84 protein-coding genes and 2 pseudogenes are annotated in these 102,650 nt (G+C 65.7%); 51 read left to right on the top strand and 35 right to left on the bottom strand.

Annotated elements, in window-relative coordinates:
- The 4 genes and pseudogenes from VMJ11_RS26875 to VMJ11_RS26860 form a co-directional block, all read left to right on the top strand.
- A pseudogene (locus VMJ11_RS26875) lies at positions 1-193 on the top strand (copper-binding protein); the annotation flags it as partial.
- Between the two features lie 135 nt (positions 194-328).
- Positions 329-1,609, top strand: a complete 1,281-nt coding sequence (locus VMJ11_RS26870) for a paraquat-inducible protein A (protein WP_325623448.1) — start codon at positions 329-331, stop codon at positions 1,607-1,609.
- Entirely contained in the window at positions 1,602-3,242 is a 1,641-nt protein-coding gene (locus VMJ11_RS26865; RefSeq protein WP_414694481.1) for an intermembrane transport protein PqiB, read from the top strand. Before VMJ11_RS26870 ends, VMJ11_RS26865 begins: the two co-directional genes overlap by 8 nt.
- Entirely contained in the window at positions 3,239-3,889 is a 651-nt protein-coding gene (locus VMJ11_RS26860; protein ID WP_325623446.1) for a PqiC family protein, read from the top strand. Before VMJ11_RS26865 ends, VMJ11_RS26860 begins: the two co-directional genes overlap by 4 nt.
- Before the next feature lie 139 nt (positions 3,890-4,028).
- On the opposite strand, the gene VMJ11_RS26855 is transcribed toward VMJ11_RS26860, so the two are convergent.
- The 3 genes from VMJ11_RS26855 to VMJ11_RS26845 form a co-directional block, all read right to left on the bottom strand.
- Entirely contained in the window at positions 4,029-4,940 is a 912-nt protein-coding gene (locus tag VMJ11_RS26855) for a DUF2950 domain-containing protein (protein WP_414694480.1), read from the bottom strand.
- A gap of 11 nt (positions 4,941-4,951) precedes the next feature.
- Positions 4,952-6,433, bottom strand: coding sequence for a DUF3300 domain-containing protein (locus tag VMJ11_RS26850; protein WP_325623442.1), 1,482 nt, complete (start codon positions 6,431-6,433; stop codon positions 4,952-4,954).
- Between the two features lie 482 nt (positions 6,434-6,915).
- Positions 6,916-7,917, bottom strand: coding sequence for an AraC family transcriptional regulator (locus VMJ11_RS26845; protein ID WP_325623440.1), 1,002 nt, complete (start codon positions 7,915-7,917; stop codon positions 6,916-6,918).
- 243 nt (positions 7,918-8,160) lie between these two features.
- Here VMJ11_RS26845 and VMJ11_RS26840 point away from each other — a divergent pair, with 243 nt between their 5' ends.
- The 10 genes from VMJ11_RS26840 (at position 8,161) to VMJ11_RS26795 (ending at position 17,613) form a co-directional block, all read left to right on the top strand.
- A complete protein-coding gene (locus VMJ11_RS26840) occupies positions 8,161-9,216 on the top strand; it encodes a 3-keto-5-aminohexanoate cleavage protein (RefSeq protein WP_325623438.1) in 1,056 nt (351 codons plus the stop codon).
- Between the two features lie 157 nt (positions 9,217-9,373).
- Complete coding sequence (locus tag VMJ11_RS26835) at positions 9,374-10,696, top strand: MFS transporter (RefSeq protein WP_325623436.1); 1,323 nt, start codon at positions 9,374-9,376, stop codon at positions 10,694-10,696.
- A 101-nt stretch (positions 10,697-10,797) separates the two neighbouring features.
- Complete coding sequence (locus tag VMJ11_RS26830; RefSeq protein WP_325623434.1) at positions 10,798-11,778, top strand: quinone oxidoreductase; 981 nt, start codon at positions 10,798-10,800, stop codon at positions 11,776-11,778.
- Positions 11,779-11,788: 10 nt separating this feature from the next.
- On the top strand, positions 11,789-12,637 hold the full coding sequence (locus VMJ11_RS26825) for a TauD/TfdA dioxygenase family protein (protein WP_325623432.1): 849 nt from the start codon (positions 11,789-11,791) through the stop codon (positions 12,635-12,637).
- A gap of 21 nt (positions 12,638-12,658) precedes the next feature.
- Complete coding sequence (locus VMJ11_RS26820; RefSeq protein WP_325623430.1) at positions 12,659-13,219, top strand: RBBP9/YdeN family alpha/beta hydrolase; 561 nt, start codon at positions 12,659-12,661, stop codon at positions 13,217-13,219.
- Positions 13,206-13,916, top strand: a complete 711-nt coding sequence (locus VMJ11_RS26815; protein WP_325623428.1) for a DsbA family oxidoreductase — start codon at positions 13,206-13,208, stop codon at positions 13,914-13,916. Before VMJ11_RS26820 ends, VMJ11_RS26815 begins: the two co-directional genes overlap by 14 nt.
- A gap of 45 nt (positions 13,917-13,961) precedes the next feature.
- Positions 13,962-14,267 (top strand): Rieske (2Fe-2S) protein, encoded by a 306-nt coding sequence (locus tag VMJ11_RS26810; RefSeq protein ID WP_414694479.1) that lies wholly within the window; start codon positions 13,962-13,964, stop codon positions 14,265-14,267.
- 57 nt (positions 14,268-14,324) lie between these two features.
- Complete coding sequence (locus VMJ11_RS26805; RefSeq protein WP_325623425.1) at positions 14,325-15,953, top strand: 3-(methylthio)propionyl-CoA ligase; 1,629 nt, start codon at positions 14,325-14,327, stop codon at positions 15,951-15,953.
- Positions 15,954-16,044: 91 nt separating this feature from the next.
- Positions 16,045-17,196, top strand: a complete 1,152-nt coding sequence (locus tag VMJ11_RS26800) for a porin (RefSeq protein ID WP_325623423.1) — start codon at positions 16,045-16,047, stop codon at positions 17,194-17,196.
- Positions 17,197-17,226: 30 nt separating this feature from the next.
- Complete coding sequence (locus VMJ11_RS26795; RefSeq protein ID WP_325623421.1) at positions 17,227-17,613, top strand: BON domain-containing protein; 387 nt, start codon at positions 17,227-17,229, stop codon at positions 17,611-17,613.
- 294 nt (positions 17,614-17,907) lie between these two features.
- On the opposite strand, the gene VMJ11_RS26790 is transcribed toward VMJ11_RS26795, so the two are convergent.
- Positions 17,908-18,150: a hypothetical protein gene (locus VMJ11_RS26790; RefSeq protein WP_325623419.1), complete on the bottom strand. Its 243-nt coding sequence runs from the start codon at positions 18,148-18,150 to the stop codon at positions 17,908-17,910.
- 634 nt (positions 18,151-18,784) lie between these two features.
- Here VMJ11_RS26790 and VMJ11_RS26785 point away from each other — a divergent pair.
- The 7 genes from VMJ11_RS26785 (at position 18,785) to VMJ11_RS26755 (ending at position 30,166) form a co-directional block, all read left to right on the top strand.
- Positions 18,785-19,489: an SDR family oxidoreductase gene (locus VMJ11_RS26785; protein ID WP_325623417.1), complete on the top strand. Its 705-nt coding sequence runs from the start codon at positions 18,785-18,787 to the stop codon at positions 19,487-19,489.
- A gap of 198 nt (positions 19,490-19,687) precedes the next feature.
- Entirely contained in the window at positions 19,688-20,176 is a 489-nt protein-coding gene (locus tag VMJ11_RS26780; RefSeq protein WP_325623415.1) for a helix-turn-helix domain-containing protein, read from the top strand.
- 417 nt (positions 20,177-20,593) lie between these two features.
- On the top strand, positions 20,594-22,621 hold the full coding sequence (locus tag VMJ11_RS26775; RefSeq protein ID WP_325623414.1) for an amylo-alpha-1,6-glucosidase: 2,028 nt from the start codon (positions 20,594-20,596) through the stop codon (positions 22,619-22,621).
- A gap of 115 nt (positions 22,622-22,736) precedes the next feature.
- On the top strand, positions 22,737-25,460 hold the full coding sequence (locus tag VMJ11_RS26770; RefSeq protein WP_325623412.1) for an MGH1-like glycoside hydrolase domain-containing protein: 2,724 nt from the start codon (positions 22,737-22,739) through the stop codon (positions 25,458-25,460).
- A gap of 142 nt (positions 25,461-25,602) precedes the next feature.
- Positions 25,603-26,313 carry an ABC transporter ATP-binding protein gene (locus VMJ11_RS26765; RefSeq protein WP_325623455.1) on the top strand — a complete coding sequence of 237 codons (711 nt, stop codon included), beginning with the start codon at positions 25,603-25,605 and terminating at the stop codon, positions 26,311-26,313.
- 81 nt (positions 26,314-26,394) lie between these two features.
- The gene (locus VMJ11_RS26760; RefSeq protein ID WP_325623410.1) at positions 26,395-28,944 is read left to right on the top strand and encodes an FtsX-like permease family protein; all 2,550 of its coding nucleotides are present in this window, start codon (positions 26,395-26,397) and stop codon (positions 28,942-28,944) included.
- 4 nt (positions 28,945-28,948) lie between these two features.
- On the top strand, positions 28,949-30,166 hold the full coding sequence (locus VMJ11_RS26755) for a lipocalin-like domain-containing protein (protein ID WP_414694478.1): 1,218 nt from the start codon (positions 28,949-28,951) through the stop codon (positions 30,164-30,166).
- 36 nt (positions 30,167-30,202) lie between these two features.
- Here VMJ11_RS26755 and VMJ11_RS26750 read toward each other — a convergent pair whose 3' ends face one another.
- Both VMJ11_RS26750 and VMJ11_RS26745 read right to left on the bottom strand, forming a co-directional pair.
- Positions 30,203-31,048 carry a GNAT family N-acetyltransferase gene (locus tag VMJ11_RS26750; RefSeq protein WP_325623406.1) on the bottom strand — a complete coding sequence of 282 codons (846 nt, stop codon included), beginning with the start codon at positions 31,046-31,048 and terminating at the stop codon, positions 30,203-30,205.
- A 322-nt stretch (positions 31,049-31,370) separates the two neighbouring features.
- The gene (locus VMJ11_RS26745) at positions 31,371-31,838 is read right to left on the bottom strand and encodes an Lrp/AsnC family transcriptional regulator (protein ID WP_325623453.1); all 468 of its coding nucleotides are present in this window, start codon (positions 31,836-31,838) and stop codon (positions 31,371-31,373) included.
- Positions 31,839-31,953: 115 nt separating this feature from the next.
- Between VMJ11_RS26745 and VMJ11_RS26740 the strand changes: the two genes are divergently transcribed.
- Positions 31,954-32,595, top strand: coding sequence for a LysE/ArgO family amino acid transporter (locus VMJ11_RS26740; protein WP_325623404.1), 642 nt, complete (start codon positions 31,954-31,956; stop codon positions 32,593-32,595).
- Between the two features lie 87 nt (positions 32,596-32,682).
- Here VMJ11_RS26740 and VMJ11_RS26735 read toward each other — a convergent pair whose 3' ends face one another.
- The 4 genes from VMJ11_RS26735 to VMJ11_RS26720 all read right to left on the bottom strand — a co-directional run bounded on the left by VMJ11_RS26735 (position 32,683) and on the right by VMJ11_RS26720 (position 41,400).
- A complete protein-coding gene (locus tag VMJ11_RS26735) occupies positions 32,683-33,852 on the bottom strand; it encodes a GNAT family N-acetyltransferase (protein ID WP_325623402.1) in 1,170 nt (389 codons plus the stop codon).
- 362 nt (positions 33,853-34,214) lie between these two features.
- The gene (locus VMJ11_RS26730; protein ID WP_414694477.1) at positions 34,215-35,135 is read right to left on the bottom strand and encodes a transglutaminase family protein; all 921 of its coding nucleotides are present in this window, start codon (positions 35,133-35,135) and stop codon (positions 34,215-34,217) included.
- Positions 35,132-37,798 (bottom strand): circularly permuted type 2 ATP-grasp protein, encoded by a 2,667-nt coding sequence (locus tag VMJ11_RS26725; RefSeq protein ID WP_325623398.1) that lies wholly within the window; start codon positions 37,796-37,798, stop codon positions 35,132-35,134. The genes VMJ11_RS26730 and VMJ11_RS26725 overlap by 4 nt, the downstream gene beginning before the upstream one ends.
- A gap of 77 nt (positions 37,799-37,875) precedes the next feature.
- Positions 37,876-41,400 (bottom strand): transglutaminase family protein, encoded by a 3,525-nt coding sequence (locus VMJ11_RS26720; protein WP_325623396.1) that lies wholly within the window; start codon positions 41,398-41,400, stop codon positions 37,876-37,878.
- A 308-nt stretch (positions 41,401-41,708) separates the two neighbouring features.
- On the opposite strand from VMJ11_RS26720, the gene VMJ11_RS26715 reads away from it, so the two are divergent.
- Positions 41,709-42,779: a putative zinc-binding metallopeptidase gene (locus VMJ11_RS26715; RefSeq protein ID WP_325623394.1), complete on the top strand. Its 1,071-nt coding sequence runs from the start codon at positions 41,709-41,711 to the stop codon at positions 42,777-42,779.
- 8 nt (positions 42,780-42,787) lie between these two features.
- On the opposite strand, the gene VMJ11_RS26710 is transcribed toward VMJ11_RS26715, so the two are convergent.
- From VMJ11_RS26710 to VMJ11_RS26690, 5 genes are all read right to left on the bottom strand, one after another.
- Entirely contained in the window at positions 42,788-44,260 is a 1,473-nt protein-coding gene (locus VMJ11_RS26710; RefSeq protein ID WP_325623393.1) for a circularly permuted type 2 ATP-grasp protein, read from the bottom strand.
- Positions 44,261-44,780: 520 nt separating this feature from the next.
- On the bottom strand, positions 44,781-45,218 hold the full coding sequence (locus tag VMJ11_RS26705; protein WP_325623391.1) for a cupin domain-containing protein: 438 nt from the start codon (positions 45,216-45,218) through the stop codon (positions 44,781-44,783).
- Between the two features lie 112 nt (positions 45,219-45,330).
- Positions 45,331-45,507 (bottom strand): hypothetical protein, encoded by a 177-nt coding sequence (locus tag VMJ11_RS26700; RefSeq protein WP_325623389.1) that lies wholly within the window; start codon positions 45,505-45,507, stop codon positions 45,331-45,333.
- Positions 45,508-45,658: 151 nt separating this feature from the next.
- Positions 45,659-46,321 (bottom strand): gamma-glutamylcyclotransferase, encoded by a 663-nt coding sequence (locus tag VMJ11_RS26695; protein ID WP_325623387.1) that lies wholly within the window; start codon positions 46,319-46,321, stop codon positions 45,659-45,661.
- Positions 46,322-46,694: 373 nt separating this feature from the next.
- Entirely contained in the window at positions 46,695-47,570 is an 876-nt protein-coding gene (locus VMJ11_RS26690) for a LysR substrate-binding domain-containing protein (RefSeq protein WP_325623385.1), read from the bottom strand.
- A gap of 114 nt (positions 47,571-47,684) precedes the next feature.
- On the opposite strand from VMJ11_RS26690, the gene VMJ11_RS26685 reads away from it, so the two are divergent.
- From VMJ11_RS26685 to VMJ11_RS26675, 3 genes are read left to right on the top strand one after another with little or no spacing between them, the layout of a single operon-like run.
- Positions 47,685-47,993, top strand: a complete 309-nt coding sequence (locus tag VMJ11_RS26685; protein ID WP_325623383.1) for a carboxymuconolactone decarboxylase family protein — start codon at positions 47,685-47,687, stop codon at positions 47,991-47,993.
- Between the two features lie 20 nt (positions 47,994-48,013).
- A complete protein-coding gene (locus tag VMJ11_RS26680) occupies positions 48,014-48,415 on the top strand; it encodes a tautomerase family protein (protein ID WP_325623381.1) in 402 nt (133 codons plus the stop codon).
- 41 nt (positions 48,416-48,456) lie between these two features.
- On the top strand, positions 48,457-48,972 hold the full coding sequence (locus tag VMJ11_RS26675) for a DUF4865 family protein (RefSeq protein WP_325623379.1): 516 nt from the start codon (positions 48,457-48,459) through the stop codon (positions 48,970-48,972).
- Between the two features lie 129 nt (positions 48,973-49,101).
- Here the strand turns inward: VMJ11_RS26675 and VMJ11_RS26670 are convergent, their stop codons facing one another.
- Positions 49,102-51,069, bottom strand: coding sequence for a KUP/HAK/KT family potassium transporter (locus VMJ11_RS26670; protein WP_325623377.1), 1,968 nt, complete (start codon positions 51,067-51,069; stop codon positions 49,102-49,104).
- Between the two features lie 587 nt (positions 51,070-51,656).
- Here VMJ11_RS26670 and VMJ11_RS26665 point away from each other — a divergent pair.
- From VMJ11_RS26665 to VMJ11_RS26640, 6 genes are all read left to right on the top strand, one after another.
- The gene (locus VMJ11_RS26665; protein ID WP_325623375.1) at positions 51,657-51,752 is read left to right on the top strand and encodes a potassium-transporting ATPase subunit F; all 96 of its coding nucleotides are present in this window, start codon (positions 51,657-51,659) and stop codon (positions 51,750-51,752) included.
- The gene (gene kdpA, locus VMJ11_RS26660) at positions 51,749-53,557 is read left to right on the top strand and encodes a potassium-transporting ATPase subunit KdpA (RefSeq protein WP_325623373.1); all 1,809 of its coding nucleotides are present in this window, start codon (positions 51,749-51,751) and stop codon (positions 53,555-53,557) included. Before VMJ11_RS26665 ends, kdpA begins: the two co-directional genes overlap by 4 nt.
- 13 nt (positions 53,558-53,570) lie before the next feature.
- Positions 53,571-55,721: a potassium-transporting ATPase subunit KdpB gene (gene kdpB, locus VMJ11_RS26655; protein ID WP_325623371.1), complete on the top strand. Its 2,151-nt coding sequence runs from the start codon at positions 53,571-53,573 to the stop codon at positions 55,719-55,721.
- A gap of 3 nt (positions 55,722-55,724) precedes the next feature.
- Positions 55,725-56,306, top strand: coding sequence for a potassium-transporting ATPase subunit KdpC (kdpC, locus tag VMJ11_RS26650; protein WP_325623369.1), 582 nt, complete (start codon positions 55,725-55,727; stop codon positions 56,304-56,306).
- A gap of 205 nt (positions 56,307-56,511) precedes the next feature.
- On the top strand, positions 56,512-57,210 hold the full coding sequence (locus VMJ11_RS26645) for a response regulator (protein ID WP_325623367.1): 699 nt from the start codon (positions 56,512-56,514) through the stop codon (positions 57,208-57,210).
- Positions 57,211-57,402: 192 nt separating this feature from the next.
- Complete coding sequence (locus tag VMJ11_RS26640) at positions 57,403-57,819, top strand: universal stress protein (RefSeq protein WP_325623452.1); 417 nt, start codon at positions 57,403-57,405, stop codon at positions 57,817-57,819.
- A gap of 24 nt (positions 57,820-57,843) precedes the next feature.
- Here the strand turns inward: VMJ11_RS26640 and VMJ11_RS26635 are convergent, their stop codons facing one another.
- Positions 57,844-59,025, bottom strand: coding sequence for a sodium:proton antiporter (locus tag VMJ11_RS26635; protein ID WP_325623365.1), 1,182 nt, complete (start codon positions 59,023-59,025; stop codon positions 57,844-57,846).
- A 469-nt stretch (positions 59,026-59,494) separates the two neighbouring features.
- On the opposite strand from VMJ11_RS26635, the gene araD reads away from it, so the two are divergent.
- The 4 genes from araD (at position 59,495) to VMJ11_RS26615 (ending at position 64,665) form a co-directional block, all read left to right on the top strand.
- Complete coding sequence (araD, locus tag VMJ11_RS26630; RefSeq protein ID WP_325623363.1) at positions 59,495-61,255, top strand: L-arabinonate dehydratase; 1,761 nt, start codon at positions 59,495-59,497, stop codon at positions 61,253-61,255.
- A 27-nt stretch (positions 61,256-61,282) separates the two neighbouring features.
- Positions 61,283-62,020: a ribonuclease activity regulator RraA gene (locus VMJ11_RS26625; RefSeq protein ID WP_325623361.1), complete on the top strand. Its 738-nt coding sequence runs from the start codon at positions 61,283-61,285 to the stop codon at positions 62,018-62,020.
- Between the two features lie 130 nt (positions 62,021-62,150).
- A complete protein-coding gene (locus VMJ11_RS26620; protein ID WP_414694482.1) occupies positions 62,151-63,434 on the top strand; it encodes an MFS transporter in 1,284 nt (427 codons plus the stop codon).
- A gap of 157 nt (positions 63,435-63,591) precedes the next feature.
- Entirely contained in the window at positions 63,592-64,665 is a 1,074-nt protein-coding gene (locus tag VMJ11_RS26615) for a LacI family DNA-binding transcriptional regulator (RefSeq protein WP_325623358.1), read from the top strand.
- Between the two features lie 57 nt (positions 64,666-64,722).
- On the opposite strand, the gene VMJ11_RS26610 is transcribed toward VMJ11_RS26615, so the two are convergent.
- On the bottom strand, positions 64,723-65,715 hold the full coding sequence (locus VMJ11_RS26610) for a 2-hydroxyacid dehydrogenase (protein WP_325623356.1): 993 nt from the start codon (positions 65,713-65,715) through the stop codon (positions 64,723-64,725).
- A 68-nt stretch (positions 65,716-65,783) separates the two neighbouring features.
- The gene (locus VMJ11_RS26605; protein ID WP_325623355.1) at positions 65,784-67,139 is read right to left on the bottom strand and encodes an MFS transporter; all 1,356 of its coding nucleotides are present in this window, start codon (positions 67,137-67,139) and stop codon (positions 65,784-65,786) included.
- Between the two features lie 135 nt (positions 67,140-67,274).
- On the opposite strand from VMJ11_RS26605, the gene VMJ11_RS26600 reads away from it, so the two are divergent.
- A complete protein-coding gene (locus VMJ11_RS26600; protein WP_325623353.1) occupies positions 67,275-68,429 on the top strand; it encodes a citrate synthase family protein in 1,155 nt (384 codons plus the stop codon).
- A gap of 156 nt (positions 68,430-68,585) precedes the next feature.
- Here VMJ11_RS26600 and VMJ11_RS26595 read toward each other — a convergent pair whose 3' ends face one another.
- From VMJ11_RS26595 to VMJ11_RS26585, 3 genes are all read right to left on the bottom strand, one after another.
- On the bottom strand, positions 68,586-69,620 hold the full coding sequence (locus tag VMJ11_RS26595) for an SGNH/GDSL hydrolase family protein (protein ID WP_325623351.1): 1,035 nt from the start codon (positions 69,618-69,620) through the stop codon (positions 68,586-68,588).
- Between the two features lie 384 nt (positions 69,621-70,004).
- A complete protein-coding gene (gene qhpG, locus VMJ11_RS26590) occupies positions 70,005-71,363 on the bottom strand; it encodes a flavin-dependent monooxygenase QhpG (protein WP_325623349.1) in 1,359 nt (452 codons plus the stop codon).
- Between the two features lie 293 nt (positions 71,364-71,656).
- Positions 71,657-72,769 (bottom strand): purine nucleoside permease, encoded by a 1,113-nt coding sequence (locus tag VMJ11_RS26585; protein ID WP_325623348.1) that lies wholly within the window; start codon positions 72,767-72,769, stop codon positions 71,657-71,659.
- Positions 72,770-73,070: 301 nt separating this feature from the next.
- On the opposite strand from VMJ11_RS26585, the gene VMJ11_RS26580 reads away from it, so the two are divergent.
- The 7 genes from VMJ11_RS26580 to VMJ11_RS26550 all read left to right on the top strand — a co-directional run bounded on the left by VMJ11_RS26580 (position 73,071) and on the right by VMJ11_RS26550 (position 84,203).
- Positions 73,071-74,984: a potassium transporter Kup gene (locus VMJ11_RS26580; protein WP_325623346.1), complete on the top strand. Its 1,914-nt coding sequence runs from the start codon at positions 73,071-73,073 to the stop codon at positions 74,982-74,984.
- A 255-nt stretch (positions 74,985-75,239) separates the two neighbouring features.
- Positions 75,240-75,749 (top strand): DUF1269 domain-containing protein, encoded by a 510-nt coding sequence (locus VMJ11_RS26575; RefSeq protein WP_325623344.1) that lies wholly within the window; start codon positions 75,240-75,242, stop codon positions 75,747-75,749.
- Between the two features lie 699 nt (positions 75,750-76,448).
- Positions 76,449-77,054: a DUF2760 domain-containing protein gene (locus VMJ11_RS26570; protein WP_325623342.1), complete on the top strand. Its 606-nt coding sequence runs from the start codon at positions 76,449-76,451 to the stop codon at positions 77,052-77,054.
- Entirely contained in the window at positions 77,051-78,904 is a 1,854-nt protein-coding gene (locus VMJ11_RS26565; protein WP_325623341.1) for an Hsp70 family protein, read from the top strand. The genes VMJ11_RS26570 and VMJ11_RS26565 overlap by 4 nt, the downstream gene beginning before the upstream one ends.
- Positions 78,905-78,909: 5 nt before the next feature.
- On the top strand, positions 78,910-81,813 hold the full coding sequence (locus VMJ11_RS26560) for an Hsp70 family protein (RefSeq protein WP_325623339.1): 2,904 nt from the start codon (positions 78,910-78,912) through the stop codon (positions 81,811-81,813).
- Positions 81,814-81,954: 141 nt separating this feature from the next.
- Positions 81,955-82,686 (top strand): YceH family protein, encoded by a 732-nt coding sequence (locus VMJ11_RS26555; protein ID WP_325623337.1) that lies wholly within the window; start codon positions 81,955-81,957, stop codon positions 82,684-82,686.
- 77 nt (positions 82,687-82,763) lie between these two features.
- Positions 82,764-84,203 carry a cytochrome P450 gene (locus VMJ11_RS26550; protein ID WP_325623335.1) on the top strand — a complete coding sequence of 480 codons (1,440 nt, stop codon included), beginning with the start codon at positions 82,764-82,766 and terminating at the stop codon, positions 84,201-84,203.
- 227 nt (positions 84,204-84,430) lie between these two features.
- Here the strand turns inward: VMJ11_RS26550 and VMJ11_RS26545 are convergent, their stop codons facing one another.
- The 6 genes from VMJ11_RS26545 to VMJ11_RS26520 form a co-directional block, all read right to left on the bottom strand.
- Positions 84,431-85,354 carry a LysR substrate-binding domain-containing protein gene (locus tag VMJ11_RS26545; protein WP_325623333.1) on the bottom strand — a complete coding sequence of 308 codons (924 nt, stop codon included), beginning with the start codon at positions 85,352-85,354 and terminating at the stop codon, positions 84,431-84,433.
- Positions 85,355-85,456: 102 nt separating this feature from the next.
- Positions 85,457-86,611 (bottom strand): cytosine permease, encoded by a 1,155-nt coding sequence (locus VMJ11_RS26540; protein ID WP_325623331.1) that lies wholly within the window; start codon positions 86,609-86,611, stop codon positions 85,457-85,459.
- 252 nt (positions 86,612-86,863) lie between these two features.
- A complete protein-coding gene (locus tag VMJ11_RS26535; protein ID WP_325623329.1) occupies positions 86,864-87,718 on the bottom strand; it encodes an alpha/beta hydrolase in 855 nt (284 codons plus the stop codon).
- A gap of 157 nt (positions 87,719-87,875) precedes the next feature.
- Positions 87,876-88,262: an SgcJ/EcaC family oxidoreductase gene (locus VMJ11_RS26530; protein ID WP_325623327.1), complete on the bottom strand. Its 387-nt coding sequence runs from the start codon at positions 88,260-88,262 to the stop codon at positions 87,876-87,878.
- Positions 88,263-88,328: 66 nt separating this feature from the next.
- A complete protein-coding gene (locus VMJ11_RS26525) occupies positions 88,329-89,123 on the bottom strand; it encodes a hypothetical protein (RefSeq protein WP_325623325.1) in 795 nt (264 codons plus the stop codon).
- Between the two features lie 232 nt (positions 89,124-89,355).
- Complete coding sequence (locus VMJ11_RS26520; RefSeq protein WP_325623323.1) at positions 89,356-90,402, bottom strand: D-cysteine desulfhydrase family protein; 1,047 nt, start codon at positions 90,400-90,402, stop codon at positions 89,356-89,358.
- Positions 90,403-90,631: 229 nt separating this feature from the next.
- On the opposite strand from VMJ11_RS26520, the gene VMJ11_RS26515 reads away from it, so the two are divergent.
- The 3 genes from VMJ11_RS26515 (at position 90,632) to ubiM (ending at position 92,912) form a co-directional block, all read left to right on the top strand.
- A complete protein-coding gene (locus VMJ11_RS26515; RefSeq protein ID WP_325623321.1) occupies positions 90,632-90,841 on the top strand; it encodes a hypothetical protein in 210 nt (69 codons plus the stop codon).
- A 419-nt stretch (positions 90,842-91,260) separates the two neighbouring features.
- Complete coding sequence (locus tag VMJ11_RS26510) at positions 91,261-91,683, top strand: hemerythrin domain-containing protein (RefSeq protein WP_325623319.1); 423 nt, start codon at positions 91,261-91,263, stop codon at positions 91,681-91,683.
- Positions 91,684-91,706: 23 nt separating this feature from the next.
- Positions 91,707-92,912 (top strand): 5-demethoxyubiquinol-8 5-hydroxylase UbiM, encoded by a 1,206-nt coding sequence (ubiM, locus tag VMJ11_RS26505; protein WP_325623317.1) that lies wholly within the window; start codon positions 91,707-91,709, stop codon positions 92,910-92,912.
- A gap of 118 nt (positions 92,913-93,030) precedes the next feature.
- On the opposite strand, the gene chrA is transcribed toward ubiM, so the two are convergent.
- Complete coding sequence (chrA, locus tag VMJ11_RS26500; RefSeq protein ID WP_325623315.1) at positions 93,031-94,266, bottom strand: chromate efflux transporter; 1,236 nt, start codon at positions 94,264-94,266, stop codon at positions 93,031-93,033.
- A gap of 156 nt (positions 94,267-94,422) precedes the next feature.
- Here chrA and VMJ11_RS26495 point away from each other — a divergent pair, with 156 nt between their 5' ends.
- Entirely contained in the window at positions 94,423-95,385 is a 963-nt protein-coding gene (locus VMJ11_RS26495) for a GlxA family transcriptional regulator (protein ID WP_325623313.1), read from the top strand.
- Between the two features lie 21 nt (positions 95,386-95,406).
- On the opposite strand, the gene VMJ11_RS26490 is transcribed toward VMJ11_RS26495, so the two are convergent.
- Entirely contained in the window at positions 95,407-96,357 is a 951-nt protein-coding gene (locus VMJ11_RS26490) for a hypothetical protein (RefSeq protein WP_325623311.1), read from the bottom strand.
- A gap of 199 nt (positions 96,358-96,556) precedes the next feature.
- On the opposite strand from VMJ11_RS26490, the gene VMJ11_RS26485 reads away from it, so the two are divergent.
- Positions 96,557-96,733, top strand: a complete 177-nt coding sequence (locus VMJ11_RS26485) for a hypothetical protein (RefSeq protein WP_325623309.1) — start codon at positions 96,557-96,559, stop codon at positions 96,731-96,733.
- Positions 96,734-96,929: 196 nt separating this feature from the next.
- Here the strand turns inward: VMJ11_RS26485 and VMJ11_RS26480 are convergent, their stop codons facing one another.
- Entirely contained in the window at positions 96,930-97,331 is a 402-nt protein-coding gene (locus tag VMJ11_RS26480; protein ID WP_325623307.1) for a hypothetical protein, read from the bottom strand.
- 144 nt (positions 97,332-97,475) lie between these two features.
- Here VMJ11_RS26480 and VMJ11_RS26475 point away from each other — a divergent pair, with 144 nt between their 5' ends.
- The gene (locus VMJ11_RS26475; RefSeq protein WP_325623305.1) at positions 97,476-97,898 is read left to right on the top strand and encodes a hypothetical protein; all 423 of its coding nucleotides are present in this window, start codon (positions 97,476-97,478) and stop codon (positions 97,896-97,898) included.
- A 27-nt stretch (positions 97,899-97,925) separates the two neighbouring features.
- Here the strand turns inward: VMJ11_RS26475 and flhC are convergent, their stop codons facing one another.
- Positions 97,926-98,618 carry a flagellar transcriptional regulator FlhC gene (gene flhC / locus VMJ11_RS26470; RefSeq protein WP_325623304.1) on the bottom strand — a complete coding sequence of 231 codons (693 nt, stop codon included), beginning with the start codon at positions 98,616-98,618 and terminating at the stop codon, positions 97,926-97,928.
- Positions 98,619-99,113: 495 nt separating this feature from the next.
- Between flhC and VMJ11_RS26465 the strand changes: the two genes are divergently transcribed.
- A complete protein-coding gene (locus tag VMJ11_RS26465) occupies positions 99,114-100,025 on the top strand; it encodes a tyrosine-protein phosphatase (protein ID WP_325623302.1) in 912 nt (303 codons plus the stop codon).
- Positions 100,026-100,060: 35 nt separating this feature from the next.
- On the opposite strand, the gene VMJ11_RS26460 is transcribed toward VMJ11_RS26465, so the two are convergent.
- The 3 genes and pseudogenes from VMJ11_RS26460 to VMJ11_RS26450 form a co-directional block, all read right to left on the bottom strand.
- On the bottom strand, positions 100,061-101,335 hold the full coding sequence (locus tag VMJ11_RS26460; RefSeq protein ID WP_325623301.1) for an ATP-binding protein: 1,275 nt from the start codon (positions 101,333-101,335) through the stop codon (positions 100,061-100,063).
- A 12-nt stretch (positions 101,336-101,347) separates the two neighbouring features.
- Positions 101,348-102,100, bottom strand: a complete 753-nt coding sequence (locus VMJ11_RS26455; protein ID WP_325623299.1) for a response regulator — start codon at positions 102,098-102,100, stop codon at positions 101,348-101,350.
- Between the two features lie 93 nt (positions 102,101-102,193).
- A pseudogene (locus tag VMJ11_RS26450) lies at positions 102,194-102,650 on the bottom strand (hypothetical protein); the annotation flags it as partial.

Genomic DNA, 102,650 nt, shown 5'->3' with positions numbered 1-102,650 from the left:
CAAGGTCACGGCAAACGTGGTCGCCGTCGATCAAAAAACAAAAACGGTCACCTTGCAGGGCCCCGAAGGCGGGACCATGGACCTGAAGGTCGACGATCCCGGGCAGCTTGCCAACGTCAAGGTCGGCGATCAGGTCGAGGCAGTGTATACGGAGGCGTTCGCCGTATCCGTGAAGGCAGCACCCCACAAATAGCCGCGCATCGGGCCGTGGTGCGAAAGGCGCAGGCGGGTCGGTTCGAGCGCAGCTTCGAGCGAGGTGAGCCTCGCCTGTGGATGCCATTCGCTTCGGCCTGGATGCTCACGCCTCGGCCACCGTGGAGGTCGCGCGATGAAACGCGGTGCGCTTCTCGTCTGCCACGACTGCGATCTCATGCAGCGGGCCGGCCCATGTCCGCCGCGAGGCACGCTGCGCTGCCTGCGCTGCGGCGCCGAACTGGAGCGCGACCAGCCGGAAAGCCTGCGCCGCGCGCTCGCCTTTGGGCTGGGCGCGCTCGTGCTCTTCGTGATCTCGAACCTGTATCCGATCGTCGGGCTCGCGGTCAACGGCAATATCGTACGCACGACGCTCTGGCATGCCGTCGAAATCCTCTATCTCGACGGCATGTGGCCCATCGCGGCGCTGGTGTTCGCAACGACGATCCTCATGCCGGCCCTGCAGATCGTTTGCCTGCTCGCCCTGCTCGTGCCGCTGGCGTTGAACCGCACACCGCGGCAGGCGCCGCTGCTGTTTCGCATGATGTATGCCGCGCGGCCCTGGGGCATGACCGAGGTGCTGATACTCGGGCTGCTGGTCGCACTCGTGAAGCTGGCCCATATCGCAACCGTCGTGGCAGGCGTCGCGCTGTGGTCGTTCAGCGCGTTGATGCTGGTCTTGGCGGGCGCGAGCGCGGCATTCGACGCCCGGCAGTTCTGGTCGCGCGTGGCGAGCGCGCCGCTGCTGGCGAAGCCGCCCGAAGCGCCCGGAACTGACCGCGCCCGCGCGCGGGGTGCGCTCACGGGCGCGGCATGCGGCATCGCGCATTGCCACGCGTGCGGACTGCTCGCGCGCATGCCAGCGGGCGAGCATGCGGTGGTCTGCCCGCGCTGCGGCAGCGCGCTGCATCTGCGCAAGGTCGCGAGCCTCTCGCGCACGTGGGCGTTTCTCATGGCGGCGATCGCCCTGTATGTGCCGGCAAACGTGCTGCCTGTTATGGACACGAGTTCGCTCTTCGGCACGCAGAAGGACACGATCATGAGCGGCGTCGTGTACCTGTGGGTGTCGGGCTCCTGGCCGCTCGCGCTGCTTGTGTTCATCGCCAGCATCGTCGTGCCCATCGTGAAGATCCTCGGGCTTTCCTATCTGGCGTGGTCGACGCAACGCGGCTCGAAATGGCTGCCCGGGCAGCGCACCCGCATCTACCGGTTGATCGAGCTGATTGGCCGGTGGTCGATGCTCGACATCTACGTGATCACGATGCTGGTTGCGCTGGTGCAGTTCAAGGCACTCGCGACGATCAAGGCGGGACCCGCCGCGATTGCGTTTGGCGCCGTCGTGATCCTCACGATGTTCGCGGCGAATGTGTTCGATCCGCGTCTCATCTGGGACGCCGTGGAGCGCGAAGATGGCTGATCCGGGTAACGAAAAGGGGCTGGAGGCGCTTCCCGAGGCGAAGCCGGTGCAGGGTTCGCGCTGGCGCATGCAGATCGTGTGGCTCGTGCCGATCGTCGCGGTGCTAATAGGTGGGTGGCTGGCGGTGAAGGCGATTCTCGAGGAAGGGCCGACCGTCACGATCAGCTTCAAGACCGGCGACGGCCTCGAAGCCGGCAAGACGAAGATCAAATACAAGGATGTCGACATTGGTGTGGTGAAGTCGGTCACGCTCTCGCACGATCACAAGCGCGTGATCGCGACGGGTGAAATCGTGAAGGACGCGACGAGCATGCTGGTCGAGAACACGCGCTTCTGGGTTGTGCGCCCGCGCATTTCGGGCGGCACCGTTTCGGGGATCGGCACGCTGATCTCGGGCTCCTATGTCGGCATGGACGAAGGGAATTCGAACAAGTCGCGCCGTGACTTCGTGGGCCTCGAAGTGCCGCCCGTGTTCCCGAGCGACGTTCCGGGGCGCGAGTTCGTGCTCACGAGCGTGGACATGGGTTCGCTCGATGTCGGCTCGCCGGTGTTCTTCCGGCGCCTTCAGGTGGGGCAGATCGCGTCGTACGAGATGGACCCGAACGGCAAGGGCGTGACGCTGCACGTGTTCGTGAACGCGCCCTATGATCGCTTCGTGCGCAGCGACACGCGTTTCTGGCACGCGAGCGGACTCGACGTGTCGCTGAGCCCGGACGGCGTGCAGATCAACACGCAATCGGTGGTCTCGCTGCTGATCGGCGGCGTGGCGTTCGAAACGCCCGATAGCGATGGAGGCGGCGTTAGCGACAGCGCAACGACCGCAGCCGATGCCGACACGAAATTCCAGCTCTATGCAACGCATGCCGACTCCTTGAAGGAGCGCGACCGCATTGTCGATACCTATGTCGTGACTTTCTTCGATTCGGTGCGCGGGCTGACCGTGGGGGCGCCAGTCGATTTTCGCGGGGTCGTGGTCGGCGAAGTGAAGCGCATCTACACGCGCTTCGACCCGGCGAAGCGACAGTTCAGCATTCCTGTCGAAATCAACCTGTATCCGGAGCGCTTCACGTCGCGCTATCAGACCCGACGAGAGCCTAGTGGGCGCATCAGCGAAACGCCGCACGAGCTTGCCGATTTTCTGGTGGCCAATGGCTTCCGGTTCCAGCTGCGTTCGGGAAACCCGCTCACGGGGCAGTTATATGTCGCGTTCGATGTCTTCCCGGACGCGCCCAAGGCCAAAATCGACTGGTCGAGAGCGCCGCCCGAACTGCCCACCGTGCCGCGCACGCTGCAGTCGTTGCAGGATTCGCTCACGCGGCTACTCGCGAAGCTCAACTCGATACCGTTCGAACAGATCGGCAAGAGCGCGCAACGCACGCTGCAGAGCGCGAACGACGTGATGGCACGGCTTGGCACCGATGTCGTACCGCAGGCACACGATACGCTTTCAGCCGCGCAATCGGCGCTCGACTCCGCCACCGACGCCTTGCAGCCCGACTCGCAACTGCAGCAGAACACGAGCGACGCCATGCGCGAACTGGCCCGCACCGCGGCATCCGTGCGCATACTTACCGATTATCTCGAGCGTCATCCCGAGGCCGTGATACAGGGTAAGCCGGGAGGCAAGCCATGAGCCGGGGCGCGATTGTGCATACCGTTTGCGCCGCTTCGATTGCGGGCATCCTGGCCATCGCGAGCCTGGTCGGGTGCTCGTCGCCGGCGGCCACGTTCTACGCGCTGCGCGCCGATGACGCGACTGGCGCCACGCCGGGGGACACACGAGGCGACACAACGGCCGCTGCAACGATGGATATCGTTGTCGGACCTGTCACCGTGCCTGAGATGGTCGATCGCCCGCAGATCGTGACGCGCAATCCGGACAACACGATCGAGATGAACGAGTTTGCCCGCTGGGCCGCGCCGTTGAAGTCGGACATTGGGCGCGTCATTGCCGCGGACCTCGCGCAACGGCTCGGCACGGCGCGGGTTTCGACGGTCGATCTGGGCGCGGGCACGCCGCCGGCATGGCGTGTGCGAGTGGACGTCATGCGCTTTGACAGCGTGCCGGGCGACTCGGTGACGATCGAGGCGCAATGGGTCGTGCGGCCGCCCGGTCACCGCGCGAGGGCGCTGGGACACACGGTGGCACACGAACCGGTTGCGAGCCTCGACTACGGCGCACTCGTCAAAGCGCATGACCGCGCGCTAGCCGCCATCAGCGCGGACATTGCCGCCGCCATTCTCGCGGACCACGCACCGGTTGGCGGCGCGACCGATTGAGGACGCAGCGCCCGGCGATCGAGCCGGCGGCAGTGACGGGGCGAGCGTAACGACCGGAACGCGATCCGCTCCCCGCTCGCAGCGCGCAAGCGCTGACGGCGCCGGCGCGGCATCGGCGAGCTACGGCCCGTGCATGGCGTCACGGCGAAGACTTCGACCACCCGGGGCCCGGATCGAAGGAAGTCATGGCTGACGCCTTCGCGGCGCCATCTGGGCCGAGATCGCGCTCGTAGACCTGACCATCGTGACTGACCATGAACGTCTTGATGCCCGTATCGCCGTAGCGCACCGGCCAGGCGACCACGCCGAAGCCGCCGAACAGCTTGTCGCGGACCATGTAGTTATAGGCGCCGCCCGGCGCATGCGGGCCCTGGGAGGTCAGCAACTTGTAGTGGTAACCGTAGTAGCCGGCATTTGCGGCGTTGCGCGCGCCGGCCGTGGCGAACGCGACACCGAGCGGGCTCGGCGCGTCGTCTGGAGCGGTTGGCCAGTACAGCCCGTCCTGCTTGCCCGGAGAACTCGCGAGCTTGCTTGCATAGACGAGCATGTCGCTGCCATCGTGATAGGTCGACGCATATTCGCGTTGCGCGTCGTAAATCGCGAGCATCGTCTGCATCACGGCGAGTTCGTTGCGGCCTATGCGGCGCACGCGCATTTCTTCGATGCCCGCAGGCATATCGAAATGCCATCCTTGAGCGGTCTTGACGAGCGGGATAGGGAAGGTCCAGCCGTCGTCGCCCACGGCGATTACCGCACGATTTGCTTCGTTTTCCTGAATGGCGTGAGAGATCTTCCATTCACTCAGGAACTTTTCCCGAATCTCTGCGCCGACCGGCGGCACTAGCTGGCGGAAGTCGGCGCCGAGCAGGTTTTTCAGTTCGGACTCGTCGTTGTCGGCGACGGCGTCGCCGAACGCGTTCATGGCCGCTTCGGGCGAAGCGAAGTCGGCTTGCCCGGCGGCAGCGGCTGGCAGCGGCGCGAGCGTGGCGAGCGCGATGGCCGCCGCGAGCGCTGCCGATGCGGCCGCATGGAGAAGATATCGCTTTGTCATGGCCATTCTCCCTAGCGCCTGCCGCCGCGAGCGCCGCCGCCGCCGCGCATGCCGCCGCCGCCTTGGCGGTTGAATCCCGACGACTGCATGCTCGAGCGTCCGCGGCTTGCGTCGCGCTGGGTGGCCGCGCCGCTGCCAACGCCCTGGAAGGCGCTGTCGCGGCCGCCCCCCGCGTAGCCGCCGCCTCGTCCAGCGCCGCCTCCGTACCCGCCACCGGCCGTGCTCGCGCGATTGCTGACGCCGGCATTGTTGCCCACGCTCGCGCGATTGCTCACGCCGGCATTGTTGCCCACGCTCGCGCGATTGCCCGCCCCGGCATTGTTGCCCACGTTTGCGCGATTGCCGGCCCCCGCGTTGTTGCCGACGTTTCCACGATTGCCAGCACCGGCGTTATTTCCGATGTCTGCGCGATTACTGACACCCGCGTTGTTGCCCGCGCCCCCGCGGTTGCCGAGACCGCCCTGGTTCCCGCGGTCCGCGCCGCCGAGTCCCTGACCGCCCGCACCACCGCCAGCGCGGTTGCCGTTGCCTGCACGATCGGCAACGCTCGCGCCTCCCTGGCCGGTGCGGCCGCGATAGTCTCGGCGCGCGTCGGCGCCCGGTGCGTTGTTCGCAAACTTCTGCCGTGTGGCGTTGTCGCGGTACGCAACGCCCTGGCGGTGGCTCGCATCGTGCTGCCATCTGCCGCCCTGGACTTTCGTGCTGTCGAAGTTGCGATTGACGTTCCTCGCCTTGTCGACGTCGATGTTGACGTCGCCGCCGCCCCAGTTGCAGTCGCTGAAGATCGCGCCTGCAGCGGCGAGGCCGACCCCCCAGGCGAAACCGGTCATCAACGCGCCGCCGGGATAGTACGCCGGATACGGCGGCCAGTAATACGGCGGGTAAGCCGGGGCGCTCCATGCGCCGTAGACGACCGTAGGGTTGTACGCGGGCACGTAGATCACCTGGGGGTTCGCCGGTTCGATTTTGACGATGGTCTGGCCGCCTTGCGCGGGCGGCGGTTCGACTACGACGTTCTGCTGCTCATTCGACTTGAGGTTGCCCGCTTCCTGCGCGCGCGCACGCAATCGCTGCACCGCTGCAAGCACGTCCTTTTCCTGGGCGAGGAATGCGTCGCCGAGCTTCTGCGTCCAGTCGAGCTTGTCGTTCATCGGCTCGAGCACTTGCGGGAACGCAACGAGCGATTTCACGCTCGTGTCCCACGTCTGGTCCTGTACGGCCTTCACAGCCGCATCGCCTTTCACCTTCGGATGCTCCTTGACCCAGCGTGCCGCGTGCACGATTTCGAGCGGGTAGGTCGAAGCCATCAGCACCTGGGCCAGCACCGAGTCGGGATAGAGCGCAATGGGCGCAACGAGCGCTTCCAGTTCCTCGGGTTTGTATGGGGCGGGCTGTGGCGCATCTTGCGCGTGCACAGCAGGAGCGCCTGCTAACAGCAACGCGAGCACGAGCAGGCAAACTGTGTACGTGCGTTGTTTGATCCATGAAGTCATGGCCGTTCCTTCCATTCGTTCGCTCAGCCTGGCTGCGAGACGGATGGCGACAACGTGAAGGGGCGAGCGCGTGCGAGCGCACTGCATCGTGAGCGCAGCGCCAGCGGCATCCGGATCATTCTAGAGGCCGGCGAGGCGAGAAGGCCCACACGTATAGTCCGACGAGCGCACTTTGCTGGCAATCGGACCAGAGTCCTATTGACATTGGATCGATGGCGGCACGAACCTGCTCGCTCTGTGCGGTTCAATAGGATACCTTCCCGTTTGCACTGTCAATACGCGAGGGTAAACGAGTGGACACGTTCCGATGTCCTGATCAATTCCGCGCGGCCGGTCGAGATGACGTTCTTCCCGCGCATGCAAAGGCAAGTCTGCTCCAGGCGCATCTTGCGGCTCACGCAAAGGACGCCAGAACCCGTGCGCGAACGCAACATGAGGCGGTTCCAGGTTCCCGCCGGGATGGTGCGATTACTGAGGCGCCGTCATTTCAGATGGCTGTTGCGCCAGTCGCGCGGCGTCATGCCAAAGCGTGTGCTGAACCAGTTCGTGAACGAGCCTTGCTGCGCATAGCCCAGCAGCGCGGAGACGCGCCCTATCGGATAGCGCGGGTTGCTCATGTAGCGTACGGCGAGTTCGCCGCGTACTTCCTCGACGAGGCGAGTGAAGCTCGTGTTGGCTAGCCCCAACTGGCGCTGCAGGGTGCGAACGCTCAGACGCAGATGCGCGGCTACCTGCTCGACGCTGGCTTGCTCGAGCGGCAGCAGCAGGTAGATCGCCTTGCGCACTTCGAGCGCGGTGGAATCGGCGCCCGTTACGTTGAGCGAATCGGCGAGGCTCTCGGCATAGCGCACCAGTTCCGGGTCGGCGGCGGGGTTCGGGTAGTCGAGATCGGCGGCCGAGCACACGAGGCCATTGAAGTCACTGCCGAATTCGAGCGGACAGCCAAAGAAGCGCCGGTGAAACGTGAGGCTTGGTGGCCCTTGATGGACGAAATGAACGGCGCGCGGTTTCCAGTGTTCGCCGAGCAGGGCGCTGGCGTGGCGCGCGAGCACACCGACCGCGAGTTCAATGGCCTGATTCGTGGGGATGCCCGGTTCGACGACCAGTTCCTCGCGGATGGTGACGGTCTCGCCCGCGTCCTCGACGAACACCGCGAGCGCCTCGTTCAACAGATGCCGGTATTCGGCGGCTGCGAGTAGCACTTCGCGCAGCGTGCGCTTGTGCGCAAGCAGGACGTTGATCACGCCGACGCCGAACTTCTGCCGGGTCTCGGCCATCTGCAGCGCGAAAGTCGGGCACGATGCCTTTTCGGCCGTGCGTTCCAGCAGCAGGCAGGCGGCGGCGGCCGGGATGCGGTCGTCGGGGTTCGCGAGCGCCGCAGCATCGACCCCGGCCTCCTGCGCAAGCTCGACCGGGTTCACGCCAACTCGCCGCGCCACATCGAAATAGCCGCTCATCGATACCGACCGCAACATCGTCGCCATAGTTGTATCTCCTCATGCCCCAGGCTGGCATTGCTTCGCTTACCGGCCATGCGCCTTTTGCGCGCACCCGGTGTTAACACGGAGTGGCGCGAAAAGCTAAAACGATGGCGCGCAATCAGAAAAGTGTAGCGCACGATTGCCGTATCGTGCATCTCAACGGATCAGCCATGTTCCGAGCGGTATTTCAAGCGACCGGCCGCGTCGCGAAACGTGGGAATACCGTTACCCATATTGGAGAACACGATGCAATTTCTCGACGACTCGCTGCACCCCGAGAACCAGGACAAGGTTGTCATTACGACGGCTCCGTACGGCCCGGAATGGATGCCCGAGGACTTCCCGGAAGACATTCCGTTGACGATGGAAGAGCAGATCCAGAAGGCCGTGGACTGCTACAACGCGGGTGCGACCGTCCTGCACCTGCACGTGCGCGAGCTTGACGGCAAGGGCTCCAAGCGCCTCTCGAAGTTCAACGAGCTGATCGCCGGCGTGCGCGCCGCCGTGCCCGACATGATCATCCAGGTGGGCGGCTCGATCTCTTTCGCGCCGGAAGACGAAGGCGAGGCGGCGAAGTGGCTCTCGGACGACACGCGCCACATGCTCGCCGACCTCGACCCGAAGCCGGACCAGGTGACGGTGGCGATCAACACCACGCAGATGAACATCATGGAGCTGCTCTATCCGGAATACCTGGAAGGCACTTCGCTGTCCAACCCCGCGTTCATGGCCGCCTATAGTGAAATGACGGTTCCGGCGGGTCCGGCGTGGGTCGAGGAGCACCTGCGTCGCCTGCAGGCTTCGGGCATTCAGCCCCACTTCCAGCTCACGGGCATCCACGCGCTCGAAACGCTCGATCGCCTGGTGCGCAAGGGCGTGTACAAGGGGCCGCTCAACCTGACGTGGATTGGCATTGGCGGCGGCTTCGACGGCCCGAACCCGTTCAACTTCTTCAACTTCGTGCATCGTGCGCCCGATGGCTGCACGCTCACCGCCGAGTCGCTGCTGAAGAACGTGCTGCCGTTCAACATGATGGCGATGGCCATGGGCCTGCATCCGCGCTGCGGCATCGAAGACACGATCATCGACCAGCACGGCAACCGCTTCACGTCGGTGCAGCAGATCGAGCAGTGCGTGCGCGTGGCGCACGAGCTGGGACGCGAAATCGCGACCGGCAAGGAAGCGCGCGAGATCTACCGCATCGGTGTGCAGTACGAGACGGTCGACGAGACGCTCGCGGCCAACGGCATGGCGCCGAACCGCGTGGCGGGCGTGAAGAACCTGCCGTTGCGCGCGGCGTAATGGCGAGGAGCCCGGCTCGCGTTCGAGCGAATGCCGGGCTTCGAACCGGGTGTTGGCCAGCAGGCTTGAGAGAGCCGCGAAGGTAACGATAATCGGCCGCGCATGTTCTGGCAGCCAATAGCGCCCGCCAAAGAGCGGGACGCAAAGGAGACGACCCATGCTGACCACGCATGTCGAGCCCGCTGCGGGCGAACTTGCAACAACAGAGACGAATGTGCGCGCCTATGCGTGGGTCGTGTTCGCCTTGACCGTCGGGTTGCTGCTTTCGGACTACATGTCGCGGCAGGTGTTGAATGCCGTGTTTCCGCTGCTCAAGCTCACATGGGGGCTATCGGATACGCGGCTCGGCTCGCTGAGCAGTGTGGTTGCGCTGATGGTCGGCGTGCTCACGTTCCCGCTTTCGGTGCTCGCGGACCGCTGGGGCCGTGTGAAGAGCATCGTCCTGATGGCGGCGATGTGGAGCCTCGCGACGCTCGGCTGCGCGCTCTCGTCGAGCTACGGCCAGATGCTGCTTGCGCGCGCCTTCGTCGGTATCGGCGAGGCTGCCTATGGCAGTGTTGGTATCGCAGTTGTCCTGAGCATTTTTCCGGTGCGGCTGCGCGCCACCATTACCGGCGCCTTCATGGCGGGCGGCGCGTTCGGCTCGGTGCTGGGCATGGCGTTCGGCGGCGCGGTGGCGGCTCATCTCGGCTGGCGCGCGGCGTTTGGCGCGATGGCGGCCATGGGGATCGTGCTGGTCGTGATCTACCGTGTCGTCGTCACCGAAAAGCGGATTGCGCCGCTGCAGCCGGCAAGCCTGAACCGCGACGCGCAAGGCCAAGGTATGTGCCCGAGCTTGCGCACGCTTATGAAAGGGCTGTTCTCCACGCGCTCGGTGCTGTGTGCGTACGTTGGCAGCGGTGTGCACCTGCTGGTCCCGGCCGCCGTGTGGAGCTGGATGCCGAGCTTCCTGAACCGCTACTACGGCATGGCCACCGGCAAGGCCGCCGTGACCGCCGCGTTGTTCGTGCTGGTGACGGGTGTCGGCATGGTGGTGTGCGGGAACCTGGCAGACCGCTACAGCAAGCACGTCGGCGAAAGGAAGTGGAGCATCGCCATCGCGTATTGCCTGCTCTGCTTCACGCTGCTCGCGATCGGCTTGCGCGTGCCTGTGGGCATGGCGCAGCTCGTCTTGATCGGCGCGGGGATGTTCTTCTGCGCGGGCGCGGCAGGTCCCTCGGGCGCGATGGTGGCGAACCTCACGCCGCCGTCGATCCACGCGTCGGCATTCGCCACGCTCACGCTGTCGAACAACCTGCTGGGGCTCGCACCCGCCGCCGTGCTGACGGGCTTCGTGGCCGACCGCATCGGGCTGCTCGGCGCGTTGCAACTGGTGCCGTTCGCACCATTGGTCGCGGCAGGCGTGTTCTTGATCGGCAAGCGCAATTACGCCGTCGATCTCGCTCGCGTGAACACACTGCGCGAAGAAGCGGCGCGGTAAATAACAACAATGATCTGACAATGACTCCGCGTGGCTGGGACGAACCGTCTCGCCACTAACGAAACGAATTAGTAGTTTGAGTAAAGGATAGGAGATTCAACATGGCGAAAGCAGTGCGCTTCCACGAAACCGGCGGTCCCGAGGTCCTGCGCTACGAGAGCGTCGAAGTGGGCGATCCCGGCCCCGGACAGGTCCGTCTGCGCCATGAGGCAGTGGGCCTGAATTTCGCCGACACGTACTTCCGCTCGGGCCTGTACCCGGTGCCGCTGCCTGCGGGCATGGGTGTCGAGGCTGCGGGCGTGGTCGAGGCCATCGGCCCCGAAGTGACCAATGTCGCGGTGGGTGATCGCGTGACCTATACCGGCTTCATCAATACGCTCGGTGCCTACAGCACCGAACGCCTGATTCCGGCGGCGCCGCTCATCAGGCTGCCCGATGCGATCTCGTGTGAAACGGCTGCCGGCATGACGATGCGAGGTCTCACCTCGTCGTACCTGATGCGCCGCATTCATGAATTCAAGGCCGGCGACACGATTCTGCTGCACGCGGCAGCGGGTGGCGTTGGCCTCATCGTGTCGCAATGGGCGAAGCTGCTGGGTCTCACGGTGATCGGCACGGTGTCGAACGAGGCCAAGGGCGAGATCGCCCGCGCGCACGGTTGCGACCAAATCATCTATTACGGCCGCGAAGACGTGGCGAAACGCGTGCGCGAGCTCACGAACGGCGTGGGCGTGAATGTGGTCTTCGACAGCGTCGGCAAGGATACCTTCGAGGCCTCGCTCGATTCGCTCAAGCGGCGCGGCCTGATGGTTTGCGTCGGTACCGCTTCCGGGCCGATCCCGCCGTTCAATCCGCAGATCCTCGCGATGAAGGGTTCGCTGTACCTCACGCGCCCGGCGCTCGCGGACTATATCGCCGACCCCGCCGAGAAGGACGCGCTCGCGAGCGAGCTGTTCGGCCATGTCGCCGCCGGCCGCATCAAGATCGAACTGAATCAGCGCTATGCGCTGGAAGAAGCGGTGCAGGCCCATCGCGACCTCGAGGCGCGCAAGACGACGGGCTCTTCGGTCTTCGTCATTTGAGGAGAGCAGCATGCGAGTCGAACAACTGACCTACGCCATTGGCGCCGAGTTGACCGGCGTGAATCTCGCCGATGCCATTCACGACGACAGCCTCTTCGCCGAGATTCGCGCGGCGCTGCTCCAGCACCGCGTGCTGTTCCTGCGCGACCAGAACATCACGCGCACCGAGCACGTGGAATTTGCGCGGCGTTTTGGCGAGCTCGAAGACCATCCAGTTGCGGGCAGCGACCCCGAGCATCCGGGCCTCGTGCGTATCTACAAGACTCCGGAACAGCCCAACGACCGCTACGAGAACGCGTGGCATGCGGACGCCACGTGGCGCGAGGCGCCACAATTCGGCGCGGTGCTGCGCTGCGTGGAGTGCCCGCCGGTGGGCGGCGACACGATGTGGGCGAACATGGTGCTCGCTTACGAGAGGCTGCCGCAGCACGTCAAGACGCAGATCGCGGACCTGCGCGCGCGCCACAGCATCGAGGCGAGCTTCGGCGCGGCCATGCCGATCGAGAAGCGCCTCGCGCTCAAGGCGCAGTATCCGGATGCGGAGCACCCGGTCGTGCGCACGCACCCGGAAACCGGCGAGAAAGTGCTGTTCGTGAACGCCTTCACGACGCACTTCACGAACTATCACACGCCGGAGCGTGTGCGCTTCGGGCAGGACGCCAATCCGGGTGCGGGCGACCTGCTGCGCTACCTCGTGAGCCAGGCCTACATTCCCGAGTACCAGGTGCGCTGGCGCTGGAAGCCCAACAGCATCGCGATCTGGGACAACCGCAGCACGCAGCACTACGCCGTGATGGACTACCCGCCGTGTCACCGCAAGATGGAGCGCGCCGGCATTATTGGTGACAAGCCGTACTGAGCAGGCAGGAGAGCGGATCAAATGACGTCAAAAGCCACACCGACCATACTGATGGTCCCGGGGTTGCGCGACCATGTTGCGGAGCACTGGCAAACGCTGCTGCAAGCGCGGCTCCCCAAGGCGGCCTCGGTGCCGCCGCTCGAACACGACAAGCTCAGCTGCGCCGCGCGCGTGGCTGCTCTCGACGCCGCGCTCGCGAAGATCGATGGCCCCGTTATCCTCGTCGCGCACAGCGCGGGCGTGATGATCACGGTGCATTGGGCGCGGCGGCATGGCCGCAAGATTCACGGCGCGCTGCTCGCTGCGCCGGCGGACCTTGAAACGCCGTTGCCGCAGGGCTATCCAACCTTCGATGCGCTGGTGCAAAACGGCTGGCTTGCGATTCCGCGCGAGCCGTTGCCTTTCCCGAGCATCGTCGGCGCGAGCCGCAACGATCCCCTTGCGCGCTTCGAGCGCGTGCAGGTCCTGGCGAAGGCTTGGGGCAGTCGCCTCGTCGACCTGGGCGAAGTCGGTCACCTGAATCCCGCCGCGGGTTTCGGCGCATGGCCCATGGCAGAGACGCTGATCGATGAACTTGTCTGATCAAAAGTGGGCCGCGCAGGCGAGCGGGGACGCGGGTGAGCGTTCCGTCCTGAAGATCGAGGCGTTCTTCGATTTCATCTGTCCGTGGTGCCTGATCGGCAAGCGCAATCTGGATTCGGCCATTTCGCGCTTCGCCAGTTCGCGGCCCGACGTGCGCGTGTCGGTGCAGTGGCGCTCGCATCAATTGCTTCCGTGGACGCCGCTCGACGGCATGCCTTATCAGGCGTTCTATCGGGATCGTCTGGGCAGCGCCGAAGCCGTGGCCGCAAGGCGCGCGCAGGTGCAGCGGGCAGGGCAGGATGCGGGTGTGGAGTTCGCCTTCGACCGGATCGAGGTGTTGCCCAATACCGCAGCCGCGCACGACCTCGTGAGCTTGGCGGCGAGCCGCGGCAATGGCGCGCAAGTCGCGGCGTTGATCGATCGCCTGCTGACCGCCTATTTCCTGGAAGGCAAGAACATTGGCGATTGCGAGATTCTGGAGCGTCTTGGCCTCGAATGTGGTCTTGAGCACGAAGGTTTGAAGGCGCATCTGGTCGCAACCAGGCGCCTCGCGGACCCTACCGGCCAGCGCGTGGCGTATGCCGACCCGCAGGTGAGCGGTGTGCCGTATTTCGTGTTCAACGCGGGGTACTCGCTTTCGGGCGTCTATTCGCCCGTGGCGATTGCCAGTGCCATGGCGTTGGCCGTGGCGGGCTAAACGAAGTCGAGGGGAAGGGGAATGGCACGTGAGGTTGCAGTCGCCATGGTCGACGAAATCGCGCCAGGCGAGCGCAAGCTGGCCTTCGTCGATGGCCGCAGCATTGTCCTGTTCAACGTTGCGGGAACGATACACGCGATCGACAACTCTTGCCCCCATAATGGGGCCTCGCTCGCAAACGGCCAGCTGGAAGGGTGCGTGCTGCGCTGCCCGGCACACGGACTGCGCTTTGACCTGCGCACCGGCTGCATGCCTGGAGCGGGCGGGCTGAGCCTCAAGACGTTCCCGGTCCGGACCGTGGACGGCAAGCTGGTCGTGAGGCTGGAAGATCCTGCCGCCAGCCCCGCGTAACGCATCACGCACGGTTCCATGCGCACACGAACATATGTATATTTAGGATAGCAAACAATGCAAGGTCTGATGATGCAGCAACCGCTGCTGGTCTCTTCGCTACTAGTGCACGCGGAACGCCACCATGGCACGCGGGAGATCGTTTCGCGACGCGTGGAAGGCGACGTTCACCGCTATCGCTACCAGGATCTCGCGCAACGCGCGCGACGCATGGCTAATGCGCTCACGAGCCTGGTCGTCGAACCGGGCGAGCGCGTGGGCACGCTGGCGTGGAACGGCTACCGGCACATGGAGCTCTATTTCGCCGTATCGGGCTCTGGCGCCGTGCTCCATACGCTGAATCCGCGGCTGCACGCCGACCAGCTCGTATACATCATCGAGCATGCGAAGGATCGCGTCGTCTTCTTCGACCTCACGTTCTTGCCGCTGATCGAGAGCGTCGCGCCGCGCGTGACGAGCCCGAAGTTTTTCGTCGCGATGACCGATCGCGCGCATATGCCGCGCGACCATGGCCTCGGCTCCAGGCTGCTCTGCTATGAGGATCTGATCGAAGGTCACAGCGCCGAATTCGAGTGGCCGCTGTTCGACGAAAGCAGCGCTTCGTCGCTTTGCTATACGTCCGGCACGACGGGCAACCCCAAGGGCGTGCTCTACAGCCATCGCTCGACATTGCTGCACACCTACGCGGCGGCGTTGCCGGATTCGCTAAATTGCTCCGCGCGTGACGCGATTCTTCCGGTCGTGCCGATGTTCCATGTGAACGCGTGGGGGCTGCCGTATATCGCCTGCATGGTGGGGGCGAAGCTCGTGTTTCCGGGGCCGGCGCTCGACGGCAAGTCGCTCTACCAGCTGATCGAGCAAGAGCAGGTCACGCTCTCGGCCGGCGTGCCGACGGTCTGGCAGGGCCTGCTTGCACACGTCGAATCGGTCGACGGTTCGTTCTCCTCGATGCGGCGCACGATCATTGGTGGCGCGCCGTGCCCGACCGCGATGGCGACGGCGTTCCAGAAGGATCATGAAGTCGACGTGATGCACGCATGGGGCATGACGGAGTTGAGCCCCGTTGGCACGGTCTGCAGTTTCAAGGCGCACCAGGTCGCGCTGCCCGAAGCGCAGCGCTATGCGCTTCAGGCGAAGCAGGGGCGCTCGGTGTTCGGCATCGACATGAAGATCGTCGACGCTATGGGCAAGGAATTGCCGTGGGACGGCAACGCCGCCGGCGACCTGCTCGTGCGCGGCCATTGGGTCACGCGCGAGTACTTCGGCGGCGACCATGCGTCGCCGTTGGACGATGGCTGGTTCCCGACCGGCGACGTCGCGAAGATCGACCCGGACGGCTTCATGCAGATCGTGGATCGCAGCAAGGACGTCATCAAGTCAGGCGGCGAATGGATCAGCTCGGCCGAAATTGAAAACGTCGCGTGCCTGCACCCTGAAGTCGCCACGGCGGTCTGTATTGCCGCGCGGCACCCGAAGTGGGACGAACGCCCGTTGCTGCTGATCGTGAAGAAGCCGGGCAGCACACTGGAGGCGAACGAGCTGCTCATGTTCTTCGATGGCCGCGTGGCGAAGTGGTGGAAGCCCGACGCCGTGCTGTTCGTCGACGCCATACCGCTGGGCGCGACGGGCAAGGTTCTCAAGAACCTGCTGCGCGACCAGTACGGCGATCACTACGTGGCGGCTTGACAGGCAGGCACCCAGGTCACCCGATTTCGTTCAGGCAACAACCCATAAGCCGCCGGGCCCATCCGGCAGGCAACCACACGGAGGAGACGAAATGAAATTGAAGTACGGCAGTCTGGCAGCGTTGGCCCTGTTCGCCAGTGCAGCTCATGCGCAATCGTCGGTCACGCTCTATGGCGTGCTCGACAGCGGTTTGCTGTATCAGAGCACCAACGCGGCAAGCTTTGCACCAAATGCGAAAAATCTTGGGCATGCCTGGCAACTCAAGGACGGTGGCATCTACTCCAGCATCTGGGGCCTGAAGGGTACTGAGGACATTGGCGGCGGCTACCACATCAACTTCAAGCTGCAGGGCTCGTTCACATCCAATAACGGCAAGCCGGGTCTGTCCGACACGCCGGGCGCGACCGCGCTCTTCAACCAGTTTGCGACCGTTGGTGCGTCCGGCCCGTTCGGTACGATCGACGCCGGCCGGCAGATCGTACCGATGATCTACGCGATGGCGGACACCGACGTTCGCAACGCGCAATACTTCGGCAGTATTCTCACGGCGTGGCTGGGTCTCAATCAGGCGGCCGGCTGGCCGGGCACCAGCACGAATGCGCCGATCGGCGCGCTTTATGACAGCAACGCGATTGTCTATAACTCGCCGAAATTCTATGGTGCGTCCCTCGCGCTCGAATATGCGCCGGGTGGCGTGGCGGGTCAGTTCCAGGGGGGCACGCGCGAGTCAGCTGTGCTCAAGTACTCGAACTACGGCCTGAACGTGGCTGCCGTGTACTACAGCGGGCACGACACCAACCCATTCCCGGCGACTTACCCGACGACTCCGGCCGTACCGGCGACGGGCCTGAACAATAACAACCTCTACTACATCGGTGCGCTGTACACGATCAGCGGATTCTCGGTATCAGGCTCGTTCAGCTCTGCCAACTCGTACAACTCGTCTAGCCACACCTCCTACAACTTCGAAATGGCCTCGGGCGGCCTCGGTTACCAGTTCAATCCGTCATTCAAGATCACGTCCGGCTACTACTACCTGAAGGACCGCAATCACTCGCAGAATCATTCGAGCGAATTCGCGGTGGGTGCCGAGTACAACCTGTCCAAGGCGACCAAGGCATACGCACAGGTTGGTTATGTCAGCAACAAGGGAACCATGAATCAGACGATCATATACGGTGCTCCAGTCGCGCCGGGTGTCTCCACGACGGCCGCCATGATCGGCATCCGTCATACTTTCTGATCCTGTCAACCTCAAGAAACGGAGTAATCCATGACGAAAACCAGGCTGGCCGGGGTGGCTATCGCGACACTGGTCGCGGCAGCGTCGATGACTGCGTGGTCGCAGCCTCAAGGGGCAGCGAGTGTGAGCGCTGGTGCGCAAGCGGCGTCCGCCATGGCGGCATCGGGCGCCGCGGCGCCCACGGGCAGGCAGGCGGATCGTGCGCTGCGCCGCAAGGTGTATGCGGCCTTCGGGACCGACAAGTCCATCAACGCCGGCGACATCAGCGTGCGCGCGAAGAACGGGGCGGTGACGCTTACCGGCACGGTCACCGAGACCTCACAGATCAGCAAGGTCGAGGAAATCGCGAAGGGGGTTCCCGGCGTGACGTCGGTGACCAACAAGTTGTCGGTGAAGAAGTCTTTTGGCGGCATGTAAGCTGCCGCAGGAGGAGCAGGGTGCGGCGGGACCAGGATGTTCGCTGGTCACGCCGGGCTCTGCCCAGCAGTGATGAGGCATGGTCCAGGTGGCCTCTCGCTGTTTATTCGGACTGCTGATCGTAGTTTGGAGCGTCGACCGGGTTCGCTTGCAGGAGCGTGCCCGGGGGCGTGAGTTCGACGTTTGAGTGTCGGAGCGTTTGTCGCCGTTTCGCGTTAGCGGGACGGCGATTTTTTTTGACGTGCCCAGCACGGGTGTCCTCCTGCGGATGCAACAAGCGTTGCGTGAAGAGGCTCAGCCTTTTGGGTCAGTGTCACCGTCGCCCGCGAGCGAGGGCAGGTATCTGCCAAAGTTCATTTCGAAGTCGCTCGGAACTCCGTAGGCCAGGCCGCGCAGCCTGGCGCGATGTGCCTGCCCGTTTGACGAAGCCAGCGCCGGGAAAAACAGAATCCTTTCAGCATGAAGCGATGTCTGCGGATTTGTGCGCTCGGAAAGCTCACCGAAAGCCCGCGAGTATTTTTCGGCCATCACCTTCATTCGAGTATTGGCGCTGGTTAGGCGTCTACGGGAAAGGTCTAGCCGTCATCCGAAAGAAAGTCTCGTTAGAGGTCTACCAGCAGCAGTCCAGAACGCTGCGTGTCATGGGCAGGATTGGACATTTCCATATTCCGTTCACGGACTGCGTGCGAACAGGTTCCTTCGCGCGTCGGTTGGCGTCGGCCTGTTCTTGCCTGATGATTTATCTCGGCTCGCGCATCGATTAGGTTAGCGAATCAATCTGTAACAGATGGTGCCAGTTCGCGACACCTTAACAGAGGGAGCAAAGCTGCCGTGGGATCGCCGGGGGCGGTCGGCCCGTCTACCCGAGACCGCTTTGCAGGCCGGTGAGCGGCGACGTCGACAAATGCCAACTTCCCCGGGAGTCGTCAAAAAATCCGCGCCGCAGCTTGACACTATGAATATCATAGTTATATTCTGTGCTCATCGTATGCGTGAGTGGGCAGATCGTCCGACAAAAGCGGTCCAGTGGCGATTGTTCACGGTGTGATCGGCTGGTCCCAGTAAGGGCCGCGCGGCGAATCAGTCAGGCAGCTGCAGCCTCGATTTCGCCGGATCTCACGTGCACGGCGTGGCGTGCGCGCATGCGATTCATTGTTCGAAAGGAAAGGTTATGAAGATTGAAGGTGCTGTCGTTCTTGTGACGGGTGCGAACCGCGGGCTTGGCCTCGAGTTCGCGAAACAGGCGCTGGAAAGAGGCGCGCGGAAGGTTTATGCAGGCGCGCGCGATCCGGCCAGCGTGACGCTGCCGGGCGTCGTGCCCGTGAAGCTCGACGTGACCGATCCGGCGACCGTGGCCGCAGCCGCCGAAGCGGCACGCGACGTCACGCTGCTGATCAACAACGCGGGCATCGCGCGCCTCGGCAGCCTGACCGACGACGGCGCACTCGACGCATTGCGCGATCATTTCGAAACCAACGTGGTGGGGATGCTGGCGATGTCGCGCGCGTTCGCGGGGAGCCTCGCCGGCAATGGCGGCGGCGCGATCCTGAACGTGCTATCTGTCGCGAGCTGGGTGAACCGGCCGATACTGTCGGCCTATGGCGTGTCGAAGTCGGCCGCGTGGGCGCTGACGAACGGCTTGCGCCAATCGCTGCGCGAGCAGCGCACGCAGGTCGTCGCGCTGCATGCCGGCTTTATCGACACGGATCTGGTGCGCGGGCTGGAAGTGCCGAAGGCGACGCCGGCCGACGTCGTGCGCGAGGCGTACGACGCGATCGAGGCCGGCGCGGAGGAAGTGTCCACCGACGAGATCACGCGGCAGGTGAAGGCCGGGCTTTCGGCGGGCGTCTATCTGAACGATGCCAGGCAGCTTTGAGGGAGCCGGTGCGATCGCGCGTTACGCGCCTTCGCACATGGCGGGCAGGACGGCCTGCCGGATCACACGCCCCATGAGTTTCCAAAGGAGTACACGACCGGAGCACCAGCGCACCGCATAGTGCTAAAATAAATATGATTATCATATTTTATAAGTGATGCGATTTCGAAGGAGATTCGAATGGCTGGATTGCCTGAAATGAAGGATACGCTGTGCCCGGTCGCACGGTCTCAGGCCGTCATCGGGGACCGATGGGCTGTCCTGATCGTGCGCGAACTGTTCATGGGCAATCGGAGGTTCGATACGCTGCTGGCGCAGTCACAGGCAACACCGCAGATGCTCTCCGCTCGCCTCAAACGGCTCGAAGCGGACGGCATGATTCTGCGCAAGCGCTACATGGATAAGCCGCCTCGCTACGAATACGAACTCACGGAGATGGGCCGGGCGTTCTACCCGGTCATCCTGGCGCTGCGCGAATGGGGCGAAACGTGGTGCAAGTCACGCGGCGAGGACATTGCCGTGCGCTATACGCATCTCACCTGTGGCCACGACGCTGGTGTCGGTACCGTCTGCCAGTCGTGCGGCAAACCATTGAGACGCAGCGATCTCAAGGCCGAATTGAGCCCCTCCTACGCGCGGGAGCGCGCTGCGCGACAGGATGCGGCGAAGGCTCAGAAGTCTGCATGACGCAGGTCTGATGCTTGCGTTGCGCCAACCCCTTGCCAGTTGATACCGCCATGCGCCTGTTGCGCATCACCGTGGCCGGCTGCAAGGGTTTGCGCACGCTTCAGTGGCGTGCAACATGATGCCCTTTCTTGAACATCACATGAAATCGGGCGGCACGGCGCTGACTACCAGCGGTGAACCATGGGGGAGGTGAGCAGCGCTCTTATCGGACGACGAAGCGTGAACTATCCTATGAACGCGTCAACGCATGACGGGTCCCTTCGTAACCTTGGCGCGCATACATTGCTCCATCGAGACGGATCCTCAACGAGCGCAAGCTCAAGCTCGCCAGAGCGGCACGACGGTTTGCGAACACACGGTAACGACGCTTTCATCACACTCGGCGCCGAGTGAGATCCACGAGGGTAAGGCAACCCAATGACGCGTCTCGAGAGCCCCATCGAAGCAGACCGCCTCGACGACGAATGGCTCGAAGCGGACGGCCATGGCGGATTCGCTTCCGGCACGGTCGGTACGGCGCGTACTCGCCGCTACCACGCTCTGCTGCTCACGGCGACGCAGCCGCCCACCGGCCGCGTGGTGCTCGTCAACGGCATCGAGGCCTGGCTCGAGTACGGGGGCCGCAAGACAGCGCTGACGATGCAGCGCTATGCGCCTGATCTGCTCTATCCCGATGTCTCGAACAGCATTGCGAGCTTCACCACGTCGCCGTGGCCGACGTGGTGCTACCGGCTCGACGGCGGCGCCATGCTCACAGCCGAATTGTTCGTTGCGAAGGCGAGCCGCGAGACCGTGTTGCGCTGGCGTTTCGAAGCATCGTCCGGGGCGCGTTCAGGGCCGTCGTCATCTATGCCCGCCTACGCAGCCGCGCCGCGCGATGCACCGCATGCGCCTACCCTGAAAGTGCGCCCCCTGATGTCGGGCCGCGACTACCACGCGCTGCATCGGGAGAACCCGGCGTTCGCGTTCGATGCGCAGATCGACGGCGAGCAGGTGCGCTGGCAACCCTACGGCGGTCTGCCCGCGATCGTGGCGTTCTCGAACGGCAGCTATACGCATGCGCCGGACTGGTACCGCAACTTCCTTTATCCGCGTGAACAGGAGCGCGGTCTCGACTGCATCGAGGACCTTGCGACGCCAGGGGTGTTCTCGTTCGATCTCGGTAAAGGCGACGCCGCGCTCCTGTTGCGCGCCGAAACGCTAGCTGGCGCGGCCGATACCCTGCACGAGGCCGGTGAAAGCGCGGCGAGCCGCGCGGCGCTGCTCGCCGGCCTCGAAGAGCGCCGCAGGGCCTCTCGCGGCTCACGCCTGCAGCGCTCTGCCAACGCCTACATCGTCGCGCGCGGCGACGGCCGCACGATCGTCGCGGGCTACCCCTGGTTCACCGACTGGGGCCGCGACACGTTCATCTCCATGCGCGGCTTGTTGCTCGCAAATGCACGCCCCGAGGACCACGAGGACGCGGGTGCGATCCTGCTCGAATGGGCGGCGACGGTATCCGAAGGCATGCTGCCGAATCGCTTTCCCGATGCTGGCGGTGCGCCCGAATACAACTCGGTCGATGCCTCGCTGTGGTTCGTCGTGGCAGTGCACGACTATTTCGCGGCCGCGAAGGTGCCGGCCGCAACGCGGCGTGTGCTGCAAGGCGCGGTGGACGCAATCCTCGAAGGCTATGCGCGCGGCACGCGCTATCAGATCGCAGCCGATCCTCGCGACGCTCTCCTGCGAGCCGGCGTACCGGGCTTGCAGCTCACCTGGATGGATGCGAAGGCTGGCGACTGGGTCGTCACGCCGCGCATCGGCAAGCCGGTCGAGATAGAGGCGCTGTGGATCAACGCGCTGCGCATTGCAGGGGGATGGGACACGCGCTGGCGCGAACTCGAAGCGCGCGCGAGCGCCTCGTTCGTCGAGCGCTTCGTCGAGCCGTCGACGGGCGCGCTATTCGACGTGATCGACGTCGATCACGTCGCGGGTAACGTCGACCCCTCGATCCGGCCCAATCAGATCTTCGCGGCAGGCGGTCTGCCGTTCGCGCTGCTCGAAGGTGATGCGGCGCGCGCGGTCGTCGCGCAGGTCGAAACACATCTGCTCACGCCGATGGGACTGCGCACGCTCGCGCCATCCGACCCTGCCTATCGCGGGCACTACCAAGGCGGCGTGCTGGAGCGCGACGGCGCGTATCATCAGGGCACCGTCTGGCCCTGGCTGCTCGGGCCCTTCGTGGATGCATGGCTGCGCGTCAATGGCGATACCGCGGCGCAACGCGCGCACGCGCACGAACGTTTCGTCGCCCCGCTGCTCGCACATCTTGACCGTGCCGGGCTCGATCACCTCTCCGAAGTCGCCGATGCAGACGCGCCGCACAGGCCGGGCGGCGCGCCGTTCCAGGCGTGGTCGCTCGGCGAACTGCTGCGCGTGCTCGTGTGGCTCGGCGACCCCGGCTAGCCCAGCGCCGTGCGTTGCGCCGCCTGTCTGCGTGCCGGCGCGCTGCCGGCCGCGAACCGCGCTAGCATGTGGGTCTCGACGCGCTCGCGCGCCGCCCGACGAGAAGGAGACGCCCATGCTCCAGCGTGCCGCCGGCCTCATCGAGACTGCTGAAGGCCAACGCCTGTACTCAAGCGACTATGCCCGCTGGCAACGCTGGGGACCGTACCTGAGCGAGCGCCAGTGGGGCACGGTGCGCGAAGATTACAGCGAGTACGGCGCCGCATGGGACTACTTCCCGCACGACCACGCGCGCATGCGCGCCTATCGATGGGGCGAAGACGGCCTGGCCGGTTTCGCCGACGAGCGCCTCGACTGGTGCTTCTCGGTCGCGTTGTGGAATGGCGTCGACCCGATCCTGAAGGAGCGTCTGTTCGGCCTCACGAACAGCGAAGGCAATCATGGCGAGGACGTGAAGGAGTTGTACTTCTACCTCGACGGCACGCCGACGCATTCGTATATGCGCATGCTCTACAAGTACCCGCAGGTCGCGTTTCCGTACCAGGACCTGATCGACGAAAACGCGCGGCGCGGCGCGCAATTGCCCGAGTACGAGATCCTCGATACCGGCGCATTCGACGACGAGCGCTATTTCGACGTGCAGATCGAGTACGCGAAGCACACGCCGGACGATATTGTCATGCGCATCACGGTCGAGAACCGCGCGGCGCGGCACGCATCGCTCGACGTGCTGCCGCAGGTCTGGGCGCGCAACACGTGGTCCTGGAAGGACGGGGCCGCCAAGCCGTCACTCACGCTCGTCCCGTCGACCGACGGCGCGCACGTCGTCGCGCACAGCGAGACGCACGAGCCTCTCGTCGTGACGGCGGCGTCAAACGACGGTGCGAGCGTGGAGTGGCTCTTTTGCGAGAACGACACCAACGTGTTGCGGCTCTTCGGCATGGACGGCCCCGGCCCGTTCAAGGACGGCATCGACGACTATGTCGTGCATGGTCACGAAGCGGCAATCCGACGCGACGCCGGTACGAAGGCTGCCTCGCGTGTCCATCTGGAGCTCGGGGCGCACGGCCGCGCCGTCGTCACGTTGCGCTGGCGCCCGCTGTCCGCGCCCCGGCAGGAGGTGCCGCTCGACATCGACGCGCTGTTCGCGCACCGCATCGCCGAAGCGGACGCGTTCTACGACGCACTGCAGCACGACATCGTGAGTGCCGACGCGCGGCTCGTGCAGCGGCAGGCACTCGCGGGCATGCTCTGGTCGAAGCAGTACTACCAGTACGACGTGAACCGCTGGATCGAAGGCGATCCGCTGCAGCCGACGCCGCCCGCGAGCCGCGAGCACGGGCGCAATGCGGACTGGAGGCATCTGTGCAACGCGGACATTCTGTCGATGCCGGACAAGTGGGAGTACCCGTGGTACGCGTCATGGGACCTTGCGTTCCAGGCGGTCGCGTTCGCGCTGGTCGATCCGATGTTCGCAAAGAAGCAGATGCTGCTGCTCGTCAAGGACCGCTACCAGCATCCGAACGGGCAGTTACCCGCATACGAATGGGCGTTCGGCGACGCGAATCCACCGGTGCACGCGTGGGCAGCGTGGCGCGTCTACGAGATCGATCGCTCGATCACCGGCAACGCCGACCGTGATTTTCTCGAGCGGATCTTTCACAAACTGCTCCTCAATTTTGGCTGGTGGGTGAACCGCAAGGATGCGGACGGCCACAACATCTTTCAGGGCGGATTCCTCGGGCTCGACAACGTCGGCATCTTCGATCGCTCGTCGCCGCTGCCGACAGGCGGCCACATCGACCAGGCGGACGGCACCGCCTGGATGGCCGCCTACGCGCTCGACCTCATGCGCATTGCGCTCGAACTCGCGTTCGCGAACCACGTGTTCGTCGATATCGGCGTGAAGTTCTTCGAGCACTTCCTTTACATCGCGAGCGCGGTGAGTTGCGACGACGGCTGCGAAACCGGGCTGTGGGACAGCATCGACGAGTTTTTCTACGACAAGCTGAAGCTGCCGGACGGCACGAGCACGCCGCTCAGGATGCGCTCGATCGTGGGACTGATTCCGTTCTTCGCGGTGCGCGTGCTCGAGGAGCGGGTGCACGGCGGCCTGCCTGGGCTGCGCGACAGGCTCGTCTGGTTCCTTGGACACCGGCCCGATCTTGCCCGGCTCGTGTCGCGCTGGAACGAGCCGGGCAAGGGCAATACGCTGCTGCTTTCGCTATTGCGCGGGCACCGGATGAAGGCGCTGTTGCGCCGCATGCTCGACGAAAGCGAGTTCCTCTCGGACCATGGCGTGCGCGCGCTATCGCGCGCGCACCTCGACGAGCCTTTCGTCTACCACCACAACGGCTGCGATTTCCGTGTCAAATACCTGCCTGCCGAATCGGAATCGCGCGTATTCGGCGGCAACTCGAATTGGCGTGGCCCGGTGTGGATGCCGGTCAACTATTTGCTGATCGAGTCGCTGTACGAATTCCACCGCTATTACGGCGACGACTTTCTCGTCGAGTTTCCGACCGGTTCGGGCAGGCAACTGTCGCTCGCGCAGATCGCCGACGAGCTTGCGCGCCGGGTCACCACGCTCTTTCTGCTCGACCAGAACAACGAGCGCCCGGTGATGGGCGCCTACCCGCTGCTGCAGGCCGATCCGCGCTGCCGTGACCTCGTGCTGTTTCACGAGTACTTCAATGGAGACAACGGGCGCGGCGTTGGCGCTTCGCACCAGACGGGCTGGACCGGGCTCGTCGCGCTGATGCTGCAGCCGCGCATGATGAGTGCGTCGGGCAACGTGCCGGTCGCGGGCCAGCTCAAAGAGGTGGAGGCGCTCAAGTGATGGTGCGCCTGAATCGGTCAAGCCCACCGGGTTGCCCAGCAGACGGACCTGAAGGGAGCGCAGGCATGGAACCTGTCGTTATCTGCTGCGCTATGGGTGCGGGGCTGCGAAGGAGAACGACGATCGAGGGACACGCCCCATGATGCTGACGCTCGCCAATGTGTCGAAGCACTATGACGGCACCAGGCGCGGCACCCCGCACGGCACCACGCCGCGCAACGTGCTGCGCGGCGTGAATCTCGAACTGCTGGCGGGCGAATGCGTTGCGATCATGGGCGAATCGGGCGTCGGCAAATCGACGCTGCTCAATCTCGCGGCCGGTCTCGACCGGCCGGATGCGGGAGAAATCGTCTTCGACGGGCACGACCTCGCCACACTCGACGACGATGCCGCCACCCTGCAGCGCCGCCAGAAAATGGGCTTCGTGTTCCAGGCGTTCCACGTGCTGCCGAACCTCTCGGCCGCGCAGAACATCGCACTTCCGCTGCTCCTGAACGGCATGCGCGCGAAAGACGCGCAGGTGCGCGTGTCGTCCGTGCTGCTTGGGGTCGGGCTCGGTGGGCGCGAGCACGCGCTGCCGCGCGAATTGTCGGGCGGCGAATTGCAGCGCGTGGCGATCGCGCGTGCGCTCGTGCATCAGCCGCGTCTCGTGCTGGCCGACGAGCCCACCGGCAATCTCGATCACGACACGGCAATGCGCATCCTCGCGCTGCTGCGCGCGCTGGCGCAAGAGAACGGCGCGGGCGTGCTGCTCGCGACGCACTCGGCGGCCGTGGCGGCTGCCGCCGACCGCGTGCTGCGGCTCACGCCCGAGGGGCTCGAGCCGTATGCGCCGGGCACCGGCGGAGCGTAGCCGGCGATGCGCTGGCCCTGCGGCGTGCGTCCATCGCGCGATTGCGCTTCGTCGCGCTCATCGCACCGCCCGGGTAATCGCATGCTCGCTGGCGGAGTCGGCGCGGCGCTCATCGCCGGCGAAATGCGCGGGCATCCGCTGCGCACGTTGATCGGCATCCTCGCGATCGCCGCCGGCATTGCGATGGGTTATGCCGTGCAGTTGATCAACCGCGCGGCGCTGAACGAACTGTCGGCGACCGTCAACTCGCTGATGGGCAACGCCGATATCGAGCTGCGCGGCCCGCGTGCGGGCTTCGATGAAGCGCTGTACCCACGCATTGCCCGCTTGCCAGAAGTCGCGGCGGCGAGCCCGGTGGTCGAGGTCGATGCGCGCGTCGCGGGGCGCGACGAGTCATTGAAGCTGCTCGGCGTCGATGTGTTTCGTGCGGGCTACGTCACGCCGAATCTCGTCGGGCGCCTGGAGCAAGCGAATGGAGCGAAGGGCACAGGGGGCGGCCGCCTCGATCTGCTCGACCCCGACACCGTGTTTCTCTCGCCCGCGGCGCTGGCCTGGCTCGCACTCAAGCCCGGCGACACGCTGACGGTGCAGGTCGGGCTCGCGCCGGTTGCGTTGCGCGTAGGGGGCGTGCTGCCCGCATCGGGCGATGCGGTGCGCGTCGGCGTGATGGACATCGGCGCCGCGCAGTGGCGCCTGCAGCGGCTCGGCACGCTTGAGCGCATCGACATCAAGCTCAGGCCCGGCGTCGACGCCGAAGTATTCGCGCATTCGATCGCGGCGCTCTTGCCTGCGGGTGTCGCCGCCGTCACACCGGGCGACAACGCGCACCGCACGTCGATGCTCTCGCGCGCGTATCGCGCGAACCTCAATGTGCTCGCGCTCGTCGCACTGTTCACGGGTGCGTTCCTCGTTTTCACGATGCAAGCGCTCGCCGTGCTGCGACGCCGCGCGCAGTTCGCGCTGCTGCGCGCGATCGGCGTGACGCGGCGTGGCGTGCTGCGGCTCGTCGTACTGGAGGGCGCAATCCTCGGCGTGCTCGGCGCTGCTGCGGGTCTCGCCATTGGCTTCGCGCTCGCGGCCGCCGTGCTCCGCTATGCGGGCGGCGATCTCGGCGGCGGATATTTCGAGGGGGTTCAGCCGCGCGTGCATTTCGATGCGATGCCTGCGGCGGTATTTTTTGCGCTGGGGGTGGCCGCGTCGGCGCTCGGCAGTCTCGCGCCTGCGATCGAAGCGGCGCGGGCGCGAGTCGCGCAGGCGCTGAAGGCGGGCGACGAGGAAGCGCCGGCCGTACGGCTCTCCACGAAGCGCACCGTTACTGCGGCGCTGCTCGCGATCGGCGGCGGGATCGTAGCGGCGTTCTTGCCGCCCGTGGCCGGCTTGCCGGTGTTCGGCTATCTCGCGATCGCGTTGTTGCTCCTGGGCGGCGTGCTCGCGATGCCGGCCGTCGCGCGTGCGGTGTTCGCCGTGCTGCCCCGCTCGCGGCATGCATTGCCGCAGCTCGTGCTGTCGCAGCTCGCCAATGCCCCCGGCCGCGCGACGATCGGCCTGGCGGGCATCGTCACGAGCTTCAGCCTGATGACGGCGATGGCGATCATGGTGTCGAGCTTTCGCGTCGCGGTCGACGACTGGCTGCAATTGCTGCTGCCCGCGCCGCTCTATCTGCGCGCTTCGCCTGGCGGCGACAGCGCATTCCTCTCGCCGGGCGATCAGGCGGTCATCGCGGCCACGCCGGGCGTTGCGCGCGCCGAGTTTCTGCGCGCGACGCAAATCTCGCTCGACGCGCGGCTGCCGCCCGTCAGCCTGCTCGCGCGGCCCATCGATGCGCGCCATCCCGCCGCGCGCCTGCCGCTGACGACTGCGCCTCTCGTGCCGCAAGCCGGCGACCCGCCGCCGGTGTGGATCAGCGAGGCGGCCGCCGATCTGTACGGGATGCACCCGGGCCAGCGCATCACGCTGCCGCTGGCGGGACAGCGCTTCCCGTTCACAGTGGCCGGCATCTGGCGCGACTATGCGCGCCAGTTCGGCGCGATCGTGATCGACGCGAGCGACTATCGCCGGCTCACTGGCGATACGCGCGTGACCGATGCCGCCTTATGGCTCGCCCCAGGCGTGACACCGGCGCAAGCGATCGCACGCTTGCGTGCGGGCGTGCCCGGCGGGCGGCGTCTGGAGTTCGCGCAACCGGGCGAGATCCGCGCCGCGAGCCTGCGGATCTTCGACCGCAGCTTCGCCGTGACCTATCTGCTGGAAGCGGTGGCGGTGATCATCGGACTATTCGGCGTCGGCGCGAGCTTCGGTGCGCAGGCGCTCGCCCGCACGCGCGAGTTCGGCATGCTGAGGCACATTGGCGTGATGCGTCGCCAGATTGCGCTCATGCTCGCGATGGAAGGCGCGCTCGTGGCGCTGCTCGGCGTGCTCGCCGGCCTGACGCTGGGCTTGAGTCTCGCGATGGTGCTCGTGCACGTCGTCAACCCGCAGTCGTTTCATTGGACGATGAGCGTGCACATGCCGTGGGGGTTGCTGGCGGCGCTGGCATTGGCGGTGGTCGTTGCCGCTGCGCTCACGGCGCTCCTGAGTTCACGCGCGGCGATGTCGGTCGATGCGGTGCGCGCCGTGCGCGACGACTGGTGACGCGATGAGACGGCGTACGTTCCTGCGCAGCTTACTGTTATCGCCGCTCGCCGCCCAGGCGCCGGGCACGGCGTGGGCACGTATGCCTGAGTATCCAGCGGTGGCGAGCGGACGGCCGCTCGCGTTCCCGCGCGACTATGGCGCGCATTCGAGCTATCGCAATGAATGGTGGTACGTGACCGGCTGGCTGCAAACGGATGCCAACGGGGCAGCGGGCGCCTCGCTGGGCGCTGCCTCCGATTCATCACTGGGTTTCGAGGCAACGTTTTTCCGCTCGCGGCCGGCCCTCGACGAAGCGAACCCGAGCCGCTTCGCGCCGAATCAATTGCTGTTCGCCAACGTGGCGCTGAGCGATCCGCACGCGGGCAGCCTGCAGCACGACCAGCGCGTTGCGCGACGCGGCTTCGGCCTCGCCGACGCGAGCGAGACGGATACCGCCGTCCACATCGACGACTGGTCGCTCGAACGCCACGCGGACGGCCGCTACCGCCTGAACGTCGCCACGCCCGGCTTTGCGTTTGCCTTCACTTTGGAGCCGACGCAGCCGGTGCTCGTCAACGGCGCGGGCGGGTATAGCCGCAAAGGTCCGCTCCCGGATGAGGCGAGCTACTACTACAGCGAGCCGTGGCTGCAAGTCGGCGGTGTGCTCAGGCGCGCTGGCCGTTCGCCTGGCAACGGCGGCAATGGCGGCAATGGCGACAATGGCGAGCACGTGCGCGGGCAGGCATGGCTCGATCACGAATGGTCGTCGGCGCCGCTCGCGGACCTGGCTGTCGGCTGGGACTGGATCGGCATCAATCTCGATGACGGCGGCGCGCTGATGGCCTTGCAGATCCGCGACAAGGCAGGACGCAAGTTCTGGGCAGGCGGCACGCTGCGCGCCGCCGATGGCAGCACGCGCGCGCTCTCTCCCGAGAGCGTGAGCTTCACGCCGCTGCGCCGGTGGCGTTCGCCGCACACCGGCGCAAGTTATCCCGTGGCGATGCGCGTCGACGCGCAGGACCTGCATCTGACGCTCGTGCCGCTCATGGACGATCAGGAGTTCGACAGTCGCGCGAGCACCGGCGCGGTGTATTGGGAGGGCGCGGTGACGGCGTTCGAGGCGGGTGCGGCAGCCGGCCAGTCGGTTTCGGCGGGCACTGGCACTAGAGGGCACGCTGCACAACCGATAGGACGCGGCTATCTGGAGCTCACGGGATATGTTCAGCGGCTCGAGCTCTAGAAGCCGACCGGTAACGCTCGGACCCTTCCGTCCCCATCACCCCAGTTCAAACGACGTCACCCCAAACACGCGATCGATCGCAATCGCGGGCGCCTCCTTCGTGTACATCCGCGCGGTTTCGAAGACGCTCGTCATGCCGTGCCGTTGCGCCAGCGCGACGGCCGCAGGATTCGTTTCCGGCACGTCGAGCACGATGACCTCGCCGGGGATGCTCGCCGCCAGCGCGCGAAACAGCCCGGTCGCGACGCCCGCGTCATCGGCGAAGAGCGGGCCGATCTTGCAGCCCGCCTTGCAGCGGCGCACGACGCCGTATCCGGCGACACGGCCCGCGTCGACTGTCGCGAGCGCAACGGCGTCCGGCTGCGCGATCCAGGCGGAGACGAAACGCTCGCGCGGCGCGGGAAAACACTGGCGATCGTATGCAAGCAGCTGCTCGAACGGCACGTTGGCCGCTGCCGTGACATGCGCGCACCCGATGCCGTCCACGTGCCCCTGATAGCGGATATTGCGGTACGCGAGCCGGAACCCCGACTTCCTGTAGTTCGCCTGCTGGGCCACGACGCCATCGAGGCCGATATTGCGCTCTCCCAGGTAACGCATGCCGTGCTGCCAGATTTGCATGCCGAAGCCTTGGCCGCGAAACCCGGATTTCACGATGTAGAGGCCGATGAAGCCGAAATGTTCGTCATAGGCTGCAGCGGCGAGGCACGCGACGGGCTCGCCGCGCCAAACGCCGACGAAGAAGCCGTCCGGGTCGGCTTCCCTGAAACAGTGCGAGTCATGCCAGCCGGGGTTCCACCCCTCTGCCGCCGCCCATTCGAGCGCGATGTCGACCTCGCCGGCCGACATGGCGCGCATGATGAAGTCGTTGCTTTGATCCATGATTCCTCCCAGTCGCGACGCTCAGTGCTGCTCTCAGTGCTTCTGATACGTGCCGACCAGCTCGGCATGCGCGAAGATGTGCCCCTTCATCGACCTTCCGGGCGCGACTGTGTCGGGCAGCCAGAGTCGCTCTAAACGCGTTGTTTAGACTGACTGCATCGACCTCCCGTTTCCGGTCGATGCCGACTGTCGTAATCTGCATGATGGACGCTCGTGTTCGGTTCGAGTGCTGCCGGTGGAGTTGCTGGGGCAGGCGATCGAGCGTTCGTTGTGAGGGCTCTCGCGCGGCTGTGGCACTTGCGCGGCGAATTGGGGGAGGCGGCTAAACCTTGCCGCCCACCCCTGGCGCTTTGGCATGCGGCTTTTCCAGCGCGCGAGCGGCCAGCGGTGTGGACATCACGATCGAGGTGCGCGTTTCGCCGTAGAGGTTGATGCGCTGGATCAGCCGTTCGAGATCGGCCACGCTCGTCGCGACGAGGCGAATTACATAGGAATCCGCACCAGTCACGTGATCGCATTCGAGCACCTCGGCAATGGCGCCGAGCAGCTTGAGAAACTTCGTCTTCGCCGATTGCGGCACCGTAATGCCGATCAGTGCCGAGATCGGATAACCGGCAGCGGCCGGATTGACACGCGCCGCATAGCCCTCGATGACTCCGGCCTCTTCGAGACGCCTCACGCGCTCCGTCACTGCCGGCACGGAAAGCTGCACCTGGCGCGCGAGTTCGGTATAGGTCATGCGGCCGTTTTTCTGCAGAAGCGACAGCACCTTCCAGTCCAGATCGTCCATCATGGCGATATTTTTAAGGTAAAACGCCGATTCTCCCTTAAAAATCCACTTCTGCGGTAGATTCGTGGCGTCTACGATAATCGCCTGTACAACACGAATTACGGGGAGAGGGCAAATGCTGTTCGTCAAAGCCGCGGCGATGGGGTTCTGCATCGCCGCGCCGGTGGGGGCCATCGGCATGCTGTGCATTCAGCGCAGCCTGAGCCGTGGCTTCTGCTCCGGCTTCGCTACGGGCATCGGCGCGGCCTGTGCCGATGCCGTTTATGGCCTGCTCGGCGCACTGGGCGTCGCCGGCATCGTGACGGCCCTGCCGATGCTGACGGTCGTCTTGAAGGCGGCCGGGGGCGCATTTCTGGTCTGGATGGCGTGGTCGATCGCGCGCGAGGCGCCCACCGCGCCGGCCGCCGCACAGGAGACTTCGCGCGCACCCGTCACGCGCGATTTCCTGACGACGTTTGCGCTCACGCTCTCGAATCCGCTGACCATTCTGTCGTTTATCGCGGCCTTCGCGGCGCTTGGGCCGTTGTCGGCCACGCCGGGCGGACAGGGCGTAACGGGTTGGCGCACCGTGGCGCCCATGGTGATGGGCGTGTTCGCCGGTTCCGCGGTGTGGTGGCTATGCCTGAGCGGCGTGACGGCTGCGCTGCGCACGAAGCTGCCGCTGGCATTCACGCGTGGCATTTCCCTCTTCTCTGCCGTTGCCATCGCCGTGTTTGGCTTCGTGCAGGTTGTCGCGGGCCTCTCGCAACTCGTTTAGCGCCGCTAACACGAGTCATCAACGAATCGACGTCCGATGCTGGCGGCCGCGAACTCGAATTGCGCGAGGCGAATATCGAGTTGCCGCTCAAGTGCCGGCGAGCGTGCGGACCTTGCGAAAGACACGGCGAATCTGCTCTGCCGCGAGCGGCACTTCGGCGAGCCGGCCGCGCAAAGTTAGTATGACGAAATGCGACTCGTACCAGCTCTTATGATTAGACCAGCGCTCCTTGTAGGTGGAAAAGAACGGACGAAAGTCAAAATCCCGGCCGCTCGTGTGCGCCCAGCGCACGATGCTGTCGACGAGCAGATTGCCGACCGACCACGCCGCGTAGGCTTCGTCGTAGGTCGTGATGAAGTACTCGATGCTGCGCGGACCGGCGAGGTTGACCGAAGCGGCAACGGGTGTGCCATTCACTTTCACGAAAAAGACGAGCGGCGTTGCCACGAGATCGATCCGTCCTGCGAGGTCGATGAAGAAGTCGCGCACCCGGTCGTCCATGAGAAACGCCGTGTCGAAACCGCGCGCGAGCGCCCAGCGGCGCTTGTTCGCAAAGAGCCAGGTTAGCACCTCGCGGGCGTCGTCGGCGTCCTGGCACCAGCCATACTGGACTACGCCGTTGTCGGCGAGACGTCTTGCCCTGCGGCGCAGCGACCCACGCAGCGATTCGGGCCGCGTGGCGACAAAGGCGTCGTAGGTGGTGAATGCGGAGAGTGCTATCGAGTAGCTGTCCACGCGACGCCAGCGTTCGGGTATCGCGCGCAGCACCCACGACTGCGGCATACGGGCCAGCGCGGCTGCGAGCGGGCCATTACGTTCGACGAAACGCATTTCCAGCACGTCGGCATCGACGCGGCACAGCGCTTCGAGGGCGGCGATGTAGAGGCGCGCTTCGGCTGGATCCGCGACGAGCGGGCCGCCGTACTCCTGGTCGTTTCCGCAGCCGAGCGCGCGTGCAACACGGTATGCGCCCCGGCGCGCGATGATCACCGGCCAGAGCGCGACGAGCACCGTGCCGTCGGTCACGAGCACGACGCTGACCGTCGCGCCAAGCGCGAAGGCGCGGGCCGCAGCAACTTCGCAGTACGTGAATTCGAGGCTCGGTGGACACGTGGCGGCGAGTGCCTCCCACGCTGGGCGCAGGCATGTGAAGTCCGCCGCCGACCTGCACACGCGAATGATATGGCGAATTGCGCTTCTCGCGAGAGGCGGCGCAGTTTCAGGGATGCAGACGGCTTCGATCGGCGTGTCTCGCATGGCATCCTCCGACAATTCAATGCGGCGTAGCATCAAACTGATGTTTGCGGCGCAGCATCGAACTCTAATAGTTCGTAGTACAAATGAATTGGAATATGTGCACCTGTCGTGTGCATATGGTCTCCAAAACATGATGCGCGCGAAACAACCCCTTCGCGCATTGCTTGATTTTGGCGGGGAACGACTAGTGGTTGGCTTATAGATTGAAAGCTATCGAATCATCTGCAGTAAGCAGTCATTGATCTGCAGTATGCAATCGGGAAAGGCGCAGGCGTCGAGCACCCTGGCAGGCAGCGCGGCGAGCGGGAGACGATCACGATGTTCAGGCAGCGCCAGCGGCTCGTTGTCTTTCGAGTTGCTTATCAACCGGCGCTCACGTGCACCGCAACATCCACCCGATGCGCGCCGCCGCCAAGGATCACGCCGCGCAGCAGCGACACGTCGCTGTAATCGCGCCCGACGGCGAGCGTCACGTGGCCTTGATCGGCGAGCACGTCGTTGGTCGGATCGAGATCGATCCAGACGGCAGGGACCGCGGAAGGAGCCGGTGGCACGGAGGGTACCGAGGGAACGTAGAGCGACACCCACGCATGCGAGGCGTCCGCGCCGATCATGGCAGGCGCGCCGGCGGGCGGATCATTGCGCAGATAACCGCTCACATAGCGTGCCGCAAGCCCTATCGAGCGCAGGCAGCCAATCATCACCTGAGCGAAGTCCTGGCACACGCCGTGGCGTAGCGCGAATGCGCGCGCGGCCGGCGTGTCGAACGCGGTTGCGGTGGTCTCATACGTAAAGTCGGCATGGATGCGGTGCATCAGGTCGATCGCACCGGCCGCCACGGCGACGCCGGGCGCGAAGCTCTGCAGCGCATACGCGCGCAGCTCGGGCAGCAACGCGATATTCGGCGAGGCAAAGCAGAACTCCGACTGCGCGTCGAATGCGCCGCCCGCCGTGTAACGCAGCGCATGCGCAACGTCCTCCCACGCCGGCGTCGCCGCGATGTCGAGCGAAGCGTAGCGCGGCGAGAGCAGCACGCTGGTCTCGCTCGTCATCTGCAGGTAGTCGTGCGGTGCGTCGAACGAAAAGTAGAGCACCTCGTTGCCGAAGGCGTCGTGGCGACTCGTCTGATACGAAGGCGTTGGCTCGATGCACTCGCGGTGGGCGAGCACGCGCTGCCATGGGAGTTCGAGCGGGCGGATCGTCGCGAGATGCTGCGCGGTCTCGACGAGCGTCGAATAGCGATAGGTCGTGCGGTGCATGACGCTCAGGCGCGTGCCGCTCATGACCATACCTGCGCGGCGAGCGGCTGGGCGTGGCTGAACCAGCGCGCGCTGATTTCGTTCGACGTCGCGGCCATGCGTTCGGCGAGGCTGTCGCAAAGCGCGGTGAGCGCGGGATAGCGGCCGTCGTCGCCGGGTTCGCAAAGCGCCTCGAGCGTGGGCAGCATCTCGATGGGCGCGAGTTGCGAGGCGAACGGCTCGCGCCGCGGGCCGCCCGCCGCCTGGGCGATCTCGTCGAGCCGCGTGCGCAGCCGCGCATAGACGCCATAGAGGCCGCGCGGGTTGGTCGGGTCGGTCACGATCAGGTCGAGCAGGGCGGGCACTTCGAGGCGGCCCGGGTACAGCGAGCGATACGTGAGCGTGCTGTCGAAGAGCTGCAGCAGCACGTCGAAGCCCGCGGGCGTGGCGAGCGTGCGCTCGTGCGCGGCGATGCGCAGCATCGTGGCGAGGGCGGCGACGCGTTCGATGTGCCGCCCCGCGAACAACAGCCGCCATGCCTCGTCGCGCGTCATGCGGTCGCCCTGGCAGCCGCTGATGGCGCTCAACTGTGTTGCGAGTGCATCGAGCGCGCCCACCAGCGCCATGCGGTCGTAAGGCGTGGGGCGCCGGAATTCGATGGCCGCCGCGCCGTGGCGCGCGGGCACGGGCGCAAGCGATAGGGCCTGGAGCGCGTCGCGGAAGTCGTTGCGCGCGGCGAGCACGGTGCGCCAATGGTCGCTCGAAAGCCGGCCGCGAATCTCGCCGCAGGCGTACGCCTGGCTCGCGAGTGTCTGGCCGATGCCCATCGCGCCTGCGCGTTCGTGGAGATTGGCCACCAGCACGCGTTCGAAGTCGTTCAGGCCGCGCCGCACTTCGCTGCCCTTGGATGGCACGAGGCCATTCGCGGCGGCGAGTTCGACGAAGGTGCCGAATAGCTCATCGGCGTCGCTGCCTTCGAGCGAACCGAGAATCAGCCGGCACAGCCGCACGCCGTTCTCGGCGCGCTCGCCGTAGCGCCCCGCCCAGAAGAGGTTCTCGGCGGCGCGGCTCGGCACGCGGCGGCGCTCGCGGCGCAGGTCGCCGGGCTTCATTGGGCTGGGCAGGAGCGTGAAGGTCGAGCCGGGCTGGCTCGACAGTACCCAGGTATCCACGCTGCTGCCGCCCACCTGCATCGATACGGATTCCTGATGTTCTGCCGCAAGGCGCGTGAAGCCACCGGGCAGCACGCGCCAGCCGCACTCCTCATCGGCGATCGCATAGACGCGCAGCACGGCGGGCCGCGCATCGAGCATGCCCGCGCCGTTCTCGTAACGCGGCGTATAGCTGTAGCGCAGCGGCTGCTGGATCGTGAAGGCGTCGGGCAACTGCTCGATGCGCTCGCGCCAGTCGGCGAGCGTCTGGAGTCCGGCCGCGAGCCCCGGTGGCGCGCTGGCATTCTCGCGCGCGGCCGACAACGTGGACGATGCATGCACGCCGGCGGGCCAGGTCGGCACCAGCAGCGCCTCGGGTCTCTGCGCGAGCGCGTCGCGCCAGGCGGCCTCCTCGCCGCACCACCAGGTGGCGACGCCCGGCAGCGCGAGCGGCTCGCCGAGCAACGCCTCGGCAATGCCGGGCATGAAGCCGTGCAGCGCCGGCGATTCGACGAATCCCGCGCCGGGCACGTTCGAGACCATCACGTTGCCCGCGCGCATGACCTGCAGCAGGCCCGGCACGCCGATGGTCGAATCGGCGCGCAGCTCGACCGGGTCGCAGAACGTGTCGTCGAGGCGGCGCAGCACCGCGTGCACGCGCTCGAGGCCATCCAGCGTCTTCAGGTACAGCATGTCGTCGCGCACCGTCAGGTCCTTGCCCTCCACCAGCGTGAGGCCGAGGTAGCGCGCGAGGAACACGTGCTCGAAATACGTCTCGCTGTAGGGCCCCGGCGTGAGCAGCACGATATGGGGCGAGGCACCGTTCGCGCGGCGCTCGTCGGCGCTCATGATCGCGCGCGCGGCGGCGGCGAGCGTGGCGATGAGCTCCGAATACCACGGCGCGAGCCGGTGCACACGCATCGTGCGAAACGGCTCGGCGAAGAGGCTCGAGACGATTAGCCGGTTCTCCAGCAGATAGCCGAGCCCCGAGGGCGCTTCCGTGCGATGCGAGACGACGGTCCATTGGCCGTCGGGCGCGCGCGCGAGGTCGAGGGCGACGATCTGCAGGTACTGCCGCCCGGGCGGCACGAAACCCTTCACGGCGCGCAGGTAGCCGGGGTGGCCGAACACCAGCGCGGGCGGCAGCAGGCCGCGCGCGAGCAGCGTCTGCGGACCGTAGATGTCGGCGACGATCTCGTTGAGCAGCCGCGCGCGCTGCGCCACGCCGCGCTCGATCTGCGCCCATTCGTGTTCGTCGATGATGAGCGGCAGCACGTCCAGCGCCCAGGGGCGGGGCCCGCCGCGGTCCGCATAGACGTTGTAGGTGATGTCGTTCTCTCGCACCTGGCGCGCCACCGAGGCCGCGGCGCTGTCGAATGCCGCCGCGCCGGGCTTGCCGAGCAGTCCGAAGAACTGCCGCCACGGCTCGCGCAAGGTGCCGTCCGGCATGCTCATCTCGTCCCAATGCTCCGCGCGCACCGGCAGCGTGGGTAGCGGCGCGCTCGCCTGGGCGTCGCTGGCGGCGGATTCGAACGGCAGGGAGGATTGAGTCGGCAAGATCGTGGGTCGTGGCGGCGCGCCGTGGCCTCGCGGCGCGCCTTTGGTTGGGGCTCTTCTCGTGTTATCGGCCGGACTCAGCCGCGCCGCAGATCGAGTGTGAACGGAAATTCGAGGCTGCGTTCGGCAGGTGGCACCTCCACGGGCCCCGGCGTATGCCCGGTCGTGAAGAAGCGCGCGCGCCGCCGGCTTTCGGCCTCGTAGGCGTTGACCGGAAACGTCTGATAATTGCGGCCGCCCGGATGGGCGACATGATACTGGCATCCGCCGATGGCGCGTGCACTCCAGCTATCGACGATATCGAACGTGAGCGGCGCATGCATGCCGATGGTGGGGTGCAGCGCGGACGGTTGCTGCCATGCGCGAAAGCGCACGCCCGCCACGCTCTCGCCCACGCGCCCGGTGGGCTGCAGCGGCAGCGCGCGGCCGTTCACGCTGATCAGATGACGGCTCTCGTTGATGCCGAGCAGGCGCACTTCGAGCCGCTCCACCGAAGAATCGACATACCGCACCGTGGCGCCGCTCGCGCCTTCCTCGCCCATCACGTGCCATGGTTCGAGCGCGTGGCGCACAGTGAGGGAGATGCCGCTCGTGTGCAGCTCGCCGACCAGCGGGAAGCGGAACTCGAAGTGCGGCGCGAACCATGCGGGATCGAGCGCGAAGCCTGCCGCGGTCGTTTCGGCGAGCACGTCGTCGAAGTCCATCTGCACGAAAGTGGACAGCATGAAGCGGTCGTGCAGCGCGGTGCCCCAGCGCGCGAGGCGCTCCGTGTACGGCGTTTTCCAGAAGCGCGCGACGAGCGCGCGCAGCAGCAGTTGCTGCGCGAGGCTCATGCGCGCGTGCGGCGGCATTTCGAAGCCGCGCAGTTCGAGCAGGCCGAGCCGGCCGGTCGGCCCGTCGGGCGAGTAGAGCTTGTCGATGCAGAACTCGGCGCGGTGCGTGTTGCCGGTCACGTCGATGAGGATGTTGCGCAGCGCGCGGTCGATGAGCCAGGGCGGCACACGCTCGCCGCTCCTCGCATCTACGCCCAGGTCCTGCAGCAGGTCGACCTGACGCTGGATTTCCTTGAGCGCGATTTCCAGTTCGTAGACCTGATCGTTGCGGGCCTCGTCCACGCGTGGCGCCTGGCTCGTCGGCCCGATGAAGAGGCCCGAAAACAGGTAGGAGAGCGACGGATGGTTGTGCCAGTAGGCCACGAGGCTCGCGAGCAGGTCGGGGCGGCGCAGGAACGGGCTGTCGGCGGGCGTGGCGCCGCCCAGCACGAAGTGATTGCCGCCGCCGGTGCCGGTGTGGCGGCCGTCGAGCATGAACTTTTCGGTGGAGAGCGCGGTTTCGTGCGCGGCCTGATAGAGGAATTCGGTGCGCTCGACCAGTTCTTCCCAGTGCGACGACGGGTGGATGTTCACCTCGATCACGCCTGGGTCGGGTGTGACCTGGAGCAGCTTGAGGCGCGGGTCGCGCGGCGGCGGATAGCCCTCGATCACCACAGGCAGCGCGAGGTCGGCGGCGGTGGCTTCGACGGCGGCGAGCAGGTCGAGGTAATCGTCGAGTTCGGCGAGCGGCGGCATGAAAACGTGCAACTGGCCCTGCGCGCTGCCGAACGAGGCGGCTTCGGCATTCGGGCCCGCGGCGCGCGATGGGTCGCGCACTTCGACGCACAGCGCGGTGCGGTGCAGCCATGCGGCGGATTCGCCTCGCTCGGGGTAGCGATCATGGCGACTCGTGCCGGCTTCGCTGCCGTGCCCCGCAGCGTGGCCTGCGCCGTGCCCTACGCCTTCGGCCCAGGCAGCCACGGGGGCCCCGGTGGCGCTTTCGTCGTACGGCGGCTGCGCGGCGGCGAACCCGCTCTCATATTGCATGCGCAACTCGGCCGCGCTGCGCAGCGGCGCCGGCGCGGCGAAAGGATCGCGCGCGTGCAGCCACGGGTAGTCGCCCGCCGCGACCCACGGCAGCGAGTCGAGCGGCAGCCGGTAGCCCATCGGCGAATCGCCGGGAATGAGGTACATGCGTTCGTCGCGGAAGAACCACGGGCCGCTCACCCAGCGCGGCCCCTGCAAGGCAGGTTCGGCCGCTGGGGTCTCCGCGCGCTCGCACGCGAGCGGCAGCACGTAGCCGGTCACGGTGTCGAGCCCCGCGTCGAACACGCGGCGCAGCCTCATGCGCTCGAGTTCGTCGTCGAGGCGCGAGTCGAACGGGTCCACGTTCACGGGCAGGCGGCGTTCGCGCCACAGGTAGTACCAGGTGTCCTCGTAGCCGGCGTGCACATGCTGCGGATCGACCGCGAGCTTCGCGGCGAGGTGTGCGATGAAGCGCTGCGCGTCGGCGGCTGTGTGATGAGCGGGCGAGCGCTCGTCGGCGAAGAGACGGGGGTCGCGCCAGCAGGGCTCGCCGTCGGTGCGCCAGTAGAGCGAGAGCGCCCAGCGCGGCAGCTGCTCGCCCGGATACCACTTGCCCTGGCCGATATGCAGGAAGCCCTGCGCGCCGTAGCGCACGCGCAGCTTGTCCATGAGCGCGATGGCGTAGCGGCGCTTGGTCGGGCCGAGCGCATCGGTGTTCCATTCGGGCGCGTCGCGGTCGGCCGCCGCCACGAAGGTCGGCTCGCCCCCCATCGTCAGGCGCACGTCCTGTTCGGCCAGCGCGGCGTCCACCTGGGCGCCCGCCGCATGCAGGCCGGCCCATTGCGCTTCGGTGTACGGCTTCGTCACGCGCGGCGTCTCCTGCGCGCGCTCGATCGTCATCGAATGCGAGAACTCGACTTCGCATTCGTCCAGCGCGCCCGAGATCGGCGCGGCGCTGCCGGGCTCCGGTGTGCAGGCGACAGGAATATGGCCTTCACCCGCAAGCAGCCCCGAGGTCGGGTCGAAGCCGATCCAGCCCGCGCCCGGCAGGTAGACCTCGCACCATGCGTGCAGGTCCGTGAAATCGGACTCGGCGCCGCGCGGGCCGTCGATCGCCTTGACGTCGGGCGTGAGCTGCAGCAGGTAGCCCGAAACGAAGCGCGCCGCGAGCCCGAGGTGGCGCAGCGTCTGCACGAGCAGCCAGCCCGTGTCGCGGCACGAGCCCGAGCCCTTTTCCAGCGTTTGCTCGGGCGTCTGCACGCCCGCCTCCATGCGGATGAGGTAGCCAATCTCGCGTTGCAGGCGCTGGTTCAGTTCGACGAGAAAATCGATGGTGCGGGGCGCGGGCGAAGGCGAGCGGTCGATCGTCTCCATGAAGGCGGCGAAGCGCGGCGTCAGCGCGCTGCGCGCGAGGTACGGCGCCAGTTCGGCCGCGAGTTCGGGCGCGTAGGTGAACGGAAAGTGCTCGGCGCCCGGTTCGAGGAAGAAGTCGAACGGGTTGTAGACCGCCATCTCCGCGATCAGGTCGATCGTGACGCGGAACTCGCGCATCGGCTCGGGAAACGCGAGCCGCGCCTGGTAGTTGGCGAACGGGTCCTGCTGCCAGTTGACGAAATGAACGGCGGGCTCCACGCGCATCGAGTACGAGAGGATGGGCGTGCGGCAGTGCGGCGCGGGGCGCAGGCGCACCACGTGCGGCGCGAGGCGCACGAGCCGGTCATAGCGATACTGCGTGACATGGTTTAACGCGACACGGATGGACACACCCAACTCCTCGATCGACGTGAACGGCAGGGAAGAAAAGGCGCGCACCGCGCCATGCTTTGCAAAGGCCGCGGGCGAGGGGCTGATGGCCTCGCGCGCGCAACACGCCCGCGTGCGTATGATGCAGACGGCGTGGGTGCCGGATGTGACAGCGGCGGCCATGCGGGCGCGGCGAGGAAGCGAAAGGCGGCGAAGTCGGGAAAAGCGGGAAAAGCGGGAAAAGCGGGCGCCGCTGGTTGCGGCACGCGGCGTGCTGCACGAGGCACCGCGGGCACTGCGGCCCGCGCAACAACCACAGGAAAGCAGCAATGAAGACGTTTCACTGCGACCACTGCAATCAACTGGTGTTCTTCGAGAACGACCGCTGCGAGCGCTGCCAGGCGCGCCTCGGCTATGTGCCGCAGATGGGCGAGATGCATGCGTTCGAGGAAGCGGGTGAAGGCCGCTGGCGCATCCTGAACGAGCAGGGCGAGGGCGCCCTCTTTCGCCAGTGCCACAACTACATGGTCGAAAACGTCTGCAACGGCATGATCCCGGACGATTGCGCGGACACGCTGTGCCGGGCCTGCCAGTTCACGCGCACGATTCCGGATCTCACGCGGCCCGAGAACCGTCTTTACTGGTATCGCATGGAAACGGCCAAGCGGCGCCTGCTCTACACGCTGGGCGCGCTCGGCCTGCCGCTCGCGACGCGAGCCGAAGACCCCGAGCACGGCCTGCAATTCGAATTCCTCGAAGATGCGCCCGACGGCCAGAGCGTCATGACGGGCCACGATCATGGCCTCATCACGATGAACATCGCCGAGGCCGACGACGCGCATCGCGAGCGCACGCGCGTCTCGCTGCACGAGCCATATCGCACCTTGCTGGGGCATTTCCGCCACGAGGCCGGCCACTACTACTTCGACCGCCTTATTGCGGGCACGCGTTGGCTCGAACCCTTTCGCCGCTGCTTCGGCGACGAGCGGGCCGACTATGCCGCAGCGCTTGCCTCGCATTACGCCGAAGGCCCCGCGCCCGCCTGGGCCGAGCGCTATGTGAGCGCGTATGCGTCGGTGCACCCGTGGGAGGACTGGGCCGAGACGTGGGCGCACTACCTGCATATCGTCGACACGCTCGACACGGCAACCGCCAGCGGCCTCGCACTGCTGCCCGAGCACGCGGACGAGCCCGTGCTGGTCGACCAGACGCCGGTCGACGAGGCGAGCTTCGACGGCCTGATGGCGCGCTGGTTTCCGCTCACCTACGTGCTCAACAGCCTGAACCGCAGCCTCGGTATGCCGGATGGCTACCCGTTCGCGCCGGCCCCGCCCGTCATCGACAAGTTGCGGTTCGTTCATCGCGTGATCTCGGCCTCCGCTATTCGTTCGCTATCCTGATCGATGGGCTAGCGTTCCAGAACCCAGGTGTCCTTGGTGCCGCCGCCTTGCGAGGAATTGACGACGAGCGAGCCTTCGCGCAGCGCGACGCGCGTGAGCCCGCCCGGCACCATGACAACTTCCTTGCCCGAGAGCACGAACGGACGCAGATCGATATGGCGCGGCGCGATGCCCGTTTCGACCCAGGTCGGGCAGGTGGAGAGCGAGAGCGTGGGTTGCGCAATGTACTTGTCCGGGTTCGCGACGAGCGCCGCGCGGAACGCCTCGATCTCGGCCTTTGTGGAGGCCGGACCCACCAGCATGCCGTAACCGCCCGCGCCGTGCGTTTCCTTCACGACCAGTTCCGGCAGATGGTCGAGCACGTAGCGCAGATCGTCGGGCTTGCGGCACATCCACGTGGGCACGTTGTTCAGTAGCGGCTCTTCGCCCAGATAGAAACGCACCATGTCGGGCACATACGGGTAGATCGATTTGTCGTCGGCGAGGCCTGTGCCCACCGCGTTGCACAGCGTGACGTTGCCCTTGCGGTAGACGTTCATGAGGCCCGCCGCGCCGAGCGCGGAGTCGGGGCGGAACGTGAGCGGGTCGAGGAAGTCGTCGTCCACGCGGCGGTAGATCACGTCCACGCGTTGCCGTCCCTGCGTCGTGCGCATGTAGAGATAGTCGTTGTCGACGAACAGATCCTGGCCCTCGACCAGCTCGATGCCCATTTGCTGCGCGAGGAACGCATGCTCGAAGTAGGCCGAGTTGTACATGCCCGGCGTGAGCAGCACGACGGTGGGGTTGTCGGCGCCGGCTGGAGCCGCGGCGCGCAGCGTGTCGAGCAGCAGGTCGGGGTAGTGCGCGACCGGCGCAATGCGGTTGCGCACGAACAGGTCGGGAAAGAGCCGCATCATCATCTTGCGGTTTTCCAGCATGTAGGAGACGCCGGAAGGCACGCGCAGATTGTCTTCGAGCACGTAGAATTCGCCCTCGCCGGCGCGCACGATGTCGATGCCGGCGATATGCGCGTAGATGTCGCGCGCCACGGTTACGCCCTGCATCTCGGGGCGGTACTGCGCGTTGCGCAGGATCTGATCGGCGGGCACGATGCCGCGCTTGATGATTTCCTGCCCGTGATAGATGTCGTGGATGAAGCAGTTGAGCGCGTTCACGCGCTGGCGCAAGCCGCGTTCGAGCTGGTTCCACTCCTGGCGCGGGAAGATGCGCGGAATCACATCGAAGGGAATCGTGCGCTCGGTGCCCGCGCCCGTCACGTCCTTCTCGCCGTAGACCGCGAACGTGATGCCCACGCGCCTGAAGATGGCATCGGCTTCCGCGCGCTTCTTGTGCATCTGCTGCTCGCTCTGGCTGCACATCCACGCGAAGAATTCGCGGTAGTGCGCGCGAGGCTCGCCTGCCTGCGCGAACGCCGTGGCAGCCATGCCCCGAACGTCGAATTCCCCGTGCTCGAACATCTCGTTGAAGAATATTTGCGTCATATCCGTTCTTCCGTCCGCTGTGCCTGGCAGAACCTGCCCCGACTGCCCTGACCGGCGGTCGCTTCACGCGCCGCGGTGCGCTGCTTTCGATCGGTGACGCCTGATTATCGCCGGTGCACGCTCGCACTGGGTTTCGCGTGGCGCCGGCGGATCGCCTGATCGAAAAATCGATGCCAGTGCGCGCGTCGCGAGGACGCGGCCGGCACGCACGCCGTGCGGCGACTACCGCAACGCCGGGTGATCGGGCTGATGGGGTCGATGCAACTTCCATGCCGATGCGGTGAAACAGCGAGGCGCGCGAGGCGAGACGCGGGGACAGGCCGAAGCGCAGCGGCTTTGTGCGCCCACCAGGCGCTAACCAGGCACCAACCAGGCACTAAATAGAGGCGTAACGCAGCGGCGCGGCGGCTAGCGAGCGGCATGCCGTGCCCGATGTTGGTGCGCGCGCCGGAGTCGGCGCGCACGGCGGTTCGGGCGCTTTAGGGGTTTAGCGTTTCGAGCGGACGCCGGCGCGCTGGTTTCACGTCGGGGCGGTGCTCGTCCACGGCGTGGGCGCGGGAACGGCGCAGGCCGCTTCGACGTCGATCGACTTGAAGTTCGCCGGGCTCACGATTTCCAGGTACTCCATGTCGGGCGAATAGTCGAACAAATAATGGGCGATGCCGGGCGCCTGATGTACGCAGTCGCCCGCTTCGACGAGCGTCTCCTTGTCGCCGTACATGAAGCGCGCCCAGCCCTTCAACATGATGACGATGTGAAAGTCCGCCTCATGCCGGTGCCAGCCGGTGCCCAGTTCCGGAGCAAGATTTGCCCTGACAAGTTGCGCGACCACTTTGCCGTGCGTCGCATCGGCAATGCCGAGGTCGCGATAGAGGAAGAAGTCGCGCAGGCCGCCGCCCTCGAACGACGTGTCCTGCGGTTTGACGTGGGAAAACTCCGTAGCGAATCCGGTTTGCATGGCAGCGCTCCCAGGTGAGGTGAAGGCCCGATTCGCAAGCACGTCCTGTACCAACGCGGTGTGCGAAGTCGGAACGGGTTTCGTTGCGCAACGCCCGGATCGCCTGCAGCCTTCAGGCGGCGAGAAGCGCCTTGTGCCGGGCCGCCACCGCCGCTTCGTCGCGCAGCGCCTTTTGCGCCGAAGGCCGTGCATCGATGCGTGCGATCCCGGCCATCAGATGCTTCGGATGGCTGAGATCCATGCCCGAGCGTTCATGCCACATCGTAGCCCAGACGTACGCGTTCGCCACGGTGAAATCTGCTGGCCGCTCAACGTGGTGCGGCCATCGGCGAGCCGGTTGTCGATGTCGGGGCTTGCGCCGTTGCAAGCAGTATCCCGGCATCCGAACCGGCGATAGACAACGCGCGGGACACGGCTCTCTTGCCTCGCGGGTGACAATCTCAGGCTTGATTCGTTTGCAGACGTGCAATGGCTCGCGCGACTTCTTCGACGTACGCATCGGCCAGCGCGCAATCGGCCAGTGCCTGCTTGAGCCGGAACACGTATTCGGCATTGCTGCCGAGCGCGCCTTGCGCCGCCGCGATCACATGGGCGATTGCCGAAGGGCTCGAATCGCTCTCGTATTGCCGGCAGCCGTTCGCCACGAAGGCGAGGGCGGGCTTCGTCTCGCCCGTTGCGAGCGTCACGGTGGTCCAAGTGGGCGTGTAGGCGCCGGTGACCATCTCGCGTATCCAGAGGATGCGAAGCTCGTCTTCGAGCGAGGCGGCGGCGAGCCGCAGCGCCACGCCCTGCGCGCTGCCGCCCGGTTCGAGCGCGAGCATGCGGCCCGGGCGTTGCGGCGTGCCGCGCCCCGCGACGAGCCGGATGCAAAAGCTGCGGTGCCAGCCGTGCAGCGTGGCGGCCACGCGCTCGTCGTAGCTGGAGAGCGGATTCCAGATGAGCGAACCGTACGCGAACACCCAGACATCCTCGCCGGCGGGGCGCTTTGCCATCGTCTCGGCGAGCGACTGGTCGATCTGGGCCTGGGTCCAGAGAATATCGGGCGGGAGGAAATTAAAACTCTCCAGATACGCACCGGAGCAAATCGCGTCTCTGTTTAACATGGGGTGGGCGTGGTCGTCGAATCTTCGGTAGCCAGTATGGAGCCGCGGCCGGCCTGGATAAAGCGCCTCAGGCGGGATTCTGAGTTCACCTCAGGGCGACAATCCGTGGCGATCGGCGCCAATCGCTGCGGCAATGCGCCTCAGGCATCGCGCGACTGTCTGCCCGCAAGCGACGCTTTGCACACCGCCGCCTGCATGGCTTGAAGTTTGTCCATGATTCTTGCCTGGGCAACCGGGGCGCTGTGTCGCCGGGTTGGGTGCGAGTATGGACGTGCTGCGTGCGCGGATAAACGGCGCGGTGGGAGACGCTTTGGCCACGCGAGGGAGACAATCGGAGTCGGGGCCGATAGCGGCCCTCCACCCAAAGCCGCTATCAAGCCGAAACGCTTTCGCGGATGTCGGCTGCGAGCAATGCACAGGTCTCGTCAGGTTCCATCTCCAGACGATGAAGCACGAGGCCGACTCGCGGCAACGCCGGCAAACCGTACTCCGCAGCCGGCAGCGCGCGCAAATTGTTCCTCAGCCCGAACTTCGTGCGCACCGTCACACCGAGCCCGGCGGCCACTGCCGCCCAGACGGCTCCGAGGCTGTGGCTCGTGAACGCGAGCCGCCACGCAATGCCAGCGCGATCCAGCGCGTCCGTCGCGATCGTGCGCATGAGGCAGGGCGCATCGAATGCCACGAGGGGCAGCGGCGTACTCTGGTTTCTCCACGATTCGGGGCGTGCGTCCGCAGGCCCGATCCACTGCAGCTGGTAGCTCCCCACGTCTTCCCTATACGGCGTGTCCTGCGTTCCTTGCCATGTCAGCGCGAGGTCGAGCCGGCCGCCGATCATGTCGGACACCAGTTCGACATTGCGTGCCACTTTCGCCTCGATGTGCACACCCGGGTGGCTGCGCGCGAAACGGCCCAGCACATCGGGCAGCAAATGCTCGCCGAAGTCTTCCTGCAACCCGAGGCGCACCGATCCTTCGAGTCCGGCAACGCCAACGGCCATTGCCGCTTCATCGTTCAGTTCGAGCATCCTCCGCGCATAGCCGAGCATGACTTCGCCGGCATCCGTCAATGCCATGCCGCGGCCAGACCTGCGCAGCAGCGCGACGCCGGCCTGGTCTTCGAGCTTCTTCAATTGCGCACTGACCGCAGAAGTCGATCGCCCAAGCCGGTCCGCCGCTTTGGCGAAGCTGCCAAGCTCCATCCCGGCCGCGAAGCTCCTCAAGGCATCTAGATCGAAGTTGACCCGCCGCATTGAATCGTCCTGAAAAACTGAATGGTGTGTTTTGAAAATCCCGATTTTCGGAATCATCATAGCGCCATACACTGCCCTTGCCAATCAATTCAATTCACACGAGGAGAATGCGCCATGACTTCAATGGTGGGGTTCGGGCAGAAGGCATTCGGGCGCGTTGCGCCGAAGCTGGCCGAAGTGACCGACAACGTGCTGTTCGGCGATATCTGGGAGCGGACCGGTTTATCGAAGCGCGACCGCAGCCTGATCACGGTGGCCGCGCTTGTCTCGCTGTACCGGATCGAACAGTTGCCCTTCCACCTTGCCAAGGCGCTCGAGAACGGGTTGACGCGCGAGGAACTGGCCGAGGCTTTCACACATCTCGCGTTCTATGCAGGATGGCCCGCGGCGGCCAGCGCCATGAGTCTGCTCGACAAGGCGTGAACTTTACTAAGGAGATCTACATGCCAATGGCTCGTATTTCGCTGCTCAAGGGGAAGCCCCGGTCATACTTGGAGGTCTTGTCGGACGGTGTGCATCGCGCGATGGTCGAGACGTTCGACGTGCCGCTCGACGACCGCTTCCAGGTCATACATCAGCATGAACCGGAAGAACTGGTGTTCGACAGGCACTACATGGGCGGCCCGCGCTCGGACAACTATGTGCTGATCTGCATTACGGCCGGCAAGCCGCGCAGCACATTGATGAAGGAGGCCTTCTATCGCCGCCTGACCGAAGTGCTCGCCGAATCGCCAGGCATCCGTCCCGAAGATGTCATGGTCGTCGTCAGCATGACGAGCTTCGACGGCTGGTCATTTAGCGGTGGCGTCGCGGCGCTGTTCCCGCAGCAGGAGGTTGCGCAATGATCGCGATGCAATACAGTATCCTGCTGCCGGCCGACTACGACATGGGCATCATCGACCGGCGTATCGCCGAGCGCGGTCATTCGACGGATGGCTTTGCGGGCCTCGCGTTCAAGGCCTATCTCCATGCAAGAAAAGAAGGCGTGCCTTCGTCCCCGGACAACCTGTATGCGCCTTTCTATCTCTGGCATACGACTGAAGGCTTGAACGAATTCCTGTGTGGGCCCGGCTTCGTGGGCCTCACGCAATCGTTCGGCTGGCCATCGGTGCACACCTGGTCGGTGTGGCATGCGCAGATGTCGAAAGAGATGACGCGGGCGAAGTATGCGACGCGCGAAACGGTGCCGATCATGCCGCATGCGGATCTTGCGTCGTTGCGCCGTGCGGAAATCGAACGTTCGAGAGAACTGCTGTCGAGCCCCGACGTTCTGGCGACTGTCGCCGGCTTCGAGTCGACGAACTGGAGCCTGGTTCGCTTCCGGCTCTGGAGCAAAATGCCAGAGCGTCCATTGGACGGACAGGTGCACATCTATGGTGTTGGCCACGTGTCGACAGGTTGAGCGAAAAGCTCGGGACGAAGTCGTCATGGACACATTCGAGGCGGCCTGCTGAGCACGCGATCATGTTCAGCGGGGGCCTTCGGCACGACGTACACAGCACCGGCGCGCAATGAGCGTGCCGCCATCCGCTCAAACGAGGTCGAGCCTCGCGCCCATCTCCACTACGCGGTTAGGCGGCACCTTCAGGTGCGCAGTCGCATCCAGTTCGTTCTTGCGCAGCAAAATAAACAGACTCAACAGCAAACGTCGCCCGATATTCAGATCCGGACGGACAGTGAGCGACTCGCGCCCGAGGTAGAACGAGGTGGTCATGGCGTCATACGTTTCTCGTCCGGCTTTTTGCAGGGCTTGCTCGAGCAGGTCCGGCACGTTGAGCGACTCCAGGTAGCCATAGCGACCCACGACGCGAATGAAGCCCTGATCGAAGCATTCCACATCGAACCGTGCTTGCTGCGGTACGCGCGGGATTTCCTCGGTGAGCAAGGTCAGCAGCACCACCCGCTGGTGGAGGACCTGATTGTGCTTCAGATGATGAAGCAGGGTGGTAGGCACTGAGTCCCCGGCTGCCATCAGAAACACGGCGGTGCCCGTAACCCGGTATGGCGCGTCTTTCGCGAGACTCGAAATAAAGGTTTTGAGCGGCAAGCCCGAATCGCCCCGTGAGCGGCGCATTGCGCGCAGCCCGATCAGCCAGGATGTCGATACCAGGAACGTGAGGCTGCCGACAGCCAGTGGCAGCCAACCACCATCGGCAAACTTCAACGCGTTGGCCGCGACAAAAGATGCATCCACAATCATGAAAATCCCGGCGACAAGTGCGATGCGCCACATGGGCCACTTCAATCGCACGTGTGCGAACGCGGCAAACAGCATGGTGGTGATCGCCATGGTCGTCGAAACTGCAATGCCAAAGGCGGCCGCGAGACGGTCGGACGAGCGAAAGAGCAGCACCACGCCAATGGTGCCGACCATGAGAAGCCAGTTCAAGCCTGGCAGGTAGATCTGCCCGGCCGTGCTTGACGAGGTATGCCGGACTGTCACACGCGGTGATAGTCCGAGTTGCGCCGCCTGTCGCGTGAGTGAGAAGACGGCGGAGATCAGGGCCTGCGACGCGACGATGGTGGCGAGCGTTGCCAGCACCACCATGGGATACAAGCCCCACGCGGGTACGGTCGTATAGAACGGCCGCGATGCCGCACCAGGATCGCGCAGCAGGAGTGCGCCCTGTCCAAGATAGCTGGCGGTCAGCGCAGGCAGCGCCAGCCCGTACCAGGCCAGACGAATGGGGCGCGCGCCGAAGTGCCCCATGTCGGCATACAACGCCTCGCCGCCGGTAAGGCACAGCACCACCGCGCCCAGCGCGAGAAAGCCTCTGAAGCCGTTGTGCAGGAAGAAGGTGAAGCCGTTGGCCGGATTGAACGCCGCAAGAATGGTGGGTGTTGTGGCAACGGACGCGACGCCAAGGACGAAGATCACGACGAACCAGATCGCCAGAATCGGGCCGAACGCCACGCCGACCCGGCCGGATCCCAGGGGCTGGACAGCGAACAGCGCCACGAGGATCACCACCGTGATCGGCACGACGTAATGCGAGAACGCGGGTGTGGCGACCTCGATGCCCTCGACCGCGCTCAGCACGGATATCGCGGGTGTGATGACGCCGTCGCCGTACAGCATGGCCGTGCCGAACATCGCGAGGAACACCCACCGTAGTGCGCCCCGCCGCATCTCGCGCCCGGTACGCTCGCCCACCAGCAGTGCGAGAAGCGCCAGCAATCCGCCTTCGCCGTGATTGTCGGCCTGCATCAGCACAAGAACATACTTGATGCTCACCATCAGGATGAGGGACCACAGGAAAAGCGAGACGATTCCCACCACGTTTTCCGGCGTCGCGGCTACGCCACGCGCGCCATTGAAAGCCTCCTGCAGTGCGTATAGAGGACTGGTGCCCAGGTCGCCGAACACGATGCCGAGCGCGGCGAGCGCGAGCGATCCCATTGCGGTGGCACCGTGCGTGGAGGGTGGCGCATGCGGGGGACCTGCGTTGTTCGCGCGCTGGTTAGCCGGATCGACGCCGGCGTTGGTCTGATTCGACATGTTGTCTACGCTCGTGTGGTTTGAACGCAAGAAGCATCGGACGACGTCGGTGCATGCCCGCTTTGAACGCCACTCGCGAAAGGCAGGCAACGGTCCGCCGATTGTGCATCAGTTCCGTGACGATGTCGCGTGTGTCATAGCGTGCGCGTGGGTTTATCGCGGCACACCACGGCCCCGCAGTTCATATACGGTCTTTCGTCACCGGCGGCCGCGCGGCAACGGCGCTCGGAGGTCAGCGAGCGTAAAGCGCCTGAAAAGAGGCTATGCAGGTCATTGGATGGCATCAAGGTCGCCGTGATCGTTAATTAAGCAAATTGCGCAATCACGCTGATCGATGCATGGACACAGGGAAGCGTCACCGCCAGGCGCTTTCCGTTCTTTCGATATTTACACCTTTTTTATTTGCCCTTGCATAGGCTTGTCATGTCTTCGACCAGAGACGGCATTACTTTGTCGTTGTGCGATTCGTCACAGGGAGCGGAAATGGACCTGATCTACGTAATCGGCGTCGTCGCCTTTTTGGGGCTTTCTCTCGCGCTCGTGATCGGCTGCGAGAACCTGCACAGGAACGCACCGGGAGGCCGGCCATGACCTCATGGATGATCTGGCTCGCGGCCGCATCGACACTACTCCTGCTCGTGTACCTCGTATACGCGCTGCTGCGCGCGGAGGAACTCGAATGAACGCCTACAACCTTCTCCATGTCGTACTTTTCATCGTAGTCCTGATTGCCGTCGCGATCCCGCTCGGTTACTACATGACCTCCGTGCTCGACGGTTCGTCTATCGTCGTGAGCAGGATCGGGCGGCCGGTCGAGCGTCTGCTCTATCGCCTCGCGGGAGTCGATCCCGAGGCCGAAATGTCGTGGAAGCAGTACGCGTTCGCGGTGCTGCTTTTCAACGCGCTGGGCGCGTTGGTGGTGTATGGCTTCTTGCGTCTGCAGCAATGGCTGCCAGCCAACCCGCAGGGCTTCGGGCCGATGACGCCTGACGCCGCGTTCAATACGGCGGTCAGTTTCATCACCAACACGAACTGGCAGAACTACACGCCCGAAACCACCGTGAGCTATCTCACGCAAATGACGGCGCTCGCCGTGCAGAACTTCCTTTCCGCGGCGACGGGCATTGCGGTGGCCGTCGCGCTGATCCGGGGCTTTGCGCGCCATACGACAAGCACGATCGGCAATTTCTGGGTCGACGTGACGCGCTCCACGCTGTACATCCTCATGCCCATTGCGTTCCTGATCGCGCTGGTGCTCGTCAGCCAGGGGGCGATCCAGAATTTCAGGGCGTATGTGGACGTACCGACACTGCAGGTCACGACCTACCAGGTGCCGAAGACCGACGCACAGGGCAATCCGCTCAAGGATGCGAAGGGTAATCCCGTGATGCAGGACATGAAGGCGGACAGGCAGACCATTGCAATGGGGCCGCTCGCCTCCCAGGAAGCGATCAAGATGCTCGGCACCAACGGCGGCGGATTCTTCAATGCCAATTCCGCGCATCCTTACGAGAACCCCACGCCACTGGCGAATTTCGTCCAGATGGTGGCCATGCTGTGCATTGGCGCGGCGTTGTGCGTCGTGTTCGGCAGGATGGTGGGCGACAACCGGCAAGGTTATGCGGTGCTCGCGGCGATGACCGTGGCGTTTGCGATCGGCTGCTGGGGTGAAGTGTCGTTCGAGCAGGCGGGCAATCCGCTGTTCACCTCGCTCCACGTGGACCAGGCCAGATCGGCGCTGCAGCCGGGCGGCAACATGGAAGGCAAGGAAGTGCGCTTCGGCATTGCCGATTCCGGCATTTTCACGGTCGCCACCACTTCGGCGTCGTGCGGCGCGGTCAACAACATGCACGACTCGCTCACGCCGATGGGTGGCTTCGTGCCGATCCTCATGATGCAACTTGGCGAGGTGGTCTACGGCGGCGTGGGCTCGGGCCTTTACGGCATGCTGGTCTTCGCGCTGCTGGCGGTATTCATCGCAGGGCTGATGATCGGGCGCACGCCTGAATACGTCGGCAAGAAGATCGAGTCGTACGAGATGAAGATGGTGTCGATCGCAGTCCTTATCATGCCGATGATCGTGCTGGTTGGTACATCGATCGGCGTGCTCTCGCCGCTCGGCACCGCCGGTATCGCCAATCCCGGCCCGCATGGATTCTCCGAGATTCTCTATGCATTCACTTCGGCCACGAACAACAATGGCAGCGCGTTCGCGGGGCTCTCCGTGAATACGCCGTTCTACAACGTGCTGCTGGCAATCGCCATGTGGTTCGGGCGCTTCGTGCCGGCAGTCGCGGTGCTCGCCATCGCGGGCTCGCTCGCGCAGAAAAAGCGCATTGGGGTGACAGAGGGCACATTGCCCACGCACGGTCCGCTGTTCGTCGTGCTGCTGCTCGGGGCCGTGCTCCTGATCGGCGCACTCACGTTCGTGCCCGCGCTTGCGCTCGGCCCTGTTGCCGAGCATCTATCGATGATTACAGGTCACTGAGTCAGAGGTCAGCATGACTACGTCCGGTCAACAGCCTGCCCATCGTCCCGACAACCTCGGTCAGGCGCGCACGGCTGCGCGCTCGATGTTCGACCCGGTGCTCGTGAAGCCCGCGATCGTGGAGTCGTTCAGGAAGCTCAAGCCACGCACGCAGTTGCGCAACCCCGTGATGTTCTGCGTGTACGTGGGCAGCATCCTGACGACGATCCTTTGGTTCGCCGCGCTCGCGGGCCAGGCCGAGGCGCCGGCAGGCTTCATTCTCGCCATTGCGCTGTGGCTGTGGTTCACCGTGCTCTTCGCCAACTTCGCCGAAGCGCTTGCCGAAGGCCGCTCGAAGGCACAGGCGGCGTCGCTTCGCAGTGCGAAGCACAACGTGATGGCGAAGAAGCTCAACGAGCCGCATCCGAAATCGCCGGTCACGATCACGACTTCGACCGACCTGCGAAAAGGCGATGTCGTGCTGATCGAGGCGGGGGACACGATTCCCGCCGACGGCGACGTCATCGAGGGCGTCGCGTCGGTCGACGAATCCGCCATCACGGGCGAATCCGCGCCGGTGATCCGCGAATCGGGCGGCGACTTCTCGTCGGTGACGGGAGGCACGCGCGTGCTCTCGGACTGGATCGTCGTGCGCGTATCGGTCAATCCCGGCGAGGCTTTTCTCGACCGGATGATCGCGATGGTCGAAGGCGCGAAGCGCCAGAAGACGCCAAACGAGATCGCGCTGACGATCCTGCTGGTGGCGCTCACGCTCGTGCTGCTCTTCGCCACCGCGACCTTGCTGCCGTTCTCGATCTTCTCCGTCGCGGCCGCACAGGCGGGGCATGTCGTGACCATCACGGCGCTCGTGGCGCTGCTGGTCTGCCTGATTCCCACCACCATCGGCGGGCTGCTTTCCGCCATTGGGGTGGCGGGCATGAGCCGGATGATGCAGGCCAACGTGATTGCAACCTCCGGGCGCGCCGTCGAGGCGGCCGGCGACGTGGACGTGCTGCTGCTCGACAAGACCGGCACCATCACGCTGGGCAACCGGCAGGCGTCGGCCTTCGTGCCCGCACCGGGCGTTTCGGAACATGACCTCGCGGACGCGGCGCAGCTCGCATCGCTTGCCGACGAAACGCCGGAGGGCCGCAGCATCGTCGTGCTGGCGAAGCAGCGCTTCAATATCCGCGAGCGCGACATGGGCGCGCTGCACGCGACGTTTCTGGGCTTCACGGCGCAGACACGGATGAGCGGCGTCGATCTGCCGGAACGCGAAATCCGCAAGGGCGCATCGGATGCCGTCAAGCAGTATGTCGAGGCGAACGGCGGCCGGTATCCGGGCGAAGTCAACACCGCGGTGACCGACGTGGCGAGGCGCGGCAGCACGCCGCTCGTGGTCGCGGAGAAGCCGGGCGCCCACGGCAGCACCGGCGGTGGGCCGGCCCGCGTGCTCGGCGTGATCGAACTGAAGGACATCGTCAAGGGCGGCATCCGCGAGCGCTTTGCCGAACTGCGCAAGATGGGCATCCGCACGGTCATGATCACCGGCGACAACCGGCTCACGGCCGCGGCCATTGCCGCGGAGGCTGGGGTAGACGACTTCCTCGCCGAAGCCACGCCGGAAGCCAAGCTCACGATGATCCGCTCGCACCAGACGGCCGGGCGTCTCGTGGCGATGACGGGCGACGGCACCAACGACGCGCCCGCGCTCGCGCAGGCCGACGTCGCGGTGGCGATGAACACCGGCACGCAAGCTGCGAAGGAAGCGGGCAACATGGTGGATCTCGATTCGAACCCGACGAAGCTGATCGAGATCGTCGAGATCGGCAAGCAGATGCTGATGACACGCGGCTCGCTCACGACATTCTCCATTGCGAATGACGTTGCGAAGTACTTCGCGATCATTCCGGCGGCCTTCGCCTCGACTTACCCGAACCTGCGCGTGCTCGACGTGATGCACCTGACTTCGCCGTCATCGGCCATTTTGTCGGCGGTGATCTTCAACGCGCTGATCATCGTCGCGCTCATCCCGCTCGCGCTCAAGGGCGTACGGTATCGTGCGCTCGGCGCCGCGGCTGTGCTGCGCCGCAATCTGCTGATCTATGGTCTTGGCGGAATCCTGATGCCATTTCCGTTCATCAAGCTGATCGACATGGTGATTACCGCATTTGGATGGGCCTGAATCATGAACAACTTATTGCGACCCGTGGTGGTGTTGTTCGTACTGCTGACTGTCATGACGGGCGGCATCTATCCGCTCGTGGTGACGGCGGTCTCGCAGGCCGTGTTCTCGCATCAGGCCAACGGCAGCCTGATCGAGGAGAATGGCAAGGCGGTTGGCTCCGCGCTGATCGGCCAGCAGTTCGACGCGCCGCATTACTTCTGGGGGCGGCTGTCCGCGACATCGCCGAACCCGTATAACGCGCAGAATTCCGGCGGCTCGAACCTGGGTCCGACGAACCCGGCGCTTGCCGACGAGGTGAAGGGGCGCATTGCCGCGCTGCATGAGGCCGATCCTTCGAACACGGCTTCGATCCCGGTGGATCTCGTGACCTCTTCCGGCAGCGGTCTGGACCCCGACATCAGCCCGGCTGCGGCGGCATATCAGGCCGCGCGCGTGGCGAAGGCACGGGGGCTGACGCTCGAGCAGGTCAGCGGGCTGATTGCGCAGAACACTTCAGGGCGGCAGCTTGGCGTATTCGGCGAGCCGCGCGTGAATGTGCTGCGGCTCAATCTCGCGCTTGACGAACTCAAGCCCGTGCACTGAATGTGCCGATGCGGGCGAAGCGCGGCGCGCTGGCTGGCGTTGCCGCGCACGCCCGTCAAACTTGCGACCATGCCGCGACAGCGCTGCGCAAACACGAAAGTGATCATGACGGGACGCGAATTGCCGGCGCGCCATGAGTGCAGGGGCACCCTGTGCGCCGGTTCACGCAAGCGCCTCGGCGACGCGACGAATCGTACCTGAGGCCATGAGCGAGCCAACCGTCAACGTTGTTCTGATCGAGGACGACAGGCATATCCGCCGCTATGTGCGAGCCACGCTGGAGCGCGAGGCGATGCGTGTATTCGAGGCGGACACCGGGCAGGAGGGGCTCGCCATTGCCGCGACTGCCAGGCCCGATCTCGTGATCGTCGATCTCGGCCTGCCCGACATCGATGGTCAGGATGTGATCCGGCAACTGCGCGGCTGGTCCTCCGTGCCGGTCATCGTGTTGTCGGGGCGCACCCGGGAAGAGGAAAAGGTGGGGGCGCTCGACGCCGGCGCGGACGACTATCTGACCAAGCCCTTCGGTGTCGCCGAATTGATGGCGCGAATCCGGGCACAGCTGCGCAGGCAGGAGCGCTGCATGACCGCGGATTCGGCAAAGGTATCCTTCGGCGCCGTGACGGTCGACCTGACGACGCGATCGGTGCTGCGAGACGGTGAGTCCGTTCATTTGACGGCAATCGAATACCGTCTGCTGGTCGCACTCGTACGTCATGCTGGCCGTGTGCTGACCCATCGACAGCTTCTGGAGGAGGTCTGGGGACCCGCGCATGCGGAAAACGCCAACTATCTTCGGATCTATATGGCGAACCTTCGCCACAAACTCGAGCGGGAACCTGCTCGACCCGAATACATCGTGACGGAGACCGGTGTTGGCTATTGCCTCGTGGGTGTGAGGTGAGTTCCGGCGAGCCGCTCTGGACCAGCCGCACGAATCTACGCCGAGCAGCGCAGACATCATCCGTGACACGAGGTGGCGTTTCGATGTTAATGACATTTTTATACGCCGCTCCCGTACTTTTACGTCATCCTGACGATGCCCGTGCTTCAATCAAGCTGAGAACGCCGCATTGGCGTGGACTGGAGGCTGGTTGTGCTGAAACTACTTATTCCCGTGCTCGGTGCCAGAGGGGCAACCGAAGCGGCGCGTCACGGAGCGTTCCTGTTTTCCGAGCGATGCGTCTCCGAGGTCGAGATCGTCGAAGTGCTCGACGATGTGGCGCAGGGCCGTGCCCTGGCGTTTCATTCGGCGGCAACGCTGCATAGACGGGAGAAACAGGCGGCGCTCGATGCGCTCATGCAGACCCGGGCGATTCTCGACGATGCCGGCGTCCCGTACACATGGAAACGCGTGTTCGGCCCTCCGGAGCGGACAATCGCGCAGTGCGCGGCAAAGGGGCATGCGGATATCGTGGTGCTGGACGCAAGTCGCCTTGGCTTCTTTCACAAATGGACCATCCTCGCCAGGCTCTGGCGGCTGACCTCAACACCGGTCACGATGCTCCACTGAAATCCGCGCCACGCTCCGGTAGCGTCACACGATTCGCAGTCGCCGCAGCAGCAGTGCCATCGTCGTGCCCTGAACGAAGATCGAAAAGGCAACCACGGCAAAGGACAGCGTCACGATTTCCTCTCGACGAGGCACGCCGGGCGGCAATCCCATCGCAAGGGCCAAAGCCAGGGCGCCGCGCATTCCGCCCCAGAACAGGATGTGTTGATGCCGCACGTCGATGCGAAGGGACGAGCGCGAGAAGAGCGCACAACACGGGTACACAGCCACGGCGCGCGCAAGCATCACAACCGCCACGGCGATGCCGATCGACAGCCACACCGTGTCGTACTCGCGCTGAGCCTGCTGAATTCCAATGAAGAGGAAGATGAACGAATTCGCGGCGAATACCGTGTATTCGAGCACGGTTTCAACGGCTTCGCGTCCCTTCTTCGTCATGGGATTCACCGCGTTGCGCGTTCCCATCACGAGGCCCGCGACCAGTGTCGCCAGCACGCCGGACAGGTGGAGATTCTCGGCGAGCAGAAACGAGCCGTAGGCCGCGATCATCGCAAACGTCATTTCGACCAGATGATCGTCGGTGCGGTGTAGCAATGAGAGCGCGACGTTGCCGATCAAGAGGCCGCAAAAGACCGAGCCCAGGAGCACGATGGCGGAGATGCGGAACACGTCGATCAGGTGAACGTGCATGCCCCCGACGAATGCCAGTACGACGCGAAAGCCCGCTGCCGCCGTCCCGTCGTTGAACAGGCTTTCCGCCTCCATCAAATGCCTGAAGCGGCCCGCCACGCCGGCTTCCCTGAAAGTCGCAAGGACGGAGACCGGGTCCGTGGCGGCGATCAACATACCGAACAGCAGCCCGGAGATCCATTCCCAGTGCAGCAGGTAGTGCATGCCCATGGCCGTCACGCCCGCCGACACCAGCACCCCGACAATAGCTAACGTCTGGACCACGGCGAAGTCTCTGCGGACTGCGTCCCACCGCATGTGAAACGCAGCCTCGAAAATGAGCGGCGGCAACAGCACGTTGTAGATGAAGTCCTTGTTGAGGGGAATAACGGGAAATCGCGAAGAGGCCAGAAAGGAGAAGGTGATGCCGGCGATAACCAGACCGACGCTGTACGGCATGTGCAAGCGGCGCACGAGCATGGCCACCAATGCCGAAACGAGCAGCAGCAGTTCGAAGAGGCCGACGTTGAAGTCCATGCGGTGGGCTCCGGTCGAGGGAAAGCGGGGCGTTTCGCTACGGCTGGATCGATATTGCCGACGGTTGGCGCTGCTGTGCGAATCCCGCAGGGTATTCACTACGCCGTTACCAGATCATACGTAGGTAAAGAAGGTAAGGCCGCGCTGACTGCTCGCCCAGGCTTCGGCGATGCATGCATCGATGCCCGGGAGGTTCGACGCACGAGCGCATGACGCGAGGCGGCGGGCAAGATCCGCAAGTCGCGCACACGCCTGCTGATCGGGACGAGGTTCAGGGCACAGACAGGTTCGCGCCCGCCGCAGCGCGCGCTTTGCCGTTTCCGCGAGGCGAGTGCCGCGCCTCCGTATTTCCCCCAGCATCGCGCCACCGATGATAACGCTACCATTGCTCTCACCTCGTCGCCGACGGCCAACTGGAGCCCGCCGGATTCCGGCGGCTTTTTTTATCCGCTGGAATGGTAGCGTTATCATGGAGAACACCTTGTCCCAAATCCGCAAGAAGCCTGAAGAGCTGCGCAGCTACCGCTGGTACGGCGTCAACGACCTACGCTCGTTCGGCCACCGCTCGCGCACGGCGCAGATGGGCTATCACTCGTCCGACTACATGGGCAAGCCGGTGATCGCCGTCGTCAACACGTGGAGCGAGATCAACTCGTGCCACACGCACTTCAAGCAGCGGGTGGAAGACGTGAAGCGCGGCATCTGGCAGGCGGGCGGGTTCCCCGTGGAGATGCCGGTCATGACGCTCGCCGAGCCTTTCCAGAAGCCCACAACCATGCTCTACCGCAACTTCCTCGCCATGGAAACGGAAGAGCTGCTGAAGTCCTACCCGTTCGACGGCTGCGTGCTGATGGGCGGCTGCGACAAGACCACGCCGGGCCTCCTGATGGGCGCGATCAGCATGAACCTGCCGGCCATCTATCTGCCGGCCGGCCCAATGCTGCGCGGCAACTGGAATGGCCGCACGCTCGGCAGCGGCTCGGATACGTGGAAGTACTGGGCCGAACTGCGCGCGGGCAAGATCACGGAAGACGAGTGGAAGGGCATCGAGAGCGGCATCGCGCGCTCGCCGGGCCACTGCATGACGATGGGTACCGCTTCCACGATGACGAGCGCCACCGAGGCGCTAGGCCTCACGCTGCCCGGATTCTCGTCCATTCCGGCAGCGGACTCGCGCCACGCGCAGTACGCGTCGCTCACGGGTCAGCGCATCGTCGAGATGGTGTGGACCGACCAGAAGCCCTCGGACATCCTCACCGCCAAGGCCTTCGACAACGCCGTGACCACGGTGCTCGCGATGTCGGGTTCGACCAACGCGATCGTGCACCTCGTGGCCGTCGCGCGCCGCGCGGGCATCGATCTGACCACGGCGCGCTTCGACGAACTCGCGCGCATCACGCCCGTGCTCGGCAATATCCGCCCCGCGGGCCAGTATCTGATGGAAGACTTCTATTACGCGGGCGGCCTGCGCGCGCTGCTCGTGGAGCTGGGCGAACTGATCGACGGCACGCAGATGACCGTCAACGGCAAGACACTCGGCGAAAACATCACAGGCGCCGAGATTTTCAACGACGACGTGATTCGCAGGCGCGGCAACGCGCTCGTCGCGCGCGACGGCCTCGCGGTGCTCACCGGCAATCTCGCGCCGGACGGCGCCGTGATCAAGCCCGCGGCAATGGAGCCGCATCTGCTCAAGCATCGCGGCGCCGCGATCGTGTTCAAGGACTACAACGACATGGCGGCGCGCATCGACAGCGACGACCTCGACGTGAGCGCCGATTCCGTGATCGTGCTGCAGCACGCGGGTCCCGTGGGCGCGCCCGGCATGCCCGAATGGGGCCAGTTGCCGATCCCGCAGAAGCTGCTCGAGCAGGGAGTGCGCGACATGCTGCGCATTTCCGATGCGCGCATGAGCGGCACGAGCTACGGCGCCTGTGTGCTCCACGTCGCGCCGGAATCGTTCGTGGGAGGCCCGCTCGCGCTCGTGAAAGATGGCGACATCATCGAGCTCGACGTAGCGGCGCGCCGCCTGCACCTGCATGTGAGCGAGGCCGAACTCGCCGGGCGCAAGGCGGCGTGGAAACCGCCGAAGCGGCCGTTCGAGCGCGGCTTCGGCGTGATGCACCAGTTGCACGTGACGCAGGCGAACAAGGGCTGCGATTTCGACTTCCTCGAAACGCCGGACGTCGAGAGTTGCGAAAGCCACGCCGGCGAACCGGAAATTCACTGATAGCCTCAATCCACCATTCGACCCATCATGAACGCATCGAACCACCCGGTGAGCGACGCCGCGCTCGAGCAACTGCGTCACGTGAGCACCGCGACGCTCACGACCCAGCTTTTCAAGCGCGGCCTGCGCAACGTATTTCTTCAGGGCGTGGCGCCGCTCGTCAAGCCCGCGCCCGGCGCGCCGAATCTCGTCGGGCCGGCGTTTACGCTGCGCAATATTCCGGCGCGCGAGGACCTCGACCACGTGGGCGTGTTCCAGAACCCGGACCACCCGCAGCGCAAGGCCGTGGAAACGGCGCCCGCCGGCAGCGTGCTCGTGCAGGATTGCCGCGGCGATCGCACGGTGGCATCGGTGGGCTCGATCCTCGCGTTGCGGCTCGCGAAGCGCGGCGTGGCGGGCATGGTCTCGGACGGCCCCGTGCGCGACAGCGGCACGATCGCCGCGCTAGGCCTCCCCATCTGGTGCACGGGGGCGAGCGCGCCGCTCAATCTCGCGAAGCATCACGCCGTGGATATGAACGTGCCGATCGCCTGCGGCGGCGTGCCCGTCTATCCGGGCGACATCGTCGTGGCCGATACCGATGGCGTCGTGATCGTGCCGCGCGAAATGGCCGAGGAGGTGGCGCGCGACGCCACCGGGCAGGAGCAGCTCGAAGCGTTCATCACGGAGCGCATCGAGGCGGGGCGCCCGCTGCGCGGCACGTATCCGCCGGACGAGGAGACGCTCGCCACGTATCGCGAGTGGCGCGCGCAGCAGGCGAAGTAACGCGGTTGCCGCGCACGCGGCCTGCGCAAGACGACACTACCCATAACAAAGGCCCGTGACGGTAGCGGGCTCAGGAGACTTTGTGAACGACGTCACTGCCGCGATCGACGAGCCTCGTCTGATCAACCGCATGGGCTGGCGGCTGATGCCGCTGCTCGGCGTGCTCTATCTGGTCGCGTACATCGACCGCTCCAACATCAGCTTTGCGAAGCTCCAGATGCTCGGCAGCCTCGGGCTTTCGGAAGTGGCGTACGGGCTTGGCGCTTCGCTGTTCTTCATCGGCTACCTGATCTTCGAGGTGCCGAGCAATGTCCTGCTCCACAAGTACGGCGCACCGCGCTGGATGGCGCGCATCATGTTTACATGGGGCGTGGTGACGATCCTGCTCGCCTTCACGCAGAACGCCACGATGTTCTACATCCTGCGCTTTTTGCTTGGGGCTTCCGAAGCGGGGCTTTATCCCGGCGTGATCTACTACCTCACGCTCTGGTTCCCGCAGCGCCATCGCGTGCGCATGCTCGGCTATTTCACGGTGGGCAGCAGCCTCGGCAACATGATCGGCGCGCCGATCTGCGGCTGGCTGCTCGACAAGGGCGGCCTGCTCGGCCTGCAAGGCTGGCAGCTCGTGTTCGTGGTCACAGGCATTCCATCGGTACTGCTGACGATCGTCGTGCTGTTCCTTTTGCCGAAGTCGCCGCAGCAGGCGAAGTTTCTCTCGGATGGCGAGAAGCGCTGGCTCACGCATACGCTCACGACCGAGAGCACGGCTGCGCGCGGGCAGGCGCGCCACGGCTCGGTGCTCAGCGTATTCACGGAGCCGCGCGTGCTCGGCATGGCGCTCTACTACATGATGCTTTCGATTTCCGTGTATGGCGTGAGCTACTGGCTGCCGACGCTCGTGAAGGGCTTCGGCGTGAGCAACACCACGAACGGCCTGCTCAACATCATTCCCTGGCTGATGGCGACGCTCGTGCTCGCCACGCTGCCCTCGCGGCTGCGCGCAAGCAATCATGCAACCATCGCGATGCTGGTGTCGGCGCTGCTCGGCACGGCGTTCTTCCTTTCGTCGGTGTTCCTGCCGGGCCATGCGTTGCGCTTCGCCGCGCTGTGCCTGGGCGCGCCCTGCATGTATCTGCTGATTCCGTGCTTCTGGACGCTGCCGCCGAAGTTCCTCTTCGGCGCGCGCGCGGCGGCAGGCATCGCGGCGATCAACTCGCTCGGCAATATCGGCGGCTTCATCGCGCAGAATCTCGTGCCGTTCGTCAAGGAAGCGACGGGCAGCACCAGGGCGCCCATGCTCGTGCCCGCTGCATGTATGGTGATCTTCGCTATGGTCACCGCATGTCTGTTGCGACGTGGCGAGCGCTCGCCGCAATCGGTCGAAGGCACGCCGGTCCCGAACAACGCGCGTTAGCCGGCCGCAGGCGGACCGGAAAGCGCGACTTGCCTGGGAAAACTAATCGAATGCGGGAGACGACGGCTCCCGCCCGATGCGCGGCGAGCCGCGCGCCACGGCTCGCGAGACCGTATTCGTTACAATAAGCGCGCCGCGCCCACTCCTCTCCACATTCATGGCAACCATCAAACCCGCTGCTCCGAACGTCGATCACACGGATGCCACCGTGCGCACCAAGCGCACGCGCGGCGGCCCGAAGGGGCTGCGTATCACCGACGTCGCGGCGCAGGCGGGCGTTTCGCCCATCACGGTCTCGCGCGTGTTCAATAACCCCGAGTCGGTCGCGCCGGAAACGCTCGAACGCGTGCGCCAGGTCGTGCAGAAACTGGGCTACGTGCCCAACCGGCTCGCGGGCGGCTTGTCGTCGGCGCGCTCGCGCCTCATCGCGGCCATCGTGCCGACCGTCTCGCATTCACTGTTCTCGGAAACCATCCAGGTGTTCAGCGAGACGATGTCGCGCGCGGGTTATGAAGTGCTGCTCGCGTTGAGCGGCTATAGCGCGTCGAACGAGGAGAGCCTGCTCGACGCGGTGTTGAGCCGGCGCCCCGAAGGCGTGCTGCTCACGGGCGTCGCGCATACCGATTCGCTGCGCGAGCGGCTCAGGAACGTCGGCATTCCCGTGGTCGAAACGTGGGACATGACCGATACGCCTATCGACATGCTGGTGGGCTTCTCGCACTACCGGATCGGCGCGGCGGTGGCCGGACATTTTCTCGAGCGCGGCGTGCGCCGTCCCGCGCTCATCTCCGCCAACGACGCGCGCGCGCTCGCGCGGCGCGCGGGCTTTCGCGAGCGGCTCGCGCAGGCGGGCATCGAGGACGTGCCTGAAGAACTCGTTGCGCCGCCCAGCTCGGTCGCGGTCGGCAAGCGCGCGCTGCCGCAACTGATCGCGCGCGCAAAAGACATCGACGCCGTGTTTTGCGGCTCCGACCTGCTCGCGATCGGCGCGCTGGGCGCCGCGCGGCAGTTGGGGTTAAACGTGCCCTCGCAACTGGCGATCTGCGGGTTCGGCGATCTGGAATTCTCGACCGAAACCACACCGCAGCTGACGACGGTGCGCGTGGAAGGCACGCGTATCGGCGTGAATGCCGCGCGCTTTCTGCTCGACCGCCTGAGCGGCGAGACCCATGTGGGCGAGCGGCGCGCGCTCGACGTAGGCTTCACGATCGTGCCGCGCGAATCGACTTGATCGCGCCGCTTGCCCTGGCTTTGCAAGGGTTGCCCGCGATGCAACCTTGGGTCCGGCTCAGGCAACTGCGGTCGCCGGCGTGACACCTGCCTTTGCGCGCTCCGATGCGTGCAACGGCGCCGTGCGCGGACTGGCAATGCCGAAGTGGCTGGCGAGCGCATCGACGACGTTATCTGCCATGCCGGTGCGCGTTTCTTCGGTAGCCGAACCAATATGCGGCGTGAGCACGACGCGTGGGTTCTCGATCAGCGCCTGCGGGACGTGCGGTTCGTGCTCGAACACGTCGAGCGCCGCGCCGGCCACGCGATTTTCGGCGAGCGCCGCGATCAGCGCCGTTTCGTCGACCACCGGGCCGCGCGCGATGTTGACGAGGAAGCCATCCGGGCCTAGCGCATCGAGCACGGCCGCATTCACGAGGTGATGCGTTTGCGGCGTGAGCGGGCAGGTGAGGATCAGCATGTCGCTATCGGCGGCGAGACGGGTCACGTCGTCGTAGTACGGCAAGTCGACGGACTTGCGGTTCGGCCCGTAATACGCGATCTGCGAGCCGAACGCCTGCAGCCGCTTCGCAATCGCCGCGCCGATCGTGCCGAGCCCGACGATGCCGACCTTCATGCGCGAGAGGGAGCGCCCAAGCGGCATCGCACCATACTGCGGCCACTTGCCGGCGCGAACGTACGCGTCGGCCTGCACCAGATCGCGAGTAATGGCGAGTGCGAGCCCGATCGCCGTGTTCGCGACATCTTCCGCAAGCACGCGCGACGCGTTCTCGATGCGGATGCCGCGCGCCGTCGCGCTTTTCACGTCGAGATTGTCGAGGCCGGCGCTGTAGCTCGCAATGATTTCCAGCGCGGGCAGTGCGTCGAGAAACGCCGCGTCGATTTTGGTCTTGCGCAGCGCGATGCCGCGAATGGACGCGCCGTGCCGCGCGAGGAATGCGGCCGCTTCAGTGGGCTCGTCCGGCAGGTCGAGAACCGTGAAGAGTGAAGCGAGTTCCGCCTGTGTGCGCTGCGGCAGCTCGGCCGCGTTGAGAATGACGGGCTTGGACATGATGAGTCGATGAATCCTTTCTTCGTTCGATGCGTAACTTCGGTGTGCCTGCCGGTTCAACGGCGCGTTCAGTTCACTTTCACGCGTTCGATCCGGCCCATGAACACCAGGTAGACCAATGCGGCGACCACACAGTGTGCCGCGACAAAATAAAGTCCTGCCGTGTAGCCGCCCGTTGCCTGCACGATATAGCCGAACACGATAGGCGTGACGATGCCGCCGATATTGCCGATGCAGTTGAAGATCGCACCGGCGAGGCCAACGGCTTCGCGCGGCGCGGTGTCGCTCGCAATGGCCCACGTGCCGGCGCCGGCGGCCGCGCCCTTGCCGAAGAAGGCGAGCGTCATCAGCAGAACGATCACGGCGTTGCTCTCGGTGAATGCGGAGAACACGATGCAGCCGCCCACCGCCATGCCGACGATGTACGGCGTCTTGCGCGCCCAGGTGACGCTCCAGCCGTGCCGGATCAGAAAGTCCGAAATCGCGCCGCCCGCAATGCCGCCGAGAAACCCCGCGACGGCCGGCAGCATCGTCGCGAAACCGGCCTCCATGATGTTCATGCCGCGCGCCTGGACGAGGTAGATCGGAAACCACGTGATGAAGAAATAGCTCAACGCGATCGCGCAATACTGGCCGATGTACGAGCACCACAGCATGCGGTTGCCGAGCAGCAAGCGCAGCGTCTTGCCCGACGGCACGGGACGCGACAGGCGCTCGTGCGCCGAATCGATGTCGATCATCGCGCCGCCTGCGACCAGCCGGTCGAGTTCGGCCTGCGAGATGCGCGGGTGCTTGCGCGGCTCGTGCATGACGACCGCCCAGACCCCGGCGCAAGCAATACCGATCAGCCCGAGCGCATAGAACGGCGCGGGCCACCCGTACTTTGCGGTCAGCCAGCCGGCGAGCGGCGAGAAAATCGCCACGGCGAAATACGATGCGGATGCAAACAACGACGTGGCGAGGCCGCGCTCTTGTGTGGGGAACCACATCACGGTCACGCGGCTGTTGGCCGGAAAGCTCGGTGCCTCGATCAGCCCGAGCGCGAAGCGCAACGCGAAAAGCAGACCGAGCGCCACGGAGAGATCCGCCGTCACCTTGCCGATAACGCCGACCAGTAGCGTCGCAATCGACCACAGGACGATCGTGGCACCGTACACGGTTTTCGTGCCCAGGCGGTCGAGCAGCATGCCGCCCGGTATCTGCCCGATCACATAGGCCCAGCTGAACGCCGAGAGCACGTAGCCGAGTTGAACATGGTTGAGCCCGAATTCGCGGGCGATGCCCGGCCCGGCGATCGAGAGGATCGCGCGGTCGGCGTAGGCAACCGTCGCGAGCAGCAGGATGGCTGCGAGAATCGTGAAACGCGTGCGCGTGACGCGCGCGGCTTGCGTGGGGGCGTAGCTGGCGGTCCTCTGCGTGGACATCGATGTCTCCATCTATGATTATTGATATCCGCACCCGCAAGCCGCATGGACACGCGCGGTCCGGATCTGACTGTATTTGACGCACGCCGGGAACGGGCGTCAACCTTGATTGAGACAATCAACGTGAAAAACTGGATGACTCAGGAGGAGGCCTGCAGCGCACTGGGCGTGCGCAAGCAGACGCTGTACGCCTATGTGAGCCGTGGGCGCATCGAGGTGCGCTGGGATCCGGAGCACGTGAGCCGCAAGCTGTATCGCAGCTCGGATGTCGCGGCGCTGAAGAAAAAGCGCGACCTCGGGCGCGCTCACAAGAGCATCGCGGCGAGCACGATGGCGTGGGGCGAACCGATCATCAACACGCGCATTTCCACGGTCGTCCGCGGGCGGCTTTACTACCGAGGGGGGGACGCGGTCGAACTTGCGGGCCGCGCGACCCTGGAGGAAGTCGCGCAACGGCTATGGGACTCCGATGTCTTGCCGGTCTTTCCGACGGTGCGCGACGACGTGCCGGTTCCGACGGCTGCGCCGCCACGCGCGCGGGTGTATGCGTCGATTGCGCTCGCGGCCGCGGATCGCAGTTCGTGCGGTTCGATGAACGCCGGGCGCCTGAACGACGAGGCGGCCACGCTGGTTGGCCGGCTCGCCAGCAGCTTCGTCACGCTCGACGACGAAGGGCCGCTTCATCTGCGTCTCGCGCGCGCATGGCGCTGCGAAGCGCGGGCGGACCTGCTGCGGCGTGCGCTCGCGTTGCTCGCGGACCAGGAGCTGACGACATCGGCGTTTGCGGCCCGCGTCGCCGCATCGACCGGTGCGTCGCTCGGGGCGTGCATGCTGGCGGGCCTCGCCGCATTGTCGGGACCCTTGCACGGCGACGCCGCTTTGCGCGTGCAGGCGCTGCTCGGCGAAGTGCGCAAGAAGGGCGTCGAAGCGGCGGTCGAGCGATGGCTCGCCCGCAACGGGCCGTTGCCGGGATTCGGCCACGAGCTTTACCCGCAGGGCGACCCGCGCGCGACGGACCTGCTCGCGGTGTTCGAAACGCCTGCCGAAGTGCGCGCGTTGATCGACCACGTGCGCGAGACGAGCGGCCTCGCGCCCACCATCGACATCGCGCTCACCGCGCTGGCCGGACACTGCCGCTTGCCGGAAGACGCGGTGTTCGCGATGTTCGCCATTGGCCGCAGCGTGGGCTGGATGGCGCACTCGATCGAGCAGATGACAAGCGGCACGCTGCTGCGGCCACGGGCCAACTATATCGGGCCGGTTGCTGCAGAAGGCGGCGATAGTCAGTAGTCCACCACAAGGGAAGCGACGCGGCTGGCGCGGGCCGACGCTTTGTGGCTGGCCGGCCGGAGACGGCCGCCGCCCACAATGTAATTAGGCATGCGAATGATAAGACATCGTGCGCTGCTGCAGACGTCGCACGAAAATCGAACGGGCCTCGACCGTTCAGTGGCCCAACCCGCTGGCGGCGATCTGCTGCTCGACGAACCGGGCGAACAGAGTGTGCAGGCGGGTAGTGGGATGAAGGTCGTCGGCAAACATGTATGTCTGATCGGCATTGGACGCGGCATAGGTGGGCGGCGAGCAAAGCAGAGCCGTGTCATCGGGCGTTTTTTTGGGGTCGCAGGCCTGGGCCGTGTTGGACACGGCAAAGCCGTTCGCCTGGAAGTTCGCGATGAGCTGGGTCACCCAGGTATAGGCGTCGACTTCGATGACCTTGCCTTGCAGGCCATCGGACTGCAGTGCGCCGTTCAAGGTGGCATTGAAGAGTTGCGACAACTGGATCAGGTTCGCGCCGCCATCGGATTGCGCAAGCCCCTTGGGCGAGAGGCCGATGTTCGGAACGTTGACCACCACGACGTGCGTGGCGCCGTTCTGGACGATCTGCCCGACGATCTGTGCCAGCGTCGTTGCTGCCGCTTGCACGGTTGCCGTGGCGGCCGGCGGCGAGCCGGCGCGCAGCACGTCGTTCGCGCCGGCCCAGACCAGCACGAGCTGGCCTGAATTGAAGCTTCCATGAGCAGCGAGATAGCTCGACACCTGCTGATTGACGGGCATTTCGACATTGCCTATCACGTCGGTGAGGAAGTCGTACTGGTTGGCCGGCGTGGCGACCGTCGAGCCGCCCTCCGCGTAGCCATACCCGTTTTGCGCAGTCAGCTTGTGATCGAAGCCGATGGTGAACGCAGCGTTCAGCGTGTCCCCATAATATTGCGCGACATCCTGGCTCCACACCTGGCCGGGGTTGGTCGTGAAGCGGCCACCGCCCACGGCGCTTGCAATTGGCGCGTAGGTTCCGACATCGGAAAGGCTGTCGCCGAACGAGACGATCTGCAACTGGACACCGCCCGGCGGGGTGCTCGTGCTACTGCCTGTGCTGCTACTTCCACCGCCGCCACCCCCGCCGCCGCCGCATGCTGCCAGCAGCGCAATCAGAAAGGCAGAAATTGCATGACGAACCCGGTATTCGATTGTTGACATTGCTCCCCCTTGCCGCTCGCTGCGGTCATGACCCGCACGGGTCGCGTTTCGGAGAGCACATGACGTGCCTGGGGCAAGCGGACGATCAAAAGGAATGCGCGGCTTCCGTGCTCAGGGCGGTGAGGATTCATGGCGCGTCGCCGCTTCGCGCTGTGTAGCGCCGCGTGGCCACTGGCGTCCGCGGTCAGCAGGTCGGCCAGTGAGGAAGCCTCCTGACGCCGCTGCGCGAGGTCAATGCTGACCGCAGACCGTATGAGGACTTGTGGATTGCTCTACGCGTCATGCGTGGCTAAAAGTGCGCTCTGTCAAGGCCGAAGGGCGTGGAAATACCAGGCGCCGTCGATTAGCAAGACGAAGTAATAAGTAGTACGTCGCAAACCAGCGTCAAGCGAAACGCTCGGGGTAGTCTTGCATCGTGAGCCAGTGGCGCAGCAGCCTCGCCTGGTCGGCATCGAGCGATTTGAGCACCTGTTCAGCGGGCTCGTGGCGTAGCGCCTCGACGACCGGCGCGAGCGCCGCGTCGCAGAGGTGCCAGATGCCTAGCGGCTGGTCCGGGCTTGCGACCACGTCCGCTTCGGCAATCAGGCCGCTTTCGATGACGGGCGCGCGTTCCACGTTCAGCTCGTTGAAGTCGGCGCTCACATGAGCGGGCTGGTCGTCGGGCCATGCGCTGCGCGTTTGCCAGAACGGCTGCGTGGTCCAGCGCTGTTCGAGCGCGTAGACGTCGCGTCCGGTGCGTGCAAAGCGCATGAACAGTTGCTCGATGCGCTGCTGGTGAAAGCGTAGCGCGAGCGGCGCGCGCTCGGGCCGCGCGAGCAACGTGTGGATCACGGCGGGCGCCTGCAGCGCGGAGGTGAGCGACTGGAAGATGCCGTTGCCCGCGAGCGGATCGACGGCCATTGCGGCGTCGCCCACGCGCAGCCAGTTGTGGCCGCCGGTACGGCCGCACAGTGTGGCGGTGCTGCTGCGCGCGTAGAGGCGCGCGTCGTTCGCGGCGTCGCCGGCGAAGAAGTCGCTCGCAAGCGGCGAGTGCCGCATGCGCTCGCAGAACATGAGGAGTTCGTCACGTTGCGGCAGTTCCGGGTTCGCCACGTCCAGCGTCAGTTGCCAGTAGCAGCGGCCATCGCGCAGCCGCGCCATCCACGCCCAGCCGGCCGGCAGGCTTTCGACGGCGGTGCCGCTCGCGCCGGGTCGGCCGCTCCACACGTTCAGCAGGCTCAGCGTTTGCGGGCCGCGTGTCGCGTCGCGCAACAGCGGCGCGAGACGGCCGCGCGCCTCCACCAGAAAATCCGCACGCAACGTGAGCGGGCCATCGACCATTTCGACCATGAGGTCGTGCCCCACGCTTGACGACTGCAACGAGCGCACGTTCGCCTCGATGATATCCACGCCCGCAGCGTTCAGGTCCTCGCGCAACGCCATATCGAACGCACGCCGGTCGACGAGGAATTCGGCGTCGAGCGTTTGCAACGCGCCATTCCAGAGTGTCGTGCGCACGCTCGGCCCTTCGCAGCAACTTGCCGCACGGTGCAGGCCCGCGCGGCGCAACGCTTCTATCACGCGCGCCGATAGCGACTCCGCGGCGTCGAAACGCCGCCAGTCGCTCACCACCTGCACGCGATAGCCGAGCGCAGCAAGCGAGCGCGCGACGGCGGCGCCCGCAGGCCCCGCGCCGAGCACGACGATGCTGGCCGCGCTCATGATGCGCGCAACGGCCCGCGGGGGAGGAGTGGAATCGTGCAAGCCGTCCTCCTTGGAATCATGGTGCATTGCTTCGACACTCGACACTCCGGCGCTGCGCTTCGGATGAGCGAAGCCTAATCTGGCATAGATGCCGCGATAAATCTATCAGGTCAAAGGCGAATTTCGATGGCACAAGCTCTGTGTTTCGATGCGCGATAGGCATGAACGATCGTGCGCGGTAATTGCTTTGCGAATAGGCGATGCGTAGCACGTACGGGTACGCGTGCCGCATGGGCCGCAATCATCACAGGGATGCGTGGAGACAAAGCGGGGACAGTGCGCGCACGATGTCATCAATGAGGCGAGGGCACGCCTTCTTGCCACTCGCTCCAATGAGCGACGATGGTTCGCACGAGCGGATAGCCTGCGCGATAGAGATTTTCCAGCGCGGGCTCGAAGCCGCCCTGACCCGCATAATTCAGCAGATTCGCGGCATTCGACTCGCCCGCATAAGGCCGATCGAAATCCGAACCGGCACGCAGCACGGCCACGCGATCGAGATCCACGCGCTGCGCACGCGCCGCGCGCCTGAGTGCTTCAAAGGTGGCGTTGTCTTCCTGCTGGGTCATGCAATAGACACCCTTGCCGCCCGTGAGCTCGCGTGTGAATTCACTGGCTCTTGCGCCGAGCGCCGTGCCCGACCACCAGGTATCGTCGGCGACCGAATCGCAACGGATCACGCCTGGCGGGCGATTGGCCGGCGCGTAAGCATAGTTCGCGCGTGCGGCTTGGGCCTGGGCGCTGTCGGCCAGCGCGACGTTGCGCGAGAGCGCCCAGGCCGCGGCGGTGAGCCTCGGGTTGAGGCGGAATACTTCAGTGTGATAGTCGAGCGGCGGCTTTTCGGCGGGGCTTTTCGTATTGATGCCAAGGTAGCCTGTGCGCCATCCGGGCGGGCGTGCGTCGCCATCGATCTCCCATTGCAGGCCGAAATCGACGAGCCAGTCCGACCACGCCGCCGAGCCCAACGTGCCGCGCTCGGGATTCACGCCCGCAATGCCGGCGATCAGGAAGTAAGTCCTGCGCAGGTCGAACTGCGGCGCGAAGGCGAGGGCCATGGTCGACGCGGCGGCGTTCGCGTGCCCCATGCCGGTCGTCATCACGCACACGTCGTCGGCGTTGCATTGCACGGCAGGATAATCGGGCGAGAGGCCCGCAATCGTCACGGACTCCCAGGGACCGAGGCGATCGAGCCAGGTCTTCGCTTCCGGTGCGAACATCGTGACGATCATCACCTTCACCGGGCGGCCAGGTCCGCTCGCGCCCGCTTGCACGAAGGCGGGTAAGGCGGTGGCGCCTTGCAGCGCGGGTGACGCGGGTGGCGGCCCCGACGTGCAGGCCGCCATCGCCATCGCCGTCACCATCGCCATCGCCATCGCTGCGCGCAGGTGGGCAGGGCGCTTTCGCATTGTGTCGCTCCTTGTGTCGTTGTTGTGTCGTTGTATTCGTATCCGGCCGCCCGATTGTTCGGGCGAATGCGCTCGGCTATGACAGTTTCGCGAAAGCGGAGCGCGTCGCGCGCCGTTGCGTTACGTGCAACGCATTTTCGCCTGGAATTCCTATACTTCCTCTAGCGCACTCCCGGCAGGGATCGGCCCGTACGACGCTCAGGCGGCCACGCTGACACAGCGGAAACAACCCGACGAAAGAACCAAAGCAATACGGCTGCGCGGCCGTTCTGGCTCGCGCGAAAGCATCAGGAGGGGAGACATGGCACATTCCGCATCCGCGCCGGCGGACGCCCATCTCGGCGATTCCGGCCCGGCGCTTCCGGCACTCGCGCTCGCCGCGCTCGGCGTGGTCTATGGCGACATCGGCACGAGCCCGCTCTACACGCTCTCCACCGTGTTCGACCCCTCCAACGGCCTCGTGCTCAATGCTTTCAATATCGTAGGCATCGTGTCGCTGATCTTCTGGTCGTTGATGATCGTCGTCTCGCTCAAATACGTTGTCCTGATCCTGCGCGCGAACAATCACGGCGAAGGCGGCATCATGGCGCTGCTCGCGCTCGCCGCTTCTTCGGTGGCGTCGCACCGTCGCCTGCGCCACGCGCTGCTCGCCGTGGGCGTGATGGGCGCCGCGCTCTTCTTCGGTGACAGCGTGATCACGCCCGCAATCTCCGTGTTGAGCGCCGTGGAGGGGCTGGAGGTCGCGGAGCCCGGTCTCAAGACCTACGTGATTCCCGTCACGCTCACCGCGCTCATCGTGCTGTTCGTCACGCAAAAGCGCGGCACCGGCGGTATCGGCGCCGTGTTCGGGCCGGTGATGGTGCTCTGGTTCGTCGTGATCGGCGCGATGGGGCTCGTCAACATCCTCTCCGCACCCGTCGTGCTGGTCGCACTCGATCCGCTGCAGGGCCTCGCGTTCTGCATGCATCACCGCTGGCTCGCCTTCGTCGCGCTCGGTGCGGTCGTGCTCTCGCTCACGGGCGCCGAGGCGCTCTACGCCGACATGGGCCACTTCGGCAAGCGGCCTATCCGCCTCACGTGGTTCGGCGTGGTGTTTCCCGCGCTCGCGCTCAACTATCTCGGCCAGGGCGCGCTGCTGCTGACGAATCCCGGTGCGGTCCAGAACCCGTTCTACCGCCTCTTCCCGCAATGGGCGATCCTGCCGATGATCGTGCTCGCCACGGCCGCGACCGTCATCGCCTCGCAGGCCGTTATTTCGGGTACCTACTCAATGGCCATGCAGGCCATGCAGCTTTCCTTTCTGCCGCGCATGAACATCGTGCATACGTCGGAGCGCGAGATCGGGCAGATCTACGTGCCCGGCATCAACTGGGTCCTGCTGGTCGCCGTGGTCGCGGCGGTGCTCGGCTTTCGTTCGTCCACCGCGCTCGGCTCCGCGTATGGCATCGCCGTGACGGGCACGATGCTCATTACGACGTTGCTCACGTTCTTCGTCGTGCGCTATGCGTGGCATTTGAACTGGCTGCTGTGTGTGTTCGCCACGGTGTTCTTCTTCGTGATCGACGCCACGTTCTTCTCGGCGAACCTGCTCAAGATCGTGGACGGCGGCTGGTTCCCGCTCGTGATCGGCGCGCTGATGTACACGGTCATGGCGACCTGGGGGCGCGGGTGGGAAATGATGATGGCCGAGGCGCGCGTGCGCGCCGGCAAGACGCCGCTCAAGCCTTACCTCGCTTCGCTGCTCGCGAGTGATCCCGTGCGTGTGGGCGGCACGGCGATCTTCCTCACGCCGAACGCCGACGCGGTGCCGCATGCGCTCATCAACAACCTGCGGCACAACCGCGTGCTGCACGAACGCGTGGTGTTCCTGAGCGTGCTGACGACGGGCCTGCCGTGGATGCCCGAAAGCGAGCGCGTGCAGGTCGAGCCGCTGTGCCCGGGCTGTTATCACGTGACGGTGAAATACGGGTTCAAGGACGAGGTGGATCTACCGCGGACGCTGGCGGCGTACAAATCGCCGGAGTTCACTTTCAATCTCGACGATACATCGTGGTTCCTGAGCCGCGCGGTTGTCGTGCCCATTCGCGGGCACGGCATGTCGCTCTGGCGCGAACGCCTGTTCGCTGTGATGCTGCACAACGTGGGCAATATCGCCGCGTTCTTCAAGCTGCCGGCCAATCGCGTGATCGAAGTGGGGGCGCGCGTCGAGATTTAGTGACGCACGGCCCGCGCTTGCCGGCTGCGCGTTTTCAGGGCGCGCGGGTTGCGTTGTCTTTTTCTGGCGGGTTCGCGTTTGTCGAGCGGGCGAAGGTCCACGTGCGGGCGCGCATCGGCATGCAGGAAGCGAGACGCGCGGATATCGCGCTCAGGTCATTTCGGGCTGTCGCACGGGATCGAAGTCAGGCGTAGCATTTGCGGAATCAGGCGGTAGTAAATGACCCAAGCGACCGAATGATCGAAGGAGAGCATTATGAGACGCCTCTATTTCCTCGCCCCCGACACGAGCACGGCGCAAGCGATCGTGGACGATCTACTGCGCGCGCGTATCACCTGGCGCCATATTCACGTGCTCGCCAATCACAGCGTGGGGCTTGAACGCTTGCCGGAAGCGTCGCTGCTGCAACGCAGCGACGTCGTGCATGCGCTGGAGCGCGGCGTGGCGTTTGGCGCTGCAACCGGCGCGCTGGTCGGTCTCGTGGCGCTGGCGTTTCCGCCTGCCAATCTCGCCATCGCGGGCGGGACGGTCGTCATGCTGACGCTGGGCGGCGCGGCGTTCGGCGCCTGGACGGCGGCGATGATCGGCGTCGACGAGCCGAATACACGGCTCGCGCGATTTGGCGGAGCGATCCACGACGGCCAGCTGCTGGTCATGGCCGACGTCCCCGGCTCGCGTGAAGCGGAGATCGAGGAGCGCGTGGCCCAGCACGTTCCGCGCGCCGATGTCGAAGGCGCCGAGTCGACGACTCCGATCTTTCCCTGAAAGGTAAAGGGTGCACGGCGGCTGGCTTTGATGCGGCGCTGCGGGCTTCGGTTCATCAGGCTGACGCCTGGCGGTTCGTACCGTTGTGTTTGCTGAAGCTGCCAGTCGTGCCCCGTTTTCTTGACCCGCTGCGCCGGGCGTGTGGGCCGGACGGGTAGCTTCGGACGGCAACTCGTGCCGAGCACCCCTAGACAAGAGCCCCGGACAAGCACCCGGACAAGCACCCGGACAAGCACCCGGACAAGCACCCGGACAAGCACCCGGACAAGCACCCGGACAAGCACCCGGACAAGCACCCGGACAAGCACCCCGGACAAACACCCCGGACAAACACCCCGGACAAACACCCCGGACAAACACCCCGGACAAGCGGCCTCGTGCAGCCAACTCCCGCGCGGGCCCCCCGGGTGGGCAGCATCAGGCGGGCAGCCTCCCGACGAGCAACCGCCGGCCGCCAGCACCGCGCGGTGCTCCGTACAACCGGCCAAAGCCCGGCCGGCCGCGCCAATTCCCTGCCGAATCCCGCATTTTGACCGGCTTGCGCCCGCGACAAGGCAAAATACGGGTTTTGAGCCCGCGCCGGGCTCGAGTTTCCCTCTGCCGGCCGCCTCCTTCCAGGCATCGATCGGGCCTCGTCGCGAGCCCGGCAGGTCGGCTCGCGTTGTCTCGCGAGCCTCAAGCGATATTGGAGTCGTGTCTATGCCCGAATCGAATCTGTCTTTCTTCGGCCGGCTTTCGGTCGCGCTGGGATCGTTCTTCGCGATCCTCGGCGACGGCGAGCTTGCCGCCAATGTGCGCCGTCTGCGCGAGGGGGGCCTCGCCCCCGCCGCGGCAGCCACGGCGCCGAGCGCGCCGGCTCCGGCTGCGGCACCGGTGGCGAAGCCCGCACCCGCGCCGGCTCTCGCGCCCACCGTCGTGAAGGAAGCCACGCCTGACGCCGCGCTCCAGCTGCTCGGGCTGCTGCAGCGCAACGCGCGCTTTGTCGATTTCGTCGAGGAAGACATCGCCGGTTACGCCGATGCGGAGATTGGCGCCGCCGCGCGTATCGTCCACGAAGGCTGCCGCGCCACGCTGCGCGACCACTTCGCGATCCGCCCGGTGCGCACCGAGGCCGAAGGCTCGCGCGTCACGCTCACGGCCGGCTTCGACGCCGCCGCCGTGCGCCTGACCGGCAACGTGGTGGGCGAGGCGCCGTTCAGCGGCAGCCTCACGCACCGCGGCTGGCGCGTCGAGGAAGTCAAGCTGCCGCAGCTCGTCAAGACGCACGACGCGCGCATCATCGCACCGGCCGAGGTGGAACTGTGAGCGAACCGCGTTATTCGATTGGCGTCGATCTGGGCACGACGCATTGCGCACTGTCCTGGGTCGACCTCGCCGCCAGCGATGGCGAAAAAACGCAGCAAGGTGTGCTGGGCGTCACCCAGCTCACGGCGCCGGGCACGCTCGAGTCGCCCGAACTGCTGCCTTCGTTCCTCTACCTGCCTCACACCGGTGAACTGACGCCGGGCGACCTCACGCTGCCGTGGACCGCCTCGCGCGATTACGCCGTGGGCGAACTCGCGCGCAGCCGCGGTGCGGGCACACCGATCCGCCTCGTGTCGAGCGCCAAGAGCTGGCTGTGCCACGCGGGCGTGGACCGCCGCGCGGCGATCCTGCCCAATGACGCGCCGCCCGAAGTGGCGCGCGTCTCGCCGCTTGAAAGCTCGGTGCGCTATCTCACGCATCTGCGCGAGGCGTGGGACCACGCGCATCCCGAGGCGCCGTTCGGCGAGCAGGAGATCACCGTCACGATCCCGGCCTCGTTCGACCCGGCCGCGCGCGAACTGACGGCCGAAGCCGCGCAGGCGGCCGGCTACGCCAACATGACGCTGCTGGAGGAGCCGCAGGCCGCGCTCTATAGCTGGATCCAGAAGAGCGGGGGCGCCTGGCGCAAGGAAGTGAAGGTCGGCGACATCATTCTCGTCGTCGACGTGGGCGGCGGCACGACCGACCTCTCGCTGATCGCCGTGGTCGAGCGCGAGGGCAATCTCGAACTGCACCGCGTGGCCGTGGGCGAGCACATCCTGCTCGGCGGCGACAACATGGACCTCGCGCTCGCGCACGTGGTGGCGCGCAAGCTGGCCGCCCAGGGCACGCAGGCCGACCCGTGGCAGCTGCGCGCGTTGACCTACGCGTGCCGCGCGGCCAAGGAAACGCTGCTCTCCGACCTCTCCGCCGAAACGGTGCCGATCGTCGTGCCGAGCCGCGGATCGAAGCTGATTGGCGGGTCGATCCGCACCGAACTCACGCGCGCCGAACTCACGCAGATCATCCTCGAAGGTTTCTTCCCGCAGGTCGACGCCTCGGCGCGGCCGGCCGTGCGCACACGCGTCGGCCTCACGCAGCTTGGCCTGCCGTACGCGCAGGACGCCGGCGTGACGCGCCATCTCGCGGCCTTCCTCGGTCGCCAGGTGCAGGCGCTCGCGGAGCTGGAAGGCTTCGGCGCAGCCGATCCTGGCGCGGCCGGCGCGAGCTTCCTGCATCCCACGGCGATCCTCTTCAACGGCGGCGTGTTCAAGTCGGCGCTGCTCTCGCAGCGCGTGCTCGACATCCTCAACAACTGGCTCGCGGCCGAAGGCGCAGCGCCCGCGCGCCAGCTGGGCGGCGCGGACCTCGACCTCGCGGTGGCGCGCGGCGCGGCCTATTACGGCTACGTGAAGCGCGGCAAGGGCGTGCGCATTCGCGGCGGTACGGCGCGTGCGTACTACGTGGCCGTCGAGTCCGCCATGCCGGCCGTGCCGGGTCTGGAACCGCCGGTCTCGGCGCTGTGCGTCGCGCCCTTCGGCATGGAAGAGGGCACGGATGCGGCGCTGCCGCCGCAGGAGTTCGGCCTCGTGGTCGGCGAGCCCGTGCATTTCCGCTTCTTCGGCTCTTCGGTGCGGCGTCAGGATCAGGTCGGCACGATGCTCGATTACTGGACGCCCGAAGAACTGCAGGAGCTGGAGGAAATCCAGGCCACGCTGCCGCCCGAAGGCCGCACGCCCGGCGAAGTCGTGCCAGTCAAGCTGCACGCGCGCGTGACGGAAGCCGGCACGCTGGAGCTCGAAGCCATGCCAAGCGGCACGAACGAGCGCTGGAAGGTCGAGTTCGACGTGCGCGGCGGAGCAGGCGACTGAGCCCGATGAAGTCATACGTCGTCGGCATCGACCTGGGGACGAGCAATACGGTCGTGGCGTACGTGGAGAAGGGCGGCGACGCCATCCGCGTGTTCGACGTCGATCAGCTCACCGGCCTTGGCGAAGTGGGCGCGGAAAAGATGCTGCCCTCCGCGCGCTACCACCCGGCGCCGGGCGAGCTTGCCGCCGGCGACCTGCGCCTGCCGTGGAGCGCGTCCGCCTCCAGTGACAATGGCGGCACTGGCAGCACTGGCAGCACTGGCAGCACTGGCAGCACTGGCGGCAAGGGTGGCAAGGGTGGCGATGGCGGCGGCGTACCCGCCGTGGTCGGCCGCCTTGCGCGCACGCTCGGCGCGCAGGTGCCGGGCCGGCTCGTGGCGAGCGCGAAAAGCTGGCTCTCGCATGCGGCGGTCGACCGCCTCGCGCCGATCCTGCCATGGGGCGCGCCCGACGACGTCGCCAAGGTTTCGCCGGTCGTGGCGAGCGCGAGCTATCTCGCGCACGTGCGCGCCGCGTGGAACCATCGCTTTCCCGATGCGCCGCTCGAAGATCAGGACGTGGTGCTCACCGTGCCCGCCTCGTTCGACGACGGCGCGCGCGCGCTCACGCTCGAAGCGGCGCGTCTTGCGAAGTTGCCCGCGCTGCGCCTGCTCGAAGAGCCGCAGGCCGCGTTCTACGACTGGCTGTACCACCATCGCGCGACGCTCGACGCCGAGCTCGGCGCGTCGCGCCTCGTGCTCGTCTGCGACGTGGGCGGCGGCACGACCGACCTCACGCTCATCAAGGTGCAGTTCGAGAACGGCGAACCGCAGCTCACGCGCATCGGCGTGGGCAACCATCTGATGCTGGGCGGCGACAACATGGATCTCGCGCTCGCGCATCTGGCCGAGAGCCGTCTTGCTGCGGCGCAGTCGATGCAGTCACCGCAGTCACGATTGAGCGCGGCGAGCCTCTCGCAGCTCGTGGAGCGCTGCCGGGTGGCGAAGGAACAACTGCTCGACGCGAGCGCGCCCGAGTCCGTGCCAATCACGCTGCTGGGCGCGGGCGCGCGCCTCGTGGGCGGCGCGCGCACGACCCAGCTTGGCCGCGAGGAAGTCGCGCAGATCGTGGTGGATGGCTTCTTTCCAATGGGCACCCCCGAGGACCTGCCGCGCCGTTCGCGCGCGGCGATCGTCGAATTCGGCTTGCCCTATGCGGCCGATCCGGCCGTCACGCGCCATATCGCCGCCTTCTTGCAGCGCTTCGCCGCGCAGTCGCGTGAAGCCCTCGGCGCAGCCGCCACCCTGGGCTCACCCGCCGCACCCGATGCCGCGTTGCCCGTGCCCGATGCGCTGCTGCTCAACGGCGGCGTGTTCCGTGCGCGCTCGCTCGCGCAGCGCCTCGCCGACACGCTCGGCGCATGGCGCGGCGCGCCGCTGAACGTGCTGCGCAACGATCAGCCCGACGTGGCGGTCGCGCGCGGCGCGGTTGCTTATGCGCTCGCGCGTGCGGGCCATGCGCCGCGCATTGGCGGCGGCTCGCCGCGCAGCTACTTCCTCGTGCTCGACGAAGGCGCTGGCGAGGCTCCGCGCGGCGTGTGCGTGCTGCCGCGCGGCACGGAAGAAGGGCACGAACTGCACCTGGACGACCGCACGTTCGCGTTGCAACTCGGCCAGCCGGTGCAGTTCCACCTGGCATCGACCGTCGCGGACACGGCATGGCGGCCCGGAGCACTGGCCGACCTGGCGCCGGGCGACTTCGTGCGCCTGCCGCCGCTTGCCACCGTGGTGCAGGGTGGCGGCGATACGAAGGCCGCCCGAGAGCGGCCCGTGAAACTCACGACCGCGCTGACCGAGGTCGGCACGCTAGAGATGCACTGCATCGCCACCGACGACGCATCGCAACGCTGGCTGCTCGAATTCGAGCTGCGCCGCGCCGAGCACGAGGGCACCGCGGACGCAGCGGGCGGGCAGGCTCGCCACTCCGCGCTCGACGAGGCCATCGAAGCGATCGAGCGCGTGTTCGGCGCGCGTTCTTCAAAGGTCGACGCGAAGGAAGTGAAGCGCCTGCGCGCGCATCTCGAAGAGCGGCTCGGGCCGCGCCAGGACTGGGACGGCGCGCTGCTGCGCGAACTGTTCGGCGCGCTCTGGGAACGCGCGGGCAAGCGGCGGCGCTCGGCCGACCACGAACGCCTGTGGCTGAACCTGGCCGGTTACTGCCTGCGGCCGGGCTTCGGCTATCCGCTCGACGAGTGGCGCGTCGAGCAGCTGTGGACGCTCTTCGACGACGGCATCCAGCACGTCAACGAGAGCCAGGTCTGGTCGGAGTGGTGGACGCTCTGGCGACGCGCGGCGGGCGGCCTGAACGAAGCGCAGCAGCACGAGGTGCTGGAGGCGATGACGTACCTCGAAGAGGCGGCCGGGTCGAAGCGCCACAAGCTGCCGTTCGACCCCGCGAAGCTCGGCGTCGCGGACATGGTCCGGCTTTACGCATCGCTCGAAAATATCGCGGTCGAACGCAAGATCGAGACCGGCGAGCGGCTTTTGCGGCGGCTTCAGAAGCCTTCGGAGAATCATCAGACGTGGTGGGCCGTGGGCCGCATTGGCGCGCGCCAGCCTTTCTACGGCAGCGCGCACGGCGTGGTGCCGCCTGAGGTGGCCATACAGTGGCTCGAAGCGATTCTCGCGCTCGACTGGAAGAAGGTGGAACCGGCGATGTTCGCCGCCGCGCAGATCGCCCGGCTCACGGGCGACCGCTCGCGCGACCTGCCGCCAGAGGTGCGCGAGAAGGTGGTGCGCCGGCTGGAGTCGGCCAACGCGCCGCCAACCTGGGTGACGATGGTGCGCGAGGTCGTCGCGCTCGATACGGCCGATACGGGCCGCGTGTTCGGCGAGGCGCTGCCTTCGGGATTGAAGCTGATTGGCGCTTGATCGAAGACTGACTCGCGCTTGAGCGGGGGCTGGCTTGCGCGTGATCGTCGCACGGGCTACGCCCGACTTCTGCAGGAAGCCCGGCGCGCGTATGATCGAACGCCTGATTGCACACTGAACCTCAGCGAACCCGATCTGCCCATGAATTCTCCTACCGATGCTTCCTCGCCCCGCGCGTTGCGCGCGCTCACGCCACTTGAGGCGCGCATCGTCGGCGTGCTGGTCGAAAAGCAGCACACCGTGCCCGACACCTATCCGCTCTCGCTCAACGCGCTCACGCTCGGCTGCAACCAGAAGACCGCGCGCTCGCCGGTCATGAACTTGAGCGAAGCCGAGGTGCTCGCCACGATCGAAGACCTCAAGCTGCTGAGTCTCGTGTTCGAAGGCAGCAGCAGCCGCGTGCCGCGGTTCGAGCACAACCTGAACCGCGTGCTCGGCGTGCCGAGCCAGGCCGTCGCGCTCCTGACCGTGTTGCTGTTGCGCGGTGCGCAGACGGCAGCGGAGCTGCGCCTGAACTCGTCGCGCCTGCATGGATTCGCCGATGTGTCCTCGGTCGAAGGCTTCCTCGAAGAACTGGCCGAGCGCGAGCCGCCGCTCGTCGTGAAGCTGCCGCGTGCGCCGGGCGAACGCGAAAGCCGCTGGATGCATCTGCTGTGCGGCGAGGTGAGCGTCGCAAGCATGGCTGCGGCTGCGGCCGCTTCCGGCGAGCGTGAGGAGGCGGGGCTGAGCGTTTCGCTGGCGGAGTTCGAAGCGCTGCGCGGCGAGCAGCAGCGCCTCGCCGATGAAGTGGCTATGTTGCGCGGACTCGTCGAGCGCATGGCCGGCGAATTGGGGATTTCGCTTGAGGGTTCTGCTGGCGTAGGGACGGAGTAGGTGCTATGCATGGGGCTGGAGTAAGCGCCAAAGCACGAACTCCAGCCGACAGCTGAAGCACCGACTCCGATCGACACATGACCGCCGCCACGCTACCCACCGGCCGCTTGCGCCAGATTCGGGACCTGCCATGCCCGCGCGGCCTGCCACTCATCGGCAACCTGCATCAACTGAACGCGCCGAAGCTGCACCGGGTGCTCGAACAATGGGCTGCCGAGCTTGGCACACCGTATCGATTTCAGATCTGCGGCATGCCGGTCACGGTCTGGAGCGACGCCGAACTGAGCCAGACCGTGATGCGCGAGCGCCCGCACCGCTATCGCCGCTATGCGGCGCTCGAGCCCGTGCTCGCCGAGATCGGTTGCAATGGCGTGTTCTCGGCCGAGGGCGCGGCCTGGGAGCCGCAGCGCAGGCTCGTCATGCAGGCGCTTTCCATACCACACATCCGCGCGTTCCATCCCACGCTGCAAGCCATCACGGCGCGCCTGCACGCGCGCTGGCAACGCGCGGCCGCGCGCGGCGACGTGGTCGAGATGACCGACGACCTCAAGCGCTATACCGTCGACGTGACGAGCGCGCTGGCGTTCGGCGAAGACCCGCGCACGCTCGAACAGGAGCGCGGCGTGATCCAGGAGCATCTCGCGCAGATCTTCCCGACGCTCATGCATCGCGTGAATGCGCCGTTTCCCTACTGGCGTTACGTGCGGCTGCCGCGCGACCGCAGAACAGACCGCGCGCTGGCCGAGGTTCATCGCACGATACGCGGCATGATGGCGCGCTCGCGCGAACGCTTGCGCGACGAGCCGGCCGAGGTGCCACGCCATCTGCTCGAAGCGATGCTGGCGCTGCGCGACACGCCTGGCTCGGACGTAACCGACGACATCATCGCGGCGAACGTGCTCACGCTGCTGCTGGCGGGCGAGGACACCACGGCCAATGCGCTCGCGTGGTCGCTTTACTATCTCGCCGCCGACGAACCGCTGCAGCAGCGTCTGGCCGATGAAGCGCACGCGGTGCTCGGCGCGCAGGCGGTATGCGCCGACTACGCCCTCGTGAAAGATCTCGACCTGTTCGAAGCCGTATGCACCGAGACGCTGCGCCTTCGCCCGGTGGCGGCGATCAAGGCGTTCGAACCGATCGAGAGCGTGCAGGTGGGCGGTGTCGCGCTGCCGGCGGGCGCGAAGATGTTCTTTCTCACGCGGCCGCCCATGCTCGACTCGCGACATTATTCGCAACCCGAACGATTCGATCCCGACCGCTGGCTGCGCGGCCACGCTTGCACGGCTTCGGAAGCGCGCGTGCACGAGCCGCGCGCGTGGGTGCAGTTCGGCGCGGGGCCGCGTGTGTGCCCGGGGCGGCACCTGGCCGCCGTGGAGATGCGGCTCGTGCTGTCGATGCTGATGAAGCACTTCGAGGTGCGGCTCGCTGTCGATCCATCGACGATCGAAGAGATTACGGCGTTTGCGATGGTGCCCAACAAAATGCCGGTGCGACTGGAATTGCGCGCAAGCCACTGAGCGCAGGCAAATGTCGCGGCAAATGCGCGGACCGAACGTGCGCGCCCAGGCGACATCCATGAACGAATCTTCACGCGAATTCGCTGGACATCGGCGACTCGCGGGAGCGCTCGGGGGGGAATACGTGAAGGACTGCTTGAATTTTCACGACGCGACAGGAGTCAACGGCACAACGCAGTGAGGTGCCGGACGTGCTTCGTTCCCTCCTGGCGGTGGCAACTACGGCACTAGCCGACACGCTCAGCCGGCGATTCGCCGCATAGCCACGCCTTGAATTCAGGGCGCGACAGATATTCGATGGACCACCTTCCCGCATCGCCCATTCCTTCCGTGCGGTGGGCGAGGAAGAGGCGCGTGGAATGCTTCTCGTCGCGCACGGAACGCGTGACGATCCCCGCGCCGCCCATCGACTTCGCCACGTGAGCGGGCACGCAGCCAATCGCGACGTTGCGGCGGATCAGCGCCATCGCCGTGGAGAAGTCGGGTACGAAGAGGGCTTTTTGACCGTCGAGCAGCCAGGCATGCATCGACTGGAAATCCACGGAGGTGTCGCGGATGCACACGGCGCTGTAGCGGCGCAGTTCGTTGTTGCGCAAAGGCCGTTCGACCTCGGCGAGCGGATGGCCGTCGCCGACGACGAACACCCAGTCGAGCGTGCCGAGCGGGACGCCGGCCACGCCGTCCGCATGGGGCACGGAATGCGGCGCGCCGATCACGAGGTCGGCGCGCTTCGCGTACAACGCGTCCCAGCAACCGTTGTAGACCTCCTCACGAATCGTGAGCTGGCACGAAGGAAACGCCCGCTCGAAATCGCAGACGAACTCGACGATCGCTTCCTGCGGAACGATGTTGTTGACGGCAATCGTGAACTCGGGCTCCACGCCGCTATGAACCAGCGCGACATTGCGCTTGAGGGCTTCGAGGTCTTCGAGAATCGCCTTGCTATGGTTGATGAAATACTCGCCGGTATGCGTGAGCTCGATATAGCAGCCCTTGCGCTTGAAAAGCGTCACGCCGAGCGATTCTTCCAGCTTGCGTACCGTATAGCTGATTGCCGAGGGCACCTTGTTGAGCCGCTCCGCCGCGGCGGTGATGCTCTGATAGCGCGCGACCATTTGAATCACGCGCAGATTTTCTTCCGATGTAAACATGCGACGTTTCGCCTCGGGCCGGGAATACGGCTCCCGGGTTGCCTGTGCCGCCAGTTTCGTGCTGCCGGCGGCCCTGGGTGGAGGGCGCGCCGGCGCGGCGTATCAGACCGTGCGTGCAGAATGTTTCGCGGTGGCGAAGCGGCTCAGGATCATGTAGCAGATGCACGCTACGATGATCGAGTCGAGTGACGGAATGGACGTCAGGCTGAAAAAGCCCTTCACGGTGGCGAATCCCACGAGCGAGCCGAGGATCCAGGCAACGAAGGTGGGCACCTTGACCTTCGCTTCCCGTTCCAGCACGGCATGATCGTAACCCTGGCGGCGGTACAGAAGATAGTCGGCGATATAGATGCCGGCCACCGGCGGCGTAGCGATGCCGAGAAACAGCAGGAACGGAATGAACCACGACATGATGTCCATGCTGCCGACAATGGCCGCGAGCACGCCCAGCGCGATCGTGATTTGCCACTTCGGCACACGGTGCAGCAGCGTATGCACGACGAGCGTGCCCTGGAACATGTTGCCCGCGTTGCCCGTGACGGTCGCGAAGATCAGGAGCAGGGCGGCGGGCAACGCGGCGCCGAAGACGGCCGCCGCGGCGAGCAGCGACGACTCGCCGGTGAGCGCGCTCGGCGTGGCGCCGGCCCAGTACAGCAGCGGATACGCGATGAGGAACGTGAGCAGCGCGGCGACGACGGCGTGCTTGCGGTTGCGCGTGAAGCTGCCGAAGTCGGGGAGCGTCGCGACCAGCACGATGATCGTGCCGACGACCGTCGAAACGGCGGCTCCCGGGCTCATCGCGCCGAGCGCGTTCACGAGAGGCGTGTTGCTCTTGAGCGCGACGCTCAGCACGTAGCACAGCACGAGCGCGATCACCGGTACCGCGAATTGCGCGATCTTGCCAAGCACTGCGAAACCGAACGCCGTGGAGGCGACGAAGATCACGCAGCCGAGCACGACGAGCATCGGCGTGGGCACGTTCACGCCGTAATGCGCGAGCAGATCGTGGACCGAATGCCCGAACATGTTCGCGGTTACGGCGATCCAGCCGAACAGGCTGATTGCGAGCAGCACGTTGATCGCATTCGCGCCCTTCTCTCCAAACGGGAACTTGACGATGCCATAGGTGGGCATGCGCGCGATATTGCCGATGCTGATGGTGATCGAGGCGATGATCGCGAGGATCACGCTGCCGAGCGCGACGACCTTCAGCAGCGCGGGCCCCGAGATCTGGTTGCCGAGACTGGAAGACGACAACAGAACGGGTGTGACGGCAAAGCCGAGCAGGATGAGCGCGACCCGTGGTCGCGCGCAGAGCGATGGCCAGCAGGCCTTCCCCGTACCAGGACCATGCGGCCACCGCCCTGAAGACGCGAGTGCATTTTCACAAGAGGGGAGCGTGAAGAGGGAAAGGCCCGGCGCGCTCGCGCGTCGCAACGACGAGGAGCGGGCCGGGCAGTGCTGCGGCAGGCGGCGTGGAAGCGCTCGAAGTCGCGCTGCCGCCCCGCCTCAACCCTGCGTGATGAAGGCGTGAACGTGGGTGTTGAAGAGGTCCGGATGCGTGCCGTTCATGCCGTGCGTGGCGCCCTTGATCGTGACGCGTTGCGCAAACTCGATCCATTCGGTCAGGGCTTCGACGTTGTTGCGGAACATCAGCGGGCTGCGCTGACCGTCGATGAGCAGGGTGCGGCACTTGATCTCGCCCGCGGCGCGCGGCGCATAAGGCGGCAGCGGGTCCTGCAACTGCTTGGGCAGCGTCGTGGCATTGGCGATGGCCATCTGGCGAAAACCCGGCGAGCTTTTCTTCCAGGCACCCGGCACGCTCACGGAGTCGACGAACAGTTCGAGCCCCGCCTCGACTTCGCCGCTGTGGATGAGGTCGGCGGCGCGCGTGCGCAGCGTGTTCGTCGCGCTCGGCAGGGCGGCTTCGTCGTCGTCCACGCGGCTCAACGGGCCGCCGGGGTCGGCGAGCACCAGCGTGCGCACGAGGCGCGGGTAGCGGCGCGCGAGATGCCACGCAATGCAGCCGCCGCGCGAATGGCCCACGAGATGCACCGATTCGAGCCCCAGCGCGGCGATGAAATCGGCCAGCTCGATCACGTGGCTTTCCCAGCCGAAGTCGCCCTGGATGCAGGCGTCCGCCGCGGGCCAGTAGTGGCTCAGGCTCGGCGCAATACAGCGGAAATGCTCAGACAGCCCGTTCAGTTGCGGCATCCAGTAACGGTAGTCGCACAGCGAACCATGGACGAACAGCAGCGGCTCGCCCACGCCCCGTTCGAGGAACGGCAGGGCAATGCCCGAATTCAGCGTGGCATACGACAGATCGGGCGCCGCAAGTAGGGAGGGATCGATGCGTTGGTTCAAGGAGGGGCTCCAAGCGTATGAGCGTCACTTTGCCGCAACCGAACGATTAAGGGAAACTCGATAAACTGAAGGGATCGATAAGATTTCCTGATTCGAAAAGGGGCGCAACACGGCAGGGCCTTGCCGGCGGGGGTCGCGCCACGGGGCCGGCCCGGCGTTATGCCTTGGGGCCGACGAGATTGGCGTCGCGGGCAAGCAGCCAGCGGCCGCTCGCATCCTTGCGCACCAGCGTGAGCGTGTAGCCCGCGCGGCGCATGGGCTGCTGGGCGCCAGGCGGCGTGATGGCGAGATCGATGCGATTGCGCAAGAAGGCCCAGTCGCCCAGGACCTGAAGCTCGATGATCTCGGCCGTGCCTTCCACTCGCATACCTTGCTGCGCGTTCGCGGCCGCAGCGAACGCGGCCTTGCCGAACGGCGCCTGGCCTGGCACCGTGAACACCACGTCGTCGGCCATGAGGCTCAGCACCTTCGCCGTATCTCCGGCGCGGCTCGCCTCCATCCAGGTCTGAACGAGGTCGCGAATCGCGCGTTCGTCATCGGTCATCGTGGGCTCCTTCGTAGTCCGCTTCAACGGTTGCAGCCAGCCGCCGCGCGGCGGCAGTGAGTGCGTTCAATCCGCCTCTACCGTGCTTTCCTGCGTGATTTCCTCGGGATTACGCATGGCGAGGTGCTTCGTGAGCCATTGCGTGAGCATGGCGAGCGCGGCGGCTTCGGCAAAGGCCGCCCACGCAGGCTGCACAGGCAGTGCGAATGCGAGGGCAAGGCAAAATGAAGCGAACGAGAAGCGCCCGAGCACCATGCCGCGCACGAGCGAGACGACGAATGCCGCGCCATGCGCGCGCTGCGACGACACGCATAGAATCGTACCGAGCAGGGGGAACACGGCGAGCAGGCCGCTCCATGAGGCGCCCGCGCGGCCCGAGATCGATGTCACCACGATCGTGAGCGTTGCGCCGGCGGCCATCCGTGCGATCAGGTCAGTACGCGTGAGCGGCGCACCGGCTGCAACAGCGGTGCTGCGCGGCAGGCACGATTGCCCAAGGCACACCGCCGCGAGCGCGACGAACGCGGACCACGCGGGCGTTGCCGGCAGGTACGAAAGGCCGAACGCGCTGATGAGCCACGCACCGAGGCCCGCGGCGAGCGCGACAGGCCAGGGCCGCACGCGGCACGTCCATGCATAGGCGAAATTGAAGGCCTCCGAGGCGAGGATGGCCGAGAGGGAGAGGAGCGCGGCATGCGCGCCGAACGCAGGGCCGTGCGCGAGCACCAGCAGAAAGAGAATCGGCCCCGCGACGACAGGCAGGCCCGCGAGCCATCCGGCAACTGCGGGCCCCCACCACTTGCCCGACATCGAAACGATCAGCAGGAAGAGCGGAACGAGTGTGAGCTTGAGCGCGAGCATGGCGGCAACGGGCGATCTTAAAGGCGAATGGTAGCAGGTGACGCTTCGCTTCGGCCGATGGCGGCGCGATCGACAGAGGGTTGCGTCTACCGGACGTCATAGCCCGATCTCGCGGGCTATTCCGGCTTCGTCGATTGATCAGTCATCCTGAGTTTATCGGCAGCCATGAGCCCTCGAACGTATCCTCGTTCGAGGGCAGGCGTCGCGTTGTGCGTGAAGATGGGGCGGCGCGTCAGAACGCGCTGCGATAGGCGAACAGTCCAGGCAAGCCGCCGGTCATGATGAACAGAATGTTCTCGCCGGGCGCATGGCGTCCCGAACGCGCGGCTTGCACGAGGCCGGCGAAAGCCTTGCCGCCATATACGGGGTCGAGCAGCAGACCTTCTTTCGAGGCCATGAGGCGCACGGCCTCGCGCATCGCGTCCGTGGGGATGCCGTAGCCCTCGCCGAGCTGCGTTTTCTCGATCACGATCGATCGACCGTCAATGTGCAGCGCCGGATCGATCAACGCGAGCGTCTGGTTCGCCTTTTCGACGGTGGTGGCATGTGCCTGCTCCGCCTTCGCCAGGACCGTGTACGCCATCACGAGGCCCGGATCGATACCCAGCGCCGCGAAGCCGGCAGCGAGTCCCGCTTGCATGCCGCCGCTGCCGTTGGGCACGACGATGCGGCTAAAGCTCAGACCCTGCGCGTGTGCCTGCGTCATGATCTCGGCCGCGCAGGCGGCATAGCCGAGGCAGCCCACCGGGCTCGAACCGCCCAGTGGGCACACATAGACCTTGCGGCCCTGGGCGCGCAGCGCATCGGCGCGTTCTTGCGCGAATGCCAACGCATTCGCCGTACCGGGCAGGTCATGCACGCGGGCGCCGAGCAGCTCGTCGAGCAGGACGTTGCCGTTCTCCAGATACTCGGGCTCGTCGCGCGGCACGGCGCGCGTGAGCACCAGTTCGCATTGCAGGCCAAGGCGTGCGGCGGCAGCCGCTGTCAACCGTGCATGGTTCGACTGGCGCGCGCCCACGGTGATGATGGTGTCGGCACCCATGGCCCGTGCCTCGCCCACGAGGAACTCCAGCTTGCGCAGTTTGCTGCCGCCGCCGCCCAGACCGTTCAGATCGTCACGCTTGACATATATATTTACGCCCCCAAATTCGGCGCTCAGCCGCGGCAACGGCTGGATGGGCGTGGGCCCTTCCAGCAGAGGGTGACGGGCATGCCTCGAGAGATCGAGCTGTCGGGCAGGCGCGGAATTTGTGGCGGGGGAATTCGTTACGGTAGTCATCGGGGGCTCGCGGTCCTCAAAAGTGGGCGTTGCCGGTGGCGTTCGCACTCGCAACGCGCCGCATGATAGCCAGGGTCATGCTCGACGCGCAGTCGAGTCGGCATGGCGCGCGGCGCGTCAGGGTTCTCACTTCCACGTTAATCCGTATTGCGTCGCAGCAAGCGCGTTTCTAGACTGCTCGCATCCAGGCAATCGTCCGCGACGATATTCCCACGACGGGAGGCTTCACATGAACATTTTTCAATCGTATAGCCAGCAATCGAGTCCCAAGCTGCACGTATTCGAGCAGGAAGGCGGCTGGCATTGGGGCATCACGATCCCGCGCTCAGCAGGCGGCGGATTCAAGGTCATCGCTTATAGCGAAAGAACGTTTCGCGCCGAAAAAGAAGCGCAATCCGACGGCGATCGCGCCCTCGTCAATCTCGCCGAAATGGTTTGAGCCGCGCGTCGCGCGGCATCCCGTTCACGACTCATCCCTCGTCACCACTCAACGCAGGCGGCCCGCATTCTGGCGGTGCGCCGGATCTGGCGTTTCTTTTCCTCTGCTCACGTAGGCTTGCAAACAAGTCGCTTGCGTCACGCGCCAGCTAACTCGCGATTGGCGTGCTCGCGATCATCGGCATCGCGGGACTCGCGTAGAAAAAGTTCGCATGGAAGCAATGTCGTGCGCGGATCGAACAGCAGGCTCGCACTCGCTTCGGTCAACCGCGTGGCATCGACCGGCGAGCCGAAGGGGCGACCAACGGTCTCAGCGGCCGCGCGCGCGATGTTTGCTCGAAATCAGCGTGAGGACCACGGTGCCTTGATAAGTTGCGTGCTCGCTCGAAAGAGCCCTCAAGCACGCATCGAATTCATGCCATGACCTCATCCACACCGCGCCGCTCGCCCACTCTCGCCCCCGACCTGCGGTTGGGGGATCCCACGACCGATACGATGCACGAGGAATTCGTCGTGCTGCTCGAAGCGGCAGCGTCCGCGACCGATGAAGCACTGCTCGCCGCGCTCGACGCATGGGCTGCCCACACGAAGCAGCACTTCGCGCTGGAAGAGGCGTGGATGGAGCAGATGGACTTCGGGCCACGCCATTGTCATGCGGGTCAGCATCGGCATGTGTTGCGCGTGGCCGGCGAGGTGCGCCGGCAGGTCGCCGAGGAAGGCCGCTTCGACATGGGGCGGCAACTGGTGAGCGAGTTGCGCGAGTGGTTCGCGTGGCACGTAAGGACGATGGATTCGCTCATGGTCGAATCCCTGCGCGCATGCGGTGTCGCCCAGGCCGTTTGAGGCATATCAGGACCGTTCTATTCATGGAAGCCATGGAAGCAGACATCATCATCGTGGGCGCCGGGCCGGTGGGGCTTTGTCTCGCGCGCTCGCTGAGCGGGGCTGGCCTTCAGGTCGTCGTCGTCGAGCAGCAGTGTCTCGCCGATATCAGCGAGCCGCAGTTCGATGGGCGCGAGATCGCGCTTACGCAAAAGTCGGTGCGCTTGATGCGCCAGTTCGGCCTCTGGGACCTCATCGAACCCGAGGCGCGGTCTCCGCTTTGCAGCGCGAAGGTGTTCAATGGGCCCTCGCCGGGCGCGCTGGAGATCGGGCACGAGTTGAGCGGCCACACCGAACTGGGCTGGCTGGTCTCCAATCACGTGATCCGCAAGGCAGCCTACGATTCGCTGCAGGGGAGCATCGAGGCGCATCACGACGTCACCTTGCTCGCCGCGCAAAAGGTCAGCGGCGTGAGCTCCGGCGATGGGTGGGCGAGTGTGACGCTGGAGGGCGGCGCGACCCTGCGGGCCAGGTTGATCGTCGCGGCCGATAACCGTTTCTCGTCGACGCGCAAGATGATGGGGATCGCCGCCGACATGCACGATTTCGGCAAAGCGATGCTGGTTTGCCGCATGACGCATGAGGAGCCGCATCGGCACACTGCGTGGGAGTGGTTCGGCTACGGTCAGACGCTCGCGTTGCTTCCCCTGAACGCCGATCGATCGACGAACGCGCATCAGTCGTCGGTCGTGCTCACGCTGCCCGTGGGCGAAGTGCACGACGTTGCCGCTCTGGAGCCGGATGAATTCAGCAGAAACATCGAGCGGCGATTCGCGCGGCGGCTGGGCGCGATGAAGCTCGCGAGCACGCGGCATGTCTATCCGCTCGTTTCCGTTTATCCCGAGCGCTTCGTCGGCAAGCGCTTCGCGGTGGTGGGCGACGCCGCGGTCGGCATGCATCCGGTGACGGCGCATGGGTTCAATTTCGGGCTGGTGGGTGTCGAAACGTTGGGCGGCGCGATCCTTGCCGCGCAGAGAAGCGGCTTCGATCCAGGCGCCGAGTCCGTTTTGCGCCGCTACGAAGAGCAGCACCGCCGCGCGACCCGGCCGCTCTTTCTCGCTACACGGTTCATTACGGAGATCTATACGAACAGCACCGCCCCTGCGAGACTGGCGCGTGACATCATGCTGCGCGCGGCGTCGCACCTCATTCCGTTCAGGAGGGCGATCGCGGCTTCGTTGACGGGTTAGGGATGAACCTAACGAGGCCTTCTTTCTCGATCTCGCCGCGCCTCTCCAGCAGGCAGGCAGACGCACGTCGCGCGGCGGTTCGAGAAGCCGCTGCCGGGCGGGTTGCCTGCCGCGTCGCTCAACGCAAGACGGTTTCTGCGATGCCGGCTGCGACGCAGAACACGACGATGACAAGCGCCGGCGCCCGCCACCGCGTCAACAGAAAGAACGAGAGGCAGGCAATGGCGAAATCGATTTGCGACTGGACCGCGCTGGTCCAGACGGGCGAATAGAACGCGGTCGCCAGCAGGCCGACCACGGCTGCGTTGACGCCCGCAAGCGCCGATGCCATGGCCGGACGCGCGCGCAGCGCCTGCCACCACGGCAGCGCGGCGACGACGAGCAGAAGCCCCGGCAGGAAAATACCCACGGTGGCCAGTAGCGCGCCGCTCCAGTGATTGGGCGGCGCGGCCATCGTCCAGCCCAGGAAGGCCGCGAAGGTGAAGAGCGGCCCGGGAACGGCCTGCGCCGCGCCGTAGCCCGCGAGAAAGACATTGGGCGCGACCCATCCTGTGGCGACGGTCTCTCGCTGCAGCAAGGGGAGCACCACATGCCCGCCGCCGAAGACGAGCGCGCCGGACCGATAGAACGCCTCGAATACGCGCACGCCCTGCGCGGCGACACTCGTGCCGGGCAGGGGAAGTCCGAGAAGGAGCACGCAAAAGGCGATCAACGCAATCACGCCGGCTGGTCGGGACACACGGAAATGCCCCGCATTCGGGGCGACCGTGCGCGCCGGTTCGCCGGCGTCCGTCCAGCAGAGCACGAGACCGAGCACTGCGCCGGCGGCGATCACGATGAGTTGCGCGAAAGCCGTTGTCAGAAAGCTGAGCAGCGCGACGGCGGCGAGCGCGATCGCCGCGCGTCGGCGATCCGGGCACAGACGCCGCGCCATGTCCCAGACGGCCTGGGCGACAACGGCCACCGCGACCAGTTTGAGCCCATGGATGACCCCTGTGCCGAACGGGCCGCCCAGGTCCGGCGCGATGGCCGCGAAGGCCAGCATCAGGAGCACCGAGGGCAGCGTGAAGCCACACCACGCCGCCAGTCCTCCGGCCCAGCCCGCCCTGAGCCAACCTATCGAGAAGCCGGTCTGGCTGCTGGCGGGGCCTGGCAGGAACTGGCAGAGCCCGACCAGATCGGTGAAAGCCTTGTCGTCGAGCCAGCGGCGCCGCTCGACGAACTCGCGGCGGAAGTAGCCGATGTGAGCGATCGGGCCGCCAAAGCTCGTCATCCCAAGCCGGAGAAACACCGTGAGAACCTCGAACACGCGGGCAACGCGAGAGCGGTGCGGCGTCGACATTTCAGTATCCATGGATGGGCGGCTTGCGGCACTTTTGGGAAATGCGATGTTAGCGCGAGGAGGCGGCGAGGCCGCATCCCGTCTGCAAGTTTTTTCTGTTGCGTCGAATGGACGTGGGTCGCGTGGGGCAGTAGCATCGCAAATGACATCATTCGGGTCATTTACGCCATGCGTGTTCTCGTATTTTCTCTGGACGGCGTGTTCGATACGGGCATGGCTGTCGTGCTCGACGTGCTCAGGATGGCCAATGGCCTTTCGGCGCTCGCGCGCCCCGGCGAGCCGCCCGCGTTCGAGGTCGAACTGGTCGGGCTGCAAAGCCGGATCAGGACGGCGCTCGGCATGAGCGTAGCCGCGAAGAAGGCGCGCACCGCGCCGTTGCCGGACTGGGTCGTCATGCCGGCGATCAGTGCCGCGACGCCCGCTACGCTCGTGGAGTGCCTCGAGCGTCCGGCCGTGCGCGAGGCGGGCGCCGTATTGCGCGGCTGGCAGGGTGAGGGCGTGCACATCGCCGCTGCCTGCATCGGCACTTTTCTCCTTGCCGAATCGGGTTTGCTCGCCGGCGAGGAGGCAACGACCACGTGGTGGCTAAGCCCGCTATTTCGCAGCCGCTACCCGGAAGTTCGCCTCGACCAGGACCGCATGCTGGTCCCGTCCGGACCGTTCGTGACTGCCGGCGCGGCCATGGGGCATCTGGATCTCGCGCTCTGGCTGGTTCGCCAGGCGAGCCCGGAACTCGCGACGCTCGTGGCGCGGTACATGCTCGTCGACGGAAGAGTTTCGCAGGCGCCCTACATCATCCCTGATCACCTCGCGCACAGCGATCCGCTCATCGAACGGTTCGAGCGATGGACGCGCGCCAATCTGGCGAGGGGCTTCTCGCTGCAAGAGGCCGCGCGCGAACTCGCCACGAGCCCGCGGACGCTGCAAAGGCGCGCCGAAGCCGTGCTCGGCAAATCGCCTTTGTCGTACTTTCAGGACCGGCGGGTCGAGCGCGCCAGGCATCTGATCGAAACGAGCTCGATGGATCTCGATGCCATCGCTGCGCAAGTGGGCTACGCGGACGGCGCAACGCTGCGAACGCTGCTTCGGCGCAGGCTGGGTCGTGGCGTGCGCGAACTCAGGGCGGGCTGAGGCGCACGATCGCGACGATCGTTAGTGATGCCAAAAAAGCGCCTCCTGGTGAGGCCGGGGGTCGGCGGCTTGCGCATACGCCTGGTCGCTCCAGGGCCAGGTCCAGTCGTTGTGGACTCCGGTATCCGTGTGGTGTTCGGTGCTGGCGAGCGTGAGCAGACGCCTCGCTTCGCGGCTCGATGTGTCGACGCTCGCGGCCTGCCCAGCGTCTTGCCGCACGCAGGCCCATTCCCGTTCATGCGCGCACAGACGTGCGTGCCCAAGCAGCGCGTCGCGCCGCTGTTCGCGCGCAACCAGTTCACCTCGCATCTGCTGGGCTTCGGCATTGCCGGGTTGCTCGGCGAGCGCGGCCATGATGGCCCTGCGTGCCGGCCAGAGGCTGTTCTTCTCGAGGTTGGTGCGCGCGCTGGCAAGACTTCTGGCGAGATCGGAGCGCATGCTGGCATAGTCAGGCGTTGCGGGGAGTCGACCCGCAGCAGGCGGCTTTTGCTGCGCAAAGCCTTGCCGGCCCGCATTCGCGCGTGCCGTAACGGCTGGCGCCATTGACCCGTGGTCGTGATGCGGCAACGCGCCATTGGACTGCGCGCCATGCGAGGCGGGCAACCCGCCCGCCAACGCCCCCAGTTTGTCCTTCGAGCCGATCACGGAGCCAACGACCACCTGTGCACCGAGCTTCGGCTCCCACTCAGCGCGGTGCACGATCGCATAACCGGTGAGCGCGACCGCGAGTATGGCCACGCTGCTCCATGCATAGAACGATGGCTGCAAGCGGCGCGCTGCCTGTTCCTCATCGATCGGGGGGTAATCGCCGCCGTACAGCTGGCCGGCGCCAAGCTTGCGCGGCAGCGCGCCCCAGTGCCCGCGCAGGCGATGCGCGACGCCGCGCGGTTGCTCGTCGGGCGCAGTGTCGTCGAGCGCAGCGTCGTTGGCCGCAGCTTCGTCGTTGGCCGCTACACGCGCGGCGGCGGTCACCTGATTTGCGCCGCATTCGGGACAGAGGATGAGCGGCGCATAAAATCTGGTCCCGCAGTAGGGACACTGCCATGGACCAGAGTCGTGGTGGCCGGGTTCGTCGGAGATGGGAGGGGCGACGCCTTCGATCGCATCAGACTGCCCCCCGCCGACACGGGCGCTCCACCAGTGGGCTCGTTGCAGCGGATGTCGACTAGTCATGAAATCGGTGCCGGATTTCGCGGATCAATGGAAATATGGGCCACTTCGCCGTGAAGATCAATCGGCGAATTCCGCCACGATGGCGGATCTGGACAGGGGCATAGGCGCGCGGTTGAGCCGCGCGGCGTTGTATGTCGCCGAAGCAGGCAATCTTGGGTTGCAGGCGGAACACTAGCCACCGTTATTCGCATCAGGAGACGTCGAAATTTCTGTGTTGTGGTCGGCTTGAAAATAGATAAGCGCTGCGAATCATTATTCGCGCGGCACCCGAAGTGCCGCCACGAGCGTTGCCGCATGGCGGGTGAGGCATGCTTGCGGATCGGGGAGCGGTAGACGCGGCGACAGACGCGGACGATGACAACCGATCGCGCTCAGATGAAAAGCGAAATGATGCCGCCCAGCGTAATGCCTGCCGCGATCCATTGGCCCACCGCATACGCGTGGTTGGGGTCGGCAGGCTGATCGGGACGCTCGAGGCCGAGCGCGCCGTAGACAAGCGATTTCACGGGCTGCGCGTTGGCTTCGGCGGCAGTCTCGCCGGTCGAGGCTTCTTCGCCGCTGTCGACACCGTCGGCAGACGCGGCCGCATAACCCTGTGGCGAAATCTGCACGGCATCGTCCTGCGGTGACGAGGGCGACGACGGCGCGGAGGTCGTGGTGTCGTCGCTCGTGCGCGTGCCGTCTTGTGCCGCGTGGCCGGATGCCGCGCCCGCATTGAGTGAGATCGTGGCGTCGCTGCCGTTCGCGAGTTGCGTCGTTCCCCCGATTTGCATGGTCGACTCCTTTGGACTTTGATACGCCCTGCAATATTCGCAGGTTGCGGCCACCGACCTGTCCGCGAATAACGCACAAAAATTCGCGATATTCCGCGGCCCTATTCTTTGTGAGCCCTGCCACAATGTCTGTACGGGTACGTCGTGCGCATCGTCGCCAGGCGGCCTTGCAACCCTCCAGACCCGCAAGAAAAGCCCGCCTCGCCGCCGCATGTGGATGAAGTCTCTGCGTCTTACCAACCTGCCAGCTTTCCCGTGGAGGCCCGCTTGAAGCGGCCCTCGCGGCGCATGGTATTCGAGGCGCTCTATCGCGCGCATTATCTGCAGGCCAACACGCGCCTGCCCGATGCGCTCGAGCGCGACCAGAACGACGACTATGCGCAGGGTGGCGCACAGATTGCATGGGAGATCTGGCAGGCCGCTCACGCGCATGCAATCGAGCTTGCCGCGCAGCTTTGCGAACACCGCCAGGAACATCACATACATCAGGATTACAAAGCAATATGCAGGCTTTGTGCGGGCGATATTCGCGCTTTGCTTGCAGATGCTGACGGCGAGGATGCGTGACGAAAGGCACGCGCCTCGCGACTTTGCTTACACGGGAATCGAGGCCGGCAGCGGCGGTGGGCAACGCAACGGATCGACGACGCGCGCGACTTCCGCGAGCGTATCGCGCATCGCATCGGAGAGACCGCCGAACGCGCATCCCGCTCGGCCGTGCGTTGCGGACGAGCGCGGGAGGGCGTCATCTTCCACGATGCGGCTTGCGCGCGCGGCGCGCGTCATCCCCGAGCGCGAAGGGGGCGCGCAAATGCAGCACGCAAAAGGCTTGTTCGCGTCGCGTATGTGGCGCACGAAACGGCCGGAGCAAACGGTGCAACGTGCCAGCGTGAGCAGGCCGCCTTCGAAAAAGCGCAGAAGCGTCCATGCACGCGTGAAGCTCAGTACGCGCTCGGTTTCGGCGCACTCGCAATGTTCGAGGTAGAGGCGATACGCACGCGTGAGCGCATCGAGGCGGCTGCAATTCGCCCGGTCCTTGAGGAACAGGTAGAAGTTGTAGAACAGCGATGCGTGGATATTCGGCAGCCAGGTGAAATACCAGTCCGCCGAAAACGGCAACATGCCCTTGGGCGGTGAGGCGCTCTTGAGTTCGCGATAAAGCCTGATCAAACGATTGCGCGACAGCGTCAGCTCTTTTTCGAGCACCGGCATGCGTGCGCCAAGCTGGATCAGCTCAATTGCGCGGAGAACTTCGCGCGCCTCTTCGGTCACACTGCCTCTGTACATGACGTAGCACTCCCAGTGGGGCAGTCGTCGGCTGCCTCGTCAGCCAGGCGAATGCCTGAATGCACGGGCGATTATAGAAGCGCGAGAAAGAGCGTCAAGAATAATATTCTGGAAGAATTTGAGAGATCGATAAAGAAAATAAGCTGATTGGCGCGCAGATATCCAGGTATCGATGAACGAATAACGGTGCTGGGCGAACATGCTTGCACGCTGCATTTAATTGAAAGGATCTGGAAGAAATCGCATACGCCAGGACCGCGTTTGCCTCTTTCATTTTGAATGGTGGTGAACTGCCGTGTTCGTCAAACCGTATAATGCGGCGCGCCGTGAGACAGCAATCGCAGCGCATGCCGACGCGAATTATTACGGCGTTTTGCTTCGCGACGTTTTCGGGCGTGTCTGCCGGTAAACTTCGCCCTTTTCCCGAACGCACGCAACACGCGACGTTGCAGCGGCTCGCCATGAGCGTAGACCGCCTATATTGACTCTCAAACGATGAATCTGCTTTCTTCCACCACCGCTTTCTCGCTCACGCATGCGCGCAAGCGATTGCGTGCGTCCGTGAACGGCGCCGCGCCGGCCAGCCCTCCGCGCCGCGCGCTGCTAAAGGGGACCATGAGCGCGCTTGCGCTGGGCGGTTGCACGAGCATGCTGCTCAGTGCGTGTGGCGGTGAATACACGGGAGGCGACGGCGAGCAGGACGCGCCGACACCGGTCCTCAATTCCGTGACGAATTTCCGTGACGTGGGGGGCGCCGCGCCGGGCTATTCGACGAGCGACGGCGCGCACGTGCGGCGCGCGTGGATCTACCGCTCGGATGTGCTCACACCGAACGCGGCCGATATGGCCACGCTCGAGCGCATGGCGCTCGCGAGTGTCTACGATCTGCGGACGCCGGCGGAAATCGACAGCACGCTCAATACGGTGGCGGGCACGGCCAATTACCTCGCGCTCAATGTGCTGGGGGCGCTCGCGCCACCTTCGTTCGCGGGCATGCAGGCTGCGCAGCTGGACGCGGCAATGCAGACGTATTGGAGCGAGTTCGTGACGGGACGCACGCAATGCAGCGCGTACGGCGCGCTGCTCCAACACATCGCCGATGCATCGGGGCCGCAGCTCATCTGCGGCGGAACGGGTGTGGATGCCGTGGGGTGGGCCGGCGCGTTGTTGCTGCTGATCGCGAACGTGCCGCTCGAAATCGTCGTCAAGGATTTCCAGCTGACCAATGCGTGGCGCTCGCAGGGCGCGGATGCGGACAACGTCGCACCGCCCGTGCAGCCAAGCTACCTGCAAGCCGCGTTCGACGCGCTACAGAGCCGTTACGGCGATCTCAACCGTTATCTCACGGTCGGTCTCGGCCTCGCGTCCGCCACGGTCGACCGCTTGCGCGGCCAGCTAGTGGTCTGAGCGCAACTGAGTACTACTGATCGTAACTGAGCACGTCACGCAGCGGGCAACGCGATGCGCACGCGCAGCCCACCTTCAGGGTGATTGGACAATTCGCAGCGGCCGCCCTGATTGCGTACCAGACGCGTGACGATCGCAAGGCCCAGGCCGCAATGACCTTCGCCGCCGCGTGCTTCGTCCAGACGAACGAAGGGCTTGAGCGCCGCGGCCACGCGCTCGGCGGGTATGCCCGGGCCGTGATCGCGCACTTCGATCATCCATTGCGCGCCTTCGCGGCGCGTAGAGATCTCCACGGGTGGCACACCGTGTTCGAGCGCATTGTCGACGAGGTTCGACACGAGCCTGTCGAGCAGCGTGCGTGGCAGGCAAAACGCGGGCCCCGCGCGCAGATCGAGCGTGAAGAGCGCATCTTCTGCTTCGGCGGCATCGGAGAAGAACTGCTCGCGCAGCAACGTATCCACTTCCACCTCAGGGCCCGATTCGGGCCGCTGCCGCGCGAATTCCAGAAACTGCTGGACGATATCGGTCAGCGAATCGACTTCACGGATGAATCGCCCTCGCTCGCGCTCGGAGCCCAGCATGCTCGCATGCAGCTTGAGCCGCGTGAGCGGCGACTTGAGATCGTGCGCGACGCCGGCGAGCATGACGGCCTGATCATCATCGGCTTCGTTGAGCTGCTTCATCATGCCGTTGAACGCGCCGATCAGTTCGCGCAATTCGCGCGGCCCGTGCTCGTGGACGGGCGCGGGGCGATGGCCAGTGCCGAACGCGCGCGCGGCCTGGGCGACGAGCGAAAGCGGACGCTGCATTTGCCACACCGCGAGCAGCGCGAGCAGCAGCGAGATGGCGAGCATCGAGCCGAACAGCGGCAGCAGATTGTGCGGTGGCGGCAGATCGACGGGGGCGACGATCCACGTGGGCTGGCCCGCGAAGCGTACCCACAGTGCGTTGCGATGGCGCGTATCGGCAAGAATTTCGGTGCCGGGCGGCAGGTCATGCAGCAGTTGCTTGCGCAATTCGGCGAGCGGTTCGTGCGGCGGCACTTCGAGCCGCACATCGGCAGGCATGTTCCAGGTGGGTACGAGATGCACGCGCAGTGCCGGCGCCAGGTCGATTTCGTTGGGCGCGGTGCTGGGCGCCGCGTTGGTGGCGGCGTGCAGCATGAGCAGCAGGCCGCGCTCGAAGCCTTCCACCTCATGCCGGCGCGGCTGCGGGGCGAACACGACGAACCAGCATGCCTGGATTGCGAACAACAACAGCGCCGACATCAACGCCATGCGCCCGAAGAGGGTATTCAACGGATTGTTCATGCGTGCAGGCGTTCAGGCGGTCTCGCTGCGGGTGAACGGCACGGCGTGGCGTTCAGCGTCTTCTTCGCACAGTGGCACAAACACATAGCCCTTGCCACGCACGGTCTGTACGAAGCGTGGCTGCGAAGGATTGTCTTCTATCACGCGGCGCAGCCGCCAGATCGGCACATCGAGGCTGCGCTCGTGAAATTCGAGGTCGTCCGCGTATAGGAGATCGTGGATCAGCTGGCGCGAGAGCACGCGGTAAGCGTGCCCTGTGAATACCTTAAGGAGTACGAATTCACTGACGCGCAACGGTATATGCGTGCCGTCGCGGCTGAGGGCGCGCGTGGCGAAGTCGAGTTCGAAGGGGCCGAAGCGGTACTGCTCGCGCGCCTCGGGCGCGCTGGCCGGCACCGCGCCACGCCGGCGCAGCACGGTCTGGATGCGCAGCAGCAGCTCTTGCGGATCGAACGGCTTGGCAACGTAGTCGTCGGCGCCCAGCATGAGACCCGCAATGCGATCGCCCACCTCGCCGCGCGCGGAGGCGAAGATCACCGGAATGTCGTCGCCCTTCGCGCGCAAGGAGGTGAGGGCACGCAGGCCGTCGACGCGGGGCATCATGATGTCGAGAACGACGACCGATGGCCGTTCGCAGTCGAGCCGCTGGCCAAGATGCGTGCCGTCTTGCAGGACTGAGGCTTCGAAGCCGTTGGCCCGAAGGAAGCCGGAGAGGAAATCGCGCACGACCGGATCGTCGTCGACGATGAGAACGTGTGGACTCATCGCCGTATTTTATTTGATATCGACATCCGGCAGAACCGCGCGCGACCACAGATTTCTTGCTTCGGCTTACACGCGGTATTGCTGCATGCCGCCTTATTTCAGCGCGACCGCGCCCTGCTCGATAGTCGATTGCGAGGCGTGCGCGGGCTCCGTCGAGGCAACGGACGCACAATCGAGTGAGCCAGTGCCTGATTGCGCCTGCTGTTGTACCTGTTGTTGCGCGGCCGGCTGCTCCGTCGATTGCGCTGACGTGTCGTTCGCTGCGGCGTTGGCAGGCTGAACAACGGGCGCGTCGATGGAGGCCATACCCGCGGCCTTCGCGAACGCCGAACCCGAGCCCGCCATTTTCGCGGCCATCGCAGCGGTGTCCGCCGGTGCGGTTTCCTTGACGGGAAGACGACGGACGCGCGCTTGCGCGAGCCGCGTCTGACGAGCGTCGGCGGCTACACCGCTGGGCATCTTTTGCAGATGCAGCGGGGGTTCGGCGGACGCGAGTTTCGGAGCCATCTTCGTCGCACCGTTCGCGCCGTCATCGGCGGCGGCGGGCGCG

This window comes from Paraburkholderia sp., from assembly GCF_035501035.1.
Classification (GTDB): Bacteria; Pseudomonadota; Gammaproteobacteria; order Burkholderiales; family Burkholderiaceae; genus Paraburkholderia.
Note: the sequence above shows the minus strand (reverse complement) of the source record. Positions and strands in the feature narration are given on the sequence as shown.

Bases quoted from the DNA above. Each gene is read 5' to 3' on its own strand.
- VMJ11_RS26870 (WP_325623448.1), top strand. From the start codon at position 329: ATGAAACGCGGTGCGCTTCTCGTCTGCCACGACTGCGATCTCATGCAG.
- VMJ11_RS26835 (WP_325623436.1), top strand. From the start codon at position 9,374: ATGCTGACCACGCATGTCGAGCCCGCTGCGGGCGAACTTGCAACAACA.
- VMJ11_RS26620 (WP_414694482.1), top strand. From the start codon at position 62,151: ATGGGCTGGCGGCTGATGCCGCTGCTCGGCGTGCTCTATCTGGTCGCG.
- VMJ11_RS26865 (WP_414694481.1), top strand. From the start codon at position 1,602: ATGGCTGATCCGGGTAACGAAAAGGGGCTGGAGGCGCTTCCCGAGGCG.
- VMJ11_RS26575 (WP_325623344.1), top strand. From the start codon at position 75,240: ATGAGACGCCTCTATTTCCTCGCCCCCGACACGAGCACGGCGCAAGCG.
- VMJ11_RS26760 (WP_325623410.1), top strand. From the start codon at position 26,395: ATGCTCGCTGGCGGAGTCGGCGCGGCGCTCATCGCCGGCGAAATGCGC.
- VMJ11_RS26705 (WP_325623391.1), bottom strand. From the start codon at position 45,218: ATGCAAACCGGATTCGCTACGGAGTTTTCCCACGTCAAACCGCAGGAC.
- VMJ11_RS26855 (WP_414694480.1), bottom strand. From the start codon at position 4,940: ATGACAAAGCGATATCTTCTCCATGCGGCCGCATCGGCAGCGCTCGCG.
- VMJ11_RS26785 (WP_325623417.1), top strand. From the start codon at position 18,785: ATGAAGATTGAAGGTGCTGTCGTTCTTGTGACGGGTGCGAACCGCGGG.
- kdpA (WP_325623373.1), top strand. From the start codon at position 51,749: ATGAACGCCTACAACCTTCTCCATGTCGTACTTTTCATCGTAGTCCTG.
- ubiM (WP_325623317.1), top strand. From the start codon at position 91,707: ATGGAAGCCATGGAAGCAGACATCATCATCGTGGGCGCCGGGCCGGTG.
- VMJ11_RS26560 (WP_325623339.1), top strand. From the start codon at position 78,910: ATGAAGTCATACGTCGTCGGCATCGACCTGGGGACGAGCAATACGGTC.
- VMJ11_RS26480 (WP_325623307.1), bottom strand. From the start codon at position 97,331: ATGCAAATCGGGGGAACGACGCAACTCGCGAACGGCAGCGACGCCACG.
- flhC (WP_325623304.1), bottom strand. From the start codon at position 98,618: ATGTACAGAGGCAGTGTGACCGAAGAGGCGCGCGAAGTTCTCCGCGCA.
- VMJ11_RS26510 (WP_325623319.1), top strand. From the start codon at position 91,261: ATGACCTCATCCACACCGCGCCGCTCGCCCACTCTCGCCCCCGACCTG.
- VMJ11_RS26840 (WP_325623438.1), top strand. From the start codon at position 8,161: ATGCAATTTCTCGACGACTCGCTGCACCCCGAGAACCAGGACAAGGTT.
- VMJ11_RS26825 (WP_325623432.1), top strand. From the start codon at position 11,789: ATGCGAGTCGAACAACTGACCTACGCCATTGGCGCCGAGTTGACCGGC.
- kdpC (WP_325623369.1), top strand. From the start codon at position 55,725: ATGAACAACTTATTGCGACCCGTGGTGGTGTTGTTCGTACTGCTGACT.
- VMJ11_RS26805 (WP_325623425.1), top strand. From the start codon at position 14,325: ATGCAAGGTCTGATGATGCAGCAACCGCTGCTGGTCTCTTCGCTACTA.
- VMJ11_RS26850 (WP_325623442.1), bottom strand. From the start codon at position 6,433: ATGACTTCATGGATCAAACAACGCACGTACACAGTTTGCCTGCTCGTG.
- VMJ11_RS26690 (WP_325623385.1), bottom strand. From the start codon at position 47,570: ATGCGGCGGGTCAACTTCGATCTAGATGCCTTGAGGAGCTTCGCGGCC.
- VMJ11_RS26555 (WP_325623337.1), top strand. From the start codon at position 81,955: ATGAATTCTCCTACCGATGCTTCCTCGCCCCGCGCGTTGCGCGCGCTC.
- VMJ11_RS26780 (WP_325623415.1), top strand. From the start codon at position 19,688: ATGAAGGATACGCTGTGCCCGGTCGCACGGTCTCAGGCCGTCATCGGG.
- VMJ11_RS26530 (WP_325623327.1), bottom strand. From the start codon at position 88,262: ATGACCGATGACGAACGCGCGATTCGCGACCTCGTTCAGACCTGGATG.
- VMJ11_RS26770 (WP_325623412.1), top strand. From the start codon at position 22,737: ATGCTCCAGCGTGCCGCCGGCCTCATCGAGACTGCTGAAGGCCAACGC.
- VMJ11_RS26645 (WP_325623367.1), top strand. From the start codon at position 56,512: ATGAGCGAGCCAACCGTCAACGTTGTTCTGATCGAGGACGACAGGCAT.
- VMJ11_RS26570 (WP_325623342.1), top strand. From the start codon at position 76,449: ATGCCCGAATCGAATCTGTCTTTCTTCGGCCGGCTTTCGGTCGCGCTG.
- VMJ11_RS26605 (WP_325623355.1), bottom strand. From the start codon at position 67,139: ATGTCCACGCAGAGGACCGCCAGCTACGCCCCCACGCAAGCCGCGCGC.
- VMJ11_RS26750 (WP_325623406.1), bottom strand. From the start codon at position 31,048: ATGGATCAAAGCAACGACTTCATCATGCGCGCCATGTCGGCCGGCGAG.
- VMJ11_RS26790 (WP_325623419.1), bottom strand. From the start codon at position 18,150: ATGAAGGTGATGGCCGAAAAATACTCGCGGGCTTTCGGTGAGCTTTCC.
- VMJ11_RS26735 (WP_325623402.1), bottom strand. From the start codon at position 33,852: ATGCGAGACACGCCGATCGAAGCCGTCTGCATCCCTGAAACTGCGCCG.
- VMJ11_RS26550 (WP_325623335.1), top strand. From the start codon at position 82,764: ATGACCGCCGCCACGCTACCCACCGGCCGCTTGCGCCAGATTCGGGAC.
- VMJ11_RS26615 (WP_325623358.1), top strand. From the start codon at position 63,592: ATGGCAACCATCAAACCCGCTGCTCCGAACGTCGATCACACGGATGCC.
- kdpB (WP_325623371.1), top strand. From the start codon at position 53,571: ATGACTACGTCCGGTCAACAGCCTGCCCATCGTCCCGACAACCTCGGT.
- VMJ11_RS26610 (WP_325623356.1), bottom strand. From the start codon at position 65,715: ATGTCCAAGCCCGTCATTCTCAACGCGGCCGAGCTGCCGCAGCGCACA.
- VMJ11_RS26495 (WP_325623313.1), top strand. From the start codon at position 94,423: ATGCGTGTTCTCGTATTTTCTCTGGACGGCGTGTTCGATACGGGCATG.
- VMJ11_RS26800 (WP_325623423.1), top strand. From the start codon at position 16,045: ATGAAATTGAAGTACGGCAGTCTGGCAGCGTTGGCCCTGTTCGCCAGT.
- VMJ11_RS26820 (WP_325623430.1), top strand. From the start codon at position 12,659: ATGACGTCAAAAGCCACACCGACCATACTGATGGTCCCGGGGTTGCGC.
- VMJ11_RS26695 (WP_325623387.1), bottom strand. From the start codon at position 46,321: ATGTTAAACAGAGACGCGATTTGCTCCGGTGCGTATCTGGAGAGTTTT.
- araD (WP_325623363.1), top strand. From the start codon at position 59,495: ATGGAGAACACCTTGTCCCAAATCCGCAAGAAGCCTGAAGAGCTGCGC.
- VMJ11_RS26680 (WP_325623381.1), top strand. From the start codon at position 48,014: ATGCCAATGGCTCGTATTTCGCTGCTCAAGGGGAAGCCCCGGTCATAC.
- VMJ11_RS26485 (WP_325623309.1), top strand. From the start codon at position 96,557: ATGAAATCGGTGCCGGATTTCGCGGATCAATGGAAATATGGGCCACTT.
- VMJ11_RS26675 (WP_325623379.1), top strand. From the start codon at position 48,457: ATGGGCATCATCGACCGGCGTATCGCCGAGCGCGGTCATTCGACGGAT.
- VMJ11_RS26860 (WP_325623446.1), top strand. From the start codon at position 3,239: ATGAGCCGGGGCGCGATTGTGCATACCGTTTGCGCCGCTTCGATTGCG.
- VMJ11_RS26710 (WP_325623393.1), bottom strand. From the start codon at position 44,260: ATGACGCAAATATTCTTCAACGAGATGTTCGAGCACGGGGAATTCGAC.
- VMJ11_RS26775 (WP_325623414.1), top strand. From the start codon at position 20,594: ATGACGCGTCTCGAGAGCCCCATCGAAGCAGACCGCCTCGACGACGAA.
- VMJ11_RS26715 (WP_325623394.1), top strand. From the start codon at position 41,709: ATGAAGACGTTTCACTGCGACCACTGCAATCAACTGGTGTTCTTCGAG.
- VMJ11_RS26685 (WP_325623383.1), top strand. From the start codon at position 47,685: ATGACTTCAATGGTGGGGTTCGGGCAGAAGGCATTCGGGCGCGTTGCG.
- VMJ11_RS26740 (WP_325623404.1), top strand. From the start codon at position 31,954: ATGCTGTTCGTCAAAGCCGCGGCGATGGGGTTCTGCATCGCCGCGCCG.
- VMJ11_RS26665 (WP_325623375.1), top strand. From the start codon at position 51,657: ATGACCTCATGGATGATCTGGCTCGCGGCCGCATCGACACTACTCCTG.
- VMJ11_RS26845 (WP_325623440.1), bottom strand. From the start codon at position 7,917: ATGGCGACGATGTTGCGGTCGGTATCGATGAGCGGCTATTTCGATGTG.
- VMJ11_RS26460 (WP_325623301.1), bottom strand. From the start codon at position 101,335: ATGAACAATCCGTTGAATACCCTCTTCGGGCGCATGGCGTTGATGTCG.
- VMJ11_RS26595 (WP_325623351.1), bottom strand. From the start codon at position 69,620: ATGTCAACAATCGAATACCGGGTTCGTCATGCAATTTCTGCCTTTCTG.
- VMJ11_RS26795 (WP_325623421.1), top strand. From the start codon at position 17,227: ATGACGAAAACCAGGCTGGCCGGGGTGGCTATCGCGACACTGGTCGCG.
- VMJ11_RS26670 (WP_325623377.1), bottom strand. From the start codon at position 51,069: ATGTCGAATCAGACCAACGCCGGCGTCGATCCGGCTAACCAGCGCGCG.
- VMJ11_RS26815 (WP_325623428.1), top strand. From the start codon at position 13,206: ATGAACTTGTCTGATCAAAAGTGGGCCGCGCAGGCGAGCGGGGACGCG.
- VMJ11_RS26810 (WP_414694479.1), top strand. From the start codon at position 13,962: ATGGTCGACGAAATCGCGCCAGGCGAGCGCAAGCTGGCCTTCGTCGAT.
- VMJ11_RS26745 (WP_325623453.1), bottom strand. From the start codon at position 31,838: ATGGACGATCTGGACTGGAAGGTGCTGTCGCTTCTGCAGAAAAACGGC.
- VMJ11_RS26585 (WP_325623348.1), bottom strand. From the start codon at position 72,769: ATGCGAAAGCGCCCTGCCCACCTGCGCGCAGCGATGGCGATGGCGATG.
- VMJ11_RS26580 (WP_325623346.1), top strand. From the start codon at position 73,071: ATGGCACATTCCGCATCCGCGCCGGCGGACGCCCATCTCGGCGATTCC.
- VMJ11_RS26455 (WP_325623299.1), bottom strand. From the start codon at position 102,100: ATGAGTCCACACGTTCTCATCGTCGACGACGATCCGGTCGTGCGCGAT.
- chrA (WP_325623315.1), bottom strand. From the start codon at position 94,266: ATGGATACTGAAATGTCGACGCCGCACCGCTCTCGCGTTGCCCGCGTG.
- VMJ11_RS26515 (WP_325623321.1), top strand. From the start codon at position 90,632: ATGAACATTTTTCAATCGTATAGCCAGCAATCGAGTCCCAAGCTGCAC.
- VMJ11_RS26755 (WP_414694478.1), top strand. From the start codon at position 28,949: ATGAGACGGCGTACGTTCCTGCGCAGCTTACTGTTATCGCCGCTCGCC.
- VMJ11_RS26545 (WP_325623333.1), bottom strand. From the start codon at position 85,354: ATGTTTACATCGGAAGAAAATCTGCGCGTGATTCAAATGGTCGCGCGC.
- VMJ11_RS26635 (WP_325623365.1), bottom strand. From the start codon at position 59,025: ATGGACTTCAACGTCGGCCTCTTCGAACTGCTGCTGCTCGTTTCGGCA.
- VMJ11_RS26520 (WP_325623323.1), bottom strand. From the start codon at position 90,402: ATGACTACCGTAACGAATTCCCCCGCCACAAATTCCGCGCCTGCCCGA.
- VMJ11_RS26525 (WP_325623325.1), bottom strand. From the start codon at position 89,123: ATGCTCGCGCTCAAGCTCACACTCGTTCCGCTCTTCCTGCTGATCGTT.
- VMJ11_RS26600 (WP_325623353.1), top strand. From the start codon at position 67,275: ATGACTCAGGAGGAGGCCTGCAGCGCACTGGGCGTGCGCAAGCAGACG.
- VMJ11_RS26830 (WP_325623434.1), top strand. From the start codon at position 10,798: ATGGCGAAAGCAGTGCGCTTCCACGAAACCGGCGGTCCCGAGGTCCTG.
- VMJ11_RS26765 (WP_325623455.1), top strand. From the start codon at position 25,603: ATGCTGACGCTCGCCAATGTGTCGAAGCACTATGACGGCACCAGGCGC.
- VMJ11_RS26730 (WP_414694477.1), bottom strand. From the start codon at position 35,135: ATGAGCGGCACGCGCCTGAGCGTCATGCACCGCACGACCTATCGCTAT.
- VMJ11_RS26625 (WP_325623361.1), top strand. From the start codon at position 61,283: ATGAACGCATCGAACCACCCGGTGAGCGACGCCGCGCTCGAGCAACTG.
- VMJ11_RS26465 (WP_325623302.1), top strand. From the start codon at position 99,114: ATGAATCTGCTTTCTTCCACCACCGCTTTCTCGCTCACGCATGCGCGC.